General features: G+C 63.9%; 118 protein-coding genes and 2 pseudogenes. 54 read left to right on the top strand and 66 right to left on the bottom strand.

The annotated features are described in order from the left end of the window. Positions 1-141: 141 nt before the first annotated feature. Together ABIB91_RS24350 and ABIB91_RS24345 are read right to left on the bottom strand one after the other, a co-directional pair. Positions 142-594 (bottom strand): DNA polymerase III subunit chi, encoded by a 453-nt coding sequence (locus ABIB91_RS24350; protein ID WP_354163483.1) that lies wholly within the window; start codon positions 592-594, stop codon positions 142-144. 6 nt (positions 595-600) lie between these two features. Beyond that, entirely contained in the window at positions 601-2,100 is a 1,500-nt protein-coding gene (locus ABIB91_RS24345) for a leucyl aminopeptidase (RefSeq protein WP_354163485.1), read from the bottom strand. 339 nt (positions 2,101-2,439) lie between these two features. Between ABIB91_RS24345 and lptF the strand changes: the two genes are divergently transcribed. The 9 genes from lptF to ABIB91_RS24300 all read left to right on the top strand — a co-directional run bounded on the left by lptF (position 2,440) and on the right by ABIB91_RS24300 (position 12,731). Continuing rightward, complete coding sequence (gene lptF / locus ABIB91_RS24340) at positions 2,440-3,609, top strand: LPS export ABC transporter permease LptF (RefSeq protein ID WP_007591970.1); 1,170 nt, start codon at positions 2,440-2,442, stop codon at positions 3,607-3,609. Further along, positions 3,606-4,703: an LPS export ABC transporter permease LptG gene (lptG, locus tag ABIB91_RS24335; protein WP_354163487.1), complete on the top strand. Its 1,098-nt coding sequence runs from the start codon at positions 3,606-3,608 to the stop codon at positions 4,701-4,703. The genes lptF and lptG overlap by 4 nt, the downstream gene beginning before the upstream one ends. Beyond that, complete coding sequence (locus ABIB91_RS24330) at positions 4,703-7,192, top strand: LPS-assembly protein LptD (protein WP_007591972.1); 2,490 nt, start codon at positions 4,703-4,705, stop codon at positions 7,190-7,192. Before lptG ends, ABIB91_RS24330 begins: the two co-directional genes overlap by 1 nt. A 69-nt stretch (positions 7,193-7,261) precedes the next feature. Next, positions 7,262-8,188, top strand: a complete 927-nt coding sequence (locus ABIB91_RS24325) for a peptidylprolyl isomerase family protein (RefSeq protein ID WP_354163490.1) — start codon at positions 7,262-7,264, stop codon at positions 8,186-8,188. Continuing rightward, entirely contained in the window at positions 8,188-9,204 is a 1,017-nt protein-coding gene (pdxA, locus tag ABIB91_RS24320) for a 4-hydroxythreonine-4-phosphate dehydrogenase PdxA (RefSeq protein ID WP_354163492.1), read from the top strand. The genes ABIB91_RS24325 and pdxA overlap by 1 nt, the downstream gene beginning before the upstream one ends. Continuing rightward, a complete protein-coding gene (gene rsmA, locus ABIB91_RS24315) occupies positions 9,201-10,061 on the top strand; it encodes a 16S rRNA (adenine(1518)-N(6)/adenine(1519)-N(6))-dimethyltransferase RsmA (protein WP_219683185.1) in 861 nt (286 codons plus the stop codon). Before pdxA ends, rsmA begins: the two co-directional genes overlap by 4 nt. A 16-nt stretch (positions 10,062-10,077) precedes the next feature. Continuing rightward, positions 10,078-11,136 carry an alcohol dehydrogenase gene (locus tag ABIB91_RS24310; RefSeq protein ID WP_007591976.1) on the top strand — a complete coding sequence of 353 codons (1,059 nt, stop codon included), beginning with the start codon at positions 10,078-10,080 and terminating at the stop codon, positions 11,134-11,136. 268 nt (positions 11,137-11,404) lie between these two features. Next, positions 11,405-11,641, top strand: a complete 237-nt coding sequence (locus ABIB91_RS24305; RefSeq protein WP_007609339.1) for a hypothetical protein — start codon at positions 11,405-11,407, stop codon at positions 11,639-11,641. A 367-nt stretch (positions 11,642-12,008) separates the two neighbouring features. Further along, positions 12,009-12,731, top strand: coding sequence for a Crp/Fnr family transcriptional regulator (locus ABIB91_RS24300; protein ID WP_354163495.1), 723 nt, complete (start codon positions 12,009-12,011; stop codon positions 12,729-12,731). A gap of 3 nt (positions 12,732-12,734) precedes the next feature. On the opposite strand, the gene ABIB91_RS24295 is transcribed toward ABIB91_RS24300, so the two are convergent. Beyond that, positions 12,735-13,472 (bottom strand): Crp/Fnr family transcriptional regulator, encoded by a 738-nt coding sequence (locus ABIB91_RS24295; protein WP_007591982.1) that lies wholly within the window; start codon positions 13,470-13,472, stop codon positions 12,735-12,737. Positions 13,473-13,645: 173 nt separating this feature from the next. Here ABIB91_RS24295 and ABIB91_RS24290 point away from each other — a divergent pair, with 173 nt between their 5' ends. Continuing rightward, positions 13,646-13,885: a hypothetical protein gene (locus ABIB91_RS24290; RefSeq protein WP_354163498.1), complete on the top strand. Its 240-nt coding sequence runs from the start codon at positions 13,646-13,648 to the stop codon at positions 13,883-13,885. 17 nt (positions 13,886-13,902) lie between these two features. Beyond that, on the top strand, positions 13,903-14,604 hold the full coding sequence (locus ABIB91_RS24285) for a Crp/Fnr family transcriptional regulator (protein ID WP_354163500.1): 702 nt from the start codon (positions 13,903-13,905) through the stop codon (positions 14,602-14,604). Positions 14,605-14,668: 64 nt separating this feature from the next. Here ABIB91_RS24285 and ABIB91_RS24280 read toward each other — a convergent pair whose 3' ends face one another. From ABIB91_RS24280 to ABIB91_RS24270, 3 genes are all read right to left on the bottom strand, one after another. Then, positions 14,669-15,283: a cupin gene (locus tag ABIB91_RS24280; RefSeq protein ID WP_219683186.1), complete on the bottom strand. Its 615-nt coding sequence runs from the start codon at positions 15,281-15,283 to the stop codon at positions 14,669-14,671. A gap of 319 nt (positions 15,284-15,602) precedes the next feature. Continuing rightward, positions 15,603-16,124, bottom strand: a complete 522-nt coding sequence (locus tag ABIB91_RS24275) for a hypothetical protein (protein ID WP_354163502.1) — start codon at positions 16,122-16,124, stop codon at positions 15,603-15,605. A gap of 64 nt (positions 16,125-16,188) precedes the next feature. Then, the gene (locus ABIB91_RS24270) at positions 16,189-16,725 is read right to left on the bottom strand and encodes an REP-associated tyrosine transposase (protein ID WP_354163504.1); all 537 of its coding nucleotides are present in this window, start codon (positions 16,723-16,725) and stop codon (positions 16,189-16,191) included. Between the two features lie 943 nt (positions 16,726-17,668). Between ABIB91_RS24270 and ABIB91_RS24265 the strand changes: the two genes are divergently transcribed. From ABIB91_RS24265 to ABIB91_RS24255, 3 genes are all read left to right on the top strand, one after another. Beyond that, a complete protein-coding gene (locus ABIB91_RS24265; protein WP_007591998.1) occupies positions 17,669-19,015 on the top strand; it encodes a caspase family protein in 1,347 nt (448 codons plus the stop codon). 28 nt (positions 19,016-19,043) lie between these two features. Beyond that, on the top strand, positions 19,044-19,532 hold the full coding sequence (locus tag ABIB91_RS24260) for a hypothetical protein (protein WP_354163506.1): 489 nt from the start codon (positions 19,044-19,046) through the stop codon (positions 19,530-19,532). Between the two features lie 149 nt (positions 19,533-19,681). After that, positions 19,682-20,878, top strand: a complete 1,197-nt coding sequence (locus tag ABIB91_RS24255) for a hypothetical protein (protein WP_354163508.1) — start codon at positions 19,682-19,684, stop codon at positions 20,876-20,878. Here ABIB91_RS24255 and gmk read toward each other — a convergent pair. From gmk to ABIB91_RS24210, 9 genes are all read right to left on the bottom strand, one after another. Beyond that, positions 20,811-21,470, bottom strand: coding sequence for a guanylate kinase (gene gmk / locus ABIB91_RS24250; RefSeq protein WP_354163510.1), 660 nt, complete (start codon positions 21,468-21,470; stop codon positions 20,811-20,813). The genes ABIB91_RS24255 and gmk overlap by 68 nt on opposite strands. A gap of 3 nt (positions 21,471-21,473) precedes the next feature. Further along, entirely contained in the window at positions 21,474-22,361 is an 888-nt protein-coding gene (locus ABIB91_RS24245; RefSeq protein WP_247499525.1) for a YicC/YloC family endoribonuclease, read from the bottom strand. Positions 22,362-22,479: 118 nt separating this feature from the next. Then, positions 22,480-23,754 (bottom strand): endolytic transglycosylase MltG, encoded by a 1,275-nt coding sequence (gene mltG / locus ABIB91_RS24240; protein ID WP_007592003.1) that lies wholly within the window; start codon positions 23,752-23,754, stop codon positions 22,480-22,482. 125 nt (positions 23,755-23,879) lie between these two features. Beyond that, a complete protein-coding gene (fabF, locus tag ABIB91_RS24235; protein WP_219683193.1) occupies positions 23,880-25,145 on the bottom strand; it encodes a beta-ketoacyl-ACP synthase II in 1,266 nt (421 codons plus the stop codon). Positions 25,146-25,253: 108 nt separating this feature from the next. Continuing rightward, positions 25,254-25,493 carry an acyl carrier protein gene (locus tag ABIB91_RS24230; protein WP_006020277.1) on the bottom strand — a complete coding sequence of 80 codons (240 nt, stop codon included), beginning with the start codon at positions 25,491-25,493 and terminating at the stop codon, positions 25,254-25,256. Between the two features lie 308 nt (positions 25,494-25,801). After that, positions 25,802-26,539 (bottom strand): 3-oxoacyl-[acyl-carrier-protein] reductase, encoded by a 738-nt coding sequence (fabG, locus tag ABIB91_RS24225; RefSeq protein WP_354163514.1) that lies wholly within the window; start codon positions 26,537-26,539, stop codon positions 25,802-25,804. A 102-nt stretch (positions 26,540-26,641) separates the two neighbouring features. After that, on the bottom strand, positions 26,642-27,601 hold the full coding sequence (gene fabD, locus ABIB91_RS24220; protein WP_007592008.1) for an ACP S-malonyltransferase: 960 nt from the start codon (positions 27,599-27,601) through the stop codon (positions 26,642-26,644). Positions 27,602-27,788: 187 nt separating this feature from the next. Then, positions 27,789-28,814 carry a fatty acid desaturase family protein gene (locus ABIB91_RS24215; RefSeq protein WP_354163516.1) on the bottom strand — a complete coding sequence of 342 codons (1,026 nt, stop codon included), beginning with the start codon at positions 28,812-28,814 and terminating at the stop codon, positions 27,789-27,791. A gap of 3 nt (positions 28,815-28,817) precedes the next feature. Then, positions 28,818-29,522, bottom strand: coding sequence for a TetR/AcrR family transcriptional regulator C-terminal domain-containing protein (locus ABIB91_RS24210; protein WP_354163518.1), 705 nt, complete (start codon positions 29,520-29,522; stop codon positions 28,818-28,820). Between the two features lie 346 nt (positions 29,523-29,868). Between ABIB91_RS24210 and rpsF the strand changes: the two genes are divergently transcribed. From rpsF to rplI, 4 genes are all read left to right on the top strand, one after another. Continuing rightward, the gene (rpsF, locus tag ABIB91_RS24205; RefSeq protein ID WP_007592015.1) at positions 29,869-30,384 is read left to right on the top strand and encodes a 30S ribosomal protein S6; all 516 of its coding nucleotides are present in this window, start codon (positions 29,869-29,871) and stop codon (positions 30,382-30,384) included. A gap of 5 nt (positions 30,385-30,389) precedes the next feature. After that, a complete protein-coding gene (rpsR, locus tag ABIB91_RS24200) occupies positions 30,390-30,629 on the top strand; it encodes a 30S ribosomal protein S18 (protein ID WP_007592020.1) in 240 nt (79 codons plus the stop codon). Positions 30,630-30,758: 129 nt separating this feature from the next. Next, a complete protein-coding gene (locus tag ABIB91_RS24195; RefSeq protein ID WP_354163522.1) occupies positions 30,759-31,724 on the top strand; it encodes a hypothetical protein in 966 nt (321 codons plus the stop codon). A gap of 63 nt (positions 31,725-31,787) precedes the next feature. Beyond that, positions 31,788-32,393 (top strand): 50S ribosomal protein L9, encoded by a 606-nt coding sequence (gene rplI, locus ABIB91_RS24190; protein WP_354163524.1) that lies wholly within the window; start codon positions 31,788-31,790, stop codon positions 32,391-32,393. 41 nt (positions 32,394-32,434) lie between these two features. On the opposite strand, the pseudogene ABIB91_RS24185 reads toward rplI, so the two are convergent. Together ABIB91_RS24185 and ABIB91_RS24180 are read right to left on the bottom strand one after the other, a co-directional pair. After that, positions 32,435-32,657: pseudogene (locus ABIB91_RS24185) on the bottom strand (PaaI family thioesterase); the annotation flags it as partial. A gap of 26 nt (positions 32,658-32,683) precedes the next feature. Beyond that, on the bottom strand, positions 32,684-33,691 hold the full coding sequence (locus ABIB91_RS24180; protein WP_354163526.1) for a hypothetical protein: 1,008 nt from the start codon (positions 33,689-33,691) through the stop codon (positions 32,684-32,686). A gap of 280 nt (positions 33,692-33,971) precedes the next feature. Here ABIB91_RS24180 and ABIB91_RS24175 point away from each other — a divergent pair, with 280 nt between their 5' ends. The 3 genes from ABIB91_RS24175 to alr all read left to right on the top strand — a co-directional run bounded on the left by ABIB91_RS24175 (position 33,972) and on the right by alr (position 38,820). Beyond that, positions 33,972-35,222: a cyclopropane fatty acid synthase gene (locus ABIB91_RS24175; RefSeq protein ID WP_354163528.1), complete on the top strand. Its 1,251-nt coding sequence runs from the start codon at positions 33,972-33,974 to the stop codon at positions 35,220-35,222. A gap of 757 nt (positions 35,223-35,979) precedes the next feature. Further along, complete coding sequence (locus tag ABIB91_RS24170; RefSeq protein ID WP_219683201.1) at positions 35,980-37,488, top strand: replicative DNA helicase; 1,509 nt, start codon at positions 35,980-35,982, stop codon at positions 37,486-37,488. 51 nt (positions 37,489-37,539) lie between these two features. Continuing rightward, the gene (gene alr, locus ABIB91_RS24165) at positions 37,540-38,820 is read left to right on the top strand and encodes an alanine racemase (RefSeq protein ID WP_354163919.1); all 1,281 of its coding nucleotides are present in this window, start codon (positions 37,540-37,542) and stop codon (positions 38,818-38,820) included. Between the two features lie 12 nt (positions 38,821-38,832). On the opposite strand, the gene ABIB91_RS24160 is transcribed toward alr, so the two are convergent. Further along, the gene (locus ABIB91_RS24160; protein ID WP_354163530.1) at positions 38,833-39,051 is read right to left on the bottom strand and encodes a hypothetical protein; all 219 of its coding nucleotides are present in this window, start codon (positions 39,049-39,051) and stop codon (positions 38,833-38,835) included. Positions 39,052-39,091: 40 nt separating this feature from the next. Between ABIB91_RS24160 and ABIB91_RS24155 the strand changes: the two genes are divergently transcribed. Next, a complete protein-coding gene (locus tag ABIB91_RS24155; RefSeq protein WP_219683202.1) occupies positions 39,092-39,862 on the top strand; it encodes an exodeoxyribonuclease III in 771 nt (256 codons plus the stop codon). Between the two features lies 1 nt (position 39,863). Here ABIB91_RS24155 and ABIB91_RS24150 read toward each other — a convergent pair whose 3' ends face one another. The 3 genes from ABIB91_RS24150 to ABIB91_RS24140 form a co-directional block, all read right to left on the bottom strand. Beyond that, the gene (locus ABIB91_RS24150) at positions 39,864-40,679 is read right to left on the bottom strand and encodes a DUF4886 domain-containing protein (protein WP_354163532.1); all 816 of its coding nucleotides are present in this window, start codon (positions 40,677-40,679) and stop codon (positions 39,864-39,866) included. A 97-nt stretch (positions 40,680-40,776) separates the two neighbouring features. Next, the gene (locus ABIB91_RS24145; protein ID WP_007609295.1) at positions 40,777-41,145 is read right to left on the bottom strand and encodes a GFA family protein; all 369 of its coding nucleotides are present in this window, start codon (positions 41,143-41,145) and stop codon (positions 40,777-40,779) included. Between the two features lie 321 nt (positions 41,146-41,466). Then, on the bottom strand, positions 41,467-42,339 hold the full coding sequence (locus ABIB91_RS24140; RefSeq protein WP_354163534.1) for a L,D-transpeptidase: 873 nt from the start codon (positions 42,337-42,339) through the stop codon (positions 41,467-41,469). A gap of 195 nt (positions 42,340-42,534) precedes the next feature. On the opposite strand from ABIB91_RS24140, the gene ABIB91_RS24135 reads away from it, so the two are divergent. Further along, positions 42,535-43,260, top strand: coding sequence for a sulfite exporter TauE/SafE family protein (locus tag ABIB91_RS24135; RefSeq protein ID WP_354163536.1), 726 nt, complete (start codon positions 42,535-42,537; stop codon positions 43,258-43,260). A 10-nt stretch (positions 43,261-43,270) separates the two neighbouring features. Here the strand turns inward: ABIB91_RS24135 and ABIB91_RS24130 are convergent, their stop codons facing one another. Together ABIB91_RS24130 and ABIB91_RS24125 are read right to left on the bottom strand one after the other, a co-directional pair. Continuing rightward, positions 43,271-45,340 carry a putative bifunctional diguanylate cyclase/phosphodiesterase gene (locus ABIB91_RS24130; protein WP_354163538.1) on the bottom strand — a complete coding sequence of 690 codons (2,070 nt, stop codon included), beginning with the start codon at positions 45,338-45,340 and terminating at the stop codon, positions 43,271-43,273. Then, positions 45,340-46,497: an ABC transporter substrate-binding protein gene (locus ABIB91_RS24125; RefSeq protein WP_354163540.1), complete on the bottom strand. Its 1,158-nt coding sequence runs from the start codon at positions 46,495-46,497 to the stop codon at positions 45,340-45,342. Before ABIB91_RS24125 ends, ABIB91_RS24130 begins: the two co-directional genes overlap by 1 nt. Before the next feature lie 217 nt (positions 46,498-46,714). Here ABIB91_RS24125 and radA point away from each other — a divergent pair, with 217 nt between their 5' ends. From radA to ABIB91_RS24095, 6 genes are all read left to right on the top strand, one after another. Further along, positions 46,715-48,160 (top strand): DNA repair protein RadA, encoded by a 1,446-nt coding sequence (radA, locus tag ABIB91_RS24120; RefSeq protein ID WP_007592053.1) that lies wholly within the window; start codon positions 46,715-46,717, stop codon positions 48,158-48,160. Positions 48,161-48,326: 166 nt separating this feature from the next. Beyond that, positions 48,327-48,956 (top strand): CvpA family protein, encoded by a 630-nt coding sequence (locus tag ABIB91_RS24115; protein ID WP_007592055.1) that lies wholly within the window; start codon positions 48,327-48,329, stop codon positions 48,954-48,956. A gap of 28 nt (positions 48,957-48,984) precedes the next feature. Beyond that, the gene (gene purF / locus ABIB91_RS24110; protein ID WP_219683207.1) at positions 48,985-50,490 is read left to right on the top strand and encodes an amidophosphoribosyltransferase; all 1,506 of its coding nucleotides are present in this window, start codon (positions 48,985-48,987) and stop codon (positions 50,488-50,490) included. A 145-nt stretch (positions 50,491-50,635) separates the two neighbouring features. Continuing rightward, positions 50,636-51,376: an SDR family NAD(P)-dependent oxidoreductase gene (locus ABIB91_RS24105; RefSeq protein WP_354163543.1), complete on the top strand. Its 741-nt coding sequence runs from the start codon at positions 50,636-50,638 to the stop codon at positions 51,374-51,376. A gap of 78 nt (positions 51,377-51,454) precedes the next feature. Next, positions 51,455-52,603, top strand: coding sequence for an NHL repeat-containing protein (locus tag ABIB91_RS24100; RefSeq protein ID WP_354163545.1), 1,149 nt, complete (start codon positions 51,455-51,457; stop codon positions 52,601-52,603). Between the two features lie 170 nt (positions 52,604-52,773). Beyond that, complete coding sequence (locus ABIB91_RS24095) at positions 52,774-54,000, top strand: ABC transporter substrate-binding protein (protein WP_354163547.1); 1,227 nt, start codon at positions 52,774-52,776, stop codon at positions 53,998-54,000. A gap of 99 nt (positions 54,001-54,099) precedes the next feature. Here the strand turns inward: ABIB91_RS24095 and ABIB91_RS24090 are convergent, their stop codons facing one another. From ABIB91_RS24090 to ABIB91_RS24055, 8 genes are all read right to left on the bottom strand, one after another. After that, a complete protein-coding gene (locus tag ABIB91_RS24090; protein ID WP_354163549.1) occupies positions 54,100-55,356 on the bottom strand; it encodes a TCR/Tet family MFS transporter in 1,257 nt (418 codons plus the stop codon). Further along, the gene (der, locus tag ABIB91_RS24085; RefSeq protein WP_354163552.1) at positions 55,353-56,735 is read right to left on the bottom strand and encodes a ribosome biogenesis GTPase Der; all 1,383 of its coding nucleotides are present in this window, start codon (positions 56,733-56,735) and stop codon (positions 55,353-55,355) included. The genes ABIB91_RS24090 and der overlap by 4 nt, the downstream gene beginning before the upstream one ends. Positions 56,736-56,839: 104 nt before the next feature. Then, positions 56,840-57,391: a hypothetical protein gene (locus ABIB91_RS24080; RefSeq protein ID WP_354163554.1), complete on the bottom strand. Its 552-nt coding sequence runs from the start codon at positions 57,389-57,391 to the stop codon at positions 56,840-56,842. A gap of 26 nt (positions 57,392-57,417) precedes the next feature. After that, a complete protein-coding gene (locus ABIB91_RS24075; protein ID WP_354163556.1) occupies positions 57,418-58,071 on the bottom strand; it encodes a tetratricopeptide repeat protein in 654 nt (217 codons plus the stop codon). A gap of 168 nt (positions 58,072-58,239) precedes the next feature. Continuing rightward, entirely contained in the window at positions 58,240-59,832 is a 1,593-nt protein-coding gene (locus tag ABIB91_RS24070) for a class I adenylate-forming enzyme family protein (protein ID WP_354201684.1), read from the bottom strand. Between the two features lie 78 nt (positions 59,833-59,910). Then, positions 59,911-60,495, bottom strand: coding sequence for an NnrU family protein (locus ABIB91_RS24065; RefSeq protein ID WP_219683215.1), 585 nt, complete (start codon positions 60,493-60,495; stop codon positions 59,911-59,913). Between the two features lie 71 nt (positions 60,496-60,566). After that, on the bottom strand, positions 60,567-61,145 hold the full coding sequence (locus ABIB91_RS24060) for a UCP034077 family protein (protein WP_354163818.1): 579 nt from the start codon (positions 61,143-61,145) through the stop codon (positions 60,567-60,569). 195 nt (positions 61,146-61,340) lie between these two features. Continuing rightward, the gene (locus ABIB91_RS24055) at positions 61,341-62,960 is read right to left on the bottom strand and encodes a peptide chain release factor 3 (RefSeq protein WP_354163820.1); all 1,620 of its coding nucleotides are present in this window, start codon (positions 62,958-62,960) and stop codon (positions 61,341-61,343) included. Between the two features lie 168 nt (positions 62,961-63,128). On the opposite strand from ABIB91_RS24055, the gene sugE reads away from it, so the two are divergent. Then, on the top strand, positions 63,129-63,443 hold the full coding sequence (gene sugE, locus ABIB91_RS24050) for a quaternary ammonium compound efflux SMR transporter SugE (RefSeq protein WP_354163822.1): 315 nt from the start codon (positions 63,129-63,131) through the stop codon (positions 63,441-63,443). On the opposite strand, the gene ABIB91_RS24045 is transcribed toward sugE, so the two are convergent. The 7 genes from ABIB91_RS24045 to ABIB91_RS24015 form a co-directional block, all read right to left on the bottom strand. After that, a complete protein-coding gene (locus ABIB91_RS24045; protein WP_354163824.1) occupies positions 63,436-64,443 on the bottom strand; it encodes an inorganic phosphate transporter in 1,008 nt (335 codons plus the stop codon). The genes sugE and ABIB91_RS24045 overlap by 8 nt on opposite strands. Before the next feature lie 15 nt (positions 64,444-64,458). Beyond that, complete coding sequence (locus tag ABIB91_RS24040; protein ID WP_007592082.1) at positions 64,459-65,103, bottom strand: DUF47 domain-containing protein; 645 nt, start codon at positions 65,101-65,103, stop codon at positions 64,459-64,461. A gap of 158 nt (positions 65,104-65,261) precedes the next feature. After that, positions 65,262-66,230 (bottom strand): branched-chain amino acid ABC transporter permease, encoded by a 969-nt coding sequence (locus ABIB91_RS24035; RefSeq protein ID WP_007592084.1) that lies wholly within the window; start codon positions 66,228-66,230, stop codon positions 65,262-65,264. 1 nt (position 66,231) lies between these two features. Beyond that, positions 66,232-67,095 carry a branched-chain amino acid ABC transporter permease gene (locus ABIB91_RS24030; RefSeq protein WP_354163827.1) on the bottom strand — a complete coding sequence of 288 codons (864 nt, stop codon included), beginning with the start codon at positions 67,093-67,095 and terminating at the stop codon, positions 66,232-66,234. Positions 67,096-67,167: 72 nt separating this feature from the next. Then, positions 67,168-68,391, bottom strand: coding sequence for an ABC transporter substrate-binding protein (locus ABIB91_RS24025; RefSeq protein WP_007592089.1), 1,224 nt, complete (start codon positions 68,389-68,391; stop codon positions 67,168-67,170). A 33-nt stretch (positions 68,392-68,424) separates the two neighbouring features. Beyond that, on the bottom strand, positions 68,425-69,171 hold the full coding sequence (locus ABIB91_RS24020) for an ABC transporter ATP-binding protein (RefSeq protein WP_007592091.1): 747 nt from the start codon (positions 69,169-69,171) through the stop codon (positions 68,425-68,427). After that, a complete protein-coding gene (locus tag ABIB91_RS24015; protein WP_018459153.1) occupies positions 69,164-69,919 on the bottom strand; it encodes an ABC transporter ATP-binding protein in 756 nt (251 codons plus the stop codon). The genes ABIB91_RS24020 and ABIB91_RS24015 overlap by 8 nt, the downstream gene beginning before the upstream one ends. A gap of 371 nt (positions 69,920-70,290) precedes the next feature. On the opposite strand from ABIB91_RS24015, the gene ABIB91_RS24010 reads away from it, so the two are divergent. Beyond that, a complete protein-coding gene (locus ABIB91_RS24010; RefSeq protein ID WP_088941288.1) occupies positions 70,291-70,938 on the top strand; it encodes a hypothetical protein in 648 nt (215 codons plus the stop codon). Positions 70,939-70,941: 3 nt separating this feature from the next. Here ABIB91_RS24010 and ABIB91_RS24005 read toward each other — a convergent pair whose 3' ends face one another. Next, positions 70,942-71,316: an ArsC family reductase gene (locus ABIB91_RS24005; protein ID WP_354163830.1), complete on the bottom strand. Its 375-nt coding sequence runs from the start codon at positions 71,314-71,316 to the stop codon at positions 70,942-70,944. A 105-nt stretch (positions 71,317-71,421) separates the two neighbouring features. Between ABIB91_RS24005 and ABIB91_RS24000 the strand changes: the two genes are divergently transcribed. The 3 genes from ABIB91_RS24000 (at position 71,422) to ABIB91_RS23990 (ending at position 73,428) form a co-directional block, all read left to right on the top strand. Next, a complete protein-coding gene (locus ABIB91_RS24000; RefSeq protein ID WP_354163832.1) occupies positions 71,422-71,793 on the top strand; it encodes a tRNA-binding protein in 372 nt (123 codons plus the stop codon). Between the two features lie 216 nt (positions 71,794-72,009). Then, the gene (locus ABIB91_RS23995; RefSeq protein WP_354163834.1) at positions 72,010-72,642 is read left to right on the top strand and encodes a TetR/AcrR family transcriptional regulator; all 633 of its coding nucleotides are present in this window, start codon (positions 72,010-72,012) and stop codon (positions 72,640-72,642) included. Positions 72,643-72,645: 3 nt separating this feature from the next. Next, positions 72,646-73,428: a sulfite exporter TauE/SafE family protein gene (locus ABIB91_RS23990; protein WP_354163836.1), complete on the top strand. Its 783-nt coding sequence runs from the start codon at positions 72,646-72,648 to the stop codon at positions 73,426-73,428. Between the two features lie 2 nt (positions 73,429-73,430). Here the strand turns inward: ABIB91_RS23990 and ABIB91_RS23985 are convergent, their stop codons facing one another. From ABIB91_RS23985 to ABIB91_RS23940, 10 genes are all read right to left on the bottom strand, one after another. After that, entirely contained in the window at positions 73,431-74,135 is a 705-nt protein-coding gene (locus ABIB91_RS23985) for a glutathione S-transferase family protein (RefSeq protein WP_354163921.1), read from the bottom strand. Positions 74,136-74,228: 93 nt separating this feature from the next. Beyond that, positions 74,229-74,372, bottom strand: coding sequence for a hypothetical protein (locus tag ABIB91_RS23980; protein ID WP_354163838.1), 144 nt, complete (start codon positions 74,370-74,372; stop codon positions 74,229-74,231). A gap of 114 nt (positions 74,373-74,486) precedes the next feature. Then, complete coding sequence (locus tag ABIB91_RS23975; RefSeq protein ID WP_354163840.1) at positions 74,487-75,152, bottom strand: DUF429 domain-containing protein; 666 nt, start codon at positions 75,150-75,152, stop codon at positions 74,487-74,489. A gap of 34 nt (positions 75,153-75,186) precedes the next feature. Further along, positions 75,187-75,534, bottom strand: a complete 348-nt coding sequence (locus tag ABIB91_RS23970; RefSeq protein ID WP_354163842.1) for a carboxymuconolactone decarboxylase family protein — start codon at positions 75,532-75,534, stop codon at positions 75,187-75,189. Between the two features lie 3 nt (positions 75,535-75,537). Beyond that, complete coding sequence (locus ABIB91_RS23965; RefSeq protein ID WP_354163844.1) at positions 75,538-76,059, bottom strand: RNA polymerase sigma factor; 522 nt, start codon at positions 76,057-76,059, stop codon at positions 75,538-75,540. Beyond that, on the bottom strand, positions 76,056-76,265 hold the full coding sequence (locus tag ABIB91_RS23960; protein WP_027517471.1) for a YgaP family membrane protein: 210 nt from the start codon (positions 76,263-76,265) through the stop codon (positions 76,056-76,058). The genes ABIB91_RS23965 and ABIB91_RS23960 overlap by 4 nt, the downstream gene beginning before the upstream one ends. 98 nt (positions 76,266-76,363) lie before the next feature. After that, a complete protein-coding gene (locus tag ABIB91_RS23955) occupies positions 76,364-77,548 on the bottom strand; it encodes a serine hydrolase domain-containing protein (RefSeq protein WP_354163847.1) in 1,185 nt (394 codons plus the stop codon). 75 nt (positions 77,549-77,623) lie between these two features. Then, on the bottom strand, positions 77,624-78,316 hold the full coding sequence (locus tag ABIB91_RS23950; RefSeq protein WP_354163849.1) for a GNAT family N-acetyltransferase: 693 nt from the start codon (positions 78,314-78,316) through the stop codon (positions 77,624-77,626). A 4-nt stretch (positions 78,317-78,320) separates the two neighbouring features. Beyond that, positions 78,321-78,668, bottom strand: a complete 348-nt coding sequence (locus ABIB91_RS23945) for a Lin0512 family protein (protein WP_007592122.1) — start codon at positions 78,666-78,668, stop codon at positions 78,321-78,323. A 182-nt stretch (positions 78,669-78,850) separates the two neighbouring features. Next, the gene (locus ABIB91_RS23940) at positions 78,851-80,515 is read right to left on the bottom strand and encodes an acetolactate synthase large subunit (RefSeq protein WP_354163851.1); all 1,665 of its coding nucleotides are present in this window, start codon (positions 80,513-80,515) and stop codon (positions 78,851-78,853) included. Positions 80,516-80,686: 171 nt separating this feature from the next. Here ABIB91_RS23940 and ABIB91_RS23935 point away from each other — a divergent pair, with 171 nt between their 5' ends. From ABIB91_RS23935 to ABIB91_RS23925, 3 genes are all read left to right on the top strand, one after another. Then, positions 80,687-81,040: an MmcQ/YjbR family DNA-binding protein gene (locus tag ABIB91_RS23935; RefSeq protein WP_354163853.1), complete on the top strand. Its 354-nt coding sequence runs from the start codon at positions 80,687-80,689 to the stop codon at positions 81,038-81,040. A gap of 74 nt (positions 81,041-81,114) precedes the next feature. Then, positions 81,115-81,987 carry a bifunctional helix-turn-helix transcriptional regulator/GNAT family N-acetyltransferase gene (locus ABIB91_RS23930; protein ID WP_354163855.1) on the top strand — a complete coding sequence of 291 codons (873 nt, stop codon included), beginning with the start codon at positions 81,115-81,117 and terminating at the stop codon, positions 81,985-81,987. A gap of 57 nt (positions 81,988-82,044) precedes the next feature. Next, positions 82,045-82,431 carry an ester cyclase gene (locus ABIB91_RS23925; RefSeq protein WP_354163857.1) on the top strand — a complete coding sequence of 129 codons (387 nt, stop codon included), beginning with the start codon at positions 82,045-82,047 and terminating at the stop codon, positions 82,429-82,431. Between the two features lie 22 nt (positions 82,432-82,453). On the opposite strand, the gene ABIB91_RS23920 is transcribed toward ABIB91_RS23925, so the two are convergent. The 3 genes from ABIB91_RS23920 to ABIB91_RS23910 all read right to left on the bottom strand — a co-directional run bounded on the left by ABIB91_RS23920 (position 82,454) and on the right by ABIB91_RS23910 (position 85,214). Further along, on the bottom strand, positions 82,454-83,674 hold the full coding sequence (locus tag ABIB91_RS23920) for an MFS transporter (RefSeq protein WP_354127948.1): 1,221 nt from the start codon (positions 83,672-83,674) through the stop codon (positions 82,454-82,456). A 271-nt stretch (positions 83,675-83,945) separates the two neighbouring features. Further along, the gene (locus ABIB91_RS23915) at positions 83,946-84,524 is read right to left on the bottom strand and encodes a DUF308 domain-containing protein (RefSeq protein ID WP_354163860.1); all 579 of its coding nucleotides are present in this window, start codon (positions 84,522-84,524) and stop codon (positions 83,946-83,948) included. A gap of 105 nt (positions 84,525-84,629) precedes the next feature. Further along, positions 84,630-85,214: a TetR/AcrR family transcriptional regulator gene (locus tag ABIB91_RS23910; protein WP_354163862.1), complete on the bottom strand. Its 585-nt coding sequence runs from the start codon at positions 85,212-85,214 to the stop codon at positions 84,630-84,632. A gap of 76 nt (positions 85,215-85,290) precedes the next feature. On the opposite strand from ABIB91_RS23910, the gene ABIB91_RS23905 reads away from it, so the two are divergent. The 3 genes from ABIB91_RS23905 to ABIB91_RS23895 all read left to right on the top strand — a co-directional run bounded on the left by ABIB91_RS23905 (position 85,291) and on the right by ABIB91_RS23895 (position 86,738). Then, positions 85,291-85,788, top strand: coding sequence for a peptide deformylase (locus ABIB91_RS23905; protein ID WP_354163864.1), 498 nt, complete (start codon positions 85,291-85,293; stop codon positions 85,786-85,788). A gap of 106 nt (positions 85,789-85,894) precedes the next feature. Further along, positions 85,895-86,308 (top strand): GFA family protein, encoded by a 414-nt coding sequence (locus tag ABIB91_RS23900; protein WP_354163866.1) that lies wholly within the window; start codon positions 85,895-85,897, stop codon positions 86,306-86,308. 25 nt (positions 86,309-86,333) lie between these two features. Continuing rightward, the gene (locus ABIB91_RS23895) at positions 86,334-86,738 is read left to right on the top strand and encodes an MAPEG family protein (protein ID WP_354163868.1); all 405 of its coding nucleotides are present in this window, start codon (positions 86,334-86,336) and stop codon (positions 86,736-86,738) included. 35 nt (positions 86,739-86,773) lie between these two features. On the opposite strand, the gene ABIB91_RS23890 is transcribed toward ABIB91_RS23895, so the two are convergent. The 3 genes from ABIB91_RS23890 to ABIB91_RS23880 are packed head-to-tail and all read right to left on the bottom strand — an operon-like array spanning position 86,774 to position 88,652. Further along, the gene (locus tag ABIB91_RS23890) at positions 86,774-87,136 is read right to left on the bottom strand and encodes an ArsR/SmtB family transcription factor (RefSeq protein ID WP_354163870.1); all 363 of its coding nucleotides are present in this window, start codon (positions 87,134-87,136) and stop codon (positions 86,774-86,776) included. Beyond that, entirely contained in the window at positions 87,136-87,798 is a 663-nt protein-coding gene (locus ABIB91_RS23885; protein ID WP_354163872.1) for an SRPBCC family protein, read from the bottom strand. Before ABIB91_RS23885 ends, ABIB91_RS23890 begins: the two co-directional genes overlap by 1 nt. A gap of 56 nt (positions 87,799-87,854) precedes the next feature. Continuing rightward, positions 87,855-88,652, bottom strand: a complete 798-nt coding sequence (locus tag ABIB91_RS23880; protein ID WP_354163874.1) for an AraC family transcriptional regulator — start codon at positions 88,650-88,652, stop codon at positions 87,855-87,857. 249 nt (positions 88,653-88,901) lie between these two features. Between ABIB91_RS23880 and ABIB91_RS23875 the strand changes: the two genes are divergently transcribed. Next, positions 88,902-90,452: a carboxylesterase/lipase family protein gene (locus ABIB91_RS23875; protein ID WP_354163876.1), complete on the top strand. Its 1,551-nt coding sequence runs from the start codon at positions 88,902-88,904 to the stop codon at positions 90,450-90,452. A gap of 7 nt (positions 90,453-90,459) precedes the next feature. Here the strand turns inward: ABIB91_RS23875 and ABIB91_RS23870 are convergent, their stop codons facing one another. The 3 genes from ABIB91_RS23870 to ABIB91_RS23860 all read right to left on the bottom strand — a co-directional run bounded on the left by ABIB91_RS23870 (position 90,460) and on the right by ABIB91_RS23860 (position 93,562). Then, a complete protein-coding gene (locus tag ABIB91_RS23870) occupies positions 90,460-91,719 on the bottom strand; it encodes a serine hydrolase domain-containing protein (protein WP_354163878.1) in 1,260 nt (419 codons plus the stop codon). 112 nt (positions 91,720-91,831) lie between these two features. Next, positions 91,832-92,590 (bottom strand): SDR family oxidoreductase, encoded by a 759-nt coding sequence (locus ABIB91_RS23865; protein ID WP_354163880.1) that lies wholly within the window; start codon positions 92,588-92,590, stop codon positions 91,832-91,834. A 90-nt stretch (positions 92,591-92,680) separates the two neighbouring features. Beyond that, positions 92,681-93,562 (bottom strand): AraC family transcriptional regulator, encoded by an 882-nt coding sequence (locus ABIB91_RS23860; RefSeq protein WP_354163882.1) that lies wholly within the window; start codon positions 93,560-93,562, stop codon positions 92,681-92,683. A gap of 220 nt (positions 93,563-93,782) precedes the next feature. Between ABIB91_RS23860 and ABIB91_RS23855 the strand changes: the two genes are divergently transcribed. Beyond that, positions 93,783-94,229 carry an Rrf2 family transcriptional regulator gene (locus tag ABIB91_RS23855; RefSeq protein WP_354163884.1) on the top strand — a complete coding sequence of 149 codons (447 nt, stop codon included), beginning with the start codon at positions 93,783-93,785 and terminating at the stop codon, positions 94,227-94,229. 139 nt (positions 94,230-94,368) lie between these two features. Further along, the gene (locus ABIB91_RS23850; RefSeq protein ID WP_354163886.1) at positions 94,369-95,013 is read left to right on the top strand and encodes an NADPH-dependent F420 reductase; all 645 of its coding nucleotides are present in this window, start codon (positions 94,369-94,371) and stop codon (positions 95,011-95,013) included. A gap of 74 nt (positions 95,014-95,087) precedes the next feature. Here the strand turns inward: ABIB91_RS23850 and ABIB91_RS23845 are convergent, their stop codons facing one another. The 3 genes from ABIB91_RS23845 to ABIB91_RS23835 form a co-directional block, all read right to left on the bottom strand. Further along, complete coding sequence (locus tag ABIB91_RS23845) at positions 95,088-95,492, bottom strand: nuclear transport factor 2 family protein (protein WP_354163888.1); 405 nt, start codon at positions 95,490-95,492, stop codon at positions 95,088-95,090. 1 nt (position 95,493) lies between these two features. Beyond that, entirely contained in the window at positions 95,494-96,390 is an 897-nt protein-coding gene (locus ABIB91_RS23840; protein WP_354163890.1) for an MBL fold metallo-hydrolase, read from the bottom strand. Between the two features lie 72 nt (positions 96,391-96,462). Then, on the bottom strand, positions 96,463-97,107 hold the full coding sequence (locus ABIB91_RS23835; RefSeq protein ID WP_354163892.1) for a DsbA family protein: 645 nt from the start codon (positions 97,105-97,107) through the stop codon (positions 96,463-96,465). A 109-nt stretch (positions 97,108-97,216) separates the two neighbouring features. Here ABIB91_RS23835 and ABIB91_RS23830 point away from each other — a divergent pair, with 109 nt between their 5' ends. After that, positions 97,217-98,122, top strand: a complete 906-nt coding sequence (locus ABIB91_RS23830; protein WP_354163894.1) for a LysR family transcriptional regulator — start codon at positions 97,217-97,219, stop codon at positions 98,120-98,122. Positions 98,123-98,171: 49 nt separating this feature from the next. Here the strand turns inward: ABIB91_RS23830 and ABIB91_RS23825 are convergent, their stop codons facing one another. The 3 genes from ABIB91_RS23825 to ABIB91_RS23815 all read right to left on the bottom strand — a co-directional run bounded on the left by ABIB91_RS23825 (position 98,172) and on the right by ABIB91_RS23815 (position 99,858). Beyond that, positions 98,172-98,609, bottom strand: coding sequence for a type II toxin-antitoxin system VapC family toxin (locus tag ABIB91_RS23825; protein ID WP_354163896.1), 438 nt, complete (start codon positions 98,607-98,609; stop codon positions 98,172-98,174). Between the two features lie 3 nt (positions 98,610-98,612). Then, the gene (locus ABIB91_RS23820) at positions 98,613-98,855 is read right to left on the bottom strand and encodes a type II toxin-antitoxin system Phd/YefM family antitoxin (protein ID WP_007592169.1); all 243 of its coding nucleotides are present in this window, start codon (positions 98,853-98,855) and stop codon (positions 98,613-98,615) included. A gap of 106 nt (positions 98,856-98,961) precedes the next feature. Then, a complete protein-coding gene (locus tag ABIB91_RS23815) occupies positions 98,962-99,858 on the bottom strand; it encodes a LysR family transcriptional regulator (protein WP_354163898.1) in 897 nt (298 codons plus the stop codon). Positions 99,859-100,124: 266 nt separating this feature from the next. Here ABIB91_RS23815 and ABIB91_RS23810 point away from each other — a divergent pair, with 266 nt between their 5' ends. The 5 genes from ABIB91_RS23810 (at position 100,125) to ABIB91_RS23790 (ending at position 103,419) form a co-directional block, all read left to right on the top strand. Beyond that, positions 100,125-100,859 (top strand): SDR family NAD(P)-dependent oxidoreductase, encoded by a 735-nt coding sequence (locus ABIB91_RS23810; protein ID WP_354163900.1) that lies wholly within the window; start codon positions 100,125-100,127, stop codon positions 100,857-100,859. 52 nt (positions 100,860-100,911) lie between these two features. Continuing rightward, positions 100,912-101,664 carry a glucose 1-dehydrogenase gene (locus ABIB91_RS23805; RefSeq protein ID WP_354163902.1) on the top strand — a complete coding sequence of 251 codons (753 nt, stop codon included), beginning with the start codon at positions 100,912-100,914 and terminating at the stop codon, positions 101,662-101,664. A 32-nt stretch (positions 101,665-101,696) separates the two neighbouring features. Then, complete coding sequence (locus ABIB91_RS23800) at positions 101,697-102,296, top strand: NADPH-dependent F420 reductase (RefSeq protein ID WP_502917013.1); 600 nt, start codon at positions 101,697-101,699, stop codon at positions 102,294-102,296. Positions 102,297-102,365: 69 nt separating this feature from the next. Continuing rightward, positions 102,366-102,776: a nuclear transport factor 2 family protein gene (locus tag ABIB91_RS23795; RefSeq protein ID WP_354163904.1), complete on the top strand. Its 411-nt coding sequence runs from the start codon at positions 102,366-102,368 to the stop codon at positions 102,774-102,776. Positions 102,777-102,786: 10 nt separating this feature from the next. Beyond that, entirely contained in the window at positions 102,787-103,419 is a 633-nt protein-coding gene (locus ABIB91_RS23790) for a class I SAM-dependent methyltransferase (RefSeq protein WP_354163906.1), read from the top strand. Positions 103,420-103,565: 146 nt separating this feature from the next. Here ABIB91_RS23790 and ABIB91_RS23785 read toward each other — a convergent pair whose 3' ends face one another. Further along, a complete protein-coding gene (locus ABIB91_RS23785; protein WP_354163925.1) occupies positions 103,566-103,949 on the bottom strand; it encodes a hypothetical protein in 384 nt (127 codons plus the stop codon). Next, on the bottom strand, positions 103,949-104,101 hold the full coding sequence (locus tag ABIB91_RS23780) for an integrase (RefSeq protein WP_035992850.1): 153 nt from the start codon (positions 104,099-104,101) through the stop codon (positions 103,949-103,951). The genes ABIB91_RS23785 and ABIB91_RS23780 overlap by 1 nt, the downstream gene beginning before the upstream one ends. 118 nt (positions 104,102-104,219) lie before the next feature. Between ABIB91_RS23780 and ABIB91_RS23775 the strand changes: the two genes are divergently transcribed. From ABIB91_RS23775 to ABIB91_RS23755, 5 genes and pseudogenes are all read left to right on the top strand, one after another. Then, complete coding sequence (locus ABIB91_RS23775; RefSeq protein ID WP_354163909.1) at positions 104,220-104,612, top strand: VOC family protein; 393 nt, start codon at positions 104,220-104,222, stop codon at positions 104,610-104,612. Positions 104,613-105,207: 595 nt separating this feature from the next. Then, positions 105,208-105,900 (top strand): AraC family transcriptional regulator, encoded by a 693-nt coding sequence (locus ABIB91_RS23770; RefSeq protein ID WP_354163911.1) that lies wholly within the window; start codon positions 105,208-105,210, stop codon positions 105,898-105,900. Between the two features lie 249 nt (positions 105,901-106,149). Next, complete coding sequence (locus tag ABIB91_RS23765) at positions 106,150-106,830, top strand: alpha/beta fold hydrolase (protein ID WP_354163913.1); 681 nt, start codon at positions 106,150-106,152, stop codon at positions 106,828-106,830. A 30-nt stretch (positions 106,831-106,860) separates the two neighbouring features. Further along, positions 106,861-107,667, top strand: a complete 807-nt coding sequence (locus tag ABIB91_RS23760) for an alpha/beta hydrolase (protein WP_354201683.1) — start codon at positions 106,861-106,863, stop codon at positions 107,665-107,667. A 136-nt stretch (positions 107,668-107,803) separates the two neighbouring features. Continuing rightward, positions 107,804-108,501 (top strand): annotated as a pseudogene (locus ABIB91_RS23755) (type 1 glutamine amidotransferase domain-containing protein). Positions 108,502-109,373: the final 872 nt, after the last annotated feature.

Here is a 109,373-nt window from a genome sequence, read left to right as displayed (position 1 = left end):
TTTTGATGTCGCACGATAAACTAATTTCCCCGAGTGAAGGATCGGCCCTAAGCAATTGTACCAACACCACTTTGCGGCACGAAGGTGACAAAAGCCATCATCCCCCGAAAAGTGCAAATTATCATTAATTGCGAGCGACCGCTAATTCCGCTTCTGCCATCGGCCCCGCTCGTCGGCCTGCCAATAGGTGACATCAAATCCCCGCGCCTTGCAATCCGTCCAGGCGCTGCGGGCGAACGCAAGCGCGTCCGGATCGTCACCGTCGAACAGCAGCACCATGCGCTCATAGCCCTGCGCGTCCTGCGGCAGCGCGGCGTTGTCGACGAGGAAGCGGACATTGGCACCGTTCGGATTGTCCTCCTCGACCGCCAGCACGATCGGCTGATCGGCGGCGTCGCTCACCCGCCAGGTCGCGTGCGGCAGGAAGGAATCGTCGCGATAGGTCCACAAATGGGCGTCGAGCGCATCGGCGCGCTCCGGCGAAGTCGACTGCACCACGACGCGCCAGCCGCGCTCGAGCGATTTCTCGAGAAGCGGCGGCAACACGTTCTCCACCGTCATGTTTTGCAGATGGTAGAAAAGGACTTCAGTCATCTCGGGTCATTTGCGTTCGTAATGGTCGGCGACCAGACGGTCGAGCAAGCGAACGCCATAGCCACTTCCCCAGCTGTGGTTGATGTCGGTCTTCGGCGCGCCCATGGCGGTCCCGGCGATATCGAGATGCGCCCAGGGCGTGCCGTCCACGAAGCGCTGGAGGAACTGCGCCGCGGTGATCGAGCCGCCATGGCGGCCGCCGGTGTTCTTCATGTCGGCGAACTGGGAATCGATCAGCTTGTCGTATTCAGGGCCAAGCGGCAGGCGCCAGACCTTCTCGCCGCTCTCGATGCCGGCCGCCAGCAGCCGCTCGGCAAGCTCGTCGTTGTTGGAGAACATGCCGGCATGCTCGGTGCCGAGCGCGACCACGATGGCGCCGGTCAACGTCGCCAGATCCACCATGAATTTCGGCTTGGTTTTCTTGGCGACGTACCAGAGCACATCGGCGAGCACCAGGCGGCCTTCCGCGTCGGTGTTGATGATCTCGATGGTCTGTCCCGACATCGAGGTGACGATGTCGCCCGGGCGCTGCGCGTTGCCGTCCGGCATGTTCTCGACGAGGCCGATGGCGCCGACGACGTTGACCTTGGCCTTGCGTGCGGCGAGCGCATGCATCAGGCCGACGACACAGGCCGCGCCTCCCATGTCGCCCTTCATGTCCTCCATGCTGCCGGCCGGCTTGATCGAAATGCCGCCGGTGTCGAAGCAGACGCCCTTGCCGACGAAGGCAACCGGCGCCTCACCTTTCTTGCCGCCGTCCCAACGCATGATCACGGTGCGGCTCGGCCGCGCCGAGCCCTGGCCGACGCCGAGCAGCGCGCCCATGCCGAGCTTGTCCATCGCCTTGACGTCGAGCACCTCGATCTTGACGCCGAGCTTGCGGAGCAGGCCCGCGCGGCGCGCGAACTCCTCGGGAAAAAGCACGTTCGGCGGCTCGTTGACGAGGTCGCGCGCAATGATCACGCCGTCCACGATCGCACCGGCCGATGCAAACGCCTTCTTCGCGGCGACGACATCGCCGACAGCAAACGAGACGTCGGCGCGCGTGCCGCCCTCCTCGCCGTCCTTCTTCTTGGTCTTGTAGCGGTCGAACTTATAGGTGCGCAGCCGCAGGCCCGAGGCGATCGCGACCGCCTGCTCGCTGGTCATGGCGCCATTGGGAAGTTCCGCCATGATGGTCATGGCCGCCGCTCCGGCCGGAAGCTTGCTCGCCGCCACGCCGCCGAATTTGAGGAAGTCGTTGGCCTTCAGGCCGGCCGCCTTGCCGGCGCCGATCACGATCAGGCGGGTGGCCTTCACGCCCTCCGGCGCTAGGATGTCGAGCGCAGCGCCGCTTTTGCCCTTGAAGGCGGCGGCGGTCGCCGCCCGCTTCACGAGTTCGGTGGCCCCACCAAGCGCCTTGGCGGTCGCCGGCCCGAGCTTCAGGCTGTCGTCGCAGAACACGACCATGATGCCACGGACGGCGGCAGACAATGGAACGAAGCCGACCTTGATGGCATCGGACATGAGTAACTCCTCAAAAACACAGGGCTTTTTACCGATCGGCGTCCCGGCCACGGGCCGGAGCTGAACGGCGATTCACTGGGCGTAATGCACTATGGGCCACCGGCCCGGTCGATGCCAAGCACCCCCCGTGGCCGAGGGGCCACAACGAGGGAAATATTAACCATATATTGAGGGTGCCACGGGGCAGCCATTTTGTTGACGGATCAAAGGGATGGTACTGAGAGAGTAAGCCGGCGGATGAGATGGTTGGCCGACCTTGGGGATCCCCTTGCGGGGATTGGTTGGACAGCCGGAATTCCGGCCGGCATTGGGGACTTGGTGGGATTCGTGCGGTAGCGCATGGGGTCAATCGATAGGTATATCTTCCGCACGACGCTCGCGTCGTTTGCGCTGGTCCTGGTCAGCCTCACGGGCGTGATCTGGATTACGCAGGCGTTGCGCGGCATCGACTTGATGACGAGCCAGGGTCAGACCATCCTGACCTTCCTCGGCATCACCAGCCTCGTCGTGCCCGCGCTGGTCCTGATCATTTCGCCGATCGCGCTGATGATCGCGATCTCGCATACGCTGAACAAGCTTGCGACCGATTCCGAGATCATCGTGATGAATGCCGCCGGCTTCTCGCCGTTCCGGCTGTTCTATCCGTTCTTCTACGCCACCTGCGTGGTGGCGCTGCTGGTCGCCTTCATCGCGGCCTATCTCGCTCCCGACGGCATGCGGCGGATCAAGCAGTGGGACGCCGAGATCACCGCCGACGTGCTTACCAACATCCTGCAGCCCGGCCGCTTCGCCCAGCTCGACAAGAACCTGACGATCAGGATTCGCGAACGCCAGCCCGGCGGCATCCTCGCCGGCATCTTCATCGACGACCGCCGCGATCCGAACGAGCGGGTCTCGATCGTCGCCGAGCACGGCGAAGTCATGAAGAACGAGAACGGATCGTTCCTGGTGCTGGAGACCGGCAATCTCCAGCGCTTCGAGGCCGGCAAGCGCGATCCCGCGCTGGTGGCGTTCGGCCGCTACGGCTTCGACATGTCCAAGTTCTCGGGCCAGGGCCGCGACGTCACCCTCGGCATCCGCGAGCGTTATCTCTGGGAGCTGCTCTCGCCGTCCGAGGACGATCCCGTCTACAAGCAGATTCCCGGCCAGTTCCGCTCGGCATTGCATGACAGCCTGCTGGCGCCGATCTATCCCTTCGCCTTTGCCGTGCTGACCTTCGCGTTTCTGGGTGCGCCTCGCACCACGCGCCAGAGCCGCAATTTCTCGATGGGCTCATCGATCTTCGCCGTGTTCGGCTTGCGCATGGCCGGCTTTGCCTGCTCGGTGATGGCGGTGAAATCGCCCGGCGCGGTGCTGGTCCAATATGCGATGGTCATTGGTGCCATCGGCATCGGGATGGCGATCATCATCGGCGGCCTTGTGGTCGAACCGCCGCCGCGCCTCATGGAGGCCATCAACAGGTCGAACGCACGCATCGCGCGGCTGTTCAGACGGCCGGCCACCGCATGAGCATGCTCACCAACACACTCGGGCGCTATTTCGCCGGCCGTTTCGTGGTCGCGGCGCTCGGCGTGTTCGCCAGCATTTTTCTGTTGCTGGTGCTGGTCGATTACATCGAGATGGTGCGCAAGACTTCGGGCCTCGCATCCGCCTCCGCGGTCATGGTGGCCGAGACCTCGCTGTTCCGCGTGCCGCAGCTGCTGGAGAAGCTGACGCCGTTCTGCATGCTGATCGGCGCCATGACCTGCTATCTCGCCCTCTCCCGCCGGCTCGAACTCGTGGTCGCGCGCGCCGCCGGCGTCTCCGCATGGCAATTCATCTCGCCGGCACTCGGCAGCGCGCTCCTGATCGGAGTGATCGCCACCGTCGCCTACAATCCGATGTCGGCCAATCTGCGCGAGCTCTCCAAGCGCATGGAAGCCGAACTGTTCGGCTCGGCGCCCGGCGGCGGCATTCAGGACGCCTCCGGCTTCTGGCTCAATCAGGTCACCAATGACGGCCAGACCATCATCAACGCGGCGCGCAGCGAGCAGCAGGGTATCCGGCTCACGGGACTCACGCTGTTCCGGTTTGACACAGAGCAGCACTTCAAGGAGCGCATCGAGGCGCGAGAGGCGACACTCGAGGCCGGCCGTTGGCTGTTCAAGGACGTCCGCCGCTTCTCGCTGGATTCGCCCCCGGTCGATCAGGCCAGCCTGGAGATTCCGACGACGCTGACCGAGGCGCAGGTCCGCAACAGCTTTTCCACACCCGAGACTGTGTCCTTTTGGCAACTACCGAGCTACATCCGCTCTTCCGAAAGCTCGGGCTTCGCGACAGCCGGATACCGACTCCAGTATCAGAAGCTTCTGGCACAGCCGTTTTTGCTTGCGGCCATGGTGATGCTCGCGGCTTCCGTGTCGTTGCGCTTCTTCCGGATGGGCGGCGTGCAGAAGATGGTTTTGAGTGGCGTGGGCGCAGGCTTTCTGCTCTACGTTCTGTCGAAAGTGACTGAAGATTTGAGCAAGGCTGAGTTGATGCATCCGATCGCTGCGGCGTGGTTGCCCGTGGTGGTGGGCGGCCTCACCGGCTTTTTGGCCTTGCTGTATCAGGAGGACGGATAGTGACGGCCGTCCACCGAGGACCCGTGTCTCGTTTGACGCGGCGCACATTGGTGCGCGCGAACGGGTGTGGCTTGTCCATTCGCAGGTTCCTGCTTGCTGTCGCCGCCGTGGCATCGCTCGGTGGCCTGATGGACGTTGCCGCCGTGGCGCCGGCCTCCGCCCAGAGCTTCACCTACAATCCGCTGCCGCCGCGTGCGAAGCCGCCGAAGGCCGTCAACGACAACCAGATGCTGGTTCAGGCGACCGAGGTCGACTACGACTACAACAATTCGCGCGTCTCCGCGGTCGGTAACGTCCAGCTGTTCTACAACGGCACCAGCGTCGAGGCCGACAAGGTCATCTACGACCAGAAGACCAAGCGGCTCCATGCCGAAGGCAACATCCGGATGACGGATGCCGACGGCAAGATCACCTATGCCGAGATCCTGGACCTTTCCGACGACTACCGTGACGGCTTCGTCGATTCGCTGCGCGTTGACACGGCCGACCAGACCCGCATGGCGGCGAGCCGCTCCGATCGTTCCAGCGGCAACTACACAGTGTTCGAGAACGGCGTCTACACGGCCTGCGCGCCGTGCAAGGACGACCCGAAGAAGCCGCCGCTATGGCAGGTCAAGGGTGCGCGCATCATCCACGACCAGCAGGAGAAGATGCTGTATTTCGAGACGGCGCAGCTCGAATTCTTCGGCGTGCCGATCGCCTATATGCCCTATTTCTCGACGCCCGACCCGACCGTGAAGCGCAAGACCGGCTTCCTGATGCCGGGCTTCACGTCGAATACGCCGTTCGGCTACGGCGTCGAGGTTCCGTTCTACTGGGCGATCGCACCCGACATGGACGCGACCTTCAGCCCGCGCATCACGTCCAAGCAGGGCGTGCTGTTCCAGGCCGAATTCCGCCAGCGCCTGATGGACGGCGCCTATCAGATCCGCGTCTACGGCATCGACCAGCTCGATCGGAACGCGCTCGCCGGCCAGCCCGGCGACAAGCAGTTCCGCGGCGCCGTCGACACCAAGGGTCAGTTCGCGCTGAACGACAAATGGGTCTGGGGTTGGGACGGTGTCCTGATGTCCGACTACTATTTCTTCTCGGACTATCGGTTGTCGCAATATCGCGATCCGCTGGGCTCGTTCCTGTATCTGCCGACGGATGCACTCTCGCAGCTTTACCTGACCGGTGTCGGCAATCGCAGCTTCTTCGACGCGCGCACGATGTACTGGCTGAGTTACTCGGGCAACCAGAGCCAGGTGCCGGTCGTCTACCCCGTGATCGACTACTCGAACGTGCTGAACTATCCGGTCTTCGGCGGCGAGTTCAGCTACAAGACCAATTTCGTGAACCTGTCGCGTGACACCGCGGTGTTCGATCCGATTACGACGCTCGCCAACACCAATGGCCTGTGCACGACGGTGTCGGCCGATCCGCTCGCGCGCACGCCGTCGCAGTGCCTGCTGCGCGGCTTCCCCGGCACCTACACCCGCCTGACGGCCGAAGCGCAGTGGCGCAAGTCCTTCACCGATCCGTTCGGTGAAATCTGGACTCCGTTCGCCATTCTCCGCGCCGACGCGATCAACTCCTCGGTCTCCAACCAGCCGGGCGTGTCGAACTATCTTCCTGTCGGCGACACCCAGGCGTTCCGCCTGATGCCGACCGTGGGCCTCGAATACCGCTACCCCTTCATCAACGTTCAGCCTTGGGGCTCGACCACCATCGAGCCGATCGCGCAGATCATCATCCGGCCGAACGAGACCTATGCCGGCAAGCTCCCCAACGAGGACGCGCAGAGCATGGTGTTCGACGCCTCGAATCTGTTCAGCGTCGACAAGTTCTCCGGTTACGACCGTGTCGAGGGCGGCGGCCGCGCCAATGTCGGCGTGCAGTCCACCACGCAATTCGACAGGGGCGGCGCCATCAAGACGCTGTTCGGCCAGTCCTACCAGCTGTTCGGCATGAACTCCTTCGCGGTCCAGGACTCCATCAATACTGGCGTGGATTCCGGTCTGCAGAGGCCGCGCTCCGACTATGTGGCGAGCGCCGCCTATTCGCCCAACAGCACCTATACGTTCAGCGTTCGCTCGCGCATGGACGAGCAGACCTGGAACATCCAGCGCTTCGAGGCGGAAGGCCGCGCCAACTTCAACCGCTGGTCCGTCAGCATGCTGTACGGCAATTACGCGGCCCAGCCGGAACTCGGCTATCTGACCCGCCGCGAGGGCATCCTGACGTCGGGCTCGATCAAGGTCGCGGCCAACTGGGTGGTCACGGGCTCGGCGCGCTGGGACCTGGAGGCCAACAAGATCAATCAGTATGTGCTCGGCGCCGGCTACGTCGACGATTGCTTTGTGCTCGGCTTGAACTATGTAACTGCGTATAGCTATTCCGCAGGCGCGGCGCCGCCCGTGCTGAACCACGCGATCATGTTCCAGATCGGCCTGCGCACGCTGGCGAACACAGCGACGACCAGCAGTTCCGGCGGCGGTCTCCAGTGAACGGTTTGAAGGTGCCGGCCGCGTGTTCCCGATCGCAGGTTCACCGCGGCTGACATGCGAGCGACAAATATGACGATCCCATTGCCTGTCTTCCGCCTCTTCCTCGTCCTCGCCGCCCTGCTCCTGGCTGGCACGCCCTCGCGCGCGCAGAACATCGTCGTGATGGTCAACGGCGATCCCATCACCGACTTCGACGTCGAGCAGCGCTCCAAGCTCGACCAGCTGACGACGCAGAAGACACCGGCCCGTCAGGAGGTCATCAACGAGCTGATCGACGACCGGGTGAAGATGAAGGAAGGCAAGAAATACGGGGTCGACCCCGGTGTCTCCGACATCAACCAGTCCTACGAGGGCATGGCGCAGCGCATGCGCATCTCGCCGGACCAGCTCACCAAGTCGCTCGAGGTCAAGGGCGTCCGCCCCGAAACCCTGAAGAACCGCATGAAGGCCGAGATGGTCTGGACCAGCCTCGTGCGCGGCCGCTTCAAGGAGAAGTTGTTGGTCGGCGAGAAGGACGTCGCGCAGGCCGTGCAGGCCCAGACCGGCGACAAGCTGCAGATCGAGGGGACCGAATACGAGATGCAGCCGATCGTGCTGCTCGTGCCGCGCGGCTCGTCGCCGGCGTTCCTGGAGACGCGGCATAAGGAAGCCGAGCAATATCGCTCGCGCGTCGGAAGCTGCGAAGAAGCCAATTCATTGTTCCGCTCCACGCCGAACGCCACGATCCGCGACACCGTTACCAAGACCACGGCGGAATTGCCCGAGGCGTTGCGCAAGGTCCTCGACGACACGCCGATCGGCCACCTGACCGCTCCCGAGACGACCAAGGCGGGCATCGAGATGGTGGTGCTGTGCTCGCGCAAGCCGACCATGATCGACACGCCGAAGAAGCGCGAGGTCCGCGAGAAGATGTATCAGGAGAAGTACGAGAAGACCCAGAAGGCCTATCTCGAGGAGCTCCGCAAGGCGGCGATGATCGAGTATCGCAACCGCTGATGGCCCAGCAGCCCGCCAAGCCCCTCGCCCTGACGCTGGGAGAGCCTGCCGGCATCGGCCCCGACATCACCATCGCAGCCTGGCTCAAGCGCAGCGAACTGGACCTGCCTGCCTTTTATCTGCTCGGCGACGAGGCGCTGATCGCCCGCCGCGCCAAGGCGCTCGGCGCCAATATCAGGATTGCTTCGGTAAGCGCGGGCGAGGCCAAGGCCGCCTTCCCCGAGGCGCTGCCCGTGGTTGCGACCGGCGAGCCCGCGAGCGCCGAGCCCGGCAAGCCGGACGCATCGAGCGCGCCCGCCGCCCTCGCCTCGATCCGCCAGGCGGTCACGGATGTCCGCGAGGGCCGCGCCGGTGCCGTCGTCACCAATCCGATCGCCAAGAGCGTGCTCTATCGCGCCGGCTTCCGCCATCCCGGACATACCGAATTCCTCGCCGAGCTCGCCGCGGAAGACGGTCGCGTGCCGCAGCCGGTGATGATGCTGTGGTCGCCCCGGCTCGCCGTGGTGCCCGTGACCATCCACGTCTCCTTGCGCGATGCACTGGCCCAGCTCACCAGCGAGCTGATCGTCTCGACCGTGCGCATCGTCGCGACCGAACTCAAATCCCGCTTCGGCATCGCGAATCCGCGCATCGCGATTTCCGGCCTCAATCCGCACGCGGGCGAGGACGGCTCGCTCGGCCACGAGGAGCAGACCATGATCGCGCCGGCGATCAAGACGTTGCGCAGCGACGGGATCGAGGCGAAGGGACCGCTCCCCGCCGACACCATGTTCCACGAAGCCGCGCGAAACAGCTATGACTGCGCCGTCTGCATGTACCACGACCAGGCGCTGATCCCGATCAAGACGGTGGCCTTTGACGACGCGGTCAACGTCACGCTCGGCCTGCCCTTCATCCGCACCTCGCCCGATCACGGCACCGCCTTCGACATCGCCGGCACCGGCAAGGCCAATCCGGCAAGCCTGATCGCTGCGTTGAGGCTCGCGAGCCGGATGGCGGCTGCGAAAACCCGATGAGCGCGATCGACGACCTCCCGCCGCTTCGCGAGGTCATTCGCCAGCACGCCTTGTCGGCGCGCAAATCGCTGGGCCAGAACTTCCTCCTCGACCTCAATCTCACCGCGCGCATCGCGCGTGCGGCGGCTCCGCTCGAGGATTCCACCATCATCGAGATCGGCCCCGGCCCGGGCGGGTTGACGCGCGCCTTGCTCGCGCTCGGCGCCAGACGCGTCATCGCCATCGAGCACGACGAGCGGGCGATCCCTGCCTTGCAGGAAATTTCAGCGCGCTATCCCGGCCGTCTCGATATCGTGCATGGCGACGCCATGAGCTTCGACCCGCGCCCGCTGCTATCCGGCGAAAGAGCAAAAATCGTCGCGAACCTGCCCTACAACATCGCGACCCACCTCCTCGTCGGCTGGCTCACCACCGAGCCCTGGCCGCCCTGGTACGACATGATGGTCCTGATGTTCCAGCGCGAGGTCGGCGAGCGTATCGTGGCGCGCGAGGACGAGGAGGCCTTCGGCCGGCTCGGCGTGCTCGCCAACTGGCGCTGCGAGACCAAGATCCTGTTCGACATCGCGCCGTCCGCCTTCGTGCCGCCGCCGAAGGTCACGTCTTCCGTCGTGCGACTGATCCCGCGCGAAAACCCTCTCGCCTGCGATCGCAAGCTGCTCGAACAGGTCGCCGCCGCCGCGTTCGGCCAGCGCCGCAAGATGCTGCGACAAAGTCTGAAGTCGCTCGGCGCCGATCCCGCGCGGCTCGCCGCAGCTGCCGGCGTCGATGCGACGCGGCGCGCCGAGACCGTTCCGATTTCCGGCTTTGTTGCCATGGCCCGTGAATTGGCCAATATACGCAGCGAAACAGAGAGATAATTTCGGAGGAAGAAATATGGCGTTGATGCGTCGGCAGTCCCTCGTCAAGTTCGATGCGCCGCTCTGCGAGACCATCGTCGACACGCCGAAGCCGCAAGGACGCGAGGTGCTGGTGCGCATCGAGCGCTGCGGCCTCTGCCACTCCGATCTGCACATCCAGGACGGCTACGCCGATCTCGGCGGCGGCAAGAAGCTCGACACCACGCGCGGCATGACGCTGCCCTTCACGCTCGGCCACGAGATCGCAGGCGTGGTCGACGAAGTCGGCCCCGAAGTGTTCGCCGGTCTCGTCGGTAGCAAGAAGGCGGTGTTTCCGTGGATCGGTTGCGGCCAGTGTCGCGACTGCGCCAATGGCGACGAGAACCTCTGCGCCAGGCAGCGCTTTCTTGGCGTCTCCATCGACGGCGGCTTCGCCACCCACGTGCTGGTGCCTGACGCGAAATATCTGCTCGACTACGATCCCCTGCCCGTCAACCAGGCCGCGACGCTGATGTGCTCCGGCGTCACCGCCTATGGCGCGCTCAAGCGCCTGGTCGACCGACCGCGCCAGCGCAATCTCCTGCTGATCGGCCTCGGCGGTGTCGGCATGATGGGCCTTTCCTTCGCGGCGGCCATGTTCAAGCAGCCGATCACGGTCGCCGACCTCAGCGGTGCCGCGCGGGAAACCGCGCTGAAGAACGGCGCGGCGGCGGCCTACAATCCGGCCGAGCCCGACGTGATCAAGCGCATCCTCAAGGAAACCGATGGCGGCTTCGACGAGATCGTCGATTTCGCGGGCAACGAGAAGTCCATGGCTTTCGCGGTCGCCGTCGCCGCGCGCGGCGGCAAGATCGTGGTCTCCGGCCTGATGGGCGGCCAGTTCACGTTGCCGATGGTGCAATGGGTCTACAAGCGCATGACCATCGAGGGCTTCATGGTCGGCACGCTCACCGAGGCTCACGAGCTGATGGCGCTCGCCCGCGCCGGCAAGATCAAGCCGACGCCGATGCGCGAGGAGCCGATGGGCGACGTGCAGACCTGGATCGACGAGCTTCGCGCCGGCAAGGTCGTCGGCCGCATCGTGCTCAAGAATTAGCATGCGCGAGAAGCGCGAGGCGGCGGGGTCATCTCGCCGCCGGCTTCAATCATCGCGATTCACTCGAAATTGACGCAAGCCGGTGTTCCAAATTGGGGAACCTGATCTCTGCAGATTATGGTCCTCGCCCTCGTCAACAATCTCGGCGCGACGCTGAACAAGAAGTTCACCTCGATCAGCAGCTCGCTGAAGTAACGCGGGCACGCGCGCCAATTCACGGCATTCGTCTGTCCCGCGGAACGGCAATGGCCGCGCCGCGTTGGCAGCCATGTCCATTCGCTGCACCGTCGAGAACGCATTCTTCATCGCCTGGAGCTTCCTGGAGCAGAGCGGAGAGCTCGGCTCTCCGGACGAGACGGCGAACGTCCTGCTCGACGCCATTGAGGCCCAGCTCAGGACCGGTGAACGCCGGCAACTGATGCTCGCCAACAGGGCGATCGATGCCTATCGCGCCCACGCGGAAAAAAGCCGGCCCGCGCACGATTGCGAAGCACGCTTCGGGTGACGAACGTCGGGTGATGAACATCCTGGCCGCCCTCGGGCCCGCCGGCCCGGCGGCGTTTGAGATATAGGCCAGCGGTCCGTCGGGCAGAGCGCACGGGCTGCGGCGCTCCGCGACGAGCACGCTACGCTGATCCGCGCTCCTGCTGTGTGCACTCCTGCACAGAGCTCGTAAAGTTGAAGGCCGCTGGGTTCGGCTGCGCCATTTGCCTCGCGTGCCATGCGCCGTGCCAGAATTTTCCGGAATTCCGTAAGCCGGAGGCCATCTTTTCAACGCTTGAAAAACGCCTTGTGTGCACTTTGGAACCGTCGGCTCCGTCACGGAAACGTAGGGTTCTGGCCGGCGCCGATTCCCGGCCAGAGCAAGACATGTGACCGGTCGGCCCCAGAACGATCTTCTCCAGCGGCTCAGCCGCACGGATTTCGAACTGTTCGCGCCGCACCTCCAGCCGGTCGAACTCGAGGCGAACCACATCCTGTATCACGCCGGCGACGAGGTCGCGGCGGTCCATTTTCCCTGCCGCTCCACGCTCGTGTCGTTCGCCGTGCCAGTCGAGGACGATCGCGAGGTTGAAAGCCTGCTGGTCGGGCGCGAGGGCGCGGTGGGCATTGCCGCCGGCCGCAGCGCCTCGCTGGCCTATTCGCGCATCGTCGTGAAGCTGGGCGGGACCCTGATGCGGTTGCCGCACCGCGCGCTCGAGCAGGCCCAGCAGAGGTCGGCCACGCTCCACCAGGTCTTCTCGCGCTATGGCGACTGCCAGTTCGCACAGCTGCTCCAGATCGCGGCCTGCAATGCCGCGCATTCGATCGAGCAGCGCGCCGCCAAGTGGATCATCTCCGCGCAGGAGCACGTCGGCGGCCCCGAGATCCCCCTCACCCATGAGCAGCTTGCCGGCATGCTCGGCGTGTCCCGCAGCTATGCCAGCCGCGTCATCCAGATGTTCAAGGCGAGGCAGATCCTCGCGACACGCCGTGGCGCCATCCTGATCCTGGATGCGCCGGCGCTCAAAGCCAGAGCCTGCTCCTGCAACGACTGGGTGAAGAAGCACTTTGACGAGGTGATGGGACGTACGGCCGCGGACGGTTCGCTTTAGGCCTCACGCATGCGGCGGCGATTGGCGCTTCAAGTGCAGATAGGTCGGACTGAAGCCTCCGAGCCGCTGCAGTTCGCGCCATTTCAGGACGATCAGCTCGCCGTCGCGCATGTCCATGGTCCCGCTCCGCCTGAGCTCGGCGAGCGTCCGGTTCACCGTCGCGATCGCCATGCCCAGCGTCTCGCCGAGCTGCGCCAGGCTGATCGGCAGACGGCAGCGATTGCCGCGGACGAGCTGCGCGGCGCGGGCGCGGTAGAACAGCTCGCAGAACAGGTGCGCCATGCGCGCGTGCATCGGCCGGGCGCTATTGTTGGTGATGGCCTCGCGAAAGATAGCGGCATCGAGCAGCGTCTCGCGCCAGACCGACAGTGCGAAGGTCGGTCGTCGCCGAAAGGCAATGAACAATTCGCGATGCGGGATGAACGCCACCGAGGCAGGCCCGAGCGCGCACAGCCCATGGTCCATCTGGTCGATGAACAGTCCCTGGGAGTCCGGCAGGTCTCCAGACAAATGGAACGCGAGATATTGCCGCCTGCCGCTGTCGAGCAGATGGTAGCGGGCGATCATGCCGGAGACGACCAGCGCCGAATGCTCGGGTTCGTCGCCCTGACGGATGAAATCCTCATTCGGCGCGAACTCGCGCTGCACAAAAGTCAGCCCGCGAATTTCGGCGACATCCTCCTGTGCGAGCGCGGTGTGCTCGCCCAGGTTCCGGATCAGCACGTCATGGGCTTTTTCCATGTGTCCCGTTCCATGCGTCCCGCCAAAAATCCTGCCGGTTCGATCAAATGATACATCTAGCCCGTATCCAGCGGACTAGAACGCGAGACGGAAGCACAGGTTGCTACCGGTTTGCGACGGTACAGGGTCGCAGCCCCACCATCCCTCGATTGCTGACTGCCCCCGCCCTTCGCATGAGCCCTACGACGATCCTGAAACGCATTCGCCACCTGTTCGCTACGGATTCGGGCGAGCACCTGGACAGTATCAGCGCTGCCTTCCTGCAAGGCAGGTTGAAGGAGCCGGCGCGGCCGATGTCGGATCAGGAGCTTGCGCACGCCATCCGCGAGTTCCAGGCGGTCCCCCTGTCCGATTGGACCATCGCAAAACTCTCCCAACGCCTGCTCGAACCGGCCGTGCCGCGTGACGACTGAAACCCCTCCTCCTCACCATGCCGCACCCGAAGTTCATCGCGCATCTCCAGGCGATTGAAGGCCTCTCAGAAGACGAACGCCGCCAGATCGCGGGTCTGCCGTCCACGCTGCGCCAGGTCTCCGACGGCGAGATCGTGCTGCGCCAGGGTGAAGATGTCTCCCGCTGCGTTTTCGTCGTCAGCGGCTTCCTCTACCAGGCTCGCATCGTCGGCGATCGCAGCCAGATCCTCGCCTTCCACGTTCCCGGCGACATGCCGTGCCTGCACACGCTGCTGGTCTCGCCGATGGATGCGGACCTCGTCGGTCTTGGCCCCACCATCGTCGGCTACGTCGCACACAGCCAACTCAAGCAGCTGCTCGACAGCTCCATTCACCTGACGCGCGCGTTCTGGCGCGAGACGCTGATCGATGCGGCGATCTCGCGGCAATGGATCGCGCGACTCGGCGCACAGGCGGCGCTGCCAAAGGTGGCGCATCTGATCTGCGAACTCGCCGCAAGGCTGGAGGTCGTGGGCCTCGTCAAGAACGGCCGCTTCCAAATGCCGATGACGCAGCGGCATGTCGCCGATGCCTGCGGACTGTCGATCGTCCACGTCAATCGCACCATCCAGGAGCTGAGAGGGCGCCGATTGATTGCCTGGGAGGGAAGCGAGATCGAGCTGTTGCAACCCGACGAGCTCCGCGCGCTCGCCGATTTCACGCCGGATTATCTGACCTGACCGAGACGGGCGGCGTTCCAACGAACGACACCTCGAACCGGCACAGCGAAAGCGATCCCCCGCGTCACGATCGCGATGGCTTTATCCGCCATGATTTGAGCAACGGGCCGCCGGCACCCAGCACGGGATCGGTCTTCGGCTTACGGACCTTGGCGATGCGTTTGCTGGCGTCAGGACGCTCTCGCGTGTCGGTGCACTCGTCATACGTCCCCTCCTGCGGATACGCTCCGACGACCAGGAAGTCCCGGCTGGACTCGATCAGCCGGTGTCCGGTCCCTGCGGGAAGAACCAGAACGTCTCCGGCCTTCACGCTCAGGATTCGCCCCTTGATCCCGCCGCACTCGATCCTGGCCGTGCCGCGTGCCACGCCCATCACTTCGTGGATCTGCGAATGATAGTGGACAAAATCATAAACCGTATCGCGCCAAGAGCGGCCCCAGCCATGACTATCGAACAGCGTGTCGACGATGACCTCTGGAGCAAAACGCCGGGTCTTCAGGTTCACCGCGCCGCGATAGAGCAACACGGGAAAATGCGGGTTATTCGGCACGATGCCATCGTCCTGAAAACGGATGGCTGTCGGCTTCCGAGCCCGCACGAGCGCCCGCAGCGTTGCCGCGTCGGGGTGATCCTCGACGAGCTTCTTGGCGAGATTTTTGATCTGGTCCTTGATCGGCATGGCGTCTCCTCAGCCGCAATTAAACGGCGGCCGAGGTGATAAGTTTCTCAAGCTGGGGCCGGGTGGGACTCATCTCCGTTGGCAACGGAGATTCAGAGCCGTAGGATGGGTTGAGCCCTTGCGAAACCCATCGCTAACGAATAGCCACCAGCCCGAGACGCCGCACCAGAACATCCAGACACTCTCGTCAGCAAGATTGCCGGCAAAGAAAGAAGCGTCCAGCCGGGGCGAAGTTGCGACGGTGCGGTATTGACGCTACGTCACCACGCGCGAGGATGATGCGTTTCGCAAAGGCTCAATCCACCCGGCGGCCTCTCGCTTATTCTCTGGGGAATAGCCCACCGAACAGTGAAGTGCCCGGATGCTGCGCTTTCATGATCTCTTTTTGGAGATCGACAAGCTCAAGAACAAACGCCCTTATCTCGGCAGACAGACCATCAATTTCAGATGGAGAAATTGGTTTGGCTTCATAAGGTATCCCACCGGTCCTGGGCACGGGAGTTCGCAGCATAATATAAACTTGGTCATTAAAGCTTCTTCCAATCGGATTGTGCAAAAGCTGATTACGGCCCTCAGCAAGGGCTGCATATGTCTTGAGGGCGTGAGTAAGACGGTCCCGCAAATCCTGCGTCATGAAGGGCGAGATTTTGGCGAGTTTCTTTAGAACGGCGCTCTGAGTACTCGTTGATTTGAAAAAACTGAAGACCGTCACAGCGATAGTGTGGTCCATCTGAGTAAGACTCGCGAAAATCCATGCGAGCGCGGCCTCAGCGTGCGTCCAGTTGTTGGAGCATCGCCCGATGGCGGATGCCATCATAGGATCGTCGTCGACGGGATGCATCGTATTAAGTCCCTGCTATCAGCGCATAGAAAGGGTTTTGCTCCGCGATACCCATCATTTGCTTCTATCCTCTTTCACCATAGTCGTGGATGCCGTCGGAATGGTCGCCCGCCCAGTCCACCGGGTAATTTCCAAGTTTCACATGGCGATGAAACGACGACAATGCCCAATCGCTCACCCGCGTGACGAGACCATGCTTGACCGGGTTGATGTGGACATAGTCGACATGCCGAGCGAAGTCGCCCTCGTCCCGAATGGTATGCTCCCAATAGCGGCGCTGCCAGATACCGCGCTCACCCTTGGCGGCACGGCTCGAAGATATGCGCTCGCCGCGCGCGACGCCGCGTGAAAATGTCGATTTAATCAACCGCCAGCGCGTGGCGTAGTTGGCATCGCCTTCAGGCAGTGTCCAGACCGCATGGAGATGATCGGGCAGCACAACGATGCCATCAATCGTAAATGGATGACGCTGGCGCGTTTCGCGAAACGCGGCGCGCAATATCTCGACATGATCCGTCAGTAAGGAATGCCTCCGCTCCGCCAGATTGACGGTGAAGAAGAAGCTGCCTCCGGGGATAAAGTTGCGACGATAACCCGTCATATGGAGAATGATTAAAGGAGGAAAAGATGGGTTTCGCAAGGGCTCTACCCATCCTACGGACTCACGCAAGCCGGAATGACAGGGCGGAGATCGGGGCGCCCCTCGCGATCCGTCGGGCAAAACACCCCGTCAAGCCATCGGCGCAAAAACATTTCGCTTTTCCGAATTTCGGATTTGTGGCATACAGCCCGCATCCTGGCCCTGCCAAAGGGGCGTTCGCGACCGTCACGACATGCGGGCCGGGTGGCGGTGGACGCGGCAGCGACGGCGCGGGCGGCGTGATGACCGGGCGGGCAACCGTGAGTCCTCACGCGACGCGTACGACACGGCGCTGGAGAGCGGGCTTGTCGGTCATCGGGGGTGAGCACACGCAAGCCCTCGACGATTTCGGCGGGACCGTCCGCGGACGGAGAAGTCGTGTGGTCCTGACGCCCGGGGTCTGTGCGTCAAGCCTCGCGGTGATGTGGCGGCCCAACCGGGCGCGCGCATCAGCGATCGGCGGGGCGACGGGGGCAATAGTGCATCGCTCCCCGGGGAGAGCACGAAGGACACCGTTAAAACCATCCGCGCAGGGAAGGCCGGGCGATCGGCCACCCAATCGGTCCACCCCGTGTGCATTCCTGTAGCGCACGGACCAAACGGGTGCCGCCGGCGCCCGGCCTTCCCTGCGCCCTTTGGCTTCCATTGGGCGATGAACGGCAGCAAGGCTCGGGCAGAACCTGCCGCGGGAACGCGCGGCCATGGCCCCTCGCCTGCGAAATATGCAACGCGGCCTATCCGCGTCATGGCCGGGCTCGTCCCGGCCATCCACGCCTTGCCACGCGGCACGAAGAACGTGGATGGCCGGGACGAGCCCGGGCATGACGGACAGTACGCATGTGGCGCCGCTTTTCGCCGGCGCGCCGGACTGTTAGACTGGCGTCATTATTTTTGGGGAATTTTGATGCGCGCGAGGATTTTCAATCGCGTCCCGGGGCTGGCGACGCTGGTCGCAGCCCTGCTCGTCGTCGCCACGCAACCGGCATCGGCCGAGAAGCGCATCGCGCTCGTGGTCGGCAACTCCGCCTACAAGAACATCACGCCGCTCGACAATCCATCCAAGGACGCGAGCCTGATGGCGGACACGCTTGGCTTGCTCGGCTTCACGCTGGTCGGAGGCCGCGCCCAGCTCGATCTCGACAAGGGCGCTATGGATCTGGCGGTGCAGAGCTTTGGCCGGCAGGTGCAGGGCGCCGACGTCGCGCTGTTCTATTATGCCGGCCATGGCGTGCAGGTCTCGGGCGCCAACTATCTCGTGCCGGTCGGCGCGAACCCGACGCGCGAAGCCGACGTCGACTTCCAGATGACCGATGTCAACCTCGTGCTGCGCCAGATGCAGGGATCGGGCACCCGCCTCAACCTCGTGATCCTGGACGCCTGCCGCAACAACCCGTTCGGCTCGCGCGGCCTGCGCGCCTCCGATGGCGGTCTCGCGCAGATGCGCGCGCCCGAGGGCACGCTGATCTCCTACGCAACGCAACCCGGCAATGTCGCCCAGGACGGAAGCGACGGCCACAGCCCCTACACAAAAGCATTGGCCGCGACGGTCCGGACCGCGGGCCTCGACGTGTTCCAGACCTTCAACCAGGTCGGCCTCGCGGTGAAGCGCGCCACCTCCGGCGCGCAGCAGCCCTGGGTGTCGTCCTCGCCGATCGACGGCACCTTCTATTTCGTAGCCCCGACGCAAACCGCCCCGCCGCAGGTCGCAGCGATGCAGCCAGATCCTTTGCCGGCGGATCGGCTGCGCGCCGATCCAGACCGCGTCCCCTTGCGCGATGCCGCCCTGCTGAGCGAGCTCAGCGAGCGGCTCTACGAGCTCAATTTCGATCCTGACAGCCCTGACGGAATGACCCGCGCGATCACAAAGCTCCAGCAGCGGATTTCCATGGCGCCGACGGGCGAAGCGACCGAAGGCCTGCTGCTGCGCATGCGCAAGATGGAGGACCTGAAACCATGGGGCTCGATCGTCTACGGGCCCGACGGCAGCAAATGGGGCATCTCCTGGAACCACGCCTCGCGGCGCGCGGCGGTGGCGGATGCGCGTGGCAATTGTGCCGGCGCCAAATGTCCGATCGAGCTGTCCTTCTATGGCAACCGCTGCGGCGCGTTCGCGATCTCCGACAAATCCTGGTCGCTGGTCCAGCGCGACAGCGTGCAGCGCGCGAAAGACGCCGCGCTTGACGAATGCGGCAAGGCTGGCAAAGCTTGCCGCATTATCGGTTCCGTCTGTGCCGACGGCTCCGGCCGTTGATACGATTTTTCATTCTGGATTTTTGCTCATGCGCAATTCCGTCATCCCTGCGATTGGCCTGGCCCTCTTCCTTTCCGTCACCGTCGCTCCACCGTCCGCCGTCGCGCAGTCCGGCAGCGCCGGCGGCTCGATCGGCAATGACGAGAAGTCGCTGTCCGGCTCGCGATCGGATCGTTCCGCCGAGCCAGCGCCCTCGGCGCGCCGCAGCAAGCCGGCCGAGGAGCCGCGCAGTTCCTCGCGACGCGGTGGTGGAGGTGGCGGGAGTTTCGACGGCGCCTGGATGGTCGTCAGCGTCGGCTGCGGCGGCACCACGTCCGGCGCGGTCGTGGTCTCCTCAGGCAAGGTCATAGGCCAAGGCGTCACGGGTACCGTCAGCGCGAGCGGAGCGGTCAGCACGTTCGGTCAAGGCGATGGCGTGACCTTCACCGGCTCCGGCCGCCTCGCTGCCCGCAGCGGTTCCGGATCCTTCCGTCGCTCCGACGGCTGCGGCGGAACCTGGACTTCGACCAAGCAGTAGCGCGAAAAAGTCTGATTTCGCGGGGGAACCAACGCCGCGCAGGCCCGATTCAGGCCACATCCTCTCCGGATTTGCGGCTCATTGCCACCCAAGTCTTTGACGAGAAAGGGAAGGTAACGAGTTGCGTCATGCGTAATCGGGAGACCAGGATGGGCAACCGCACCGCGAAATTCTTATCGGCCCTCGTAGGCAGCATCATTGCCGGTGCGCCATTGGCCGCCGTGTCGCAGAATGCATCGACGCCACCGAGCACGGCAAATGCCGCGAACGACTGCCTTGGCTCGCCAAAGGGCGCCGCACCGCAGGGCCAGCATTGGCATTACCGCCTCGAACGCGCGACCAAGCGGCAGTGCTGGTATCTGCGTGCCGAAGGCGGCAAGCCCACTCAAACCGCACAGGCTACGCTCGATACCCCTGCAGCGGATTCAGCGGTGCCGCAGCAGCACTCGGTCCAGGACGCGCGCGCCGAATATCTGACGCCGCAGAGCATCGCCACTGTGAAGACGCCTGCACAGGCGGGACCGGCGCCGACGCAACAGGCTGCGAGCCCCTCCGCCGACGTCAACGCTCAGCAGGCCGCCGTCGCCGGGCGCTGGCCCGACGCCACCACGGCGTCCGCCGCGCCCACAGAGCAGCCATCGCCTGCGCCTGTGGCGGCCGCTGCGCAGCCGACGACCACGAAGCCGGCGAAGTCCCCTGCTCCGATGGCTCTGGCCGCGGCCGACAGCACCGCCGACAAGCAGACCGGCTCGCTCCAGATGCTGCTGCTCGTGATCGGCGGCGCGTTGGCACTGGCCGGCATCCTCGCCAGCGTCGTGTACCGCTTCGCTGGTGGCCGCGTCCACGCCGGCGACCAGCGCCGCGTCAACTGGGACAATTTTGAGCCGCACGATCACGACGATGGCCGTGCACCCTGGCTCAAAGCAGCGCCGGCCGGCACGCCGCACGCTCGGCAGCCGCGCCCGGTGGATTTCGATGCCCTGCGTCCGCAGACAGTCCAGCTCAAGACCGCGCAGCTCGCCGCGATCGATCGCGAGATTGATGTGATCGACGAGCGCACCCCGCAAGCGCACCAAGATGCCGCAGAGCTCGACGATGCCGATGTCTTCAACGGAGAATTCCAGATCGAGGCCGCACCGCAGCTCGCGGCCAACGACGTCGATGACGAAGAGCCGGCCGATCGCGATGACGATGCGGGAGTCGAGGACGGCATCGACATCGACGTGATCACGACGATGCTGGAACGGCTCGCGAAGGACGGGCCGAGGCTGACGCAGCCTAACCTTGAAGCTGACCTTGCAGACTTCGCACGAAGCCCACGAGGCCAATCCGCCGCTCGCGCTTGAGGCGTTCGGCCTTCAGGATCGACTGCACCTCGGCAAAGGCCTGGTCGACGTCGTGGTTGATGACGATGTAGTCATACTCGGCCCAGTGGCTCATCTCGTGGCTCGCGCGGCTCATGCGCTTGCGGATCACCTCATCGGAATCCTGTGCGCGCGAATGCAGCCTCTTTTCGAGATCGGCGGCCGAGGGCGGCAGGATGAAAACGCGAACGACGTCGGCGCTCGCCTTCTGGTGCAATTGCTGTGTGCCCTGCCAGTCGATGTCGAACAGCACATCCTGCCCGGCCGATAACGCGGCCTCCACAGGAGCACGTGGCGTCCCGTAGAGATTGTCAAACACGGTGGCCCATTCGAGCAGTTCGCCTTGCTCCACCATCGTCTCGAACCTGGGCTTGTCGACGAAAAAATAGTCGCGCCCCTCGACCTCTGCCGGCCGCTTCTCACGCGTGGTCGCCGACACTGACATCTTCAGGCCGGGCTCCCGCTCGAGCAACATGCGCGACAGCGTCGTCTTGCCCGCGCCTGACGGCGAGGACAGCACGAACATCAATCCGCGCCGCTCGACACCATCAGTTCCGTGACCGCCAATCGTCATCGATCACTCCAGATTCTGGACCTGCTCGCGGAACTGCTCGACCACGTTCTTCATGGCGAGCCCCGTATTGGTGAGCTCGATGTCGTTCGACTTCGAGCAACAGGTGTTGACCTCGCGGTGAAACTCCTGCGCCAGGAAGTCGAGCTTGCGCCCGACCGGGCCGCCCTTGCCGATCAGCTCGCGCGCCTGCGCGATGTGCGAGGCGATGCGGTCGAGCTCCTCGCGGATGTCGGCCCTGGTCGCAATCAGGATCGCTTCCTGCATCAGGCGGTCGGAATCGAAACGGTCGGAGGTGTCGAGCAGGCTCGCGATCTGCTCGGCGAGCCTGGCCTTGATCGCCTCGGGCTTGCGACCGGGCGCAGCCTCGGCCTTCTTCGCCAGCTGCTCGACCTCGTCCACGCGCTGGATCAGGATCTGCCCGAGCGAGGTCCCCTCACGCTTGCGCATCTCGACGAGTTCGGCGAGCGCCTTGTCGAAGGCATCCGCGGCGGCGGCGCGCGCGGCCTTGTCCTCTTCCTCGTCGCCCTCGGGCTCGGCGACCTCAATGACACCCTTGATGGCCAAAAGCCCGTCGACGCTCGGCGCGACCGCATCGACCTTGCCGGCGATCACGGCGGCGGCCTTGAGGACGGCGTTGAGCACGTCCTCGTTGACGCGGACGCTGGCGGCCGCATTGGCGCGCTTCACGGTCAGATTGGCGTAGACGGTGCCTCGCGAGAGCAGCTCGGCGGCGCGTTTCTTGGCATGAGCCTCGAGCTCGTCGAACCCCTGCGGCAGCCGTACCCTGAGATCAAAGCCCTTGGCGTTGACCGACTTCAATTCCCATTCGAACGTATACGGCCCACTCGCGCCGTGGCTTCGGGCAAAGCCGGTCATGGACGACAACGCCATCAGGTCAATTTCTCCAGAAGCACGGGATTCGCGCGGCCATCAAGCCACGCGAATCTTAAGACTATTTTGCAGGAAAATGTAATCCGCAAAGTCCCGCGGGGCAGGTCTGCGCGCAGGCCTAGCGCTGGACCACCGGGGGCGAGGGCTGCACCGCGCCTTGGCGGGCCGGCGGCGGACCCGCGGGGCGAGCGGCCGGCGGCTTTTTCTGCTGGTTGGGCCGCGCCGGCGTGGTCGCCGTCGGCGTATCGGCGGCACCGGGCGCGGCGGCGGCCGGCGGCTGCGCGTCCTCGGCCGGCTCGACCGTGTCGTTCTGGATCTGCTTTTCCATCGCGCGCAGCTTGGCGACATTCTTCTGGTGCGCGTCGTAGGTCTCGGTGAAGGAATGCCCGCCGGTGCCGTCCGCGACGAAATAGAGGTCGCGGGTGCGGGCCGGGTTGGCGGCAGCCTCGAGCGAAGCGCGGCCGGGGTTCGAGATCGGGCCCGGCGGCAGGCCCTCGATCACATAGGTGTTGTAGGGCGAAGGCTGCGTGATCTCGCTGCGCTTGATCGGACGGCCGAGCGTGCCCTTGCCGCCGACGAGGCCATAGATGATCGTGGGATCGGACTGCAGCTTGATCCTCTGCTTCAGGCGATTGACGAACACCGCGGCGACGCGGCTGCGCTCGTCCGGCTTGCCGGTCTCTTTCTCGACGATCGAGGCCAGCGTCACCAATTGCTCCGGACTCTTGACCGGAATGTCCTGACTGCGGCGCTCCCAGATCTCGGTCAGTACGCGCTTGTGCGCCTGCTGCATGCGCTGGATCACCTGATCGCGCGGGGTGCCACGCGGGAACTTGTAGGTCTCGGGCAGCAGCGTGCCCTCGCGCGGCAGCTCACGCACGCTGCCGGTGAAGATATCGTTGTCGGACAGGCGCGCCACGATCTGCTCGGAGGTCAGGCCCTCCGGGATTGTCACGGCATGCTGTACCACCTTGCCCTCGACCATGGTGGCAATGACGTCGCGCAAGGATGCGTTCTTCTGGAACGAGTATTCACCGGGCTTGAGGTCCGAGCTCGCCTTTAGCGCAGCGACGCTGGCAATGAACGCCCACGGATTGACGTCGGTCACGCCTTCCCGGTTCAGCGTCTCGGCGATGTCGCGCTTGCCGGCGCGCTGCGGGATGTTGACGATCTTGTCTTCCTTCAGCGGTCCCGGCGCCTCGAGCACCTGCCGGCCGTAATAGTACACGCCGCCCGCGCCGATCATCGCAATCAGCAGCAGGGTGATGATGGCGTTGCCGACGATCACGAACGGATTGCGCGCGCGGTCCGATCGCCTCGGCGGCGGCGGGACCTGCTCGGGCTCGAGCGCTGCCCGCGGACTCCGGGGCGAAATGGGCGGCCTTTCACTCATCGAAGCAACCTGAATCCTGCCGGTTCAATCGCGACCTGACAATCGCTTGCCGAGCCAAATGCACGCGCCCGCTTCCATGACTATCGCCGAATACGGCAAAACGGTGGATTCGTCGCAACGACAAACTAATGGACCAGACGCCGGAAGATGACCGATGCGTTGGTACCGCCAAAACCAAAAGAATTCGACAACGCGACGTTAACCTCGCGCTTCTTCGCCTGATGCGGCACGAGATCGATCGCAGTTTCGACCGACGGATTGTCCAGGTTGATGGTCGGCGGCACGACATTATCGCGAATCGCGAGAATGGCGAAGATCGCCTCGATCGCGCCGGCCGCGCCCAAGAGGTGACCGGTCGACGACTTGGTCGAAGACATCGCGACCTTCGAAGCGGCATTGCCGAGCAGGCGTTCAACCGCACCGAGCTCGATCTCGTCACCGAGCGGTGTCGAGGTGCCGTGCGCGTTGATGTAGTCGAGATCGGACGCGGTGAGGCCGGCGCGCTTGAGCGCCGCCGCCATGCTGCGGAAGCCGCCGTCGCCGTCGGGTGACGGCGAGGTGATGTGGTAGGCATCGCCCGAGAGACCGTAGCCGATCACCTCGGCATAGATCTTCGCGCCGCGGCGCTTGGCATGTTCGAGCTCTTCAAGGACGAGAACGCCGGCGCCCTCGCCCATCACGAAGCCGTCCCGGTCCTTGTCGTAGGGACGCGAGGCCTTCTCAGGCGTTTCGTTGAAGGCTGTCGAGAGCGCACGCGCGGCGTTGAAGCCGGCAATGCCGATGCGGCCGATCGGCGATTCCGCGCCGCCGGCAACCATGACGTCGGCATCGCCGAGCGCGATCAGGCGGGCGGCATCGCCGACCGCGTGAGCACCCGTCGAGCAGGCCGTTACCACCGAATGGTTCGGCCCCTTCAGCCCATGCTTGATCGAGACATAGCCGGAGGCGAGATTGATCAGTCGCCCCGGAATGAAGAACGGCGAGACCCGGCGCGGCCCGCGTTCCTTCAGCAGGACCGCGGTCTCGGCGATGCCGTTGAGGCCGCCGATGCCGGATCCGATCATGGTGCCGGTAGCGCATTTGTCCTCTTCGGTCTCGGGGTGCCAGTTGGCATCGTCGAGTGCCTGGCCGGCCGCGGCCATGCCGAAGATGATGAAGTCGTCGACCTTGCGCTGGTCCTTCGGCTCCATCCAGATGTCGGGATTGAAAGTGTCGTTGGTGCCGTCGCCGCGCACGACCGTGCAGCCGATCTTGGTCTGAAGATCGGAGACATCGAAGCTCTCGATCCTGCGTGCGCCGCTTTGGCCGTCGAGGATGCGTTTCCAGGTCGGCTCGACACCGCAGCCGAGTGGCGAAACCATGCCAAGACCCGTGACGACAACCCGTCTCATATCCGAAAACTCCGCATCGAAATATTCACGGCCAATAACAAGAAACCGGCTGACCGCTGTTGGGCGGTCCGTCCGGTTTCAATGTTGTCCCCGCGAAAATGAAGAGCCTTAGCTCTTCGCGTTCTTCTCGAGAAACTTGGTGGCATCGCCGACGGTAAGAATCGTTTCCGCGGCATCGTCCGGAATCTCGCAACCGAATTCCTCTTCGAACGCCATCACCAGCTCGACGGTGTCCAGACTGTCGGCGCCGAGGTCGTCGATGAAGCTCGCAGCATCGACAACCTTCTCGGGTTCAACACCAAGGTGTTCGACCACGATCTTCTTAACCCGCTCGCCAATCTCACTCATTGCATAACCTCGTGTTGTTCCCTGTAGACCCGACCCCCCGGGACGATACGAGCCGTCGTGGTCGTTGACTGCCTTCGCTTACGAACTTTGATTTGGCCCCATCCTAACCGATGCAGGCCCGGCGAATGACGGCCAAGGCTCCGCATCGCCAATATACAGGGTTTCAAAAACCTGCAATGGCGTTCTTTGCCCATCCGTTGAAGGTCCGGTTATCATACTTCAATTGCGTTGACTACAAGCCTCATTTCGCTCCGGAAACGGCCGTTTGCCGCATTCGGCTGCCCAAGGGGGCGGTGCGGCATGAGGCGTCAGATCATGGCCATGCCGCCGTTGACGTGGATGGTTTGGCCGGTGACATAGGCCGCTTCGTTCGAACTCAGGTAGACGGCGGCCGCCGCGATGTCCTCTGGCGTCCCCAGGCGATTGGCCGGAACCTTGGTCAGAATCGTTTCGCGCTGCTTGTCGTTGAGCGCATCGGTCATCGGTGTCTTGATGAAGCCGGGAGCGATGCAGTTTGCGGTGACGCCGCGCTTGGCGTATTCGGCACCCAGCGTCTTGATCATGCCGATCAGGCCCGCCTTCGATGCGGTATAATTGCCCTGCCCCGGGTTACCGGTGACGCCGACCACCGAGGTGATGGCGATGATGCGGCCGAAGCGCTTGCGCATCATCAATTTGGTGGCGGCGCGGGCAAGCCGGAAGGTCGAGGTCAAATTGATGTTGATGACCTCCTCCCAGTCCTCGTCACGGAGCTGCACGAAGAGATTGTCGCGCGTGATGCCGGCATTGGCGACGAGGATGTCGACCTGTCCCATCGCCGCTTCCGCAGCGGGCACCAGCGCCTCGACCTCGTCGGCCTTGGAGAGATTGCAGGGCAGCACATGGGTGCGCTCGCCGAGCTTGCCGGCAAGCTCATCCAGCACTTCCTTGCGCGTCCCCGATATCGCGACGGTGGCGCCCTGCGCGTGAAGCGCTTGTGCGATCGCGCCGCCGATGCCGCCGGTTGCGCCGGTGACGAGCGCCCTTTTGCCAGTCAGATCGAACATCGATAACTCCTCCAAGGCACGATCCGGGAAAATGCGCAGCGATTTTCCGAAAGGATCGTGCGTCAACTAAAGAACTCGCGCGCGACGACGAATCATCGCGCCTCAGGCCTGCTTCGCAGCGGCCAATGCATCTTTGGCGGCAGCAATGTCGTTGGGACCGCCGACCGCAACGCCGACGGCGCCGTCCGCAATACGCTTGACGAGGCCGGTCAGCACCTTGCCGGCCCCGATCTCGAAGAAACGCGTGACGCCCTGCCCCGCCATATAGGCAACCGACTCGCGCCAGCGCACGGTGCCGGTGACCTGCTCGACCAGGCGGCGGCGGATCTCGTCGGGATCGGTGATCGCGCCCGCCAGCACGTTCGACACCAACGGGGCCGCCGGCGCCTTGATCGTGACCTTGGCCAGCGCCTCCGCCATCGCGTCGGCAGCCGGCTGCATCAGCTTGCAATGGAACGGGGCGGACACCGGCAGCAACATCGCGCGCTTGGCGCCCTTGGTTTTGGCGATCTCGACGGCGCGGTCGACCGCGGCCTTGTCGCCGGAGACGACCACTTGCCCGCCGCCATTGTCGTTGGCGGCCTGGCAGACCTGCCCCTGAGCGGCCTCGTCCGCCACCGCCACGGCGGCCTCGTAGTCGAGGCCGAGCAGAGCGGCCATCGCACCGACGCCTACGGGCACGGCTTTTTGCATTGCGAGACCGCGAATGCGAAGCAGCCGCGCGGTGTCGGAAATCGTCAGGCTGCCGGCCGCGGCCAGCGCCGAATATTCCCCGAGCGAGTGGCCGGCGACGAAGGCCGCATCCCGCCCCACGGAAAACCCGGCTTCGGTCTCCAGCACGCGCAGCGTGGCGACAGACACCGCCATCAGGGCCGGCTGGGCGTTTTGGGTGAGCTGGAGGGTTTCGGCCGGACCATCCCAGATAGTCGCCGTCAGCTTCTCCCCCAGCGCGGCATCGACCTCGTCGAACACGGCGCGCGCCGCCGGAAAGGCATCCGCCAGGGCCTTGCCCATGCCGACCGCCTGGGAACCCTGCCCCGGAAATGTGAATGCTGCCGTCATCGGCGCTCCCTGCTTGTCGGACGTGATCCCTGCGAGAACCGGCAGCCGATGACGCACGGCCTTAGGCCATGGTTCCGGATCATGCTCCAAAGGGGGCCGTAGACACTGTCCGGGGCCGGAATGTCAAGCCAAGATAGGAACTTCGATCAGCACTCACCTAGCAGCCTTCGACTGGAGAGACGGGTCCCTAGAATCCGCCGGCCGTCTGGTTGGCGTCGACCTCGGACCCCGCCTGCGCGCGGCGCGCGCTGTTGACCAATTGCCCCGGCCGGTCATCGCGGTTCGGCTTCGCGGTCGCAAGTCGCAGCACGGCTGCGTAACTCGGTTGCACCTCCATGCGGCCCGCATGCCGGCTCTCGCTCAGCAGGCGGTGCACCTTGGGCAGATTGTAGCAGGGCACGTAGAACAGGAGATGATGTTCGAGGTGGTAGTTCACGTAATACGGCGCGATGAACAGACGCTCGAAGAAATTGGCGTACGTGGTGCGGGTATTGCGCAAGGGATCGCTGCTGTCGGGCACGACCGCGTGCTCGGCAATGTTGCGGATGCGGGTGATGACCATCATCCAGGTCAGGAGCGGCACCAGCCATAGCAGCGGATAGGCCCACCACACGCCGGCGGCCGTGAGCGCGGCGAACATCGCGCCATTGACCAGACATTGCGGGCCGAGCTTCTCCCAAAAATGCGCCGCGCGCTGTCGCAACGGCCAGTCCTTCGGCCCCAGCGCATTGAGCAACTGCGCCTTGCGCTGCTGGTAGCCGGTCTGCCCGGCGAGATCGCGAATGAACTTGCGGCGATAGCTGAGCTTCGTGATCGGAAACGGCGCCGACAGCACGAGATCGGGATCATTCTCCTGCTGCGTGCGCGCATGATGCTGAAGGTGATAGCGCCGGTAGCTGCGCGTCTCCGCAAACAGAGGATAGGCACAGAACCACTGGCTCAAGGTCAGATTGGTTTTCTCGTCGGCGGACAGGCAGCCATGCGCGCCGTCATGCATGAGGATCGCGAGCCCGAGCTGGCGCGAGCCGATGATGGCGACCGCGACAATATAGGTGATCGGATTGGGCCACCACGCGACCAAGGCGATTGCGGCGAGGATGAGCGCCCAGGCGTGCGCGATCAGCGCGACGCCTTTCCAGGTCACGCGCCGGCGCACGTCGGCAAGTTGATCGTCGGTCAGGAAATCGCGGGCACGCATGCGAAGCGCAGTCATGGCCTAACTCTCCTCATTCGAATTGCTCGATGCGTCGCGCGCGTCGACGAGGCGCAAGCGCGCAGCGTCATGATTGGATTTCGCTTGCTCGCCCAGCACGCGCAGCATCTCGGCGCACAGCGCCTCGGGCGAACGGCCCATGGCGTAGCCTTCGAGGATGATTCCGATGGCGACGGCCCAGAACCGCCGCGAGCTCTCATCGGGCGCGCGCAGGGAGCGCCAGCCGTGCCGCGCGACCTGGCTCGCATAGGCCCGCGCACCTTCACTGTGCAGGCGCTCGATGGTGCGCTCGACCAGCGGCGCGAGATCCTGGCGCCGCCGCGTCAGCGTCAGCGCCTCGGCGAAGAAGGCGACCGAATCGCTAGCTGTGACGGTCTCGGCCAGCGCGTGGGTATAATCCTGCGGCGTGCGCGCCTTCAGCGCCGCCTGCTCGGTCGCCCTCGCCAGGTACAGCAGTTCGCGGCAGGCGCATTCGACGAACAGCGCCTCTTTGGTGCGGAAATAATAGGTGATCTGGCTCGGGAATGCGTTCGCAGCGGCTGCGATGTCGGTGATCGCCGTACCCGACAGCCCCCGCTCCCGAAACAGCGGGCTCGCGGCATCCAGCAGCAGCGAGCGCATTTTGCGGCCGGCCGACCGCGTGGCGCGGGCGGCGTGCTTGGGGTCGCCTGCCGCCTCGAGCGGCTCATGGGCCGGCTTTTCTGCCATTGGGGTTCGCTCCCGTTAGACTTATTTGTATGACATACAAACAAATAAATCAAGCCGGTATGGTGGTCCGCGGTGGTTCCAGCCGCCCGCATCGGGACCATCCGCGCCGAAACCGCCGCCTGCAACCTTGCCAAGCCAGCCGAAATCCGTATAACGCGCCCATCCGCAGACCCCGGCCGGGAGCTGAACGGACGGTCTCAGCAAATCATTCGTGATTTTGGTGTGGCAGGGCCAGTCGGCCCGTCGTCCCGTGTTTCCGCCTTCTGAGCTTAATCCCAGAGTCCTTTCCGAAGGCCTCTTAAGGGCTTGACGCCGGGCGATGCGCCAACATGAGGAAAGGACTTCCATGGCTCTCTATGAGCATGTTTTTCTCGCGCGCCAAGACGCGAGCACGCAGCAGGTCGAAGAGCTGACTGCGCAGATGACCGGCATCGTCGAAGGTCTCGGCGGCAAGGTCACCAAGACTGAGAATTGGGGCGTACGCTCCCTCACCTACCGCATGAACAAGAACCGCAAGGCGCATTTCGTGCTGCTCAACATCGACGCGCCGTCCGCGGCGATCGCCGAGATCGAGCGCCAGGAGCGCATCAGCGAAGACGTGATCCGCTATCTCAGCGTTCGCGTCGAGGAACTCGAGGAAGGCCCGTCCGCGATGATGCGCAAGGCCGATCGTGACCGCGAGCGTGACGACCGTGGCGGCGGCTTCCGTGGCGATCGCGAAGGCGGTGGCTTCCGTGGCGACCGCGAGGGTGGTTTCCGTGGTGGCGATCGTGAAGGTGGCGGCTTCCGCGGTGACCGCGGTCCGCGCCGTCCGCGCGAAGACGTTGAAACCACCACCACCACCACGACGGATGGGGAGTAAGAACAATGGCTGAAGCCGGTGCACGCCGCCCGTTTTTCCGTCGCCGCAAGAGCTGCCCGTTCACGGGCGCGAATGCTCCGAAGATCGACTACAAGGACTCCAAGCTGCTGATGCGCTACGTCTCCGAGCGCGGCAAGATCGTGCCGAGCCGCATCACCGCGGTGTCCGCGAAGAAGCAGCGTGAGCTTGCCCGCGCCATCAAGCGCGCGCGGTTCCTAGGCCTGCTGCCCTACGTCATTCGCTAAGACGAATACGGCCGGCGACGACATCGCCGCCGGCCGTACGACCTAGTTTCTCATAAGGCTTCCGGATCGTCCGGTCGCCGATGGTTGGGGCGAGATGCCTCTAACCGCTCGAAGGGAGCGGGACAGCTGATGATGGCCTTTGGACTGATAGCCCTGATCGCCGGCGCTGCGTCGGCCCTGATGTTCGCCTCGATCGCTTCGGGCGCGCTGATCTCGCTCGTCCTGTTCTATCTCGCACCGCTGCCGCTGATGGTCGCTTCGATCGGCTGGGGACCGCTTTGCGCGACCCTCGGCGGCATCGCCGCCGCGGTTGGCCTCGGCGCCCTGTTCGGCCTGCCCTACTGCATCGCCTTTGCCCTCACCGTCGCATTGCCGGCCTGGTGGCTCGGCCATCTCGTCCTGCTCAGCCGGCAGGTCGGACCCGCCGCGCCGGAGGCCGCCACTGAGCCAGCGCTCGAGTGGTATCCGGTCGGCCGCATCCTGCTGTGGATCGCAGGCTTCGCCACACTGACCACGATCGCCGCCCTGCTCACGATCGGCACAGACGCCGAGACCATCACGGGCACGCTGCGCCGTGGCCTGATGCGCCTCCTCCGAGCCGCCGACCCGCAGAGCTCCGGCGAGACCGACCAATTCGTCGGCGCACTGGTGCGGATCTTGCCGGCCGGCGCCACCATCGTCGCGATGATGACGCTGACCCTCAACCTCTGGCTCAGCACCAAGGTGACGGCGACGTCCGGCCGGCTGCGGCGCCCCTGGCCGGACCTGATGACGGCGGAGCTGCCGCCGATGACGCTCGTGGCGCTCTGCATCGCGCTCGCCTTCTGCTTCACCGGCGGACTGCTTGCGATCGTGGCGCAGATCGCGACGGCGGCGCTAATGATGGGATACGCACTGACCGGCTTTGCCGTGTTGCATACGCTGACGCTGGCGCTGAAGAGCCGCACATTCTGGCTCGGCTCGACCTACGCCGTCGTGGTCGTGTTCGGATGGCCCGTCATCGCGATGGTGATCCTCGGCCTTGCCGACGCCGTGTTCGGCCTCCGCGAACGCTTCCTTCGTACGCGCCAGCCACCGCCGCTGCCGACCTCTTGAGTTCAAGTCCGAAAGTTCAAGTTCGAAATTCCAACTCACTCAACACATCAAAGGAGAACGAATATGGAAGTCATTTTGCTGGAACGCGTCAATAAGCTCGGTCACATGGGCGAAGTCGTGAAGGTTCGCGACGGCTATGCCCGCAATTTCCTGCTCAAGCGCGGCAAGGCGCTGCGCGCCACCGCCGACAACCGTGCCAAGTACGACGGCATGAAGGCCGAGCTCGAGGCTCGCAACCTTGAGTCCAAGGGCGAGGCGTCCAAGGTCGCCGAGAAGATCCAGGGCAAGAACATCATCGTGATCCGTCAGGCTTCGGAAGCCGGCCAACTGTTCGGCTCGGTCAACGTGCGCGACATCGTCGTGGCGTTCGAAGCCGACGGCGTTTCACTGTCCCGCCCGCAGGTTCAGCTCGACGCGCCGATCAAGACCATCGGCAAGCACACCATCACGGTCGCCATCCACCCCGAGGTCGAGATCGAGATCAGTGTCACCGTGGCGCGCAGCCAGGACGAGGCCGAGCGCATCAACCGCGGCGAGGACATCTCGAGCCGTAACGAAGACCGGGATGCTGCGGCCGAAGCGATTGCAGCCGCCGGCGAGTTCTTCGACCCCGAAGCCCAGCAGGACGACGCCGAGCCGGCACCGGCTGCTGACGAGACCGAGAAGTAAGCCTCGCGCTCGTTCGCGCAGGCTTTCGAAGCCCGGTCGCCTCAGGCGGCCGGGCTTTTCGTTGTGGCAGCAACGTCCTCGCTCAGCATCGCGATCGAGGCGAGCGCCGTTGCCGGTTGCTTCTCGACGCCGTCGCTGACGCAGAAAACGTCGGCGACGACCGCGGAGACCTGACGCCCCGGCTTGATCACGTTTCTCGCTGACCGCGGGCGACAACAGATTGAGCTTGTACCCAAGACGACGAAGGCCGCGCGAGAGCGCGGCCTTCGCATGTCCAAAAATGTGGTCGCCTATCGCGAAATCGGCGGCGTCGGCGGACCGGACGATTCGGCCGGCGCTGGCGGGGCCGCAGCGGTCGCGGGCGCCGGATCCTGCGACTTCGCTGGCGGTTCGGATTTCACGGCGGGCTTGGGAGCAGCCTCTTCCGCCGCCTTGGGCGCAGCTGGCTCGGCGGGCTTCGCGGCGGGCGGTGCCGCCGGCGTCACCTGCGGCACCGGATCGGGCCGCAACGCCGGAGCTTCGCTGCCGCGCGGCTCCACCTTGGCGCTTTCCGGCTTGGCCTCGGCGGGCTTCTCGGACGGCTTGCTGCCTTCGGGTTTGCTGCCTTCGGATTTAGCCTCGCCGGAATCCACCTTCGCAGTCTCGGGCTTTGTCTCGGGCTTGGACTCGACGTTCGGCTCGCTCTTCTTGTCGTCTGCTGTCGGCGCCGCGGCATCGACCTTCGGCGCCTCATCACTTCCCGGCTTGCCGCGCTTGCCGAGACGCTTCGCCTTGCGCCCTTCGGGTGCAGCCTGGCCCTCGGGCTTCGCGCCGTCCTTCGTTCCTTCTTCGGCCGGCCGCGCAGCGCGCTTCTGACGCGCGCCCTCGGCCGCGGGAGCGGCACCCTCGCCTTCCGGCTTGGCGGATTCCTGGGAACGTTGCCGGCGGCCCTGATGTTCAGGGGACTGCGCGGGATTGGTAGCGGCTTCCTTGTCCTTGGCGCCGTCCTTCTTGTCCTTGCCGTCCTTGGCCTGGTAGCGGGTGTCGGTGGCTCCGTTGGAGACCAGGTAAGAGGCAAGCACGCCGGCCATGTCGGGGCTGGTCGTGTAATGCTGACGCAGGAAGCCCGGCAAGGAGCCCGGCGCCACCGTCTTCAACAGGCCGCGCGGGCTCTTGTGACATGCATTGCAGGTCTGCGCGAAAAGCTGGGATGGGGCCTTGCCGGCCTCGAGGTTCGTCGCCTGCGCGAGAACGGTGTCGGTCGCGCCGAAGCCGATCAGAAGCAAGACCATCGCGAGGCTGAGCGCTCGGCTCGACATTCCCATCATCTCCATTGAATTCCGAGAGGTGCAGCCGGCAGGCGGCGCCGCAGCGGGTCACCTTTTATCCGATTGAGCCGCGAATGGAAGCAGGCTCCGCGCGCAAGGATGTGATTAAGCGGTTTTGGAATATCCGCTTTGAGCACAGCGCAATAGCGGGCCCGGGACATCTCCCTAGATCTAGATGCAAACGCATAGGAACCGCTGAGATGCCCGGGCGTAGGGTGTGAAGGCCGGGTTAGTCGCATCTCTTCGGGTTCGCTCGAGAGGATGGGTGCCGATGGATCGATTGTTGCGTCAATTCCTGTCTCAATTCATCCGCCGCGGGTCGATGACGGTGACCACGGCGAAGGGCTCGAAGTTCACCGTCGGCGATGGCTCGGGCAAACCGGTCGCAGTCCGCTTCGTCACCGCGGACGCAGAGCGGAAGATCCTCGTCAATCCCGAGCTCGGGCTTGGCGAGGCCTACATGGACGGCGAGTTCGTCGTCGAGCACGGCACCATAGCTGATGCCCTCGCGATCCTGCTCGATCAACCCGATCTATTGCCGCACTGGGCAAAACCCTGGTGGCACCTGCGCTATCTGGTGCGGCACCTGAAGCAGTTCAATCCGCGCCCGCGCTCCCGCAGCAACGTCGCACACCATTACGATCTCGATGCGAGGCTCTATTCGCTCTTCCTCGATGCCGACAAGCAATATAGCTGCGCCTATTTCGAGACGCCGGAGAGCACGCTCGACGATGCGCAGCTCGCCAAGAAACGGCACATCGCCGCAAAGCTGCTCGTCAGCGACGGCCAGCGCGTCCTCGACATCGGCTCGGGCTGGGGCGGACTTGGGCTCTATCTCGCCGAGATCGCAGGTGCTGACGTCACCGGCGTCACGTTGTCGACCGAGCAGTTGCAGATCGCCAATGCGCGCGCAGCCGAAAAGGGCCTGACCAGATCGGCCAAATTCCTGCTTCAGGACTATCGCGACATCGCCGGCCCGTTCGACCGCATCGTCTCGGTCGGCATGTTGGAGCATGTCGGCGCCCGCTTCTACGACACCTACTTCCGGCGCTGCGCCGAGTTGCTGGACAAGGACGGCGTCATGCTGCTGCACTCGATCGGCCGTTCGCAGGGCCCGGATTCCACCAATCCCTGGATCGCCAAATACATCTTTCCCGGCGGCTACATCCCCGCCCTCTCGGAGGTGCTGCCGGCGATCGAGCGGGCAGGCCTGCTGGTCTGCGACATCGAGATTCTGCGTCTGCATTACGCCGAAACGCTGAAGGCATGGCGCGAGCGCTTCATGGCGCGGCGCGAAGAAGCCGTGCAGCTGTATGACGAGCGCTTCGCGCTGATGTGGGAATTTTATCTGGCAGCCAGCGAGATGACCTTCCGCAAGCAGGATATGATGAACTTCCAGATCCAACTCACACGGCGTCAAGGCGTCGTGCCGACGACACGCAACTACATCGCGCGTGAAGAAGCCCGGCTGCGGGCCGTCGAAGCCGGCGCCACGCCGAGGTTGAAGCTGGCTGGTGAATAAGTCCTAGTGGCGCAGGGTCGAAATCGGAGCGGACGGGTAAGAGGCCGTTAAGGCCAATTGCATCCGCAGTGCCTTCAGGATTTCAGGGGCGACCGGTTCCCGACGCACTTCCGGCCGCTCAGCGTGCTCCATGGCCGCGATCAGCCCCGACAGCCAAAGTCGGCTGCCTGCTTCGCTTCGCCAATTCCGGGGCTGCCGTTCTGGCCGCATCGCTTGCCTCGTTCCCTGGTGGCAGGTCGGGAAACAACCCCCCGCCTGCTAACCCGTTCCGGCTGTACCCCCGAAAGAATCCGGGGAGATGTGATCTGCTTCACATAAGTCTCGTCGGCCCTGGCTTAGACCGTCGCCATGAGCAACGAGACCAAAACCTCATTCGACGTGCAGGACGACCTCCGCACCGATTACGCCCTGATCGCTACCGGCGTCGGGGCGGCCCTGGTTGCACTGGTCTACCTCCTGCTGGTCTGAACCGAGCTGAAAGCGCCCAGCGTGCGTTATTTCGCGCGCGTCTCGATGGGTCTGCCCGTACCCACATTAGGTTCACTTCATCCGGCGTTTTCCGTGGCGCGGTAGCCGCCACTTCCAGGCCGCGAGCTAGTTCCACCAAAATCCGTCAAGCGCGGCGCGTGCTGCGGCGGCCAATCATCCACCATTTTAATGATCGGTTGATAGCGGCGAGCTTTTGCTTCCGCTTTGGTCTGAGGCGGCGCTTTATCCCGGCCCCGCATCCGCCCCAGAAAATTGCTATCGCTCGCCCATGGCCCTGACTGATTCGAACGTTCTCAAACTCGCGCCCGAAGCCGGAACCCCCGCCTATCGAAGCGCGCCGCATAATATTGAAGCGGAACAGAGCCTTCTGGGCGCGATCCTGGTCAACAACGACGCGTTTTACCGCGTCTCCGATTTCCTGGAGCCGAAGCATTACTTCGAGCCGCTGCACCAGACCATCTTCGAGACTGCCTCGAGCCTGATCCGGATGGGCAAGATCGCGACGCCCGTCACACTGAAGACCTTCCTGCCCGCCGACACCGATATCGGCGGCATGACCATCGGGCAATATCTGGCGCGCCTCGCCGCCGAAGCGACCACCATCATCAATGCGCAGGATTATGGGCGCACCATCTACGATCTGGCATTGCGGCGCGACCTGATCGGCATCGGCGAGGACATGGTCAATGTCGCCTACGACGCCCCGGTCGACTTCGCGCCGCGGGCGCAGATCGAGGACGCCGAGCGCCGCCTCTACGAACTCGCCGAATCCGGCCGCTACGACGGAGGCTTCCAGAAATTCTCGCAGGCGCTGACGCTTGCGGTCGATCTGGCCGCAAAAGCGTTCCAGCGCGACGGAAAGCTGTCGGGCATCTCGACCGGCCTGCGCGACCTCGACACCAAGATGGGCGGATTGCAGCACTCCGACCTCATCATCGTCGCCGGCCGTCCCGGCATGGGCAAGACGTCGCTTGCAACCAATATCGCCTACAACGTCGCCCGGGCCTATGTCGGTGAACTCCAGGCCGACGGCACCATGAAGGCAGCCCATGGCGGCGTCATCGGCTTCTTCTCCTGCGAAATGTCGGCCGACCAGCTCGCCACGCGTATCGTGGCCGAGCGCACCGGCATTCCCTCCTCGTCGATCCGCCGCGGCGGCATCTCGGAGGCCGATTTCGAGAAGATCCGCGAAGTCTCGATCGAGCTGCAGTCGCTGCCGTTCTATGTCGACGAGACCGGCGGTCTCTCGATTGCGCAGCTCATGGCCCGCGCCCGCCGGCTGAAGCGGCAGAAGGGCCTCGACCTCATCGTCATCGACTACATCCAGCTCTTGTCGGGTTCGGGCAAGCGCAGCGAAAACCGCGTGCAGGAAATCACCGAGATCACGACCAGTCTGAAAGCGCTCGCCAAGGAACTGAGCGTGCCCGTGATTGCGCTCTCGCAGCTCTCGCGCCAAGTCGAGTCGCGCGACGACAAGCGGCCGCAGCTGTCGGACCTGCGCGAATCCGGCTCGATCGAGCAGGACGCCGACGTCGTACTGTTCGTCTACCGCGAGGAATATTATCTCGGAAACAAGGAGCCGCGCCCGGGCACACCCGAGCACGAAAAATGGCGCCTGGACATGGATCTTGCGCATGGCAAGGCCGAAGTCATCATCGGCAAGCAGCGCCATGGCCCGACCGGCACCGTCGATCTGGCCTTCGAAGCGTCGATCACACGGTTCGGCGACCTTGCGCCGGACAGCCAGGTACCCGACCGCAGCGGCGGCGACTACTGAGTTCCCTGGGTTGAACCTGACCGTCCTCTTGCGTAAAACGGCGCCATGACAATGGCGTCCGACCCGAAAATCATCCCGCAATCCGGCCTTCTCTCCGCGGAGGCCAATCAGGCTGCCGCGCTCGCGACCTTCGGTGGCGTGCTCACGGTCGATCTCGATGCCATCATCGCCAATTGGCGCAAGCTCGAGAAGACGGCGGTGCCGGCCGAATGCTCGGCGGTGATCAAGGCAGACGCCTATGGCTGCGGCGCCGAGCAGGTCGCGCGTGCCCTGAACAAGGCCGGCTGCAAGACCTTCTTCGTCGCCACCATCGAAGAAGCGCGCAAGGTGCGTGCGGCGGTGCCAGAGCCCACGATCTACGTGCTCGGCGGCTATTTCCAGAACACCGGCGAGCACTACGCCCAGATCAACTGCCGCCCCGTGATCGGCGATCTCAACGAACTCGCCGAATGGGACGTATTCTGTCGGCGCACCGGCTGGACCGGTGGCGCCGCCATCCACATCGACACCGGCATGAACCGGCTCGGCCTGACGCTTGCGGAAGCGCAGGCCATCATCCCCCGCATCAACGCCGGCGATCACGGCATCACGCTGGTGATGAGCCATCTGGTTGCGGCCGAGCAGCTCAACAGCCCGGTGAACGCCAAGCAACTCGCGGCCTTCCGCGGCATCGCCAGCGAATTCTCCGGCGTGCCGGCGGCGCTCGCCAATTCGTCCGGCGTCTTCCTCGGCGCGCCCTTCCAGTTCGACATGGTGCGGCCGGGCGCCGCGCTCTACGGCGTCAACCCGACGCCGGAGGCCGACAATCCGATGCAGCCGGTGATCGATCTCAAGGCCCGCATCGTGCAAATCCGCAATGTCGAGCGTGGCGAGAGCGTCGGCTATGGCGGCACCTGGACCGCACGGCGGCCGACGAAACTCGCAATCATCGCGGTCGGTTATGCCGACGGCTATTTCCGCGCGGCAAGCTCCAATGACGGCACCCGCGGCGCCGAGGTCATCGTCGCCGGCAAGCGTTGCCCTGTCGCGGGCCGCGTTTCGATGGACCTGATCGCGATCGACATCACCGATCTGCCGCCGAACGCGGCGCGGCGCGGCCACATGGTGACGCTGCTCGGCGAGGGCATCACCGTCGACGAGCTCGCGCATCATTTCGGAACGATCGGCTACGAGGTGCTGACCAGCCTCGGCCGCCGCTACGCCCGCATCTACAAAGGCGGGAATGTGGTGGAGCCGCTGGCCAAGCCGGCTCCCGCGCAGGCAGTCGAGCAGCAGGCGCCCGCTCCGCCACCGATCGAACAGCCCGCAAGCCCGCCGCCGCTGCGGGGCTGAGCGGCGCGCCGCTTACTTCTTCTTCCTGCTGTCCAGCGCCGTCTTGCAAGTTGCGCTGAGCTGATCGCGCTTGCCGTTGAGGCAGGCGACGATGCCGCCCCCCGGCGCAAGGCCGGCGCAGAATTTGTCATAGTCCGCCTTGCACGCGCCGCGCGGATCGGATGATTGTGCCGAGGCGCCCCCGGAGAACGCAACGGCGACGGCTATGACGGCAAAGCTCAACTTGGACATTGTTTCTCCGGAAGCGGAAGGCAGGAGCCGGTAGCTCTACATGAAGATCGCGACGTTCAACATCAACAACATCAATCGCCGCCTGCCCAATCTGTTGGCATGGATGCGAACGGCGAAGCCCGATGTCGTCGCACTTCAGGAGTTGAAGGCAAGTGATGGCGAATTTCCGGCAGCCGCGATCGAAAAGTCTGGTTACGGCGCTGTGTGGTGTGGACAGAAGACCTGGAACGGCGTCGCGATTCTGGCCCGCAATGCCGAGCCCGTTCTCACCCGCGATCGCTTGCCGGGAAAGCCTGCCGATCACGAAGCCCGCTACATCGAGGCCGCGGTACGCGGTGTCATCGTCACCAGCATCTACCTGCCGAACGGCAATCCGCAGCCGGGACCGAAATTCGACTACAAGCTAGACTGGTTCGCGCGGCTCAAGCGCCACGCCAAAACGTTGATCAAGCAGGAGCTGCCCGTGGTGCTCGCCGGCGACTACAACGTTGCGCCTGATGAGATCGACATCTATCCGACGCGCTCGTGGGACAAGGATGCCTTGATCCAGCCGAAGAGCCGTGCGGCTTTTGCCTCGCTGCTGGCACAAGGCTGGTGTGACGCGATCCGCGAACTGCACCCGGAGCAGCGCATCTACACCTTCTGGGATTACAAGCGAAACCGCTGGCCGCGCGATGCGGGCCTGCGGCTCGATCATCTCCTGCTCAGCCCTGCCCTCGCCTCACGCCTCGCAAAAGCCGGCGTGGACAAGAAGGTTCGCGGCGAGGAAGGCGCGAGCGACCACGCACCGGCGTGGGTCGTGCTGCGCTAGGTCAAAGCCCGTAATACTCCTGCACTGTGTCCCACGCTGCTTTTTGCAGCAGCTCCACCGTCGGCGCGTCCAGTCCCATCGTGTAGGAATTGCCGACCGGCGAGCGGCCCGTCAGCGCGGCGAACGTCACGCAGGTCGCCAGATACGTGCCTGCGGGGCTCGGGTGCCGCTTGTCCGGCGCATACAGATTTAGCTCGGGCTGCAGCTTGCGCACGCGCGCGAAAGCAAGACCCGCGGGGATCACCAGCGCATCATTGGCATTGCCTGCGATCGTGTAGGCCTCGGCCAACGCTTCCGTCATCTCAGGCTTGTCGGCGTAAGCCCAGGACATGAACAGGACCGGCCGCATGCCGTGGGCGCGGACGATCTCGCTGTCCTTCCTCGCGAAGGTCGCGAACGCGTCCTTCAATTGCGGATGGATCGGGCACTGGCTGCAATCCATCATCACGACGGCGTCGTACTGCCTGCCCGGCTTGTTGAAGACGACGTTATTCTGCTCGTCGAACGAATAGGCGCCGAGGCCGCCCGCCCGCAGCAGGTTCTCCATGTCGTGCCAATCGAGGCCGGAGCCGCCGATCGTTGCCATGGTGTTGCGATAGGCCGCCTTGTTTTCAGGATACGCAGCCCGCTCCATGAAGGAGAGATGCCCGGGCATGCCGTTGTTGTAGTAAAAGAAGCTGTTGCCGACGAACAGCGCGGTCTTGGGGAAATCCGGTCCTGATGTCGTGACCTTGGGCTTGGTCTGCGCCTGGGCATGGAAGCCGACTACAACGGCCAGACACATCGCGAGCATCACTCGCGCGAAAAGACGCATCATCGGCTTCCTCCCCTTTTCTGTCGGGCGGAAACAGATCAGCTTTTCAAGAGTGCCTCAAGAGCACTGACGAGCAGCAGACATGCGCGAGAGCGCATGCTCACCATAAATTCTTGCCGTCGATCATGGTCACCGGCACGGCCTCCAGATCGAATTCGTCGAACAGGCGCGCGTTGACGGCGACCCTCGGATTGTCGAAATCGGGCTTGCCGGTCGACCAGTCCGGCGACTCCGAATAGGTACCGCAGCCGCAGCTTGCGCAGAAATGGTGTTTGACCGTGCGGCTGCCCCAGAGATAGGTCGCGACGTTCTCCGCGGGCGACAGCAGCCGAAACTGCGCCGGCGTGTAATAGGCCCACAACGCGCCGCGCTTGGCGCAAAGCGAGCAGGTGCAACGGGTCACGCTCGAGGGCGCCTCCGTCACCTCGAACACCGTCTCACCGCAATGACAGCTTGCCTCGATCGGCATGACCCGCTCTCCGTTTTGTCAGGAGATGGTCGTAGCCGGACCCTGCTGCCAACATGCTGTCAGCAGCGCGCAGCCGGCCTTGCTCCACATGCTGCGAGCACCGACTTGCCGCGCCAACCCACTAAAAACGTGAAAAACAACCCCATGCACAGTAGCCGACCGCTGGCAAATCAATGGGTTACGTATACTGCGAAACGCAGATTTTCACCGGTCGAGACACTTCGCCCGACACGCAAACCGTGCGATGGGCCAGGAGCTGACCTCGTAGGCGCCTTGCATTGGCGCCTTGTCCTCAGTTGCAGGATGGCGACGGAGGACGCGTTACTGGGCCTCGGCGATCCTCGGTCCAGGCGACGGCATCTGCGCGCGAGTTGCCGATGGCCGGTTCGACGGCGATGCCGGGTCCGGCAATCGGAAAGCGGCGTCGGCCGGCGCTCCCTGGGGTGGTCGGCGGGCAACGGTTGTCGGAAGCACGATCACTTTCGCGCCGACTTTCACGCGATCATAGAGGTCAACGACGTCCTCATTGGTCAGTCGGATGCAGCCGGACGAGACCCGCTTCCCGATCGTATCGGGCTTGTTGGTGCCGTGAATTCGATATTCGGTGTCGCCCAGATACATCGCCCGAGCGCCGAGCGGGTTGCCGGGGCCACCTGCCATGAACCGCGGCAGATAAGGCTGACGCGAGACCATCTCCGCAGGCGGATGCCAATCGGGCCATTCTGCCTTGCGAGCCACGGTCTGCTCACCGGACCATGTGAAACCTTCGCGGCCAACACCGATGCCGTAGCGCAGTGCTTGTGCGTCGTTCAGAACGAAATAGAGGAAGGTGTTCTTGGTATCGATGATCACGGTGCCCGGCGTCTGGCGGCTGGCGTAGTCAACCACCTGCCGAACAAATGCTCCGGGAACGTCGGCAGCTTTGGGCGGTTCGACCAGAGGCGCCGGGGCCGGAGGTGGAGCCGAAGCCGGAGTGGGAGGTGACGATGATGCATGAACCGGCGTTGCGACGTAAACCGGAGTTGACGACGCTTGGGCTTCGCGCGCGGACGGCTTTCGTGTCGCTTGCACGTTCGTCGGTCGAGACAGCAAACCGTACCCCAACGCGGCAACGGCCACGGCGCCGATTGCAAGTCTCGCGGCCATCGGGATTGCGAACGTCTGCGCCTTTCCGCGTTTGACCCGCTTACCCATACCTCGTCCCCCAGGTCACTATGCCCACGAGAGGTATCCAGTAAGATTTAAGAAACTTCGAAGCGATTTCGCTCAGACTGGAACTGTCGGCGATGGTTAACGCCGGGCTCTCGTCGGCAAGATTGGGTTCCCTCGCCTCGCGGATCGCCCCCGCCGCTGGCCACGTCTAAACTCTCCCGATTCGTGGAGACCGTTTTGGCTTTCCTCTTCGTCCTCATCGTCGGCCTCGTCGCAGGCACCATTTCCGGCATCGTCGGCACGGGCTCGTCGATCATGCTGATGCCGGTGCTGGTCTATGCTTACGGGCCAAAGGAGGCGGTGCCGATCATTGCGGTGGCCGCCGTCATGGCCAACTTCTCACGGATCCTGGCCTGGTGGCGCGAGGTCGACTGGCAGGCCTGCGCGGCCTATTCGGTGACAGGCATTCCAGCCGCCGTACTCGGCGCGCGGACGCTGCTGGCCCTGCCCTCGCACGCCGTCGATCTCGCCATCGGCGTCTTCCTGATCGCGATGGTGCCGGTGCGACACTGGCTGGCGCGGCACGATCTCAAGGCCAATCTCTGGCATCTGGCGATCGGCGGGGTCGTCATCGGCTATCTCACCGGCATCGTCGTCTCCACCGGCCCGCTCAGCGTCCCGCTATTCCTGTTCTATGGCTTGTCCCGGGGCGCTTTCCTCGCCACCGAAGCGGCTTCTTCGCTCGGGCTCTATGCCGCGAAATCCGTGACCTTCGAACGGTTCGGCGCGCTGACTGGCGATGTGTTCGTCAAAGGCCTGATCGCTGGATCTTCGTTGATGGCGGGCGCCTTCATCGCCAAACGCTTCGTGCTGCGCCTGAAGCCGGAGATGTTCCGCGTGGTGATGGACGCGATCATGATCGCCGCCGGCCTCTCCATGCTGTGGAATGCGGCGCAGCCGTAGCCGCGCTGCCTCAGACGGCAAACTCGGGCGCGATCGACGGGCTGTCGTCGAGGACCCGGCTGTGGTGGACCGGCCGTCCCTCGAGCCATAGCAACACGGCCTCGAGTGGCTGCGGCCGATGATAGAGAAAGCCCTGCCCGAACCTCACGCCCATCTCGCGCATGGCCTGGGCCTGCTCGGCGCGCTCGATGCCTTCGGCCACCAAAGTGAGGCCCAGCGTGCCGGCGAGCGATGCGATCACGCCAACAATCGCCTTGTCTTCCGCGCTGTCAGGGATCTCGTTGATGAAGGCCTTGTCGATCTTGACCTTGTCCAGCGGAAACCGCCTGAGATGGGCGAGCGAGCTGTAGCCGGTGCCGAAATCGTCGAGCGCGATGGTGGCACCCAGGCGCCGCAGCCGGTGCAGCGTCTCGGATGCGCTGGTCATGTTGTTGATCAGCGATCCCTCGGTGATCTCGAGCTCCAGCAATGATGCCGCGACTTCAAAGCGCGCGCAGGTCGCGCGCAGCTCGGCGGCGAACGAATGGTCGGCGAGCTCGGACGGCGGCAGATTGATCGCGATCCGGATATGCGGCCTGCCGGCCGCAGCCAGATGTTGCAGGGCGCGGCAGGCGTCGGTGAGCACATAGCGCGTCAGCCGCGCATTGTTGCCGCTGCGCTCGATCAGCGGCAAGAATTCGCCCGGACCGATCACGCCGTGTTCCGGATGGCGCCAGCGGATCAGCGCTTCCAGGCCGACGATGTCATGGCTTTCGAGATCGACCTGGCTTTGATACCAGACCTCGAATTGCCTCTCGTCGAAGCCTGTGGGAATGGCAAGTTCGAGCTCCCGGCGGCGGCGATAGTCGCGCTGAAGCGCTTCGTCGAGCACCGCGACCGTGCCGGGCGCCTTGCTCTTGGCATGGTAGAGCGCGATGTCGGCGAGCGCCGGCAGGTGCGAAAGCTCGGGATCTCCGGCACGGCGCACGGCAAGACCGATGCTGGCACGCGGCACGACCTGCTTGTCGTGAAGCCGGATCGGCTCGGAAATCGCATCCAGCAAGTGGCGCGAAAACTTGTGCGCGGCCTCCTCGTTGCTGACCTCGGGTCGAATGACGACGAATTCATCGCCGCCGAGCCGCGCCACCCAATCTTGCGGTTCGACCGCACCACGAAGGCGCTCGGAAATGTGCACCAGGAACTTGTCGCCGGAATCATGGCCAAAGGTGTCGTTGATACCCTTGAAGTCGTCGAGATCGATGAAGCAGAGCGCGATCAGCGCGTCCGGCGAGCCGGCATCGTGACTCAGGGTCACGAGGTGCTCGGATAGCGAGCGGCGATTGGGCAGCCCCGTGAGCGGATCGTGCGCGGCCATGTGCCCGAGCCGGTCGAGCGCACCCGACGTCGTGTGCTGCATGGCGTTGAAGGCATGCGCGAGCTGACCGAACTCGTTTGAGGACTTGACTTCCGCCGGATAGGCGCGGCCATCCTGCTTGCTGCGCTGGATCGCGGACATCATTGCCGCCAGCGGCCTGCCGATGAAGAGGTTGGCGGAGATCCGCATGGCGATCAGGGTCGCAAACGTTGCCAACAGGCCAACGACCAACAGCAGCACCAGACGGCTGCCCGTGTCCGCATAGAGCGCCGCATGCGAATATACGATCGCGATGCGGCCGGCCTGCACCGCCATGTTGCCATTGCTGTAGTTGATCGGACGCGAGATCTCCGCGACCGCCTGCCCCGCCGGGCGCGCCACCACGCGGGCAATCGCGATTCCGGTATCGTCGTAAACGGCCGCCGCGGCGATGCTCTCGTCGTGCATGATCTCGTTGAGCACGCTCGTGACCTGGTCGTAGCGCATCTTCCAGAGCGGTTCGGCGATCAGCTCGGCGCGGCTCTCCGCGACGCGGGCGATGCGCGCGTCGAGCTGCCTGATCTGCGACCAGAAGCTCGAGGCCTCGACGCCGGCGGAGGCGAGCAATTGCACCAGCAACAGAACGGGGACGGTGGCCCAGATCATCGCGCGGACGACCGAGCGCAAGCGCGGCGGCACCGCCTGCTGCTTGCGATCCGGATCGGTCATGTCGTCGGCGTTTCGCATCAGTCGGCAGCACCTTCCACAGGAGTCAGCGACGAGATCAGCGCATCGACGGAGAAGTCGTACTGGCCGCAGCGCCCTGTCTTGGCCCTGAAACGCGCGAAATCGATCCGGTCGAAGGCACGCGTGGTGATGAGGTCACCAACCGCAGCGAGGTTGTCGCGCGTGATGGCGGACGTCTTGACCTCGACACGGGGTGATACGTCCGCAAAATCGCAGCCATCGGCGTAGTCGCGCAAGAGAACGATCGACCAGCCACCGAGCAGGAAGTGCCCACCGTCGGTCAGGAGCAGGCGGCCCGCCTTGATCTCGCGCAGCGCATCCTCCGACCAGTTGAGGCCGACCAATTGGATGTTCCACCCGGGCTTGAGGCCGGCAGCGATCACCGCGCGAAGCGCCCCGAGCGCCATCGGATCGTTTCCGGCCCATATGCCCGCAGGCCGGATCTCCTTGCGCGCGGCCCAGCTCAGATAGTTCGTGGTGACATGCTCGGCCTCCGACTGGGTCCAGTTGGCGAACAGCATCCGATCCACCACGACGTCGGGCGCTGTGTCCACCGCGAGCTTGAGACCCGCGTTGCGGGCGATCGAGGCCGGCGTGATCTCGTCGCCACCGATGCCGAGAATGTGGATCTTGCCGTCCGGGCTCTGCCATTTCTCGGCACGCGCCGCGTCGATCAGGGCATTGGCCATCCGCGCGCCCGCGGTCTGAAGATCCGTCGTGATGTCGCCGAGCCAGGTCTTGAGCTTTTGACGCGGCGGTCCAAGACGCGCCGCATCGTCGCCGATCAGCGTGTTCGAGAGCAGCAGCGTCCTGATCCCGGCGGCCTCGGCTGCCTCCATGATCGGGACGGCGGCGGATTCCTCGTTCGAGAGAATGAGAAAGTCGGGCTTGTCGCTGCGTGCCACCACGCCGAACCCGAGCTCCTGCATGGTGCGGTAATTGCGCTCGCTGGTCAGCACCTCGACATGCACGCCGAGCTTGCGGCCGGCGGCCTGCATGGTCAGCGAAACCATGTCCCAATAGACCTCGCCGGTCTTGCCCGGGTTGACGAAGACGACGTTGAGACGATTCGCATCGGCCGCAATAGCGCCGCCAGACGGCATCACAACGCCGCAGGCGATGCCGAAAGCCAGCAATATCCGCAAGAGTCCGGTCATTCGTTTCGCCATCCCGTATCGGTTCCGAAACTGGACCCGCGTCCGCTAATATTTGGCAAAGTCCGGCCGGACGCGGCGGCATAGAGCTAACAAAGGGTGTATCGGGCGGGTCGAGTTGCGATATGCGGTCCGCTCGGACTCACGCTCTCGACCCGTCATTCCGTGCTATCAGCAAACCTGAAACCCCCGACTCGCTGTCCCCTAACTCGCTGTCCCCATGGCCAAGAACACACTTTCCTTCGTCTGCCAGAACTGCGGCGCGGCCTATAACCGCTGGCAGGGCAAGTGCGAGTCCTGCGGCGAGTGGAATACGCTCGCGGAGGAGGACACGACCGGCAGCGTGCCGGTGTCGATCCGCTCCAAGCGCAAGGGGCGGACGTTCGCGCTGGAGAGCCTGTCCGGAAAAACCCAGGACGCTCCGCGCCTGTCCTCGGGCATGACGGAGCTCGATCGCGTGACCGGCGGCGGCTTCGTCCGCGGCTCGGTGCTGCTGGTCGGCGGCGATCCCGGCATCGGCAAGTCGACGCTGCTGACGCAGGCCACAAGCCTGCTCGCGCGCGCCGGGCACCGCGTCGTCTACATCTCCGGCGAAGAGGCGGTCGCGCAGGTTCGGCTGCGCGCCGAACGGCTCGGGCTGTCGGACGCGCCGGTGCAGCTCGCCGCCGAGACGTCGGTCGAGGACATCGTCTCGACGCTGTCCGAGGGCGCGGTGCCCCGGCTGATCGTGATCGATTCGATCCAGACGATGTGGACCGACACGGTGGAATCGGCACCCGGCACGGTGACGCAGGTGCGCGCCTCGGCGCAGGCCCTGATTCGATTTGCCAAGAGGACCGGCGCGGCCATCATCCTGGTCGGCCATGTCACCAAGGACGGACAGATCGCAGGCCCCCGCGTGGTCGAGCACATGGTCGATGCGGTGCTGTCGTTCGAGGGCGAAGGCTCGCAGCAATTCCGCATCCTGCGTGCCGTGAAGAACCGTTTCGGTCCGACCGACGAGATCGGCGTGTTCGAGATGACGGGGCTCGGCCTGCGCGAAGTCACCAACCCCTCCGAGCTGTTTTTGTCCGAGCGCGATCTCGGCACGCCCGGCACCGCAGTCTTCGCGGGCATCGAGGGCACAAGGCCCGTTCTGGTCGAATTGCAGGCGCTGGTGGCGCCAACCTCGCTCGGCACCCCGCGACGGGCCGTGGTCGGCTGGGATCCGAGCCGTTTGTCGATGGTGCTGGCGGTGCTGGAAGCCCATTGCGGGGTCAAGCTGTCGGGCCACGACGTCTATCTGAACGTCGCGGGCGGCCTGCGCATCCACGAGCCCGCGGCTGATCTGGCCGCTGCGGCGGCGCTGGTGTCTTCCCTGGTTAATGCGCAGTTACCCACCGATGCGGTCTATTTCGGCGAGATCTCGCTGTCCGGCGTGGTGCGCCCGGTGGCGCAGACCCCGGCCAGGCTGAAAGAAGCGGCAAAACTCGGCTTTCAGCGTGCCGTCCTGCCCGAATCGGCTCGGGGCGAAGCCGCCGGCGATGCCGGCCTGTCGCTGAACGCGATCAACAGCCTGACGACGCTGGTCGCCGAGATCGCCGCGCGCGGCTCCCGGCGAGGCGACTCGAGCGCACCGGCAGAGAAAAATGCCACACCGGCAAGATTCCGCCGCGGAGAGGGTTAGCCGGTGGTGACGTGCCCCGCCCTCGCCGCTATACAGCCGTCACAAAAGCAGCATGGGATTGCGTGGTTGCGGCCTTGCCGGGAACGTCGTCTGGCCCTCACTTAGGGCGGGCGGCCAAACACCGATTCGCTGAGCACCTTGAAGTACGAGCGGACCAGACCAGCCGATGCCAGTAACCATCCTCGACCTGATCCTGCTCGGTGTGATGCTGATTTCGGGCCTGCTCGCCATGGTTCGCGGCTTCATGCGCGAAATCCTGTCGATCGCGGCCTGGGGCACGGCGGCGATCGTCACCCTTTACTCATTCTCGAAGCTGCTGCCGACCGCAAAGACCTATTTCAACAACGATACCGTCGCGAGCGTGGTCGTGGTCGCTGGCGTGTTCGTGGGCACTTTGGTCGTGGTCTCCGTGATCACGGTCCGGATCTCCGACATGATCCTGGATTCGCGCATCGGCGCGCTGGACCGCACCCTCGGCTTCCTGTTCGGGCTGGCACGCGGGCTTTTGATCGTCGTGGTCGCCTTCCTGTTCTTCACCTGGCTGGTACCGGACAAGCAGCGCCCGGATTGGGTCACAGGGGCCAAATCCCGCGTGGTGCTCCAGGGAACCGGGGATTGGCTGATGGCCCTCTTGCCTGACGACCCCGAGAACACCATCTTGAAGAGATTCAAGAAAAACAAACCAGATGAAGAGCAAACTGATTCCGAGCAGCAGCCTTCGGGCAGTGGCGACGGATACAGCAAACCGGCTCGTGACAGCCTTAAAAAGCTGATCGAGAAACCCGCGGCGCGATGATTAAGCCCTAACGAGAGGCTCGGACGAGATGCGAAATCCTGACCAGGACGCCCTACTTGATCTCGGCCCGGCCGCGCTGGAACTTCAAGACGATCTGGAGGGGGATACGCTGCGCGAGGAATGCGGCGTCTTCGGCATCTACGGCCACCCCAATGCCGCCGCCATCACGGCGCTCGGCCTCCACGCCCTTCAGCACCGTGGTCAGGAAGCAGCCGGCATTGTCTCCTATGACGGTGGCCGCTTTCATTCCGAACGCCGCCTCGGCCTCGTCGGTGACACCTTCTCCCGCCGCGAGGTGATCGACCGCCTCCCCGGCACAATGGCAGTCGGCCATGTCCGCTATTCCACCACCGGCGCCACCATCCTGCGCAACGTGCAGCCGCTGTTCGCCGAGCTCAACGCCGGCGGCCTTGCGGTCGCCCACAACGGCAATCTCACCAACGGCCTGACGTTGCGTCGCGAGCTCGTGAAAAGCGGCGCGATGATGCAGTCGACCACCGACACCGAAGTGATCCTGCATTTGGTCGCGCGCTCCAGGCGCAGCCGCTTCATTGAACGCTATGTCGACGCGCTGCGCGAGATCGAGGGCGCCTATGCGCTGGTCTCGCTGACCAACAAAAAGCTGGTCGGCGCGCGCGACCCGCGCGGCATCCGTCCGCTGGTGCTTGGCGATCTCGACGGCTGCCCAATCCTGACGTCCGAGACCTGCGCCCTCGACATCATCGGCGCGCGCTTCGTGCGCGACATCGAACCCGGTGAAGTCATCGTGTTCGACGAGAGCGGCCAGGACATTCACAAGCCGTTCCCACCGATTGCGCCGCGGCCCTGCATCTTCGAGTACATCTACTTCTCACGTCCGGATTCCATCGTCCACGGCCGCTCCGTCTATGAGGTGCGCAAGGCTTTCGGCGCGCAGCTCGCCAAGGAGAGCCACGTGCCGGTCGACGTCGTGGTGCCGGTGCCGGATTCCGGCGTGCCCGCCGCGGTCGGCTACAGCCAGCATTCCGGCGTGCCGTTCGAGCTCGGCATCATCCGCAACCACTATGTCGGCCGCACCTTCATCCAGCCGACCCAGGCGATCCGCGAGTCCGGCGTGCGCATGAAGCATTCGGCCAACCGCGCCGCGATCGAAGGCAAGCGCATCATCCTGATCGACGATTCGCTGGTGCGCGGCACCACCTCGAAGAAGATCGTTCGCATGATGCGCGATGCCGGCGCCAAGGAAGTACATTTCCGCCTCGCCTCGCCGCCGATCCTCTATCCCGACTATTACGGCATCGACCTGCCGGACCGCGGGGGTCTTCTTGCGGCGACGCATTCGCTCGAAGAGATGCGCGAGATCATCGGCGCCGATTCGCTCGCCTTCCTCTCGATCGACGGCATGTACCGCGCCATGGGCGAGCCCGGCCGCGACCCCGCCAATCCGAAATTCTCGGACCATTGCTTCACCGGGGCCTATCCGACCCACCTCACCGACCAGACCCAGACCGAGCAGCAGCCGCGGCAATTGTCGCTGCTGGCGGAGGCGAGCTGACGGCCGTCGTCCTGGCGAAAGCCAGGACCCATTACCACAGGCCTCTCTGGTTCGAAGAAGGTGTGACAATCATCTTCCCTAGCCATAAACGTCACGGCGTATGGGTCCTGGCTTTCGCCAGGACGACGCTGGATAGAACCTCTTGATGACAAATCCCCTCGCCAACCGCATCGCTCTCGTCACCGGCGCCTCGCGCGGCATCGGCTTCGCCACGGCCAGGGCGCTGGCCAAGGCCGGCGCGCATATCGTCGCCGTGGCGCGCACGCAGGGCGGGCTGGAAGAGCTCGACGACGAGATCCGCAAGGACGGCGGCACCGCAACGCTGGTGCCGCTCAACCTCACCGATTCCGACGGCATCGCGCGGCTCGGCGCCGGCCTGCATGAGCGTTACGGCAAGCTCGACATCCTCGTCGGCAATGCCGGCGTGCTCGGCCCCTCCTCGCCGATCGGCCATATCGAGCTGAAGGCCTTCACCGACGTGATGGCGGTCAACGTCTCCGCGAACTTCCAGCTGATCCGCTGCATGGAGCCGCTGCTCAAGCAGTCCGACGCCGGCCGCGCGGTGTTCGTCACGTCCGGCGCTGCCAACAAGGCGACCGCCTATGTCAGTCCCTACGCGGCGTCCAAGGCGGCGCTGGAAACGCTGGCGCGCGCCTGGGCACAGGAGACCGCGAATACGAAACTGCGCGTCAATTTGTTCAATCCGGGCCCCGTCCGCACCCGCATGCGCGCGACGCTGATGCCGGGCGAAGATCCGGCGACGCTCGATACAGCCGAGCAGGTCGCCGAATTCATCGTGCCGATGTGCGCGCCGGACTGGACCGAAACCGGCAAGTTCTACGACTACAAGACCCGCAGCCTGATGAGCTTCCGCTCGCCGGCCTGATTGACTTGACGGCCTCCCCGCGATTGACTGCCCGCGCTCAAGCGGCAGCAAGCCGCAGGCCAAAAAAGGGAGGTTGCTATGGCACCATGGCGGAATCGCGCAAGCTTTAAGCGTGCGCTCGCAAATGTCTCTCGCGTCCTCTCTGTCCTGATCGCGGCCGTCGCGTTTGCGCTTCCGGGTGCGGCGACCGCCAGCGATGTCCCGACCTTCGCAGTCGATGCTTCCTGGCCAAAGCCGTTGCCGAACAACTGGATCCTCGGCCAGGTCGGCGGCATCACCGTCGACTGGCAGGGCCACATCTGGGTGATCCATCGCCCCCGCTCCCTCACCGACGACGAGAAAGGCGCGAGCCTCACTCCGCCGCGTTCGAAATGCTGCGTGTCGGCGCCGCCGGTGCTCGAATTCGACAGCGACGGCAATCTGCTGCGATCGTGGGGCGGCGCGGGCGAAGGCTATGAATGGGTCGGCCGCGAGCACGGCATCGAGGTCGACGAGCGCGGCTTCGTCTGGGTCGGCGGCAATGCCGACAACGACAACGCGATCCTGAAATTCACGCTCGACGGCAAGTTCGTCGCCCAGATCGGCAAGATCGCGCCGAGCCTCGGCAGCAACGACACGACACAGCTCGGCAAACCCGCCGAGACCGCGATCGACAAGGCCGCCAACGAAATCTATGTCGCCGACGGCTACGGCAACCGCCGCGTCATCGTGTTCGACGCAACGACCCTCGCCTACAAGCGGCACTGGGGCGCCTACGGCAACAAGCCTGATGACACCAAGCAGGCGGCGTACGATCCCAAGGCGCCGGTGTCCCAGCAGTTCGGCAATCCCGTCCACTGCGTGAAGCTCGCCAATGACGGTCTCGTCTATGTCTGCGACCGCATCAACAACCGCATCCAGGTGTTCAAGACGGACGGCACCTTCGTGAAGGAATTCTTCTTCGAGAAGAACACCCTCGGCAATGGCGCGGTGTGGGACGTCGCAATCTGGCCCGATCCGAAGCAGACCTGGCTGCTCAGCGCGGACGGCGAGAACAACGAGATCAGGGTGATCAGGCGCGACGACGGCAGCGTGGTCGGCAGCTTCGGGCACAACGGCCGCAATGCCGGACAATTCCACTGGGTGCACGCCATGGCGATCGACGCCAAGGGTAACGTCTATACCGCCGAGGTCGACACCGGAAAGCGCATCCAGAAATTCAAGCTGACATCGGACGCGCTGAAATAGCGTCTCGACGCATTTTGCCCAAAAGTTAACGGAGGGATGACGCTGCGACGCAGCGTCATCCGGCTTTAGGCGCATTGCCGCCGGCCGTGGGACACGGTAGAGCCATCAGCCGGAACAAGGCTCCCATTCAAGAGAGCCGTCCGCATGTTTGACAATGGAGGAAAGCTTTTATGACGACGACGTTCGCGCGCCGCTCCGCGGCTCTTCTGGCCTGTGCCGCCTTCGGTTTTGCCACATCCGCCTTCGCCCAGGAAAAATCCGTCACGATCGGCGTGCTCAACGACATGTCCAGCCTCTATGCCGACATCGGCGGCCCCGGCGCCGTGGCGGCGGTCAACATGGCGGTGGAAGATTCCGGTCTCCGCGCCAAGGGCTGGAAGATCGAGGTGATCAGCGGCGACCACCAGAACAAGCCGGACGTCGGCGTCAACATCGCGCGGCAGTGGATCGACACCCAGAAGGTCGATGTGATCGCCGACACCCCGAACTCCGGCGTGGCGCTGGCCGTCAGCAACGTCGTCAAGGAAAAGAACGCGGTCCTGCTCAACAATGGCGGCGCCAGTGCCGACCTCACCGGCAAGGCCTGCAACGCCAACACCATTTCCTATACTTACGACACCTACATGCTCGCCAACGGTACCGGCAAGGCGCTGACCAAGGCCGGCGGCGACAGCTGGTTCTTCCTGACCGCCGACTACGCCTTCGGTGCCGCGCTCGAGCGTGACACCAGCGCGGTCGTCACCGCGAACGGCGGCAAGGTGCTCGGCGGCGTCAAGCATCCGCTCAACACGTCGGATTTCTCCTCCTTCCTGCTGCAGGCGCAGAATTCGAAGGCGAAGATCGTCGGTCTCGCCAATGCCGGCGGCGACACCACCAACTCGATCAAGCAGGCGGCCGAGTTCGGCATCGTCGAAGGCGGCCAGAAGCTCGCGGCGCTGTTGCTGTTCATCAACGACGTCCACTCGCTCGGCCTGAAGACCGCGCACGGCCTGACCTTCACCGAATCCTTCTATTGGGACCTCAACGAAGGCACGCGCGCCTTCTCGAAGCGCTTCCAGGACAAGGTCGCCAACAAGGCGATGCCCTCGATGACGCAGGCCGGCAATTACGCGGCCGTGCTGCATCTTCTGAAGGCGATGGACGCCCTCGGCGGCAATCCGCACGACGGCGCCAAAGTTGTCGCCAAGATGAAGGAGATCCCGACCGACGATCCGCTGTTCGGCAAGGGCCCGCTGCGCGAGGACGGACGCCGGATCATTCCCGCCTTCCTGTTCGAGGTGAAGAAGCCGGAAGAATCCAAGGGACCGTGGGATTATTACAAGCTGGTCGCGACCATCCCGGCGGAAGATGCGGCCAAGCCGCTCAAGGACAGCGAGTGCCCGCTGGTGAAGAAGTAAGAGCATAGGTGCCGTAGGGTGGGCAAAGGCGCAAAAGCGCCGTGCTCACCATCTCTCGACAACCGAACAAGGCGGTGGGCACGCTTCGCTTTGCCCACCCTACGCAACCGTCTTCGCCGCTCCCAGCGCCCGCACCGCGATCGCCACGCACGCCACCATCAACACCGCCGCGAGCAGGAACGGCGCGCCGGGCAGCTGCCACGGCGCGCTGGCGCCGATGAAGTATGAAAACGTCAGCGTGAACAGGAACGGACCGACGAGCTGCGACACGCTCTGCACGCTCGCGGTCGCGCCCTGCAACTGGCCCTGCTGATCGGGCGCGACCAGCCGCGTCATCAGCGATTGCATGGCGGCGCCCGAAATGCCCCACAGCGACATCACGGGAATGCCGATCCAGAACAGCGGTCCGGTCGGCGCTGCGCCGAAGATCACGAAGCCGACCGCGCCACAGCACAGGCCCATCAACAAGGCGTTGCGCTCGCCGAGCACGCGCACGATCGGACCGATCGCGAGCCCCTGCACCACCATGGCGCAGACGCCGACCATCGCCAGCGTCAATCCCACGGTCTTCGAATCCCAGCCGTAGCGATAGGTGGCGTAGAGCAGGAAGGTCGAGGGAAGCACGACATGCGCGACCTGCGCGATGAAGTTGACGACGGACAACGCAGCGAGCACCACGTTCGAACGCAGCAGGCGGAGCGCTCCGAGCGGATTGGCGCTCCTCCAGCGGAACGGCGCGCGCTTGTCCGGCGCCAGCGATTCCGGCAGGACGAAGAGCCCATAGAGCGCATTGGCCAAGCTCAGGGCCGCCGAGGCCCAGAACGGCAGGCGCGGATCGATATCGCCGAGCAGACCACCCAGCGCCGGGCCCAGCACGAAGCCGGCGCCGAACGCAGCTCCAATCCTGCCGAACACCGCTGCGCGCCGCTCCGGCGGCGTAATGTCGGCGATATAGGCAAAGGCGGTCGAGATGCTCGCCGAGGTGATGCCTGAGATCACCCGGCCGACGAACAGCCAGACCAGCGACGGCGCCAGCGCCATCAGCACATAGTCGGCCGCGAGCCCGAAATTCGACAGCAGCACCACCGGCCGCCGCCCGAAGCGATCCGACAGCGCGCCGAGCACCGGCGAGAACACGAATTGCATCAGCGCCCAGGCGGTGCCGAACAGGCCGAAGATGCGGGCCGCGTGCGCCGTGTCGTTGTCGACGAAGCTCTCGATCAGTTTTGGCAGGATCGGCATGATCACGCCGAGCGCGAGCATGTCGAGCAGGATGGTGACGAAGATGAAGGCGACCGCACCGCGCCGGACTGGCGCAGCGCCCTGCGCCATCGCCTCGCCGGCTTGGTTGCTCACGACGGCCGCTTGCGCTTGTGGGCGAAGGGATTGGCCTTCTCGCGCAAGGTGATACGCACCGGCGTGCCCGGCAGCTCGAAGGCCTCACGCAGCGAGTTGGTGAGGTAGCGCAGATAGGACTGCGGCACCGCGTCCGCACGCGAGCAGAACAGCACGAAGCTCGGCGGACGCGCCTTGGTCTGCGTGATGTAATTCAGCTTGAGGCGTCGGCCGGACACGGCCGGCGGCGGATTGGCCTGGACCGCCTCCTCGAACCAGCGGTTCAGCGCCGCCGTCGACACACGTCTGTTCCAAAGCGCATAGGCATCCTGGATCGCCTGCATCAATCGATCGACGCCCTCGCCCATCAAGCCGGAGACGGCGACGATCGGCACGCCTTTGATCTGCGGCAGCAAATGATCGGCATCGCGGCGCAGGTTCGAGATCGCGCCGCCGCCTTTGCTCTCCATCAGGTCCCATTTGTTGACGGCGAGCACGACGGCGCGACCTTCGCGCTCGATCAGGTCGGCGATGCGAAGATCCTGCTCCTCGAAGCGGTTCTGCGCATCCATCATCATCACGACGACTTCGGCAAAGCGCACCGCGCGCAGTGCGTCGGCGACCGAGAGCTTCTCGAGCTTCTCCTCGATCCGCGAGCGCCGGCGCAGACCCGCGGTGTCGAACACGCGAAACTCGCGACCCTTCCAGTTGATCTCGACCGCGATGGAATCGCGCGTGGTGCCGGCCTCCGGGCTCGTCAGCAGGCGCTCCTCGCCGAGCAGATGATTGATCATCGTCGACTTGCCGGCGTTGGGCCGGCCGACGATGGCAACCCGGATCGGACGCGTGGCCGCCTCTTCCTCCGTCAGCGGCTCGTCGTCCTCGACGTCATCCTCCTCGACGGGCTCCGGCATCAGCTCTCGAAGGGCATCATAGAGCTCACCGAGGCCCTCGCCGTGCTCGGCCGAGATCTGGATGGGATCGCCGAGGCCGAGCGCGAAAGCCTCCATCGCGCCGGCATCGCCATGCTTGCCTTCGCTCTTGTTGGCGACCAGCAGCACCGGCTTGTTGGCCTTGCGGGCGAAATCGGCGAAGGCGCGATCGTTGGGCGTGAGGCCCATGCGGGCATCGATCACGAAGAACAGCGCGTCGGCCTGTGCGATCGCGGCCTCCGTCTGCTCCTGCATGCGGGCGGTCAGCGAGCCCTTGGCCCCCTCGTCGAGGCCGGCGGTGTCGATGATCGTGAAGTCGAGATCGCCGAGCCTGGCCTCGCCCTCGCGGCGATCGCGGGTGACGCCGGGCAGGTCATCGACAAGCGCGAGCTTCTGCCCGACCAGACGGTTGAACAGCGTCGATTTGCCGACATTGGGTCGGCCGATAATGGCAATCTTAAAGGACATGGGTCATTCGTGCGCTGCCGGAGCCGCGCCTGTCAATGAAATGAAGACAATTGTTTGAGCATGATCTTTTCGGAAAACCGCTTCACACTTTTCCGGATCATGCTCTAGCGCGAGAAGCTGCCGCTGGGCATCGGCGCCGGGAAGGCGCCCTGCGTTTGCTGCTGGGTGGTCTGGGTCGGTTGCGCCTGCTGGACGGGCTGATCGGGCGGCGGCGCGGTGGTGCGCTTGCGCACGATCTTCTGCCTGGGCGGCGGCGTGGCCGCGGGCGGCGCGGCCTCGGGCTGGGCCTCGCCATCGACTTCGCCGGCGGGCACCTCAGCCGGCGCAACGGCAGCGCTGGCGGGCTGCCTGGTCTTTTTCGCCTTGGCACCCTTCGCCGGCTTGGCCGGCTCGGGCGGAGGCTCGGTGGGCAGAGCCGCGACGGCGGGTCCGTTCGGATCGGGCCGTTGCTGCGCGCCCTTGTACATATCCTTCGGAACGCCCTGCTCGAGGCCCGGCACGCCTTCCGGGAACACCGGCTTGCGGTCGCCCGGCAGCTTCTTCTTGGTATCGAGGAAGTCGAGCATGTCGCTCGGATCGAAGCTGGAGCAACCGCCCAGCACGCCCGTGAAGGCGATCAGGACGGCGGCTGCGATCAAGCGTGACGTACGGCGCATATCGGTATCTCGTCTCAGCTCTCGGCTCAGCTCTTCGCTACGGGCGGCAGCAGGGCCTGCAGCGCCTCGGCGCGCGAGCGCAAGCCGGGCGGCGTTTCGCCATCCTCGGCAATCGCGTCGAGCCATTTGCGGGCCGCAGTCATGTCGTTGTTGCGCCAGGCCGACAGCGCCAGCATCTCGCGGGCGGTATGACGAAAGGTCGATTTGGGCGCGGTGGAGGCGTCCAGCCGCTGCTGCATGTCGGCATAACCGGCGCTGTCGAGCAGGAGACCGGCGGCGCGGATCTTCGCCAGATCCTGCCACTCGCCGCCCACGCTGTGGTCGGCGGCGATGTCGTCATACAGCTTGGCGCCCGCCTTGGTGTCGCGGGCCGCCGCCTCGGCCGCAGCACGCAGCCGCGCCAGGGTGCGATAGCCCGATGGAGCCTTTGCGGCGAGCTCGGTGAAGGCCGCCTCGGCCTCCGCATGCTTGTCCTGCTCGGACAGCTCGGCGGCCTTTTCGAAGGCGGCGCCGGCCTCGGCGGCCTTCTTGGCCTCCACATACTGGTAAGCGCGCCAGCCACCCACGGCGGCGACGATCAGCACCATCAGGGCGATGAAGACGATCGAATACTTGTCCCACAGCTTCTTGAGCTGTTCGCGACGTACTTCCTCGTCGACTTCGTCAAATAATTCAGACACTTATGCTAATCCCATGCCCGTCCGGGTGCGCGCGCCAAGGCGTTCGCGTCAGGAATCCCGTCCCCACGTGGCGGCGAGGTACCCTAACGATATGGCGGTGGCAAGGCAAAGCGAGCCCGATCAAGGCGTTAACCACCCGGGACAGCCCGGAGAGACCGCCTCCCCGGGTCAGGATCCCAACAGCTCCCGCAGCTGCCGCTTCAGTACCTTGCCATTGGCATTGCGCGGCAGCGGCTCCGCTGTGATCATCATGCTCTCCGGGACCTTGTAGTCGGACAGCCGCTCCGCGCACCAGGCGCGCAAGGCCTCGCTGTCCACCGGCGCGCGCGCCACCACCACGGCGTGAACGCGTTCGCCCAACACCGGGCACGCCTTGGCGACGATCGCGCTCTCGACCACGGCCGGGTGGCCGGCCAGCACGGATTCGACCTCGGCCGAATAGATCTTGAGGCCGCCGCGGTTGATCATGTCCTTCTGCCGGTCGAACACCCGGACAAATCCCTCCACATCGATCGAGCCGAGATCGCCGGAATGCCAGAACCCGCTGGTGAAGCTTTCGGCCGTGGCCTTTGGGTTGTTCCAATAGCCCTTGATGACGGAGGCACTCTGGATCCAGAGCTCGCCGATTTCCCCAGGCGGCAGCTCACGCCCGTCCGCGCCCATTGCCAGAATGCGCGCACCGGGACACGGCAGGCCAACGCTGTCGATGTGGGTTGCCGTCAACTCGCCCGGCATGATCGTGGACGGCGATGTCGTCTCGGTCGCGCCGTAGCAGTTCGCCAGCTCGAGGCCCGGAATGATCGCCTTGAGCTTCTCGATGGTGGCAACCGGCATCGGCGCGCCACCAAAGCCTCCGATGCGCCAGCTCGACAGATCGTAGCTCTCGAAATCGGGCTGGAGCAGGCAGAGATTGTACATCGCCGGCACCATCACCGTGTAGGTGACGCGCTCGCGCGCGGCGAGCTTGAGATATTCGCCGGCCTTGAACTCCGGCATGATGATCAGCGCGCCGCCGCAGCAGATCATCGTCGTGATGTTGGCGACGACGCCGGTGACGTGGCCGAGCGGCACTGCCGCGATCGAACGGTCGGCCGCCGTCAATTGCAGGCAGGACACGAAGATCATCGAGGAATGGACGATGTTGCAATGGGCCAGCATCGCGCCCTTCGGCTTGCCTGTCGTGCCCGAGGTGTAGAGGATCATCGCGGTGTCCTCCTCGCTCGTCTCGACCGGCGCCGGGGCCGGCGCGCTGTCGACGAGCACCGCGAAATGCGACCGAGCCGGATCGTCATCGACCGCGATACGGTGGATCACATCGGGCACATCCCGCACGTCCGGCAGCCGCTCCGCGAGCGCCGCCTCGTGGATCAGGATTTTGGCGCCGCAGTCGGCGAGCACATAAGCGATTTCCGGCTTCTGCTGCCGTGTGCTGAGCAGCACCGTGACGAGCCCCTCATGCGCGGCAGCAAACAGCAGCAGCGGGAATTCGACCCGGTTGCCGAGCAGGATCGCGACACGATCGCCGCGCCGCAATCCGAGCTTGCGAAATCCCGCCGCGATCCGCGCAGCCTGCTCCGCGGCCTGCCGCCAGCTCAGCCGGACATGGCCTGAGATCAGCGCTTCGCCGTCGGGATTGCGGGCGCAGGCGTCCGCAATCATCGCCCATAGGCTCGACGGCCGATCGCAAAATGCCGGCACGACCCGATCGCCGAAGCGCGCCTCGAACCGCATTGGCGGGATCTGAGAATGCGACCAGTCCATCGGAATGCCTTGGCTTGTTGCTCTTGTTACTTTGTCACTTTCCGCGCAGGGCATGCGGTCCCGTCTTGTGCTGATCGGCTATCCACCCATCACGGGAACGCCGATCACGACCGGATGGAACGCAAAAGCCAGCGCCAGATAAGCGACGATCCCGACCGCGATCGCGATCAGATCGTTGGTGACGCCGCCCACCGGAATCGGCGGACCGCCGCCATCGGTGCGACGCTTCAGCGTGATACGATCATACACCGCCCAGCCCAGGAAGGAGCCGAACAGGATGATGGAGCCGAGATCGCCATTGGCCAGAAGATGCGCCGCCGCCCACAGCTTGATGCCGGCCAGCATCGGATGCTTCAGCGTCGCGTAAATGCGGCCGCGCAGATAGGACGCAACCACCAGGATGACCGCGGGCAACATCAGCGCGAGCGTGATGTGCTTCAGCGCCTTCGGCGGATACCAGACGTCGATCCAGCCCGTCGCACGGTAATGCGCGAAGCCCCAGATGATCAGCGCGAGCCCCGCGAGCGAGGCAAGCGAATAGAGGATTTTGTAGGTCCCCTCGCCCAGTCTCGCGATGGCCTGCGCGCGCGCCTCGCGTTTCGTCGTGAACACATGCGCCGCAAAAAACAGCGCAAGCCCCAGGATCATCACCAGCAGACCCACGAGATTCTCCCCTCAACCAGCGCCCCAGCCCATGGCGTATCATCGATTGGCCGCGGGTCGCAACTGATGCGCTACTTGCCGATCTCGCGATTGTCGACATATCGGATCGCGATCGGCCGCCCGGCGAGGGCACCGCCAAGACCCCCGGTGAATTTCAGCGGCAGGCAGGCGTTCAACGATGAATTGATCGCATTGAGGTAGGAGGTTCTCGTCTCGGCGGGGACGCCTGCGGTCGCAAAGGTCAGGCGCGGCGGGCCGATCAGGCCGCCCGATTTGTTGAAGCTGAAACGCACGGCGATCTGCATGCCCGCGTGCGCATTGTCCGTTGGCGGCGACCAGCAGCTGCGCAGTTCGGCGAAGAGATCGCCGATCGTGTCGAGATCATGATCCGGCTTCTGGTATTTGGCGCGATCCGCCTCTGACGGTACGCTTTGGATCGTGAGCTGGAGATTCTGGCCATAGGGATAGTCGATCTCGGGAATACAGGGACCAGGCTCGAGCGGGCTGCAGTAGGACGGCGTGCAGGGCCTGCCGTCGAGGACGCTGCACGGCTCGTGCGAAAACGGAATTGGGTTGATTTGCCTGGGCCGCGCGTCCGCGGCGATCGTCGAGATCGCCAGCAGGAAGAAAACAAGGATGCCGCGCCACATGACCAGAACGTGGCATCGCCGGAGAAGCCGTCAAGCCTGCAAGCGTTCACATGCTCGCGCGTACACGCGGTGTCGTCGTCCGGCTTGACCGGACGACCCAGTATCCCAGAGGCGATTGTGATTGAGCCGAGAGGCTGCGGCGTACTGGATGCCCCGCCTGCGCGGGGCATGACAGCGGTGGGACGGAGCCACACCCTAGCCCTTCTTCTTGACGTCCTTGACGTTGGTGAACTCGATGCCCTCGGCCCGTTCCCTTGTGTAGCCGAGATAGAACTCGTTCCGCGCCAGATAGACGGGATCGCCGTCGACATCGTCGGCGATGCTGGAGGTGTTGGCAGCGATGAAGGTATCGAGCTTCTTGCGGTCGCCCGAGGAGACCCAACGCGCGAGCTGGAACTCGCTGACCTCGAATTCGACCGGGAGGGAATATTCCGCATCCAGCCGCGCCTTGAGCACGTCGAGCTGGAGAGCGCCGACGACGCCGACCAACGCGGGCGCGCCGTCGCGCGGGCGGAACACCTGCACCACGCCCTCTTCCGACATCTGCTGAAGCGCTTCCTTCAGCTTCTTGGCTTTCATCGCATCGGTGAGACGCACGCGGCGGACGATTTCCGGCGCAAAGCTCGGCACGCCGACGAAGTTGAAATCCTCACCGTCGGTCAGCGTATCGCCGATGCGCAGCGTGCCGTGATTGGGAATGCCGACGACATCGCCGGCATAGGCTTCGTCCGCAACCGAACGGTCCTGCGCGAAGAAGAATTGCGGGCTCGACAGCGGCATGCTCTTGCCGGTGCGCACGAGCTTCGCCTTCATGCCGCGGCTCAGCTTGCCGGAGCACAGCCGCGCGAAGGCGATGCGGTCGCGGTGGTTGGGATCCATGTTGGCCTGGATCTTGAACACGAAGGCGCTCATGCGCGGGTCGGTGGCTTCGACCTTGCGCTGGTCGCTCTCCTGCGCGCGCGGCTCGGGCGCGAACTTGCCGAGCCCTTGCAGCAGGTCGCCGACGCCGAAATTGCGTAGCGCGCTGCCGAAATAGACCGGCGTCAGATGGCCCTCGCGAAACGCTTCGAGCTCGAACGGCTTTGAAGCCGCGGTGACGAGCTCGAGCTCGTCCTTGACCGCTGACACGTCGAGATTGGCGTTGAGCTTGGCGAGCTCGGCGATCTCGATCTGCTGCGCCGCGCCGGTCTTGGCACCGCCGCCTTCGAGCAGGCGCACGCCGCCATTGACGACGTCATAGGTGCCGAGGAACTCGCGGCCGCGGCCGACAGGCCAGGTCATCGGCGTGGTATCGAGCGCCAGCGTCTTCTCGATCTCGTCGAGGAGCTCGAACACGTCGCGGCTCTCGCGGTCCATCTTGTTGATGAAGGTGATGATCGGGATGTCGCGAAGACGACATACCTCGAACAGCTTTCGGGTGCGCGCCTCGATGCCCTTGGCGGCGTCGATCACCATGACGGCGGAATCGACCGCCGTGAGCGTGCGATAGGTGTCTTCCGAAAAGTCCTCGTGACCCGGCGTGTCCAGCAGGTTGAAAACGAGGCCCTCGAACTCGAAGGTCATGACCGAGGTCACGACCGAGATTCCGCGCTCGCGCTCGATCTTCATCCAGTCCGAACGCGTGTTGCGCCTCTCGCCCTTGGCCTTGACCTGGCCGGCCAGATTGATGGCGCCACCGAACAGCAGCAGCTTTTCGGTCAGCGTGGTCTTGCCGGCGTCCGGATGCGAGATGATGGCAAAGGTACGCCGCCGCGACACTTCAGCGGCAAGCGAGGAACGGGCCGTCGATTCGGCTGTGGTGGCGATGTCGGACATTGCGGCAGCGTTTGGCAGGGAAAATGAGCCTGATCAAGCCTCATCTGGTGATTGCGGAGCCTTCCGGCCAGTCCCATATCGGGCCCAAGATCAGGTTGGGAGGGACGGCCTTCCCTTCCCACAGCACGCCAGTCGCGGGGACGACCCTGCCTTGAATGGAGGGTCGTCATGGCCTGGAGCATCCTGTTCGTCGCCGGTCTGCTGGAGGTCTCCTGGGCGATCGGCCTCAAATACACCGAGGGGTTCAGCAAGCTCGTTCCGTCGGTCCTCACGCTCGGCGCCATGGCCGGCAGCATCATCCTGCTCGGGCTCGCCCTCAAATCGCTGCCGATTGGAACCGCTTATGCAGTCTGGACCGGCATCGGCGCGGTCGGTACCGCGACGCTCGGCATCGTCCTGTTCGGCGAGCCGGCCACCGCGTTCCGCCTCGCCAGCATCGGGCTGATCGTCGCCGGGATTGTCGGGCTGAAGCTGGTTACCTGAGGAAGATCTTGACCGCCCACCAGCTCAGCGCGGCGACGATGGCCGAGGCCGGCATCGTGATCACCCAGGCATAGACGATCGAGCTGGCGACGTTCCAGCGCACCGCCGAAAGGCGGCGGGCGGCGCCGACGCCGACGATGGCCCCGGTGATGGTGTGGGTGGTCGAGACGGGAACGCCGAGGAAGGTCGCCATGAACAGGGTCGCGGCACCGCCGGTCTCGGCGCAAAATCCCTGCATCGGGGTCAGCTTGGTGATGCGCAGGCCCATGGTGCGAACGATGCGCCAGCCGCCCATCAGCGTCCCCATCGCCATCGCGGCCTGGCACGAGAGCACCACCCAGAAGGGTACGAAGAATTCGCCGCCGAGCTGGCCCTGCGAATAGAGCAGCACGGCGATGATGCCCATGGTCTTCTGCGCGTCGTTGCCCCCATGGCCGAGCGAATAGAGCGAGGCGGAGGCGAATTGCAGGATGCGGAAGGCGCGATCCACGGCAAAGGGCGTGGAGCGCACCGAGGCCCAGGAGACGATCGCGACCAGCACCATCGCGAGCAGGAAGCCGACGAGCGGAGACAGCACGATAGCGATCACCGTCTTGGACAATCCGCTCCAGACCGCCGCCGAAAGGCCGGCTTTGGCCACACCGGCACCAAACAAGCCGCCGATCAATGCATGAGACGAGGACGATGGGATGCCGAGCGCCCATGTCACGAGGTTCCAGACGATGGCGCCGACGAGCGCGGCGAAGATCACCTGAGCATCCACGATCGCGGGATCGATGATGCCGGTGCCGATGGTCTGGGCGACGTGGAGCCCGAACACCATGAAGGCGACGAAATTGAAGAACGCGGCCCAGAACACCGCGTATTGCGGCCGCAGCACGCGAGTCGAGACGATGGTCGCAATCGAATTGGCGGCGTCGTGCAGGCCGTTCAGGAAGTCGAACAGCAGCGCGACGGCGATCAATCCGATCAGGACGGGAAGACCCAACGCAACATCCACGGCGTGGCCCCTGCCCTAAACTTGCTCGATGACGATGCTGTTGATCTCGTTCGCGACGTCGTCGAAGCGATCGGCGACTTTCTCGAGATGGTCGTAAATCTCTGCGCCCACGATGAAATCCATCGCGTTGCCGTCGCGATGCTTGAGGAACAGTTCCTTCAGCCCGATATCATGGAGATCGTCGACGCGGCCTTCCAGTTTGCCAAGCTCTTCCGTGATCGCAGTCAGCATGGCCACGTTCTGACCGATCTTCTGCATCAGCGGCAGCGCACGGCCGACCAGATTGGCGCATTCGATCAGGAGCCCGCCGATCTCCCGCATCGGGGGCTCGAAGCTGCGGACCTCGAACAGCATCACGGCCTTGGCGGTCTGCTGCATCTGGTCGATGGCGTCGTCCATCGAGGTGATCAGGTTCTTGATGTCGCCGCGGTCGAACGGGGTGATGAAGGTGCGACGCACCGCCGTCAGCACCTCACGGGTGATATTGTCCGCATCGTTCTCGAACTGGTTGACGCGCTGGCAATAGACCGGCGTCTCCTCGCCCCCGTTGAGCATGCTCTGGAGCGCGATCGAGCCCTGGATCACGGTCTGGGCGTGGCGGTCGAACAGGTCGAAGAACCGTTCTTCCTTGGGCAGGAAAGAGCGAAACAATCGCATCATGGGAGAGAAACTACCGGTTGGATAATGGCCTGGCCAAAGGGGGCCGTCATGAAACTGTCATAGACCATTTTCGATCCACGCGCGTGCCACCTCACGCCCGTGGAGCCGGATCATCCACCGCTTTCGCGAGTCAACACATCTTCCATTAGATCAATGACTTACAGCGACCGCCGGAAGTAATGCGCGATTTCGCCGATGACGCCACGGCGGAAGGTGAGCACGCAGATCACGAAGATCGAGCCCTGGATCACGGTCACCCACTGCCCGAACCCCGCCAGATATTGCTGCATGGCGATGATCACGAAGGCACCGACCACGGGACCGAACACGGTTCCTAGACCACCGACCAGCGTCATCAGCACGACTTCGCCCGACATTGACCAGTGCACGTCGGTGAGCGAGGCATTCTGCGCCACGAAGACTTTCAGCGCACCGGCAAAGCCGGCCAGCGTACCCGACAGGACGAAAGCCAGGAACTTGTACTGATCGGTGCGGTAACCCAGCGAGATCGCGCGCGGCTCGTTCTCGCGGATCGCCTTGAGGACTTCGCCGAAGGGCGAGTTGATGATGCGGAAGATCAGCAGGAAGCCGGCGAGGAAGCCGACCAGAACCACATAGTAGAGCACGGTCGGCTTGGTCAGATCGAACACGCCGAACATGCGTCCTTGCGGGATGCCCTGGATGCCGTCTTCGCCATGGGTAAACGGCGCCTGGAGGTAGATGAAGTACAGAAGCTGCGACAGCGCCAGCGTGATCATCGAGAAATAGATGCCCTGGCGCCGGATCGAGATATAGCCCGTGATGAGCGAGAGCACGAAGGCACCGGCGACGCCGACGAGGATGCCGAGCTCCGGCGGCAGCGCCCAGACCTTCAGCGCATGCGCGCTGCAATAGCCGGCGGTGCCTAAGAACATCGCATGGCCGAAGGACAGCAAACCGCCGTAGCCGATCAGCAGGTTGAAGGCGCAGGCGAGCAGCGCGAAGCACAGCGCCTGCATCACGAAGAACGGGTAGACGCCCGTGAATGGCACCGAAGCCAGCAGCAGCGCCATCACCACGAACACGATCATCTCGTCGCGGATCGCGCGCGGGGTTACCGGCAGCGTGTCGTCCGTCAAGGCTGTCATATCAGGCCGCCCTTCCCGTCAATCCCGTTGGCTTCACCAAGAGCACCAGCACCATCAGCACGAACACGACGGTGTTGGAGGCCTCGGGGTAGAAATATTTGGTCATGCCCTCGATCACACCGAGCGCAAAGCCGGTGATGATGGAGCCCATGATCGATCCCATGCCGCCAATCACGACCACCGCGAACACCACGATGATCAGGTCGGCGCCCATCAGCGGCCGCACCTGGTTGATCGGCGCCGACAGCACGCCGGCAAGCGCGGCCAGGCCGACACCCAAACCATAGGTCAGCGTGATCATGCGCGGCACGTTGACGCCGAAGGCGCGCACCAGCGTCGGGTTTTCAGTCGCGGCACGCAAATAGGCGCCGAGACGCGTCTTCTCAATCAGGAACCAGGTCGCGATGCAGACCACCAGCGAGAAGATGACGACCCAGCCGCGATAAATGGGCAGGAACATGAAGCCGAGATTCATGCCGCCCTTGAGCTGGTCCGGAATGGCGTAAGGCATGCCAGAGGAGCCGAAATAGTTCTGGAACACGCCCTGCACGATCAGCGCAATGCCGAAGGTCAGGAGCAGGCCGTAGAGATGATCGAGCCCCGTCAGCCATTGCAGCATGGTCCGTTCCAGGATCATGCCGAAGATGCCGACGATGATCGGCGCCAACAGCAACGCCCACCAGTAGTTGATGCCGCCGATGTTCAGCAGGAAGTAGGCGACGAACGCGCCCGTCATGTAGAGCGCGCCATGGGCGAAATTGATGATGTTGAGCATGCCGAAGATCACGGCAAGCCCGAGACTGAGCAGCGCGTAGAACGAGCCGTTGATCAGTCCCACCAGTAGCTGAGCGTAAAGAGCCTGCATCGATCCCGCACCCGGTCCCTTCGGCGTTCCCTGAAAGTCGCCCGCAGGCCTGATGGCCTGCGGGCGGTTATCTTACTTCTTCAAGAGCGCGCACTTGCTCTCGGACAGCGGCGTGAAGGCCTGGTCGCCCGGCACCGTGCCGACCAGCTTGTAGAAGTCCCACGGTCCCTTGGACTCGGAGGGCTTCTTCACCTCGAACAGATAGGCATTGTGGATGGTGCGACCGTTGGGCTGGATCTCGCCCTTGCCGAACAGATCGTCTTCCGTCGGCATCGACTTCATCTTCTCGACGACCTTGGCGCCGTCGTGCGGGTTGCCGCCGAGCGCTTCCAGTGCCTTGAAATAGTGACGCACGCCCGCATAGACGCCGGCCTGCACCATGGTCGGCGGCGCGTTGTTCTTCATCTTCTCGGCGAAGCGCTTGGAGAACGCCCGGGTCTGGTCGTTCATGTCCCAGTAGAAGGTCTCGGTGAAGTTGAGGCCTTGAGCGGTCTCGAGCCCGATCGCCTTGACGTCAGTCAGGAACAGCAGCAGCGCCGCGAGCTTCTGGCCGCCCTTGACGATGCCGAACTCGGCCGCCTGCTTGATCGTGTTGGTGGTGTCGCCGCCCGCATTGGCAAGGCCGATGATCTTGGCCTTGGAGGCCTGCGCCTGGAGCAGGAAGGACGAGAAGTCCGGCGTGTTCAGCGGGTGCTTGACGCCGCCGACCACCTTGCCGCCATTGGCCGTAACGACAGCGGTGGTGTCGCGCTCCAGCGCCGCGCCAAAAGCGTAGTCCGCGGTCAGAAAGAACCAGGTGTCGCCGCCAGCCTTCACCAGCGCCTGGCCGGTGGTGTGGGCCAGCATGTAGGTGTCGTAGGTCCAGTGCACCGTGTTGGGCGAGCACTGCGCGTTGGTCAAATCCGAGGTCGCCGCGCCCGAGTTGATGTAGACGCCGTTCTTTTCCTTGACGACGTTGTTGACCGCAAGCGCCACGCCGGAATTCGGCACGTCGACGATGACGTCGACCTTGTCGACGTCAAACCATTGCCGCGCGATCGCGGTGCCGATGTCGGGCTTGTTCTGGTGATCACCCGAGATGATGTCGATCTTCCAGCCCTTCGCAGCCAGGCCGGAATCTTCAATGGCCATCTGCGCGGCGAGCGTCGAGCCCGGTCCGCCGAGGTCGGCATAGAGCCCGGACTGATCGGACAGCGCGCCGATCTTGACGGTCTTGTCCTGAGCGAAGGCTGCACCGGTGGCGGTCACGGCCAGCGCCGTGCCGAGCAGAAACGACGCAATCGACTTTGTCATCATGCTACTTCCCTATGAATCTTTTTGTTGGCAGTTCTAGACGCCGAGATAGGTGTGGAGCTTGTCCATGTTGGCGGCAAGCTCCGCATTGGAAAATCCGTCAATGATCTTGCCGTGCTCGACCACGTAATAGCGGTCGGCGACGGTGGATGCGAACCGGAAGTTCTGCTCGACCAGGAGGATCGTAAAACCCTCCTTCTTGAGCCGCGCGATGGTGTGGCCGATCTGCTGGATGATGACGGGCGCGAGACCCTCGGTCGGCTCGTCCAGCATCAGGAAGTTCGCGCCGGTGCGCAGGATGCGCGCGATCGCAAGCATCTGCTGCTCGCCGCCGGAGAGTTTGGTTCCCTGGCTGTTGAGCCGTTCCTTCAGGTTCGGAAACAGATCGAAGATCTGCTCGAGCGGCAATCCGCCGGGACGCACCACCGGTGGCAACAGCAGGTTCTCGCGGACATCGAGGCTGGAGAAAATTCCGCGCTCTTCCGGGCAGAACGCGATTCCCATCCGCGCGATCTTGTCCGAGGTCGTGCGGATGATGTCCTGGTTGTTGAACTTCACCGAGCCGGTGCGCTTGCCGATGATGCCCATGATCGACTTCAGCGTGGTGGTCTTGCCGGCGCCGTTGCGCCCGAGCAGGGTGACGACCTCGCCTGCGTTCACGTCGAAGTTGATCCCGTGCAGGATGTGGGACTCGCCGTACCAGGCTTCCAGGTTGCGGACCTGGAGGAGGTTGCCGCCGCTCGCAGTCTTTGCGGGAGCGTCCGCCGTTGCCGTCTCAGCCATGACCGGCTCCCAGATAGGCTTCCTTGACGCGTTCGTCCTTGGTCAGCTCGCTGTAATGGCCTTGCGCCAGCACCTGCCCGCGCGTCAACACGGTGATGATGTCGGAGAGATTGGCCACGACGCTCAGGTTATGCTCGACCATCAGGATGGTGTATTTCGCGGAAATGCGCTTGATCAGCGCCGCGATCTTGTCGATGTCCTCGTGGCCCATGCCGGCCATCGGCTCGTCCAGCAGCATCATCTCCGGGTCGAGCGCGAGCGTGGTTGCGATCTCCAGTGCGCGCTTGCGCCCGTAGGGCATCTCGACCGCGGGCGTATTGGAAAACTCGCTGAGGCCGACATCGTTCAACAGCTCGCGCGCGCGATCGTTGAATTGGTTGAGCACGGACTTTGAGCGCCAGAAATCGAAGGAGCTGCCGTGCTGGCGCTGAAGCGCGACGCGGACGTTTTCCAGCGCGGTGAGATGGGGAAATACGGCCGAGATCTGGAACGAGCGAACCAGCCCCAGGCGGGCCACGTCGGCGGGCGCCATCGCGGTGATGTCCTGCCCCTTGTACAGGATTTTTCCGGCAGACGGTTTGAGGAACTTGGTCAAAAGATTGAAACACGTCGTCTTGCCGGCACCGTTCGGGCCGATCAACGCGTGAATGCTCCCACGGCGAACCTTGAGCGCAACGTCGCGGACGGCGAAGAAGCCCGCGAACTCCTTGGTCAAGCCTTCCGTTTCGAGAATGAACTCATCGGCCAAACAGTTTTCCCCCTGCCCGCACAACGCGCGTGGCTATCCTTGTTGCTTCGGCTTTCCGGAGGCCTTGGAGCCACTCCCTGGAGCCCATCCGGAACGCCGCCTCCGGGCGCGGAATATGCCGGAGGTGACGGGGGTTAGGCAAGGCGGAAAGCTGAGCAGGTCAGGCCTCCGGCCGGGAGACTTATGCTCCCTTAGTCGGACGTGTTTTGATGTCGCGCCTGCCCGGCTTCCCGGTTCGCAAAGCGCCGGTCATCAAGCCGTCGTTAACGGTCTTTCGTTCCATGCGCCAGCCTTCATAGAAAATTTTCCCGCAACGAGGATCATGCGCGGGTTTGATGCGTCCGTAATTTCTATTCGCCGGGAATATTGTGTTGGATTTTGCAAGCGCCGCTCCTTCCGTGGTCAAGTCGATCAGGCAGCGTGATCTCCTGAACACGTGGCTGCGGCTCTATGCGCGCGAGCAGACGGCCCCGGCGATTTGGGAGTACCAGCCTGCGCGGCTCGAGGAAGAGCTCTCCGATCTGATCTATTATACGGTGGACATGTCGACGCCGACACCGCGTCTGACCATCCAGAGCGAAGGTACGCGCATCTCGCGCGCCTATGGACACACCGGCAAGGGCGTTCTGCTCGACGACTATATCGGGCCGCGTCTCGTGCCCCTGGTAATGCCGGTCTATCATGAATGCGTGGCGCGCGGGGTGCCAGTCTACAGCGTTGCCGACGTCGATGACATCTACGGCCGTATCGTCGCCTATGAGCGCCTGCTGCTGCCGTTCCAGACCGACGGCAAGGTCTGTCACATCATCGCATCGCTCAAGACCTTCTGCGAGGACGGCGGCTTCGAGATCAAGAATCTGATGCGCGGAAATGACGCGCTGCCGCGCCCGAGATTGCGCGCGGTGATCGACCGCGACCTGTTCCACCGCACCCCAGGCCGCATCGCGCCGGCCGAGTTGGTCGAGTTCGCGGACCAGCAGGGCTCCGGCCTTCCCAGCGAGATCATCGAGCTGAACTAGCGCTCAGCGCGATTTGGCGGCGGCTTCCTTGGTCTTGACTTCCTTGGCATAGATGTCCGGCTTGAAGCCGACCAGCAGCTTGCCACCAAATTCAAGCACCGGCCGCTTGATCATCGATGGTTGCGCTAGCATCAACGCCAGCGCCTTTTTCTCGGAGAGGCCTTCTTTGTCGGCATCGGGCAGCTTCTTGAAGGTCGTCCCGGCGCGATTGAGCAGCGTCTCCCAACCGACCTTGTCGCTCCACTGCTTGAGCTTGTCCTTCTCCACGCCCGCCGTCTTGTAGTCGTGAAACGCGTAGGCGACGCCATGGCTGTCGAGCCAGGCGCGCGCCTTCTTCATGGTGTCGCAGTTCTTGATGCCGTAGATGATGTTGGGCAAAACGTTCCTCGCGCATCCGTCGTGTCGTGATCCCAAGGCGTTGTACGCAACTCCGGTTCGCGCGACAATATTGCGAACGACGCCAGCTCTTCGAACGGACACTCCATGCACATCACCCACGGTCCAGCCGCGACTGCGTCGCCGACCATCGACTTCGACACTTTTCTCGCGGTCGATATCCGCGTCGGCACCATCGTCGATGCGAAGCCGTTCCCGGAGGCGCGCAAGCCGGCCTGGCGGCTGTGGATCGACTTCGGTCCCGCGATCGGTGTGCGCAAGAGTTCGGCGCAGATCACCGAAAACCATCCGCTTGAAACGCTGGTGGGCCAACAGGTGGCCGCGGTCGTGAATTTCCCGCCGCGCCAGATCGGCCCGGTTGTCTCGGAGGTGCTCACCCTCGGTTTCCCCGATACCGACGGCAAGGTCGTGCTGGTGCAGCCGAGCAAGCCCGTGCCGAACGGCGGACGGCTGTTCTAGCACCGCGCGATCAAGGGACGGTTCCAGGCCGCCGGCGGCGTCCCATTAACGGTTCAGCCCTCCTGTTTCCCGACCCGGGGCGTCGGGATTGACCGGGATCCTTTTTGATAATATAAATGACTGACTGATCGTTTTTTATCTCAGCCGCCCTTATCAATTACCTCCTCCGAGGAACGGATAAAACGATCGACCTGTCAGTTATTTATGGATAGCCGGATGCCCAAGATCAGCGACAAGCAACGCGAAAGCCGGCGGCAGCAGATCCTCCAAGCCGCCCTTGCCTGCTTCGCCGAGGACGGCTTTCACCAGACCGGGATGGCCGACATCGTCAAACGGTCGGGGCTGAGCCACGGTGCGGTCTATCTCTACTTCCAGAGCAAGGACGATCTGATCGAGGCACTCGCCGACGACCGGCACCGGCGCGAGGCCGTGCTCAACTCGGTCGCGCAAGGATCGGGCGATCCGATCGAAGGACTTCACGCACTGGTCGGCGTCTACGCGCAATGGCTCACCGACCCCGCCGGCGAAGCGCGCCGCCGTGTCGGTATCCATGGCTGGGCCGAGGCCCTGCGCAACCGACGCGTCCGCACCAGCGTCGTGGAAGGCATCGACATGCCGCGCGCCCTGATCGTCGCACTGGTCGAGCGCGGCCAGCATGACGGCCTCATCAAGCGCGATCTCGGTCCTGAAGCGATCGCGCGCGTGCTGATCGCGATCTTCCAGGGCTTTGTGCTGCAGAAATGCTGGGGCCAGGATTTTGACATCGAGGCCTGCATGGCGGCCGTGACCGGCGTGATCGATGGATTTCGCACCACGAAGGCCGACGTCAAGCGACGGACCAGGAACTGAGCGATGCCGTGGATCCACGACCTGCTCGCAGGCATTGGGGTCGGTCTCATCGGCGGGCTGACATCGGGCTTCATGGGCACGAGTCCCGGAGGCGGTCTCGTGATCTTCAGCGTGCTGCTGCTCGGCGCCGAGCAACACGTCGCCCAGGGCACATCGCTGATCACGCAGGTTCCACCGACGGGACTCGCGGGTGTTCGCCGCTATTGGCAGAACGGCAATCGCAGCCCGTTGCTGTGGATCGTTTGGATCGGCATCGGCTTTCTGTTCGGCGGCGCCGGCGGCGGCTACGCTGCGGCCGCAGTCTCCGACGCGGTGTTGCAATGGACCTACGTCGTCTATCTCGTCGCACTGATCGCTCTCCTGATCCTGCGCCGCGACCGCGAGGACAAAAGCAATGAGACCGGCGACCGAGACGAGCTGCCGTGGCTGCCGCTGCTCCTCATCGGCATGCTTGCCGGATTTTCCTCCGGCTTCATGGGCATCGGCGGCGGGCTGGCGATTACCGTCGGGCTGGCGGCAGGCCTGCGGGTGCCGCAGCATCAGGCGCAGCTCGTCAGCCTCGTCTTCTCGGTCATCCCGACCAATATTCCGGCCGCGTGGATCTATTGGAGCAAGGGGCTCATGGTCGGCTGGCCGGCCATCATCGGCATCCTGGCCGGCCTCTGGGTCGGCACCGATCTCGGTGCACGCGCGGCCAATGGCGTCAGCAAATCGGTACTGCGCCGGGTCATGATCGTCCTCATCCTGCTGATGGCGCTCTACATGACCCACAAGGCGCTAACCTGATCTTACGGCCGCTTCGGAATGTTCAGCCCGCGCTCGACCGCCGGACGCGCCAGCCCGCGTTCGAGCCAGGCGGCGACGGATTTGAACTGGCTGAACTCGACGAGATCGCCGGCGCCGTAGAAGCCGATGAGGTTGCGCACCCAGCCGAGCATGGAGATGTCGGCGATGGTGTAGTCGTCGTCCATGAACCATTGCCGGCCGGCAAGACGCATCTCCATCACCCCGAGCAGCCGCTTGGCCTCGCCCACGTAGCGCTCGAGCGGCCGCTTGTCCTCAAAGTCCTTGCCGGCGAATTTGTGGAAAAAGCCGACCTGGCCGAACATCGGCCCGATACCACCCATCTGGAAATGCAACCACTGGAGGGTCTGGTAGCGGCGCGCGGGATCCTGCGGCAGCAGCTTGCCGGTCTTCTCCGCGAGGTATTGCAGGATCGCCCCGGATTCGAACAGCGGCAGTGGCCTCCCGCCGGGACCGTCGGGATCGAGGATCGCCGGGATCTTGCCATTCGGATTGAGCGAGAGGAATTCCGGTGTCTTCTGGTCGTCCTTGCCGAAATCGACGAGATGGACTTCGTAGGGAAGCCCGATCTCTTCCAGCATGATCGAGACCTTGACGCCGTTCGGCGTCGGCAGCGAATAGAGCTGGAGCAGCTCCGGGTGCTTGGCCGGCCAGCGCTTGGTGATGGGAAAGGCGGACAGATCGGACATCAGGACCCCGGCTTCGTTCATGAGATGCCGCCTAGTTTAGGCAAGCGGACGAACGACGCAAGGTCGAGTGGTCAGATCATTTTCCCGCACAGGTCACAACGGCCGCAGCGAATGGTTGGTGGCGTGCATCACATCGCGCTGCGAGCGTTGCTCGATGAAAAGTTGGCCGGTGACCAGCAGTGCTCCGGTGAAGACGAGCGCAAGCATCGCGGTCGCGAATTGACTGCCATCCCTCATCGGACGAGCTTCTCCGTGTTCGGTTCGCACGAGGAACGCAGGCCAGCCGTCGTCTGTTCCTGCAAGCTTCAAATAAATTGCAGCTTTTTCCCGGCCCCTCGCACGCCGACAGCCTCAATAATTGATCTCCATCCGCAAGCCCCTCGGGTCGGTCTCCTCTCCGCCGAACCTCTGCGTGCTGTCGCGTGCCGCGATGGCGCAGGCACAGGCGTCGATGAGATCGTTACGGCCGATGCCGGTGCCGTGTCGTTGAGTCAGCCATTTCGGCAAACGCGCGAAGCCGCGCTGCTCCAGGAGTGCGATGCGCTGCTCGCGGCCCTCTGCCGAGGCCTTCTTTGCGAGCCGGGCCCGCCCAGCCAGATTCCAAAAAATCAATTCCGGATGCGCTTCGCCGATGGTCGCCTGCCGCTCCGGCGTCATGATCTCGTCGACGTCCCTGATCTTGTCCCTGATGTTCCAGAGCTGCGCCGACACGCCCCTGCCCTTGCCCTCGCGCTCCCAGTAGTGCCGGTTAGCTGCAGCCATATCGGCAAATCGCCAGAGGTCACGGCGCGCGCCGAGAAACACGGCGGGACCAACCAGCTCGCGCGCCCGCAAATCGCAGATGCGGTATCCGCTCCATTTCAATCCGATCGGCATGTCGATCATCGCGCGTGCATGCGGCAGCGCGAGCAGCCGCGCGAGACCCGGCGAATAGTCGAACCCGTGATCGCCGCGGTGGTCGATCCAGGCGGCGACCCAGCCGAAGCGAAATCCGTCAAGGCCGAGATAGTTTGGCAATTTCCTGATCCCCGACGGACATCTGCCCGCTCCTTTATCCGGGTTCCTCGCCCCGATGTCGCTCGAACAGGCGCTGCGCCAACAACGCATGGCCGAGCGTGCTGCCGGCGCGAACCGCCGCCGCAATCAGCGCGGCTTCCGCGATTTCTTCGCGCGTTACACCGGCCTTCACCGCTTGCGCCGTGTGCACATCGAGGCAATAGGCGCATTGCGTGGTGAGCGCGACCGCGAGCGAGATCAGCTCGCGATATTTTGGCGGAATCAATCCGTCCTTGCGCTCGACCGCGTGCTTGAACGCAAGGAACGCGTTGGCCTCGACCGGCGCGAGCGCCACGAAGCCTGGGATGGATTTCAGATCGTCAGGGCTTTGATAATCGCTCATGGCTCATCTCGTCAGGTATTCGCGCATCAGAGCGCGGGCGCGATGCAGGCGTGCTTTCACGGTCTGCCGGGTCGCACCGAGTGCGACGGCGATTTCGTCGATGGTCATTTCCTTGACGTCGCGCATCAGCGCGACGTCGCGGTAGTGCGGCGGCAGCGCCTCGAAGGCCGCCGCGACGTCGAGCCGCAAATCGGCCTCAGGACGCGACAACAGCAGCGCCTCCGCCTCTGCGTCGTCGATCGCCGGCGCAAGGCCCGCCTTGCGGGCGAGCCGCAGGCATTCGCGGCGGACCACACTGAACAGCCAGGCCGAAAATGCCAGCCACGAGCGGATGGTGCCGACATGGCGAAACAGGATCCACAGCGCCTCCTGCATCGCATCCTCGGCATCCGCCGAGCTGCGACAGGTGGCGCGGGCGTAGCGGCGGATGTTCGGCTGCGCCATCTCGAGCAGAGACGCGATCGCCTGGGGATCGCCAAGGCGTGCGGCCTCGAACAGGTCCGGCGAGATCACAGCGGCGCTCACGACACGCCTCCCCTTCCGATACCGGCCATCGCGCACATCGGACAATAGCCGACGAGGCCGGTCAGTGCGAAGCCGGCGCCGCCGAGCGCAACCAGCCACGCCGCGGCGCCGGTAAGATACACGAATGCCGCGACGGCCACCGCGACGCCCAAGGCGATCCGCACGGCCTGATGCAGGCCCCCGATGTTCTTCCTGTAAAATGCCATCACATCCTCCGACATAAGCCGAAGCAAAATGCCTCGACCGTCAAGAGAGGGCGCGACGACCGGAAAGGATTCGCGGCAACATGCAGTTTTTTTCGCGATCAGCCTCCGACGGCCTGATAGGCCAGACGCTTGAATTCGAAGAAAAACGGATTCCAGAAGCCCATGTAGCGCTGCGCCATCAGCACGCCGGCGGTATTGGCCTGCGGGCAGATCCACCAATGGGTGCCGGCAAGGCCGCCCCACTGGAATTCGCCGGTCGAATTCGGGGGATCGAACGGCGTCGGCGCGAAGGTGACGGCGCCGCCGAGGCCAAAGCCCTTGCCGGGGATCGGGCCGAGATTGGCGAAGCGGATGTTCTCGCCGGCGGGCAACTGGTTCGTCATCATCAACCGCAGCGTCTCCGGCTTCAGCAGAGCATCCGAGCCGGGGAGCAGCGCCCGTACCAAAGCAAGCATGTCGGGCAAGGTCGAGACCAGTCCGCCGCCACCCGACAGCCGCGGGAATTGCCGCCGATAGGCCTGCGGATAAGGCAGGTCGTCGGCCCGCGTGAGCCCGGGCTTCATGGGATCGAGCACATCCGTGCCGTTGTAGAGCGCGACCAGCCTGCCCTGCTGCGCGTCCGGCACTTGGAAGCCGGTGTCGGTCATGCCGAGCGGCTCGAAGATGCGCGTCTTGAGGACGGCGTCGAGCGGCTTGCCGGAGACGACCTCCACGACACGCCCAAGCACGTCGGTCGCAACCGAATATTCCCAGGCCGTGCCGGGATGAAAGGACAGCGGCAGACCGGCGAGCTGGTCGATCATGCCGGTCAGCGGCGTCAACGGATTGAGAACGCGCGCCTCGTTATAGGCTTTGAACAGCACCGTACCGGGATCGAAGACGCCGTAGCTGAGGCCGGAGGTGTGAGTCAGAAGCTGCCGGATCGTGATCGGGCTCTTCGCCGGTTCGACGTCGGCAAGGCTCAAAGCGCCCGGCTTCAGAACCTTGCGATTGCCGAGTTGCGGCAGGAATTTCTCGACAACGTCATCGAGCCCGATGCGGCCTTCCTCGACCAGCAGCATGATCGCGCAGGTGACGAAGATCTTGGTATTGGAGAACGCACGAAAAATGTGATCGGGCCGCAGCGCGGTGCTCGCCTCGCGATCGGCGAAACCGACGCATTGCTGATCGACGACCTCGCGGCCCCGCAGCACCGCCCAGGATGCACCCGGAATGATCTCCTGATCGACGTAACGCTGCATTGCCGTCCGCGTGGCGGAAAAATCAGGTGTTCTGGCGTCCATGTGCTTCCCCCAATGATGGTTGGGATCGATATAGCGTGAATTCGCCGGATATGAAGCCTGACCGGACGGCGCGGCTCATTCCTGCTTCATGAACGCAGTGACGTGCAGGCGGCGCCGAATCCACATCCCCTGCCGCTGGTACAGCGCGATGGCCGATGAGTTGCTCGAGAACACGTGCAGGAACGGAATTTCGCCGCGCGCCTCGATCTGGCGCGCGACCGCCGCCAGCAGCGCCTGCGCGTAGCCCCGGCCGCGATGGTCGGGGTGGACGCAGACTGCCGTCATCTCGACGAAATTGCCCGGCTTCATGCGCTCGCCGGCCATTGCGACCAATTCGCCGCCGGCGCGGATGCCGAGAAACGTCCCGAGTTCGTGCGTGCGCCGCGCGAATGGACCGGGCTTCGTCAACTCCGTCAGCGCCAACATGGCGGGAACGTCGGCGGCACCCAGCCGGACAATCTCGGCATCGCGAAGCGGACTGTCGGCCGGAGAGCCGATCATCTGCTCGCCGGTCTCGGCAAGGACGACCTTGAAGCCGGCGGGAACGTCGACGGCCTCCGGCGTGAACAGCGCGGCGACCTGCGAGCCCGACAGGAGATCACGAAGCGCGGCAAAGCTCGCCTCGGACATGTCGACCATGTCGGCAAAGGGCGTCATGTCCACCGGATAGCGCAACGCTCGCGGGCCACCCTCGGCCAGATGTTTGTGGCTGGTCGTCAGCGCGCTCCAGATCGGGCGATCCAGCAGCGTCAGGTCACCGGCGGACACCGTCTCACTCCTTCTCGAAGCTGACGATGACGGCGGCATTGGCGATGAGGATAGGATCGTTGCCCTGTTCGGGGGCCGAGGGAATCTCTAGCCCGCCCTTCACCGCGTTGACGGTGACAGTGCCGTAAGGCAGCTCCTTCGCGACCGCGTCCTTGTCGACGGCTTCGGGATTCGGCACCGCAATCGTGACGTCCACGAACATGTCGTTCGCAGTCTTGTCGATCATCCGGAAGAAGCCGAGGCTCGAATGCCTGATGGCATCAGACACGGCACGCTTCGCCGCCTTGGTGGCGTCCCTGCCGTGGACGTCGACGCCCATGCCCATCTCGGTGATACAGCGAACGCGAGCCATGTTCTTATTCCTGTGGTTGATTGGATGATATGGACGCGACTTGTTATCGTATTCAGGCCGGCCCGCATACTCCGTCATTGCGAGGAGCAAAGCGACCAAACAATCCAGGCCGCCCCCGCGGAGACAACCTGGATTGCTTCGCTTCGCTCGCAATGACGCGGGGGCAGCAGCATCGCACAAACTCACGCCTTCGACTTCTCCCTCGCCCGCAGCTCCTCAACGAGCACCCGCACATTCTCCGAATAATCGATCGGGATCACGACCAGATGCACGCCGCCCTCCTTGAAGGCGGCATCCAAGGTCGGGCCAAAGCTGTCGATGCTCTCGATGCGATGTCCTTTCGCTCCATAAACCCTCGCGTACAGGACGAAATCGGGATTGCCAAAGGTCATGCCGAAATCGGCGAAGTGATCGACGGCCTGCTTCCAGCGGATCATGCCGTAGGCGTTGTCCTCGAGCACCAGCACGACGAGATTGAGCTTGAGGCGGACGGCGGTCTCCATCTCCTGGCTGTTCATCATGAAGCCGCCGTCGCCGGCGACCGCGAGCACGCGGCGCTCCGGATAGAGCATCGCGGCCATCATCGCCGACGGCAGCCCGGCGCCCATCGTCGCCAGCGCATTGTCGAGCAGCAGCGTGTTGGCGACGCGGGTGCGGTAGTTGCGCGCGAACCAGATCTTGTACATGCCGTTGTCGAGCGCGACGATGCCGTTCTCCGGAATGACCTGCCGAATGTCGTGCACGATGCGTTGCGGCGTCGGCGGCCAGCGCGCTTCTGTGGCGCGGTCGGCGATCTGCGTAAGGATCTTTTCGCGCAGTGGCAGCAGCGCGGCGGCTTGCGGCAGCTTACCTTCGAGCCGGTCGGCGAGCAGCTCCAGGCTGGGGCCGACGTCGCCGACGACTTCCGCATCGGGAAAATAGACCAGCTCGACGCTGGCCGGTGTGTAGCTGACGTGAATCACCTTGGGGCCCGATGGTCCCATGATAAAGGGCGGCTTCTCGATCGGGTCGTGACCGATCGCGACGATCAGATCGGCGGAGTCGATCGCGTCATGAACGTAGTCGCGCTCGGACAGCGCGGCGGTGCCCATGTAGAGATTGGTGCCGCCGGGCACCGTGCCCTTGCCCATCTGCGTGGTGAAGAAGGGAATGCCGGTCCGCCGCACGAAGCTGGCGATGCCGTGTGTCGCGCGCGGCCGGCTGGTCGCAGCGCCCATCATCACCAGCGGATGCTTCGCGGCCAAAATCATCTCGGCGGCGCGGTCGAGCGCGGCGCGATGGGCGACCGGAATCTCGATCGGATGAACCGGGATCACCGGGACCTCAGGCACTTCATCGCCTGCGATATCTTCGGGCAGTTCGAGATGCACGGGCCCCGGCCGCTCCTCCATCGCCACGCGAAACGCATCGCGGACCACGGTTGGGATGCTGGAGGCGCTGATGATCTGCCGCGACAATTTCGTCAACGGCTTCATGGTGGCGACCACATCGACGATCTGGAAACGCGCCTGCCGGCTGCTCATGATCGGCTTCTGGCCGGTGATCAAGATCATCGGCATCGCACCAAGATGCGCATATGCCGCGCCCGTCGACAGATTGAGCGCGCCCGGGCCGAGCGTCGAAAGACAAACTCCGGGCTTGCCGGTCAGCCGCCCATGCGTCGCGGCCATGAAGGCGGCTGCCTGCTCGTGACGGGTCAGGATCAGTTCGATTTTGGAGGTGCGCAACGATTCCACCAGATCGAGATTCTCCTCGCCGGGCACGCCGAAGATGCGGTCGACGCCTTCGTTCTCCAGCGCCGCGACGAACAGGTCGGATCCTTTTGCTTTGCGTTCCTGCCCACTCATGTCGCCTCCCGGTCACAATGTCGGCTCCCGTGTTCCACGGCAGCCGGCACATGGTAACGGTCCGCGGCGCGGGCACAACTCACAAAGAGGCGCGCAACCGCACCATCCTCGTGGCGACAACGCTCGTCCCTCTCGTGTCCTTGCCGCGTGCGCTGTGCTATCGCTCGGGCGATGACTCCCAATACCTTCGAAACCCGCTGCCTGCGCCTGCCCGCCGTCACCAAGGTGGTGCAGTGGGAGGGCACCTCCGTGTTCAAGGTCGGCGGCAAGATGTTCGCACTCGGCGGCGGCTTTGCCGCGTGCTCCGGCGGCTACATGTTCAAGGTCTCGAACATGGCCTATGCCATGCTGATTGAGCACGGCCTTGCGCGGCCGGCGCCCTATCTGGCGCGCGCCAAGTGGGTGCAGCTCGTCGGCAACAACGCGCTATCAGACGCCGAGCTCACGAGCTATCTGGCGCAGGCGCACGCGCTGGTCGCGGCGAAACTCACGCGGAAGTCCCGCAAGGCGCTGGGCCTCGAGTGAAGTGCAGCCGGTGCCGAAGCGAAAGCCTGCGCTGATTGACATCGATGATATGCCTGACTAAAGTCAGATATATCATGCTCGACCCTGTTTCCCGCGTCCGCCGCTTCAACCGTGCCGTCACGTCCGCTGTCGGTGCGCTCGACACGTCATTCCTGGGGCGCGGGCGGCCATTGGGGGCGGCGCGCGTGCTCAACGCGATCGGGCATGGACGTTCGGACGTGGCCGAGATCCGCGACTATCTCGGCCTCGATTCCGGCCTGATGAGCCGCCTGCTCCGCAGCCTCGAGGACGAGGGGCTGGTCGAGACCATTGCGCATGAGGAAGATGCGCGCCGCCGCGTGGTATCGTTGACTCGTGCGGGCCGGCGCGAGTTCGCGGCCTATGAAGCGCTGTCGAACACGCAGGCCGAGGGCTTCCTTGCCCAGCATTCACAACGCGAGGCGCTGCTGGCGGCGATGGATTTGATTGCTTCCGCATTGACGCGCGAGCGCGTCACGCTGGACGAGATAGATCCGCGGAGCGAACAGGCCCGTTATTGCCTCGGCGAATATTATGGCGAGCTCGGCCGCCGCTTCAAGCAGGGCTTTGACGTCTCGCTGTCGCGCGATCCTGACGCCAAGGATATGCGCCGCCCGCGCGGCACGTTCATCGTCGCGATGTCGGACACGCTGCCGGTCGGCTGCGTCGGGCTGAAAGGCACGGATCACGGCTATGCCGAGATCAAGCGTCTGTGGGTCGCACCGGCGGCGCGCGGATTGCGGCTCGGCCGGCGCCTGATGGACGCGAGCGAGGATGTCGCGCGCGGGCTCGGCATCAAGCTGCTGCGGCTCGACACCAACAGCGCGCTGGCGGAGGCCGGCCAGCTCTACCGAAGAAGCGGCTGGAGCGAGATCCCCCGCTTCAATGACGATCCCTACCCGGACCTGTTCTTCGAAAAACGTCTGTGAGCGCGGGCGCCGATCGCCCCGTTGCCGCGTTATGGCCGGAGCCGCAGGAGCAACGCCATGACCAGGTCCGACCTCGCCGACATCTACCGCAATTACATCGCCTGCCTGAACCGGCAGGATTGGCCCGCGCTCGGACAATTCGTTCACGATGACGTCGTCCACAATGCGCGACCGTTCGGATTGTCCGGCTATCGTGCCATGCTGGAGCAGGATTTTCGCTCAATTCCCGATCTGCATTTCAACATCGAGCTGCTGGTCTGCGATCCGCCCCAAATCGCCTCCCGGCTGACGTTCGATTGCACGCCGGCTGGAACGTTTCTGGGGCTGGATGTGAACGGCAGGCGCGTGTCCTTCTGCGAAAACGTGTTCTATCAATTTCGCGACGGAAAAATACGGCACGTGTGGTCCATCGTCGACAAGCCCGCGATCGAGGCGCAGCTCTAGCGCTGCGCCTCGATGAACCTGCTTACGCCGCCGCCGGCGCCAACTCCGCTCGCGGCTTCGGGAACGGCTTGAAATTCATCGCCATCAGGAAGGCGCCGAGGCCCATCGCCCAGGAGGCGATATAGAGCCAGGCGTAGCTCGAGAACGCATCGTAGATCAGGCCGCCGGCGAGCGGGCCCGTGGCCATGCCGAGACTGCCGGCCATCGCGGTGCCGCCGATCACCGTGCCCATCATCTTGAGCGGGAAGTTCTCGCGGATCAGCACCGCGTAGAGCGGCATGGTGCCGGCATAGATGAAGCCGAAGACGGCCCCGACGGCGTAGAATGTCGTGAGCTGGTGCGCGAAGACATAACCCAGCGCGCCGAACGCCTGCAACAGCAGGCCCGAGACGAGCACGCGCTTGGCGCCGAAGCGGTCACCCATCAGGCCGAAAGCGATGCGCCCGCCGAGGCCGGCAAAGCCCTCGATGCTGTAGATCGTCACCGCCGCAACCAGCGGGATGCCGCAGCTCACGGCATAGGAGACGGTGTGAATGATCGGGCCGGAATGGGTGGCGCAGCAGAAGAAGTTAGTGGCGAGCAGGATCAGGAATTGCGGCGAGCGCAGCGCCTCCCCCATCGACATCTCGCCTTGCCCGGCGCCCTCGCCCGCAGGCGCGGCCACGGCGTGCGCGAGCGCCGGCGGGCGGCGCACCAGGAACGAGACCGGGATCATGATGGCGCCAACCACCAGCGCTACGATCTGCATCGCGGTGCGCCAGTCATGGTTGGAGACGAGCCAGGCCGCGAGCGGCGCCATCGTCATCGGCGCCATGCCCATGCCGGCCGACACCAGCGAGACCGCGAGGCTGCGATGGGTGTCGAACCAGCCGGTCACGGTCGCCATCATCGGCGCGAAGATCGCCGCACAGGACGCCCCGACCAGAAGGCCGAAGACGAACTGAAACGCCAGCAGCGAGGTGGCGTGGCTCGCCGCGAACAGGCTCACGGTCAGCACCGTCGATCCCGTCAGCACCACCGGCCGCGGCCCGAACCGGTCCGTCAACGTGCCCCAGGCCATGCTGGTGAAGGCCATCGCCAGAAAGCCGATCGTCATCGCGCTGGAGATGCCGGTCACCGACCAGCCGGTGTCCTTCGCGATCGGCTGCAGGAACACCGGCAGCGAAAACATGCCGCCGATGGCGACGCAGCCGAGCAAGCCGCCCGCGGCGACGATCACCCAGCGATAGGAGGAAGAGTTCATTTTTGGTCTCCCGTCAGGTCTGTCTGGGTGGAAGACGAATGGGAACATGGTGGACCGACAGGCCGACGCAAGTTTTTGCGGCAGGCTTTTGTGACCTGCCAAACAAAAACGGCGAAAACAACCCCATGCACAGTAGCCGGGCGCTTTGGTATCAAGGACTTACAGCGCAGCCCTTTGCCGTGCGAGGAACCGCCGTTTGACTCGTCGGGCAAAACACCTGCATCATGGCATCATCCCGCCGCTATCGATCTCGTCCCCTCGCGAACAGGCTTCAAGCAGCCACGCCGCGCCGCCACTCGCCGACCGTGAGCCAGACCGCAGAGACCAGGAAGTAGAGCGCACCGACGGCGGCATAGCCCGCGACATTCGCGATCGACGGAACCGCGGGCATCGTGGCCTGAAAGATGAAGAAACCGCCCGCAAGCGCCGACTGGCCACCACTGAGCACCATGGCCCATTGAGCGCCAAAACTCCGCCAGCGGCGGATGGCCGTCCCCAACTGCAGCAGTCCGGACAGAATTGCCCATGCCCCGAAGATACCGAGCACCCGGTTCATGCTCATCTGCAAGGTCACAAGCACCGCTACGGTGGTCGCCAGGCTGACGACAACGTTCAGAGCCTGCGTGCGGCTTTGAGCGAGCCTGCCGCTGCGAACCGCGTCCGCGAAATTGGCGGCGGCGTCCCATGCGGGATAGAGGACGAGCAAGGCGCCGGCGATCACTGGAGAAGAAGCCGCGGCGGCAAACGCAGCAGCGACCCAGGCAATCGAGAATGCCGCCCGCACGAAGTAGTATTGCTTCAGCCATCGCTCGCGGTCGGTATGAACCGGATCCAATTGATATCGCGCCATTGCAGTCTCTCCTATACCTACTAGTTGGTAGTTTTCTTACACATAGCGAAACCGACTTCGCTCCAGCCCGCTTGCGGCCTGTCGCCATTGCTTCGCTGATGTCTCTCAATGCTTGTTGGCCAGCCGGTCCAGCAGCGGGGTGGTGATCACACCGAATATTTTTGGATCGCCATAGGCACGCGCCGACAGCATCGCGCCGTGAATGGTCGCCATGAATCCTTCGGCCTCGATTCGGGCCGTGCCGGAGAGTTTGAGCTGCCCTTTCCGCTTGCCGCGCTCCATGACGGCCGTCAGCCAGGAAGCCAGGGAGCGGAAGTGCGCACGGACTTCGAGCGCAACCTCCTCCGGCAGGATCGGAAGCTCGCTGGCCAGCAGCGCGCACACGCAGAACGGCGCCGTCGCATCATTGATGCACGCCTTCCAGTACGCGACATAGTTTTCGAGCTGGCCGCACGGATCAGGGACATTGCGCTCGAGCGCGGACAGTCCCGCCTCGGCTTCGGCGCGGTAGCGCGACACGAGGGTGCGGACCAGATCGACCTTGCTGGCGAAATGGTGGTGGATGCTTGGCTTGCGGATGCCGACAACATCGGCCACGTCGGCATAGCTGAAACCGTTATAGCCGCCCGCGATGATCAAGCTGCGCGCGCAGGCCAGGATGTCGTCGGCAGTTGAGGAGACGTTGGTCATGGGCCTTAGCTACCTTCCAGTTGGTAGGGCGTCAAGAACGGGATGCTTCAACCATCCGTGAGTGCTAGGAGCCTGCATGACCATTCGCCCGATCGTCCGCTATCCCGACCGCCGCCTCGCGCTGCCGGCCCGCCCCGTCACCGCGTTCGACGCCGGTTTGCGTGAGCTCGCAACGGATTTGCTCGAGACCATGCGCGCCGCGCCCGGCATCGGCATCACGGCGCCGCATGTCGGCGTGCCCTTGCGCGTCGTCGTGCTCGAACTCGACCCGAAGGACGGACCGCGGACCTACGTCAATCCGGAGATCGAATGGGCCTCGCCCGAGATGATCATGCATCGCGAGGGCAGTGTCTCGATGCCCGGCGTCAACGACGACATCCAGCGCCACGCGCGCGTGCGGATCAGCTATCAGGATCTCGACGGCAACGTGCACAGCGAGGATTCGGAAGCCTTGCGCGCCGTCTGCCACCAGCACGAGATCGACCAGCTCGACGGCATGTTCTGGATCCAGCGCCTGTCGCGGCTGAAGCGCGAACGGCTGGTGAAGAGGTTTGAGAAGATGTCGCGCGAGTGAGCGGGCCGGCAAAGATCTTGTGTGAAATCGCGCCGGCTGCTCGATGTGGCGAAATCAAACCAGCCTGATATGATTGGAACGGTCGGCCCCGTCGGGAGGGAGACGAATGACATATTCAGGTCGTTGCGCCTGCGGCGCGGTTTGTTACACCATTGCGTCCGCGCCGATCCGCGGCTTCCAATGTCAGTGCAGCGACTGTCAGCGCGATACCGGCAGCGGCCACAGCTCCATCTTCGTGTTCGCGCGCAGCGCAGTCTCGGTGACAGGCGAGGTGCGCGAAATCGAGCGCACTGCCGACAGCGGCGCGGTCAAGCACAAGGGATTCTGTCCGAGCTGCGGCTCGCCGATCTACAACAAGCCGGACGAGAAGCCGGAGTTCATCGGCATCTATGTCGGCACACTGGACGATGCCAGCACGTTCAAGCCGTCCGTCGTGCTGTTCTGCTCGCGCGGATATGCCTGGGATCACCTCGATCCCGAGATTCCCAAACTGCCGGAATGGCACCCGGGATCGCGCTGATTTCTTGCAGATTGGGGGACAGCCAATGGCGATGAGCTTTGAGCTATCGATGCTGGCCGCCGCAATCGTCTGGGGCTTCGTACAGCTTGTCGCCGCCGCGCAAGCCGCGAACCTGCAGTACGGCCTCAGATGGGCTGCGAGCCCGCGCGACAACGAGATGCCGCCGCTCAAGCCCATCCCCGGCCGCCTCAACCGAAATTTCCGCAACTACATGGAGACGTTTCCGTTCTTTGCCGCAGCGATCCTCATCTCTCACGCCGCAGGCGTTCACAATGAGCTGACTTATTGGGGATCGATCGCCTATCTTGGCGGACGCATCGCCTACACCGCGCTTTACTTATCCGGCATACCGCTCGTCCGCTCACTGTTCTGGAATATCGCCAGCTTTGGCATGCTTGCCGTTTTGGCAGCGGCTTTCGTGCCTCACTGATGCGGCGCGATAGCGACTTTGCCTTTGCCGCGCCATCACGCCCGCTTGCCGCTCCGCTTGGTCATGGGCGCGTTACGACGCTCGCGTTTGCCGCGCGCAATTTCCGTCGCCAGCGCATCCAGCTTCGGCTCCCAGAAATTGCGGAACTGACCGACCCATGCATCCACCGCTTGGAGCCCCGCAGCATCGACCGAATAGAGCCGTCGTTGCGCCTCCGCGCGAACCGTGGCGAAGCCGCTCTCGCGCAGCACCTTGAGGTGCTGCGACACGGCGGCCTGCGTGATCCCGAACTCCGCCCCGATCACTTCGACGACCTTGCCGGAGGCCATCTCGCCGGGCGCAAGCAGCTCGAGGATGCGACGGCGGACGGGGTCGGCGAGGACCTCGAAGATTTGCATCACCTTCCTGTGCCCGGATGCACCACGTCGGGCGGCGTCTCGCCGCGATAGAAGGCGATGGTGCGGTCGGAGCGCTGCTTCGCGGAGGCAGGATCCACGCCGCTTGCGACATGTGCTGCGCGCCAATACTCGCCGCTGCTCGTCATGAATTCCTTGCCCGCGGAAGAGCCCATCCATGCCTCGGCCGTCTCATGGTCGACCGATGCCCCGGTCGCAACATATCGCTCCAGCCCCGCAATGGCGAGATCCCAGCCGATCCCGACTGCCCCTGGACCGAACTGATTCCAATGATCCTCGATCATCGCCGTGTGCTCAAGCGTCAGCCGCGCCTGGCTTCGTTCTGCCGACAGCTTGACATCGATCCAGCTCATCGCGCCGCCGAATTCCCAAGTCGCCGCAAAATGGGTCGGCGGCGTACACGCCGTGATGGTCCCGCCGGCATTCCCCTTGAGCTGGTACTTTCCGCCGAGCCGGAGATCTCCCTCGACCGGCAAGAACCAGCGCGGAATGCGTTGTTCGCTGGTCACTGCGTCCCAGAGATCGTCGACGCTGGTTTCGTAAAGCCGCGTCAGTGTCACCGCACTGGCCGCTTTCCCGTCCTTCTCGAAATTCCTCACCGAACGCGTAACCAGCCCCAATACCCTGACGACGTCGATCTCCATGGCGCTCCTCCTCGTCGTTTCGTGCCAGGATGAATATCGGTTGAAGCTAATATAAGTCAACTCTTATATTCAGGGAAAATGCCGCTCAGATATTTCCCCGGCGGTTTTCCGAGCGCCTTCTTGAACATGGTGATGAAGGCCGCGACGGAGTCGTAGCCGAGATCGGCGGACACCTGCTGGACGCTCGCGCCGGACGTCAGCTCCCGCAAGGCGACGATCAGATGCAATTGCTGGCGCCAGCGCCCGAAGCTCAAGCCCGTCTCCCGGACGACGAGACGCGCGAGGCTGCTCTCGCTCAGCGCGACGCGATCGGCCCATTCGGCCAGCGTCCTGCGATCGGAAGGGTTTTTCGCCAGCGCTGCGGCAATCTTCTTCAACCGCGGCTCGGGCGAGAGCGGCAGATGAAGCTGCTGAACGGGCATGCGGGGAAGCTCGCGCAGAAGGACGCTTGCCAGAAGGTCCACCCTCGCCTCGTCATCCGCGATCTGATCGGACAATTCGACGATCACTTCACGCAGCAGCGGGGAGATCGAGAGCGTGCAGCAACGATCCGGCAGGTCCACGCGGTCAGGCTCGATATAGACGAAGAACAGCCGGGCATTTTCTGTCGCGAGGTTGCTGTGCTGCATGCCCCCGGGCACCCACACTGCGCAATGCGGCGGCACCATCCACAGACCGGTGGGAATGCGGCATGTCACGGCGCCTCCCAGCGCAAAGACAAGTTGCCCCTTCCGGTGCCTGTGATCGGGCACCTCGCCCTTAGTCCCGATCACGTCGACGCGCACGGCGATAACGGGCGCGGAGACATCATCCACGTCGAGATCAGGCCATGGAAAACGGAGCGGCTGCCGCATGCTTGCCGGTTTTTAGCAATCGATTGGCAGAATATCTAAATCGAGCGAACAAGAAAGTCGATAGGATCTCGGCGTGGCAGCGGTTTCGCTGTGGCCATCCTTCGAGACGCCCGCATCGGCGGGCTCCTCAGGATGAGGTCTTGTTTCGCGGCGCAATCGCAAATCCTCATGGTGAGGAGCCCGCTCTCAGGCGGGCGTCTCGAACCATGAAGGACACGCTCTGTGTGCGATTGCCCTGGAGATGTCACCATGCATGGTTCCACAAGTGTGACAGCAGCCAAGCTGCAACGCGTGGTCCGCACGCAAGCAGGCACCCTGCGTGCCGGTCCGCGCGATGCAAGCGGCGTGATCGCGTTCAAAGGCATTCCCTACGCAGCACCGCCGGTCGGGCCTCTGCGTTGGTGCGCACCGCAGTCGCCGACGCCCTGGGATGGCGTGCGCGATGCGCTCGTGTTCGGCGCGGGGTGTCTGTCGGCGCTCGAAAACGACCAGCGGCCGGGGCCGCGTGACGAGGATTGCCTTTATCTCAACGTCTGGACCGCGGCGAAGCACGCGGACGAGAAGCGGCCCGTGATGGTGTGGATTCACGGCGGCGGCTTTCAGTTCGGCTCCTCGGCCAATCCTGCAACCGATGGCAACGCGCTAGCAGTGAAAGGTGTCGTCGTCGTCAGCTTCAACTACCGCCTCGGCATCTTCGGCTTCCTCGCCCATCCCGATCTCGACATGGAGGCGCCGTCAGGCAATTACGGCCTGCAGGATCAACTGATGGCGCTGCGCTGGGTCAAGGCCAACATCGCCGGCTTTGGCGGCGACTCCGATAACGTCACCCTGTTCGGCGAATCCGCCGGCGCCATGGCCGTCGGCATCTTGATGGCCTCGCCGCTCGCGCACGGACTGTTTCACAAGGCCATTGGACAGAGCGGCGCGTTCTGGGATGGCAAGCACGGCCCACTCCAGGGCTTTGAAGAAGCCCGCGCGCGTGGTCTGGCTTTTGCCCGGCAACGGGGCAACGGGTCGATCGCAGTTTTGCGCAGCATGCCGGCCGATCGATTGAATGCAGCCGCGCCATGGAGTTTCAGGACCAGCCCGGTCGTGACGGCCTTCTCGCCGAGTATCGATGGTCATGTTGTGCCTGATGTGCCCGCACGGCGATTCCTTCGCGGCGAACAGATGCACATCCCGCTGCTGGCGGGCTGGAACGCTGCCGAGGAATTTCCTTTCCGTTCGCAGTCACTCCCCGATCAATCGGCACAAGACTTTCTCGCCGCGGCCCGGGCGACGTTCGGCAAGGAGCGCATGGCCGATTTCCTGAAGGTCTATCCCGCCGCGACCGACGCGGAGGCCAGGACTTCCGCGGCGGCGCTTAACGGCGACATCGTGGTCGGCGAGCAATGCTGGCAGTGGCTGCGTCTGCATCGGCGCGGGGGACAAGCGCCGGTCTACGGCTATCACTTCAGCTATACCTCGCATTACACGCCGATCGCCTCGCACGTCACTGAGATCCCGTTCGTGTTCGGCACACTCACACCGCAACAGGTGATCGGCAGCTCGGCACCGCCGGCCGAAGAGGACCGCGCGCTGGCGCGGACCATGATGGCCTATTGGGTCAATTTCGCCGCGCATGGCGATCCCAACGGATCGGACCTGCCACCCTGGCCCGCCTATGACGAGAACGACGTCGTGCAGATCCTGGGCAAACCGATCGAATCCCGCCCCAATCCGCAAGCCGCCCGCTTCCGCTTCCTCGATAGCTTCAGGCAGGACGGCATTTTGCCGATGCGCTGGCGGGAGCTGCCGTGAGGCGGCCTCACCCGCCCGCCATCAGCTGCTTCGCCAGCGCCATGTAGGCCGGCAGCGTCACGGGGTCGTTGGCGGCGTTGCCCGCTACGGGGTGCGAGGCGTAGCGCGCGATCACCATCTCGGCCTTGGGATCGATATAGATGCCCTGGCCGTGAACGCCGCGCGCCATATAGGCGCCGTGGGCGTTGTGCGTGACCCACCATTGATTGCGATAGGACGCACCTGTTAGCGTGGTGTAGCCGGCCGGCTTGAATTTTTCGGGATCGCCGCCGCGCGCGATGTCCTCGACGACAGACGAAGGCACGATCTGCCGGCCGTTGAAGCGGCCGTGATTGCGCATGGTCTCGCCGAAGCGGGCGAGGTCGCGCAAGGTGGTGGAGAGGCCGCCGCCGCCGCTTTCGGTGCCGATGCGATCAACGTGGTAATGCGCGTCTTCCTCCGCGCCCATCGGCTGCCAGATGCGCTCGGAGAGAAAATCGGACAACGTCATGCCGCTGACGCGCCGGATGATCCAGGCCAGCACGTCGGTGTTGACGGTCTTGTAGGCAAAGGCCTTGCCGTGCTCGCCCTGCTTCTTCTGCGCGACCAGGAAATCGAAGATGGTGGTCGCACCGTCATAGCCGGGTGGAATCGGCGCCATGCCGTTGGCGCGCCGCAGTCCCCACACATGCGAGTTCTTGTCGGTGTAGACTTCGGTGTATTCGAGCCCGGTGGTCATATCCATGACCTCGTGCACGCGCGCATCGCCGAAGGCGTTGGCCTTCAGCTCAGGCACATACTCCGCGACAGGCGCCTGCGGATCGATCTTGCCCTCGGCGACCAGGATGCCGGCGAGCACGCCCGTGAACGACTTCGTCACCGACATCGCGATATGCGGCTTGTGCGGCTTCAACGCGCCGAAATAGCGCTCATAGATCAGCTTGCCCCGGTGCAGCACGGCGATGCCGTCGGTGTAAGTCTCGTCGAGCATCTTCGCGAACGTGATGGGACGCCCGTCCATCGTGACGCAGGCGACCGCGCCGATGTCGTGGTCCTCGCGCGGCAGCGCCGACGCAGGCCCCGCCCCGCGCCAGACGTTCACGGTCGGCACCAGCTGGCGGATGTTGCTCCATGCCCAGCGCAGCTCGGGGAAGCTGCGGAACGAACCATCCTGGAAGCTGATGATGCGGTCCGGAGACGGCGGGAAGCCTTTCATCCAGCCGAGTGTTTCGGGATCGGTTTCGGCGGCGGTCGCGGGCGACTGACTCGCGGCGGTGGCGGCGGACATGAACGGCGGGCTCCGGAAGCGAACGAGATAGATTTCGTATCATGGCGATGAGTGGCGAACATCCCGTGTTTGCGCCGAGGTGACCGTCGTCGTGCGCTTGGCGGGTTCGTCGTCACGTCAGGCGGACCGACATGCCGCCATCAACCGTCATGGGGCTTCCCGTCATGAACGATGCCCGGTCGCTCAGGAGAAAAACCGCCGCCTGCGCGATCTCCTTGGGACTGGCCATCCGCTTCATCGGGTGGAGCCCGGCGATGAAATTCAGGGCGTCGGGATTTCCTTCGCCCGCCGCCGGGGTGATGGTCCCGCCAGGCAGTAGCGCGTTGACGCGAATGCCTTCGGCCGCATGCTCGGCGCCCAGCGATTGAGCCAGGCCGATCAGTCCTGCCTTGGTGGCTGCGTACGCCGCCATTCCCGGCATGCCGCCGTTGCTGAACCCAACGAAGGACGAGGTGAAAACGATCGAACCGCCGCCCTGCTTGCGCAGCGCCGGGATCTGCGCCTTTGCGCTGAGGAACGCCGAGGTGAGATTCACCGCGAGCACATCGGTCCAGTTTTCGACGCTCATCTCGGGGACCGGCGTCATCTCGCCGACGATGCCGGCATTGTCGAAAGCGCCGTCAAGCTTTCCGAACGTCGTGACGGCGTGCGCGACAAGGCGGGCTGCGTAGCCGGTGTCCCGAACATCGCCCGCGAGAAAAGTCGCGCGGCCTCCGGCGCTCTTGATGCTTGCAACAACGGCCTGCAGCTCGGGGGCGCGGCGCGCCCCGAGCACCACATCGGCGCCTTCGGACGCGAACAGCGACGCCGCGGCAGCACCGATACCGCTGCTGGCGCCGGTTATAATGATCGTCTTGTTTGCCAGTTCCACCGCGACCTCTCCTGATGTCAAGTACAAGCCAACAAGACATCGGGCATCTGCCGGCCGCCACCCGTTTCCCGGGTCAGGCGCCGCCAGGGGTTATTTCAGCGGCAGAAAAACGTCCGCGACCGTCTCGTGCTCCGGCACCTCCGGGAAGAAGCTCAGCCGCTGGCAATAGATCGGGAAGTCGCGGGCTTCCTCGCCGCTGGCCGGAAGCCAGTCGCGATAAAGAAAGAGCGCGGCCGGCTCGAGATTGTCGGTGTAGCCGACGACGCGCAGCACCGCGCAGCGTCCGCCGGGGATCGTGCCGGCTTTGATCTTTTCGCCGTTCGCCGCGATCGGCTGGTCGGTCCCGACGCAGAGGTCCGTGCTGTACTCGGCCGGCGAGGCAGGACGCCGCTCGGAACGCCAAACAGTGAAGGTAGGATTTGTCCTGGGGTGAAGGCCGGCGGCCTTGCGCCACGCGATGAACCGCCGGATCGTGTCACCAAGTGTCTCGGGGCTTCCCCGATGCTCCATGATTGCCACCTTGGTGGGTTGCACATCGCGGATCGTCACGTCGTCGATGGTAAAGGTCTTCTGCATGAGCTTGCTCCTCGCATTGTCGAGAGGCCCTAAGGCCGCAAGCCACGGCTCCCAGTCGGGAGACTTCCGGAAGGACGACGGCGATTGCCCGAACCGTTGCCGAAAGGCGCGAGCGAAGGCATCCGGTGCATCGTAACCGGCATCCATCGCAATCTCCGTCACATCAAGGGCGTCCATATAGGCTAGTTGATGCGAAGCGCGCTTCATGCGGGCCAGCTGGACATAGCGATGCACTGATAATCCGAAGGTTGCCGAGAACTGCCGGTGGAAATGATACTTTGAGAAAGCCGCAACAGCACTCACCGTGTCCAGATCCAGATCACCGTCGAGATGCCGATCGATATGATCCAGCACCCGTCGCATCCGGTCCTGATAGTTTTGCAGCGCCGCCTTCATCGTCCCTCCTCCGTGGCGGCTCCATCTAGTCGCTGACGGCAATGATTTGCTCGACCGATCTTGCGGTTCGGCATGGATCCCGTCGACCCCATTTGTGGGCGTGATGAGCGCCTGCGCAAGGATCAAGACGGCGGCAACTTTCGCCGGGATCGCGCAAAGGGAGTGTGTTGACACCGCCGAAAGTGTGTAATAGTGATGGTTACACACAAACGAGATCGTCATGCCGACCAGCACCCGCTTCGCCGTTGCCGTTCATATCCTCACAGGACTTGCCGTGAGCGACGGAAAGCCGCTGCGGTCGGAGGATCTGGCCCGGTCGGCCAACACCGGCGCGGTCGTCATCCGCGGGCTGTTGTCCCGCCTGAGCGATGCCGGACTGACGCGTTCGCAGCTCGGAGCGGGTGGCGGCTCCTTGCTGGCGAAACCGGCGAAGAAGATACGGCTGCTCGACGTCTATGCGGCGGTCGAGGACACCGAGCTGTTTTCGCTGCACCGGACCCCGCCTTGCGAGAGTTGCGCGGTGGGCGGCAACATCATTGCGGCGATACAACCCGCCCTAGACCGAGCGCGCAAAGCGCTCGAGGCTGAACTCGCAAAAACGACAGTGGCGGATGTTGCAGCCGAGGTGGCGCGGCTGGGCAAGTTCTCCATTCCGCTCGCCTGGTGATTTGTTTTGCTCTTAAATGTAATCGTGTCATCGACACATAATATCTTCAATGCCGAACGGCATCGATCAGTAACGACCGACCAGCCTTCGGGGCGCTGGCGGTCCTTCTTTCAAGCCCCTCACCTCACAGGAGTCCATCATGAGTATTGGTATCATCGGTTCTGGCGCCCTCGGCTCGAACCTCGCACGCGCTCTCGCCAGGAAAGGCATCTCGGCCACTATCTCCAACAGCCGCGGACCGGAATCGCTGGCGTCGCTGATTCAGGAGTTCGGCCCTTCAATCAAGGCCGGCACCGTGCAAGAGGCAGCCGGCGCCGATATCGTCATCGCCGCCATCCGCTGGACTGATGTGGAGAAGGTGTTCAGCCGCTTGCCGGCCTGGAACGGTCGCATCGTCATCGACGCCACCAATCCGGTGGAATTCCTCGATCCCAACTCGGCGGATGCGAAGGACCCGAGCAATCCACTGGCGGCCTACGGCATCAAGGCCGTCGATCTCGGCGACAAGCATTCGAGCGAGATCTTCAGCCAATTCGTTCCGGGCGCCCGCGTGGTCAAGGCGTTCAACCATAACGACGTTGCGGCGCTGTCGGAGCCGGAAGCGGCGGGTGGCCGGCGCGTGCTGTTCTATTCGGGTAATGACGCTGCCGCAAAGGCAGAGGTCCGCAAGCTCATCGAAGACACCGGCTTCTTCCCGGTCGATTTGGGATCGCTCGACGTCGGCGGACGATTGGCAACCCTGCCCTTCGGCGCGCTGGCCGCGCACAATTTCATCAAGATATAGCAGGCGCCGGAACGAAAATGGGGAGCCCACATGTTGCGGGCTCCCCTCTCGTATGTTCCGACGTCATACCGCTGTTACGGACCGGCAGGCTCCAACGCCTTCTGCACCATCGCGGTGTCGACATATTGCGTCATGCTGGCGATCTTGCCGTCCTTCAGCAGATAGAGATGCGCGAAATTGGCGCGCATGGATTTGCCCGTCGCCTTGTAGGTGCCGGAGTAGATGCCGAAGGCGGCGACGCGGTCGCCGTCTTCGAGATAGGTGTGAACATCGGCACGGTAGCCGGTCCATTCGGTGGCGAGACGCCGGAACACGCCTGATATGATCGCGTCGGGTCCGACATAGGTGCCCGCGTACGGAAACCCTTCCGCTTCGGTCCACGCGGCATCGGGAGCGAGAGCGGCCAGCAAATTGCGGCCGTTCTCTTCCGACGACGATCCCTCATAGGTGGCGCGGATCAGATCGAGGTTCGCCCCCATCTCAGCCCCACTTCATCTCGCCGGTGGCGACCTTGGCGCCGATATCGAGCGCGACGCCCATGCCGAGGCCGGGGAAACGCGCCTCCATCGCTGCCTTGAGCGCGGCGGAATCCTTGGCCTTGGCCAGCTCTTCGTCAAACGCCTTGAGATAGGCGATTGTGTGCTCGACACCGGACAGGTCGGTTTTTGCATCCACCGACAAATGGCCGGGCACGACGATCGCCGGCTTGCGCGCCGCGATCTTTTCGAGATTGGCGATCCAGGCGGCGCGCTGCTCCTTGGTCGGCGTGTCGGCGGTCCAGACATGGACGCCGGAGAAGATCAGCACGCCGCCGAACACCGCGTTGAGCGAGGGAACGAACAGATAGCGCCGGTTGACCAGGCCGTCTGCGCTGACGATCTCGATGGTCTCGCCGTCCACGCTGAGCGTCTTGCCCTCGAACGCTTCGGGAATGACCACATCGGCGAGCACCTGCGGGCCGTTCGCCTTGAGCTGCGGCCCCCAGACGGCAAGCTTCTTTTCGACGCTGGCGTTAATGGCCGCCAATGTCGCCGGCGCCGCGAGCACGCGGGCGTCGGGGAAGGCTGCCTTGATCGCGCCGAGGCTGAAGTAATAATCCGGGTCCGACTGGGTGATGTAGATGGTGGTGAGCTTCTTGCCGGTGGCCTTGATGGCGTCTGCGACAGCCTTGCCATCTGAAAGCGTGAAGCCGCCATCGATCAGCACGGCCTCGCTCGGCCCGGACACCAGAACGGGAGCCCGGAAGAAACCGTTCTGTCCGGCTGGAAAATGCTTCCAGGCTAACCCGCCGGCGGCATGGCCGAGCCCTGCGGGTGCGAAGAGTGCGGCGGCGCCCGCGGCGAGAGTGGTTTTCATGATGGTTCTCCTTGTCGGCATGTTGGTCTCCTGGTGCTGGTCTGGGATCGCGAAATGAAAGCTGGATGGTCCGGTCTGTGTTGATCGCTGCGCTCAGGCCGCCTTCAGTCCATCGACGAGGACGTCGAGGCTGCCGAACAGCGCGCTTGCTTGCACGAGGCGGCGATCATGGCCCGTCCCTACGATGAGGGCCGGGACACCGTTGACGCCGAACCGGCGCATCTCGGCACGCGTGGCCTCGAGGCGCGCGCGGTAAGCGGTGATCAGTGCGACGTCGGGGCTCGCCAGACGCGCGGCAACCTCAGGCAAATTCATCGTGCGCAGCACGTCCGACAGAACGGAGATATCCGTGCTGTCGCGGCCCTCGACATAGCGGACGAGCTGGAAGGCCTTCAGCGCCGCGAACTCCCGATCCGGGGCCATGAGCGCGACTGCCGTGAGCGCCAGTGTCGTCGGGCCGGAATCGAACAGGCGCGTGCGGTCGCCCAGCACATCGCGGCGATAGGTTTCGCTGAAGGGCCGACCGCTCAAGCGCGAAATCCGCTGGTCGTTGCTCCAGGCGTAGGCTGCAAAACCATCGTCCATCGGACGCGCGCCCTCGCCGGCGAATAGGCCTGTCGGCGCAAGTTCGACAGCGAAATCCGGCCGGGCGACGACCTGTTCGAGCAGCGTGGAGGCGCCGTAGCACCAGCCGCAGAGCGGATCGAACAGGTAGGTGATGGGAATGGGCGCGGACATGGCGATCTCCTTGAACCGCAATGTGGCACGCGCTAATTGGTAGATAAATATCAACAAAATAGACAGAATGTATGTTATAAACTAACAATCCCATCTGACCGGACGAGCCATGAACCTGAACCGCCTGGCCTATTTCGCAGCCGTCGTGAACACCGGATCCTTCACGCGGGCAGCCGAACGGCTCGGCATCACCAAGGCCGTGGTGAGCCAGCAGGTGGCGCAGCTGGAGCGCGATCTCGGCACCAGCCTGCTCGTGCGCACGACGCGCCGGGTCCATCCGACCGAGGCGGGCCGCATGTTTCATGCGCGCTGCGCCATGATCTTGCGCGAGGCGGAGGATGCCTTCGACGAACTCGCCCAGGCCGCTGCCGCGCCGACCGGCACATTGCGGATCACGGCGCCCAACGACTACGGCACAGCCGTCGTCGTTGCCGTCGTCACCGCCTACGCGGCGCGCTATCCCAACTGCCGCGTGGAGTTGACGCTCGAAGATCAGACGGTCGATCTCGCCTCAGGCCAGATCGACATGGCGATCCGTGTCGGCTGGCTGGTCGATTCCAGCCTGCAGGCGCGCAAGATCGGATCGTTCCGGCAATGTCTGGTCGGCGCTCCCGCGTTCACGGATCGGATCGCCGCCGCGCGCGATCCCGACGACATCGTCACGCTGCCGTTCATCGCCAACATGGCGCTGCGCGAGCCGCTGCTGTGGCAGTTTTCGCGCGGCGATCTCGATCGACTTGCTGTGCGGCTGCAAGCGAGCATCGCGATCGACACGACGCCGGGGGTACTCGCGGCCGTGCTCGCCGGCGGCGGCCTTTCGGTGCTGCCAGACTTCCTGGTGGCCGACGATCTCGCGGCGGGCCGCCTCATTCACATCCTGCCGCAATGGCAACTGCCATCCGGCGGCATTCACACGGTCTACCCCGCGGCCCGCTTCCGGCCGCCCAAGGTGACGGCGTTCGTGGAGATGCTGATCGCGGCTCAGCGACAGGCGGGTTCGGTTGGGGCGGAGTAGCGGTGGGCAGCCAATTAGAGGCCACGCCCTCCCTATGCCTGCGCGATGATCAGGACGGCGGCAGCTCGTCGAAGGGATCATGCACGGGTACGCCGAGCGGCAGCAAATGCCTCGCGTTGCGTGACAAGACCGTCAACGAGTGCTGACGCGCAGTTGCGGCAATCATGATATCGGCAAATCCCGGAGAATGCCCCTGCCCTCGCGCGCGGTCCGACAATTGTCCGGCGATCCGCGCAGTGGGGGTATCGAACGCCAGGATTCGATCCTCATACAGGTGCAGCACGGCTTCCAGCCATTGAGCCAAATCTCTACTCCTGCGCGTGGCTTTCTCGCGTCGCAATTTGGCTATTCCGTCCTCAACCTCCGCAATCGTCACGACGGACAAGAACAAGGAGGCGGATTGCGCATCCATCCACGCGACGAGTGCCGCAGGCGTCGGCCGGTTCGGCGAGACGGCAGATATGACATTGGTATCGACGAGGTACACGTCTCAGAAATCGGTCTTGCGCAGCTTGGCGCGATTACGCGTCGGCACGTCGCCGGCCCGCACGGGGGCCGCCATCAGCAGGCGCCCGAAGCTCGGCACCTGCGACAGACGCCGCCACTCCTCATAGCTCAAGACCACCGCCTGCTTTTTACCGTGACGCGTGATGATCGCGGGCTTGCCATCGACCGCTTCATCGACGACCGCGGAGAGGTTAGCCTTTGCGTCACGAAGCTGAATCTCTCGCATGAGTCCTCCAATATGACTACAGTAGTCATATAGGAGGGCGGCTTGTATTTCAAGGCATTCCCGGCCGACCACCGGACGGCATCCGAATGGACCGACGTGTCCCACGTCAGTCGCGCGATACGGACAGCCCCGCGAGAAGCGGCGCGTACGCGGCGAGCCTGCGGGATACGAACTCGGTGAAGAGCCGCACGCGCTTGGTCTTGCGTGTCTCGCCCTGTGTGAGGAGCCAAACCGTTCCGTACATGTGTAGCTCGGTGCCCGGCACCCTCACCAGCAGGGGGTCGGCATCGCCGACGAAGCACGGCAGCGTCGTGATCCCGAGCCCTTGCCGGACCGCAGCGATCTGCGTCCCGGCGTCCGAGGTCCTGAATGGAACGCCCGTGGTGCGGACCTCGCCCGCGCTGGCCCAGTCCGGGATGCCGTGCATGCTGATGACGATCCAGCGGAAGGGATCAGGCGCGCCCGCACGCCAGGCGGCCAGCCGATCCCTGGACATGTAGACGGCGCCGAACAGCTCCGGTCCCTTCATGCCGTGAAGATTTTGCGGGAGGGTTTTGCGGTCATAGACGACGCGGATCGCGACGTCGGCCTCCCGGTTGGTCAGATTAGCCAGCTCGCCGGCCGACAAGATATCCATCTCGATATCAGGATGCAGGCGCGCAAAATCGGCGAAATCGGGCATCAGCAGGTGCGTCGCAAGCGGCGGCGCCAGCGTCACCCGCAGACGCCCACGCACGCTCTGGTCGCGCCCGAACACACGCGTCTCCAGCAGGTGTGAGGAGGCTTCCATCTGGTCCGCGAATTCGAGGACCTCCTCGCCCGCAGCCGTCAGGCGGTAGCCCGAAGGCAGCTTTTCGAACATCTGGACCCCGAGGCGTTCCTCGAGCTGGGCGATGCGTCGCAGCACGGTCGCGTGGTTCACACCGAGGTGCTCGGCGGCCGCCCGCACCGAGCCTCCACGCGCGACGGCTAGAAAATAGCGAACGTCATCCCAGTCGATCATGGTGCAATCCCGCACCGCGCGGTGCGCCTTTCAAGCCGTATCTGGATGCCTCGTACAGCAGTACGGGCGGTCATCATAGCCGGTTCCGGCCAGCAGGACCCATTCCGAACGGCGGACACCGCTCGCCGCGGCTGGCGCCCGTCGTCCGGCCGGATCGATTTTGCACCACCGATGTGCGCGCTTCCGCACTCAACGCCTGACGCCGGCGGACCTATGTCGGGGACGTCGGGGGCAGATGCTGTCCCGGCACCACGACAGGAGAAATTATGGGAAAGCTCGACGGCAAGGTTGCAGTCATCACGGGTGGCGCGACCGGCATCGGCCGCGCCGCGGCAAAGCGCTTCATCGAGGACGGTGCCTTCGTCTTCATTTTCGGCCGCCGGCAGCAAGCGCTCGACGCAGCTGTCGCCGCCCTCGGCCCCAATGCCCGCGCGGTGAAGGGCTCGGTCTCGGATGAGGCCGAACTCGACCGGCTCTACGCGGCGGTGAAGGCCGAGCGCGGAACCCTCGACATCGTCTTCGCTAATGCCGGCGCGGGAAGCCAGCTTGCGCTCGGCAAGATCACCTCCGCGCACATCGACGAAACCTTCGACACCAATGTGAAGGGTACGATCTTCACGGTGCAGAAGGCGCTGCCGCTGATGCGCCGGGGTGGTTCGATCATCCTGACCGGATCGAGCGCGGGCACCACGGGCGCCCCGGCCATGAGCGCCTACAGCGCGAGCAAGGCGGCCGTGCGCAACCTCGCGCGGACCTGGGCCGAGGATCTGAAGGGCAGCGGCATCCGCGTCAACGTGCTGTCGCCCGGGGCGACCGCCACCGAACTCGCGAAGGAAGCGTTGGGCGAGGAAGGCCAGAAGGTGTTCGCCGCGATGACCCCGCTGCAGCGCATGGCCGATCCCGCGGAGATCGGAGCCGTGGCCGCCTTTCTCGCCTCATCGGACAGCAGCTTCATGACCGCCAGCGAAGTCGCCGTCGACGGCGGCCTGGCGCAACTCTGATCCCGGCGCAGTCCCGCACCTGGCCCACACACACAACGAAGGAAGAAAGATCATGAAAAAACTAGAAGGCAAGATCGCAATCATCACCGGCGGCAGCAGCGGGATCGGGTTGGCCACAGCCAAGCGCTTCGTGGACGAAGGTGCGCATGTCGTGATCACCGGGCGACGCGAGAAAGAACTGAAGGAGGCCACGGCCTTCATCAAGACAAACGTTACGACGGTCATCGGCGACGTGTCGCGCCTGGACGATCTCGACCGGCTCTATGCCGTCGTGAAAGAGAAACATGGTCACATCGACATTCTCTTCGCGAATGCGGGCGCGGGGACGATCGCACCGCTCGCGGCAGCGACCGAGGCCCATTTCGACCAGACCTTCGACGTGAACGTGAAGGGGCTGTTCTTTACAGTGCAAAAGGCCCTTCCCCTCTTTAGGGATGGCGGTTCGATCATCCTGAACTCTTCGGTGTCGAACGTGAAGGGGCTGCCAGGGTTCAGCGTCTACGCCGCGAGCAAGGCGGCGGTGCGCAGCTTCTCGCGAGCTTGGACGCTGGAGCTGAAGGACCGCAGAATCCGCGTCAACACGATGAGCCCCGGACCAACCGAAACCCCTGCCCTGGAAACAACGACGGGCTTGACCGCCGAGCAAGCCAAGCAAGCGGCCGCCGGATTTGCTTCACAGGTCCCGATGGGGCGCAGGGGCAAGCCGGAGGAAATCGCGGCTGCCGTCACTTTCCTCGCCTCCGATGAAAGTTCTTACATCACCGGCGTGGATCTCGCCGTCGATGGCGGCATGGCGCAGGTCTGACCGCGCCATCGACACAAGATCGGAGAAACACCATGAGCTACGCGATTATCGGCTTCGGCCATATCGGCCAGGCCCTGGCCAGGGCGTTTGCCCGCAATGGCGTCGAAGTATCCGTTGCAACCACGCGCGACCCGGAAAGCTTTGCATCCGCCGCGGCCGCGATCGGACCTTCGATCATTCCTAAAAAGCTGGTGGACGCGGTCAAGGCGGACATCGTCTTTTTGGCGGTCCGTTTCGAGTCGCACCAGGATGTCGCGAAGGCGCTGCCCACTTGGCAGGGCAAGACCATCATCGATGTGACCAACGCCTACGGCGTGCCGCCTGAGAAACTGGGAGGACAACCTTCGTCCAAGGCCCTCGCGCAAGCCTTCACCGGCGGTCGACTGGTCAAGGGCTTCAACCATTTGGGTGCTGCCGTGCTTGGTCAGGATCCGGCCGTCCATGGCGGCAGGAGAGTCGTGTTCCTGGCCAGCGACGATGACGCCGCCGCAGCGGAGATCGGCGCGCTTGCGGAAAAGCTCGGCTTCGCGCCGATCAAGCTTGGCGGGCTTTCGGAAGGCGGACTGCTTGTGCAGGCGCGCGGAAACAGCTGGGGCCACCTGATCTTCAAGGATCTGGTCAAGTTCGGCTGATGAACACGGGGACACGAAGCATGCGATCGGATCGCACGCGATCCGATCCGAGCGAAATGGAGAAATCCCATGAGCACCGAGAAAAACATCCAGACCGTGAAGGACTTCTTCGCCGCGATCGGCCGCGGCGACAGGGAGGCTCTGCTGGCGCTGATCAGTGCGGACATCGAGTGGATCATTCCGGGCGAGGACTGGCCGCTGGCCGGAACGCATCGCGGGCACGACGGGGTGACGGATCTGCTGGAGACGGCATCCAGGTCGATCGAAACGTCCACGGAACCCCGAGAGTTCGTGGCGCAAGGAGACCGGGTCCTGGTCGTCGGCTTCGCGAAGGGAAAGATCAAAGCCACGAATAAGACGTTTAGGGACGACTGGGTCTTCGCCATCACCGTTCGCAAAGGCAAACTGACGAACATCCGGGAGTACGTCGACACGCAAGCACTGGCGCGAGCCGCGCGCGCGTCGAATGCCCAAGCCTAAGGAGATCCCGATGTACGACCAATCCAAGCTAGCCGAGTTGATCCGGTTCGCACGCGTAAACGCGGGCTCCACCGTCATCGACGTTTACCCCGGCGATGGCGACTGGACCCGTCTCTTCTCCGAGATCGTGGGAGGCGAAGGACGGGTTGACAGCTTCGTGCCGGCCGAAGTGGCCCACTTCAAGAACGATCCGCTCGGTCGCATCCAGGCGCTTGCAAGGGAGCCGGGTCGAGACAACGTCGAAGCCGTCTCGGCGGACCTCGTGGCGATGCCGGAGGTCACGCGACCGGCGGATGTGCTGTGGCTGCACCTGTTTTACCACGATCTCCACACCGCGCTGATCCAGGCCAGGGGCGCGACGGCGGCCCAATTCAATCGAGCCGTCTACGAGCGGCTGAAGCCCGGCGGGTGCTACGTCATCGTCGACCACGCTGCCGCGCTCGGGGCGGGCACGAGCGAGGCCCAGTCGCTGCATCGGATCGAGCCCGCATCCGTTCGCAAGGAGGTGGAGGCGGCCGGCTTCGTGCTGGACGCGCAAAGCACCCTGCTCGCGAACAAGGACGATCCGCACACGATCAAGGTGTTCGATCCCTCGATCAAGGGCAAAACCGATCGCTTCGCCTATCGGTTCGTGAAGCCGTGACAGAGATCGTAGGGCGGATTAGCGAAGTGTAATTCGCCATCTTGCGCGCGACTCGGCGAGAGAGGGCGGATTACGCCTTGCGGCCAATCCGCCCTACGCATCCGCTGCAGGTCAATTTCGGTTCTTGAGCTTTCGGTGCAGCCGGATCACTTTTTGGCCCTGCCGTCAGATGACTGCTCTGCCGACCCGCCGATTTTCTTCGCGACCACATAGACGTCGACGCCGCTCATCGAGCATTCCTCGCTTGATGCCTGGCTTTTCGTGATGACCTCGATTGTCTTGCCATCCTTGGTGTGAAACGTGATGTCGTAAACCTCCTGGTGGAGGTCCTTGCCGATCTTTTCGGATGCGAGACGAACGGCCTTGGTCTGCGCCTCGATCACGGATGGAATATCGATCAGGCCGGCGTTCTTGAGGTGCACGAGGGCCATGTTCGTGGGCCAACTCGCGCAGTCCGGAGACTTCGCCAGAGCCACCGCAGCCGGCATCACAAATATTGCGGCCGGTACCACTTTCAACGCGGCGCGCATCAATGCACCACCTTGATCGAGTGGTCGCCACTTTCGCAGATCTGCTTGCGCCTATTGATGGGCAGGACGGTAACGTACATGCCGTCGCGGTCGCCGCGCTTGTAGAGCTTCTTGCCAGGCTTAAGCTTCGGAAGTCCCGTATCGGTCAACAAGGTACTCTCCGTTCGGTTCGCCGCCAGATACTATCATGGTACTGCTTCATTATTCTCAAATACGTTGTTATCTTTTGTCAAAAGAAACTCGACTGCCCGGTCAACCGAGGCCCTGCGAATGAAACGCTTGAACAATCTGGAGTGCGTGACCCTCTTCGTTGACGACCTTGCGCGCGCGAGGGCATTCTACGAGGCCGTGTTCGACGCCAAGCCGATTTATTCCGACGCCGTATGCAGCGTGATCGGGCTCGGTGGCGTCATGGTCAATTTGCTACAGGAGACGGAGGCACTGCAGCTCGTGCAGCCGGTGGTGCCGGCTGCTTCGAGCGCCGGACCTCGCATGCTCATGACCATTCGAGTCGGCGATGTCGATGAGGCCTGTGAGAGGCTCCGGCAAAGCGGCGTAGACTTGGTGAACGGCCCTATCGATCGTCCCTGGGGTCGCCGCACCGCCGCCTTTTCCGACCCCTCCGGTCATATGTGGGAGATCGCACAGGAGATACCCTCCTAACATCCGTCATCCGCGCCGGGACGTCTGCACCAAAGCGGTTCTCATTGGCGAGTGGCAGAGCATTGCTCCGATGGCATCAACAGGGCCAATCGGGCGATAGCGCCGCTCTCCCCACTCTCTCGTTCGAGACCATGCTAACGCGCTGATTTCAATGCAAACTATTTGGCGCGTGTCGCAAGACGAGTCCCGATCCGTCAGAAATTTCGCTTTTGATTCCAAACAGGAATTCGACGATCTGCGATTTGCTCGGTTTCAGCGAGGATCGGCATCAATCGGGCGGTTTTTCAGGAACGCACGCCGACCTTTCGCCGCTCAGTTGCCGGGCTAACCGTATTCTTCCATTATTCCGAGAGATGGCAGCGTGAAGTTCGTTTCCGAAAGGCCATGGACGGTGGGCATGGAAGTAGCCGGTTATAGGTCTAAAAGGTATGCGGTGGACGGTGTTTTCCTGTCATCTGCCGGGCGCCGCTGGCGCGGAATGTCTGCCGAGCTCCGATGTCACTTTCCCGGGGAAATACCACCGTATGTGCCTCCCTTCACTGAGATTGCCGTGCTCTTGCGAGGAGCGTCAGTCGTGACAAGACGGGCGGGAGGCATGAAACAGCGCATTGTCGGTGCTCCGGGTACGATCGGGTTGTGCCCCGTGGGATTGCGCGAAGAGTTCACCCATGTATCAAAATATATCGATGAGATGCTGCACATCTATCTCTCCCCCAGCCCGTTTGCGGCCCTTGCCAAGCACACGCCCCAGGATTTCAGCGCAACCTCCGTGAGATACGATGCGGGATTCAGAGATCCCCTCATCGAACATATCGCAGCGGAGGTGCTTGGCGAATTAGAGTTCGAGACGTCTTGCGGCGACCTTCTGGTCGAAACGCTGGCCGACACACTCGCGGTGCGGCTGCTCAATAATTATTCCAGTCAAAGCGCCAATCCTCTTCAGGTTTCGCACCGGTCAAAAGGGCTCGACTCGCGGCGCCTTCAGCGCGCGATCGAGTATATCAATGCAAATCTGACGAAGGAGATCACTGTTGACGAACTGGCCTCGGTCGCTTCGTTAAGCCGTTTTCATTTCTCGCGCATGTTCAAAGCAACCACAGGACAATCGCCCAGCCGCTTCATCGGGCACCTACGCTTAGAGCTGGCCAAATCGCTTCTGATTGCAGGCAGATCGATTGCCGACGTGACCCACGATTGCGGGTTTTCCTCAGAGTCGAATTTTGTCCGATCCTTTCGACGGGCGACAGGCCTCACACCGGGCCAACACCGCAACCGGGCTCGCAAATAGCGGCTATCGCGGAGCTGTAGCCGATGCGTGCGCGATCCGGCGCGGTTCGCGTTGTCTCGCCCGCTGCCCCGCCCATCCCCGGGCAACCAGCACGCCGGGATCAACTCGGCACACCAAGAATGAAACGCAGCACGCAGCGAGCATGCGTAACTTGGTGCGCCAATCTACCATTGGTTCAGCTTCGCGTCCGCGAAGCAACGTTCGCGACCTGGCTAGCAATGTACGGGCGCACGACGAAGGATTACTGACATGGCAATCGGTACGGTCGTTCTCGTCCACGGTGCGTTTGCAGATGGATCTTGCTGGGCGAAGGTAATTCCGTTTTTGACGGCCAAGGGGCTGACAACCATCGCCGTTCAAAACCCGCTTAGCTCGCTCAGCGACGATGTGAAGGCCGTTCACCGGGTCATCGAGATGCAAGAAGGCCCGGTCCTGCTGGTGGGCCATTCGTGGGGTGGTGCCGTCATCACGGAAGCAGGTAACCATGACCAGGTGACGGGTCTCGTCTATGTCGCGGCGGGTGCACCAGACACCGGCCAGTCCTTTGACGACTGGTGGAAGAATTATAAGCCGGTGGCCGGCGGCGCGATCGCTCCCTATGGGGAGGGTTACGTTGCCCTGACGCGGGAAGGCACACGAAAGCACTTCGTGCAGGACCTGTCGGACGCTGAAGCCGATATCGTCTACGCTACGCAGGGTCCGCTCGCTGTCGTATGCTTTAGCGACAAGATCAGCCATGCCGCTTGGCGTTCCAAGCCTTCATGGTACATCATCGCGGAAGACGACAAGACTATTCCACCCGACGTCGAGCGCGATTCTGCCGCTCGGATGGGTGCAAAGACGCTGGCGCTTGAAAGCTCGCACGTGGCCATGCTTTCGAAGCCCAATGCAGTCGCGGACTTTATCGCAAGTGCGGCCGCCTCTCTGTAGTTTCGGCTTCGTATTTTGCTTCGCCTTCAAGTGAAGCGGTCGCGCATCTTCAATCTTCATCACGGGAGAAGTTCCATGATGGCGCTTCGAAATCTGATCCTATTGGGTACCGGCTTGCTTGCGATCGCAATCGCGCCAGTGAGGACTGCGGCAGCGGAGCTCAAAGCAAAAACCGCAATTCTCGTGCATGGCGCGTTCGCGGACGGCTCGTCATGGCAAAAAGTCATTCCGCTTTTGGAAAAAGCAGGATTGAGCGTCGTCGCCGTACAAAATCCCCTCGATGCATTGGAAAATGACGTGGCCTCCACCAAACGCGCCATCGCCAATGCGGAGGGGCCAATCGTGCTTGTCGGCCATTCCTGGGGCGGCGTCGTCATTACGGAAGCGGGCAACGACCCGAAGGTCAAATCGCTGGTCTACGTGGCCGCCTTTGCGCCCGACAACGGTCAATCGGCCGAGGATATCGCGAAGAAATATCCCGAACAGCCGGTTCAGAGCTCGTTCGTCAAGGACAAGGACGGTTATCTCAAGATTAATGATAGCGGAGTTGCGAAATATTTCGCGGCCGGTCTACCGCCGGAAGAGCAGAAGCTGATCGCAGCAGTACAAGGACCGTTCCACGTTCGAACGCTCACTTCGCCCGTCAGTCATGCTGCGTGGCGCGACAAGCCGTCGTTCATGGTGGTTGCGACAAAAGACGCCGTCATCTCGCCGCTTCTTGAGGCGGATCAGGTCAAGTTGGCCAAAGCGACGTCCATTAAGGTGCCATCAGGCCACATCGCAATGCTTTCCTATCCAAAGGAAGTCGCCGAGCTCATCATCAAGGCCGCCGAGTAGGAGGCGCTTGACCGGCGGCGTTGCTTTCGCCTCGCTGATTCCGGCCGAGCGGAGCGTAACCCGCCCTCGCCGGTTGGCTCGATGCGCCCCGCGAGTTCGCCCCCTGCGCGTATCACCATTCAATCAAGGAAAAACCGTGACCCAGCATGTCCTGTTCATCGTCACCAACGCAGCCGTGCTCGGGCCGCACAATCGCCGGACCGGCTTCTTTTTCGGTGAGGTCGCTCTCCTTTCGACGCGCTCGACAAGGCGGGAATCGCGGTAGAGTTCGCGTCCCCTGCCGGCGGATGGACGCCCTACGACGCGTACGACGAGAAAGACCCGGCCCAGAGGGAGTTTTTCGAGAGCAAGGCCTTCCGCCGACTCAATCACAGCCGCAAGTTATCCGAGGTGGACGCCGCGGACTACGACGCGATCCTGGTGCCCGGCGGCCTCGGGCCGATGGTCGACATCCAACGCAATGCGGACGTCCAGAGGGCCATCGTGCGCGCCTGGACCACGGGAAAGCTCGTGGCTGCTGTTTGTCACGGTCCGTGCGCGCTGCTCGGCGTCGACCTCGGCGATGGCACGCCCTTCGTGCGCGGCAGGAAGCTCACGTCGTTCTCGAACAAGGAAGAGTACGACTACGCCCGCGAGGACGTACCCTACGAACTCGAGGACGCGCTGAGAGCGGAGGGGGCCGAGTACTCCTCTGCATCCAACTGGCAACCTCACGTCGTCGTTGATGGCCGCCTTATCACCGGCCAGAATCCGGCCTCGGCGGGACCGCTGGGTAAAGAGCTGGTCGCCGCCCTCAAACGACCGCGAGCGCATCTCGGAGCTGCCGACAGATGATGCTTCAATGCGGTGGATTGCGCCTGCGGCCAATCCACCCCACGAGTTTCTTCACGGACCTAGCCTACTCCCACTCTATCATTTCGAACGCGGCTTCGTCGTTGATTAGTAAGCAAAATTCTCCACGTGTGACGGACAAATCCCGACGACATACCCGCTGCGATTTTTCGGTCTTGAATTCACAGAAAAATTCGAGCCGCTCGTAACGCTGGTGGCTCCGGTACCTATCGGGGTCAATCGACTGATCGGCGCTCCCTGGGTAGCGAAGATGGCTGTGCGCGCACTGGTGCGGTGTAAATTCAAATACCGTCAGAGATCGGAAAGGCGCTCGCTCGGTCCGCACAGACAAAGGCGTTCTTGAAGAAAAGATGAATATTCTCTTGATGCCGCTGCTGTCGACCTCGCCGACCCACAAACAGACGTCTATCGGGGTGGCCAGCCGGATCTATTTTCCGCGGAACACCGCCGGGCGACGCTCCACGAAAGACTGGATGCCTTCTTTCATGTCTTTGCTGCTGAAAACGCGGTCCTTGATCTTCTGGCCCGCTTTTCTGGCCAGAAGCGGCCTTCTCCGCCAGCTCGCGTTTTGTCCGACCGAAAGTCGGATCTGCGTCCGGCGCCGCCATCGGGCGACCAGTTCGTGCGGACTACCTTCAAGTCTCCGTTCGATCGCGAACCTAGGTTGCAATCGGACCTCTAGAATATTCGCCGAGCGCCCGAATTTGTCGAGAACTGAAGATCTTGGCTCTCGTTAGGAGGGGCGCCCTTGTCGGCGGAAGGGGTGTCTTGTCAACCTTGCTGAAATCGCTCGTTTTTTTCGTTCCCGTCGCGGGCAATCTACGGTCCTAGCCACGATCAGTTTCGCAGCCTCT

The sequence above is a fragment of the Bradyrhizobium sp. JR4.3 genome, assembly GCF_040547695.1.
Classification (GTDB): domain Bacteria; phylum Pseudomonadota; class Alphaproteobacteria; order Rhizobiales; family Xanthobacteraceae; genus Bradyrhizobium; species Bradyrhizobium canariense.
The sequence above is the reverse complement of the archived record's forward strand: the minus strand, read 5'-3'. Positions and strand labels throughout refer to the sequence as shown.

Excerpts from the sequence above, each read along its gene's own strand:
- ABIB91_RS24350 (WP_354163483.1), bottom strand. The coding sequence starts at position 594 with ATGACTGAAGTCCTTTTCTACCATCTGCAAAACATGACGGTGGAGAAC.
- ABIB91_RS24345 (WP_354163485.1), bottom strand. The coding sequence starts at position 2,100 with ATGTCCGATGCCATCAAGGTCGGCTTCGTTCCATTGTCTGCCGCCGTC.
- lptF (WP_007591970.1), top strand. The coding sequence starts at position 2,440 with ATGGGGTCAATCGATAGGTATATCTTCCGCACGACGCTCGCGTCGTTT.
- lptG (WP_354163487.1), top strand. The coding sequence starts at position 3,606 with ATGAGCATGCTCACCAACACACTCGGGCGCTATTTCGCCGGCCGTTTC.
- ABIB91_RS24325 (WP_354163490.1), top strand. The coding sequence starts at position 7,262 with ATGACGATCCCATTGCCTGTCTTCCGCCTCTTCCTCGTCCTCGCCGCC.
- pdxA (WP_354163492.1), top strand. The coding sequence starts at position 8,188 with ATGGCCCAGCAGCCCGCCAAGCCCCTCGCCCTGACGCTGGGAGAGCCT.
- rsmA (WP_219683185.1), top strand. The coding sequence starts at position 9,201 with ATGAGCGCGATCGACGACCTCCCGCCGCTTCGCGAGGTCATTCGCCAG.
- ABIB91_RS24310 (WP_007591976.1), top strand. The coding sequence starts at position 10,078 with ATGGCGTTGATGCGTCGGCAGTCCCTCGTCAAGTTCGATGCGCCGCTC.
- ABIB91_RS24305 (WP_007609339.1), top strand. The coding sequence starts at position 11,405 with ATGTCCATTCGCTGCACCGTCGAGAACGCATTCTTCATCGCCTGGAGC.
- ABIB91_RS24295 (WP_007591982.1), bottom strand. The coding sequence starts at position 13,472 with ATGGAAAAAGCCCATGACGTGCTGATCCGGAACCTGGGCGAGCACACC.
- ABIB91_RS24290 (WP_354163498.1), top strand. The coding sequence starts at position 13,646 with ATGAGCCCTACGACGATCCTGAAACGCATTCGCCACCTGTTCGCTACG.
- ABIB91_RS24285 (WP_354163500.1), top strand. The coding sequence starts at position 13,903 with ATGCCGCACCCGAAGTTCATCGCGCATCTCCAGGCGATTGAAGGCCTC.
- ABIB91_RS24280 (WP_219683186.1), bottom strand. The coding sequence starts at position 15,283 with ATGCCGATCAAGGACCAGATCAAAAATCTCGCCAAGAAGCTCGTCGAG.
- ABIB91_RS24275 (WP_354163502.1), bottom strand. The coding sequence starts at position 16,124 with ATGCATCCCGTCGACGACGATCCTATGATGGCATCCGCCATCGGGCGA.
- ABIB91_RS24270 (WP_354163504.1), bottom strand. The coding sequence starts at position 16,725 with ATGACGGGTTATCGTCGCAACTTTATCCCCGGAGGCAGCTTCTTCTTC.
- ABIB91_RS24265 (WP_007591998.1), top strand. The coding sequence starts at position 17,669 with ATGCGCGCGAGGATTTTCAATCGCGTCCCGGGGCTGGCGACGCTGGTC.
- ABIB91_RS24260 (WP_354163506.1), top strand. The coding sequence starts at position 19,044 with ATGCGCAATTCCGTCATCCCTGCGATTGGCCTGGCCCTCTTCCTTTCC.
- ABIB91_RS24255 (WP_354163508.1), top strand. The coding sequence starts at position 19,682 with ATGGGCAACCGCACCGCGAAATTCTTATCGGCCCTCGTAGGCAGCATC.
- gmk (WP_354163510.1), bottom strand. The coding sequence starts at position 21,470 with ATGACGATTGGCGGTCACGGAACTGATGGTGTCGAGCGGCGCGGATTG.
- ABIB91_RS24245 (WP_247499525.1), bottom strand. The coding sequence starts at position 22,361 with ATGGCGTTGTCGTCCATGACCGGCTTTGCCCGAAGCCACGGCGCGAGT.
- mltG (WP_007592003.1), bottom strand. The coding sequence starts at position 23,754 with ATGAGTGAAAGGCCGCCCATTTCGCCCCGGAGTCCGCGGGCAGCGCTC.
- fabF (WP_219683193.1), bottom strand. The coding sequence starts at position 25,145 with ATGAGACGGGTTGTCGTCACGGGTCTTGGCATGGTTTCGCCACTCGGC.
- ABIB91_RS24230 (WP_006020277.1), bottom strand. The coding sequence starts at position 25,493 with ATGAGTGAGATTGGCGAGCGGGTTAAGAAGATCGTGGTCGAACACCTT.
- fabG (WP_354163514.1), bottom strand. The coding sequence starts at position 26,539 with ATGTTCGATCTGACTGGCAAAAGGGCGCTCGTCACCGGCGCAACCGGC.
- fabD (WP_007592008.1), bottom strand. The coding sequence starts at position 27,601 with ATGACGGCAGCATTCACATTTCCGGGGCAGGGTTCCCAGGCGGTCGGC.
- ABIB91_RS24215 (WP_354163516.1), bottom strand. The coding sequence starts at position 28,814 with ATGACTGCGCTTCGCATGCGTGCCCGCGATTTCCTGACCGACGATCAA.
- ABIB91_RS24210 (WP_354163518.1), bottom strand. The coding sequence starts at position 29,522 with ATGGCAGAAAAGCCGGCCCATGAGCCGCTCGAGGCGGCAGGCGACCCC.
- rpsF (WP_007592015.1), top strand. The coding sequence starts at position 29,869 with ATGGCTCTCTATGAGCATGTTTTTCTCGCGCGCCAAGACGCGAGCACG.
- rpsR (WP_007592020.1), top strand. The coding sequence starts at position 30,390 with ATGGCTGAAGCCGGTGCACGCCGCCCGTTTTTCCGTCGCCGCAAGAGC.
- ABIB91_RS24195 (WP_354163522.1), top strand. The coding sequence starts at position 30,759 with ATGATGGCCTTTGGACTGATAGCCCTGATCGCCGGCGCTGCGTCGGCC.
- rplI (WP_354163524.1), top strand. The coding sequence starts at position 31,788 with ATGGAAGTCATTTTGCTGGAACGCGTCAATAAGCTCGGTCACATGGGC.
- ABIB91_RS24180 (WP_354163526.1), bottom strand. The coding sequence starts at position 33,691 with ATGTCGAGCCGAGCGCTCAGCCTCGCGATGGTCTTGCTTCTGATCGGC.
- ABIB91_RS24175 (WP_354163528.1), top strand. The coding sequence starts at position 33,972 with ATGGATCGATTGTTGCGTCAATTCCTGTCTCAATTCATCCGCCGCGGG.
- ABIB91_RS24170 (WP_219683201.1), top strand. The coding sequence starts at position 35,980 with ATGGCCCTGACTGATTCGAACGTTCTCAAACTCGCGCCCGAAGCCGGA.
- alr (WP_354163919.1), top strand. The coding sequence starts at position 37,540 with ATGGCGTCCGACCCGAAAATCATCCCGCAATCCGGCCTTCTCTCCGCG.
- ABIB91_RS24160 (WP_354163530.1), bottom strand. The coding sequence starts at position 39,051 with ATGTCCAAGTTGAGCTTTGCCGTCATAGCCGTCGCCGTTGCGTTCTCC.
- ABIB91_RS24155 (WP_219683202.1), top strand. The coding sequence starts at position 39,092 with ATGAAGATCGCGACGTTCAACATCAACAACATCAATCGCCGCCTGCCC.
- ABIB91_RS24150 (WP_354163532.1), bottom strand. The coding sequence starts at position 40,679 with ATGATGCGTCTTTTCGCGCGAGTGATGCTCGCGATGTGTCTGGCCGTT.
- ABIB91_RS24145 (WP_007609295.1), bottom strand. The coding sequence starts at position 41,145 with ATGCCGATCGAGGCAAGCTGTCATTGCGGTGAGACGGTGTTCGAGGTG.
- ABIB91_RS24140 (WP_354163534.1), bottom strand. The coding sequence starts at position 42,339 with ATGGGTAAGCGGGTCAAACGCGGAAAGGCGCAGACGTTCGCAATCCCG.
- ABIB91_RS24130 (WP_354163538.1), bottom strand. The coding sequence starts at position 45,340 with ATGCGAAACGCCGACGACATGACCGATCCGGATCGCAAGCAGCAGGCG.
- ABIB91_RS24125 (WP_354163540.1), bottom strand. The coding sequence starts at position 46,497 with ATGACCGGACTCTTGCGGATATTGCTGGCTTTCGGCATCGCCTGCGGC.
- radA (WP_007592053.1), top strand. The coding sequence starts at position 46,715 with ATGGCCAAGAACACACTTTCCTTCGTCTGCCAGAACTGCGGCGCGGCC.
- ABIB91_RS24115 (WP_007592055.1), top strand. The coding sequence starts at position 48,327 with ATGCCAGTAACCATCCTCGACCTGATCCTGCTCGGTGTGATGCTGATT.
- purF (WP_219683207.1), top strand. The coding sequence starts at position 48,985 with ATGCGAAATCCTGACCAGGACGCCCTACTTGATCTCGGCCCGGCCGCG.
- ABIB91_RS24105 (WP_354163543.1), top strand. The coding sequence starts at position 50,636 with ATGACAAATCCCCTCGCCAACCGCATCGCTCTCGTCACCGGCGCCTCG.
- ABIB91_RS24100 (WP_354163545.1), top strand. The coding sequence starts at position 51,455 with ATGGCACCATGGCGGAATCGCGCAAGCTTTAAGCGTGCGCTCGCAAAT.
- ABIB91_RS24095 (WP_354163547.1), top strand. The coding sequence starts at position 52,774 with ATGACGACGACGTTCGCGCGCCGCTCCGCGGCTCTTCTGGCCTGTGCC.
- der (WP_354163552.1), bottom strand. The coding sequence starts at position 56,735 with ATGTCCTTTAAGATTGCCATTATCGGCCGACCCAATGTCGGCAAATCG.
- ABIB91_RS24080 (WP_354163554.1), bottom strand. The coding sequence starts at position 57,391 with ATGCGCCGTACGTCACGCTTGATCGCAGCCGCCGTCCTGATCGCCTTC.
- ABIB91_RS24070 (WP_354201684.1), bottom strand. The coding sequence starts at position 59,832 with ATGGACTGGTCGCATTCTCAGATCCCGCCAATGCGGTTCGAGGCGCGC.
- ABIB91_RS24060 (WP_354163818.1), bottom strand. The coding sequence starts at position 61,145 with ATGTGGCGCGGCATCCTTGTTTTCTTCCTGCTGGCGATCTCGACGATC.
- ABIB91_RS24055 (WP_354163820.1), bottom strand. The coding sequence starts at position 62,960 with ATGTCCGACATCGCCACCACAGCCGAATCGACGGCCCGTTCCTCGCTT.
- sugE (WP_354163822.1), top strand. The coding sequence starts at position 63,129 with ATGGCCTGGAGCATCCTGTTCGTCGCCGGTCTGCTGGAGGTCTCCTGG.
- ABIB91_RS24040 (WP_007592082.1), bottom strand. The coding sequence starts at position 65,103 with ATGATGCGATTGTTTCGCTCTTTCCTGCCCAAGGAAGAACGGTTCTTC.
- ABIB91_RS24035 (WP_007592084.1), bottom strand. The coding sequence starts at position 66,230 with ATGACAGCCTTGACGGACGACACGCTGCCGGTAACCCCGCGCGCGATC.
- ABIB91_RS24030 (WP_354163827.1), bottom strand. The coding sequence starts at position 67,095 with ATGCAGGCTCTTTACGCTCAGCTACTGGTGGGACTGATCAACGGCTCG.
- ABIB91_RS24025 (WP_007592089.1), bottom strand. The coding sequence starts at position 68,391 with ATGATGACAAAGTCGATTGCGTCGTTTCTGCTCGGCACGGCGCTGGCC.
- ABIB91_RS24020 (WP_007592091.1), bottom strand. The coding sequence starts at position 69,171 with ATGGCTGAGACGGCAACGGCGGACGCTCCCGCAAAGACTGCGAGCGGC.
- ABIB91_RS24000 (WP_354163832.1), top strand. The coding sequence starts at position 71,422 with ATGCACATCACCCACGGTCCAGCCGCGACTGCGTCGCCGACCATCGAC.
- ABIB91_RS23995 (WP_354163834.1), top strand. The coding sequence starts at position 72,010 with ATGCCCAAGATCAGCGACAAGCAACGCGAAAGCCGGCGGCAGCAGATC.
- ABIB91_RS23990 (WP_354163836.1), top strand. The coding sequence starts at position 72,646 with ATGCCGTGGATCCACGACCTGCTCGCAGGCATTGGGGTCGGTCTCATC.
- ABIB91_RS23985 (WP_354163921.1), bottom strand. The coding sequence starts at position 74,135 with ATGTCCGATCTGTCCGCCTTTCCCATCACCAAGCGCTGGCCGGCCAAG.
- ABIB91_RS23980 (WP_354163838.1), bottom strand. The coding sequence starts at position 74,372 with ATGAGGGATGGCAGTCAATTCGCGACCGCGATGCTTGCGCTCGTCTTC.
- ABIB91_RS23970 (WP_354163842.1), bottom strand. The coding sequence starts at position 75,534 with ATGAGCGATTATCAAAGCCCTGACGATCTGAAATCCATCCCAGGCTTC.
- ABIB91_RS23960 (WP_027517471.1), bottom strand. The coding sequence starts at position 76,265 with ATGGCATTTTACAGGAAGAACATCGGGGGCCTGCATCAGGCCGTGCGG.
- ABIB91_RS23955 (WP_354163847.1), bottom strand. The coding sequence starts at position 77,548 with ATGGACGCCAGAACACCTGATTTTTCCGCCACGCGGACGGCAATGCAG.
- ABIB91_RS23945 (WP_007592122.1), bottom strand. The coding sequence starts at position 78,668 with ATGGCTCGCGTTCGCTGTATCACCGAGATGGGCATGGGCGTCGACGTC.
- ABIB91_RS23940 (WP_354163851.1), bottom strand. The coding sequence starts at position 80,515 with ATGAGTGGGCAGGAACGCAAAGCAAAAGGATCCGACCTGTTCGTCGCG.
- ABIB91_RS23935 (WP_354163853.1), top strand. The coding sequence starts at position 80,687 with ATGACTCCCAATACCTTCGAAACCCGCTGCCTGCGCCTGCCCGCCGTC.
- ABIB91_RS23930 (WP_354163855.1), top strand. The coding sequence starts at position 81,115 with ATGCTCGACCCTGTTTCCCGCGTCCGCCGCTTCAACCGTGCCGTCACG.
- ABIB91_RS23925 (WP_354163857.1), top strand. The coding sequence starts at position 82,045 with ATGACCAGGTCCGACCTCGCCGACATCTACCGCAATTACATCGCCTGC.
- ABIB91_RS23920 (WP_354127948.1), bottom strand. The coding sequence starts at position 83,674 with ATGAACTCTTCCTCCTATCGCTGGGTGATCGTCGCCGCGGGCGGCTTG.
- ABIB91_RS23915 (WP_354163860.1), bottom strand. The coding sequence starts at position 84,524 with ATGGCGCGATATCAATTGGATCCGGTTCATACCGACCGCGAGCGATGG.
- ABIB91_RS23910 (WP_354163862.1), bottom strand. The coding sequence starts at position 85,214 with ATGACCAACGTCTCCTCAACTGCCGACGACATCCTGGCCTGCGCGCGC.
- ABIB91_RS23905 (WP_354163864.1), top strand. The coding sequence starts at position 85,291 with ATGACCATTCGCCCGATCGTCCGCTATCCCGACCGCCGCCTCGCGCTG.
- ABIB91_RS23900 (WP_354163866.1), top strand. The coding sequence starts at position 85,895 with ATGACATATTCAGGTCGTTGCGCCTGCGGCGCGGTTTGTTACACCATT.
- ABIB91_RS23895 (WP_354163868.1), top strand. The coding sequence starts at position 86,334 with ATGGCGATGAGCTTTGAGCTATCGATGCTGGCCGCCGCAATCGTCTGG.
- ABIB91_RS23890 (WP_354163870.1), bottom strand. The coding sequence starts at position 87,136 with ATGCAAATCTTCGAGGTCCTCGCCGACCCCGTCCGCCGTCGCATCCTC.
- ABIB91_RS23885 (WP_354163872.1), bottom strand. The coding sequence starts at position 87,798 with ATGGAGATCGACGTCGTCAGGGTATTGGGGCTGGTTACGCGTTCGGTG.
- ABIB91_RS23880 (WP_354163874.1), bottom strand. The coding sequence starts at position 88,652 with ATGCGGCAGCCGCTCCGTTTTCCATGGCCTGATCTCGACGTGGATGAT.
- ABIB91_RS23875 (WP_354163876.1), top strand. The coding sequence starts at position 88,902 with ATGCATGGTTCCACAAGTGTGACAGCAGCCAAGCTGCAACGCGTGGTC.
- ABIB91_RS23870 (WP_354163878.1), bottom strand. The coding sequence starts at position 91,719 with ATGTCCGCCGCCACCGCCGCGAGTCAGTCGCCCGCGACCGCCGCCGAA.
- ABIB91_RS23860 (WP_354163882.1), bottom strand. The coding sequence starts at position 93,562 with ATGAAGGCGGCGCTGCAAAACTATCAGGACCGGATGCGACGGGTGCTG.
- ABIB91_RS23855 (WP_354163884.1), top strand. The coding sequence starts at position 93,783 with ATGCCGACCAGCACCCGCTTCGCCGTTGCCGTTCATATCCTCACAGGA.
- ABIB91_RS23850 (WP_354163886.1), top strand. The coding sequence starts at position 94,369 with ATGAGTATTGGTATCATCGGTTCTGGCGCCCTCGGCTCGAACCTCGCA.
- ABIB91_RS23845 (WP_354163888.1), bottom strand. The coding sequence starts at position 95,492 with ATGGGGGCGAACCTCGATCTGATCCGCGCCACCTATGAGGGATCGTCG.
- ABIB91_RS23840 (WP_354163890.1), bottom strand. The coding sequence starts at position 96,390 with ATGCCGACAAGGAGAACCATCATGAAAACCACTCTCGCCGCGGGCGCC.
- ABIB91_RS23835 (WP_354163892.1), bottom strand. The coding sequence starts at position 97,107 with ATGTCCGCGCCCATTCCCATCACCTACCTGTTCGATCCGCTCTGCGGC.
- ABIB91_RS23830 (WP_354163894.1), top strand. The coding sequence starts at position 97,217 with ATGAACCTGAACCGCCTGGCCTATTTCGCAGCCGTCGTGAACACCGGA.
- ABIB91_RS23820 (WP_007592169.1), bottom strand. The coding sequence starts at position 98,855 with ATGCGAGAGATTCAGCTTCGTGACGCAAAGGCTAACCTCTCCGCGGTC.
- ABIB91_RS23815 (WP_354163898.1), bottom strand. The coding sequence starts at position 99,858 with ATGATCGACTGGGATGACGTTCGCTATTTTCTAGCCGTCGCGCGTGGA.
- ABIB91_RS23810 (WP_354163900.1), top strand. The coding sequence starts at position 100,125 with ATGGGAAAGCTCGACGGCAAGGTTGCAGTCATCACGGGTGGCGCGACC.
- ABIB91_RS23805 (WP_354163902.1), top strand. The coding sequence starts at position 100,912 with ATGAAAAAACTAGAAGGCAAGATCGCAATCATCACCGGCGGCAGCAGC.
- ABIB91_RS23800 (WP_502917013.1), top strand. The coding sequence starts at position 101,697 with ATGAGCTACGCGATTATCGGCTTCGGCCATATCGGCCAGGCCCTGGCC.
- ABIB91_RS23795 (WP_354163904.1), top strand. The coding sequence starts at position 102,366 with ATGAGCACCGAGAAAAACATCCAGACCGTGAAGGACTTCTTCGCCGCG.
- ABIB91_RS23790 (WP_354163906.1), top strand. The coding sequence starts at position 102,787 with ATGTACGACCAATCCAAGCTAGCCGAGTTGATCCGGTTCGCACGCGTA.
- ABIB91_RS23785 (WP_354163925.1), bottom strand. The coding sequence starts at position 103,949 with ATGCGCGCCGCGTTGAAAGTGGTACCGGCCGCAATATTTGTGATGCCG.
- ABIB91_RS23775 (WP_354163909.1), top strand. The coding sequence starts at position 104,220 with ATGAAACGCTTGAACAATCTGGAGTGCGTGACCCTCTTCGTTGACGAC.
- ABIB91_RS23770 (WP_354163911.1), top strand. The coding sequence starts at position 105,208 with ATGAAACAGCGCATTGTCGGTGCTCCGGGTACGATCGGGTTGTGCCCC.
- ABIB91_RS23765 (WP_354163913.1), top strand. The coding sequence starts at position 106,150 with ATGGCAATCGGTACGGTCGTTCTCGTCCACGGTGCGTTTGCAGATGGA.